Origin of the sequence: Brevibacillus choshinensis (assembly GCF_016811915.1) — a bacterium.
GTDB classification, from domain to species: domain Bacteria; phylum Bacillota; class Bacilli; order Brevibacillales; family Brevibacillaceae; genus Brevibacillus; species Brevibacillus choshinensis_A.
Window position 1 is genome coordinate 1,415,655 of sequence record NZ_CP069127.1, and the last position, 115,343, is coordinate 1,530,997.

108 protein-coding genes, 1 tRNA gene, 1 pseudogene and 2 other annotated features (2 of these 112 cut by a window edge) are annotated in these 115,343 nt (G+C 51.9%); of the genes and pseudogenes, 74 read left to right on the forward strand and 36 right to left on the reverse strand.

What is annotated here, in order from left to right; translation table 11 throughout:
* Together JNE38_RS07450 and JNE38_RS07455 are read left to right on the forward strand one after the other, a co-directional pair.
* Nucleotides 1–1,059, forward strand: partial view of an efflux RND transporter periplasmic adaptor subunit gene (locus JNE38_RS07450; RefSeq protein WP_203355964.1) — the 3' portion only. 165 nt of this gene lie to the left of the window's left edge; only the last 1,059 of its 1,224 coding nucleotides appear in the window; the start codon falls outside the window, past its left edge; the stop codon is at nucleotides 1,057–1,059.
* A 13-nt stretch (nucleotides 1,060–1,072) separates the two neighbouring features.
* Complete coding sequence (locus JNE38_RS07455; protein WP_203355965.1) at nucleotides 1,073–2,647, forward strand: DHA2 family efflux MFS transporter permease subunit; 1,575 nt, start codon at nucleotides 1,073–1,075, stop codon at nucleotides 2,645–2,647.
* A 138-nt stretch (nucleotides 2,648–2,785) separates the two neighbouring features.
* Here JNE38_RS07455 and JNE38_RS07460 read toward each other — a convergent pair whose 3' ends face one another.
* Complete coding sequence (locus tag JNE38_RS07460; RefSeq protein ID WP_203357827.1) at nucleotides 2,786–2,929, reverse strand: hypothetical protein; 144 nt, start codon at nucleotides 2,927–2,929, stop codon at nucleotides 2,786–2,788.
* Nucleotides 2,892–3,836, reverse strand: a complete 945-nt coding sequence (locus JNE38_RS07465) for a DMT family transporter (RefSeq protein ID WP_203355966.1) — start codon at nucleotides 3,834–3,836, stop codon at nucleotides 2,892–2,894. Before JNE38_RS07465 ends, JNE38_RS07460 begins: the two co-directional genes overlap by 38 nt.
* 126 nt (nucleotides 3,837–3,962) lie before the next feature.
* Between JNE38_RS07465 and JNE38_RS07470 the strand changes: the two genes are divergently transcribed.
* Entirely contained in the window at nucleotides 3,963–4,694 is a 732-nt protein-coding gene (locus JNE38_RS07470) for an N-acetylmuramoyl-L-alanine amidase family protein (protein WP_203355967.1), read from the forward strand.
* Here JNE38_RS07470 and JNE38_RS07475 read toward each other — a convergent pair.
* Nucleotides 4,671–5,471, reverse strand: a complete 801-nt coding sequence (locus JNE38_RS07475) for a divergent polysaccharide deacetylase family protein (protein WP_428993694.1) — start codon at nucleotides 5,469–5,471, stop codon at nucleotides 4,671–4,673. The genes JNE38_RS07470 and JNE38_RS07475 overlap by 24 nt on opposite strands.
* A gap of 141 nt (nucleotides 5,472–5,612) precedes the next feature.
* Between JNE38_RS07475 and polA the strand changes: the two genes are divergently transcribed.
* The 5 genes from polA (at nucleotide 5,613) to JNE38_RS07500 (ending at nucleotide 11,732) form a co-directional block, all read left to right on the forward strand.
* Nucleotides 5,613–8,264 carry a DNA polymerase I gene (polA, locus tag JNE38_RS07480; protein WP_203355968.1) on the forward strand — a complete coding sequence of 884 codons (2,652 nt, stop codon included), beginning with the start codon at nucleotides 5,613–5,615 and terminating at the stop codon, nucleotides 8,262–8,264.
* A gap of 42 nt (nucleotides 8,265–8,306) precedes the next feature.
* Nucleotides 8,307–9,134: a DNA-formamidopyrimidine glycosylase gene (mutM, locus tag JNE38_RS07485; RefSeq protein ID WP_203355969.1), complete on the forward strand. Its 828-nt coding sequence runs from the start codon at nucleotides 8,307–8,309 to the stop codon at nucleotides 9,132–9,134.
* Nucleotides 9,135–9,322: 188 nt separating this feature from the next.
* Nucleotides 9,323–9,931 (forward strand): dephospho-CoA kinase, encoded by a 609-nt coding sequence (coaE, locus tag JNE38_RS07490; RefSeq protein ID WP_203355970.1) that lies wholly within the window; start codon nucleotides 9,323–9,325, stop codon nucleotides 9,929–9,931.
* Nucleotides 9,928–10,491, forward strand: a complete 564-nt coding sequence (locus tag JNE38_RS07495; protein WP_203355971.1) for a lytic transglycosylase domain-containing protein — start codon at nucleotides 9,928–9,930, stop codon at nucleotides 10,489–10,491. The genes coaE and JNE38_RS07495 overlap by 4 nt, the downstream gene beginning before the upstream one ends.
* A 194-nt stretch (nucleotides 10,492–10,685) precedes the next feature.
* Nucleotides 10,686–11,732: a glyceraldehyde-3-phosphate dehydrogenase gene (locus JNE38_RS07500; RefSeq protein WP_203355972.1), complete on the forward strand. Its 1,047-nt coding sequence runs from the start codon at nucleotides 10,686–10,688 to the stop codon at nucleotides 11,730–11,732.
* Between the two features lie 53 nt (nucleotides 11,733–11,785).
* On the opposite strand, the gene JNE38_RS07505 is transcribed toward JNE38_RS07500, so the two are convergent.
* Nucleotides 11,786–12,916 (reverse strand): HD-GYP domain-containing protein, encoded by a 1,131-nt coding sequence (locus JNE38_RS07505; protein WP_203355973.1) that lies wholly within the window; start codon nucleotides 12,914–12,916, stop codon nucleotides 11,786–11,788.
* Nucleotides 12,917–13,054: 138 nt separating this feature from the next.
* On the opposite strand from JNE38_RS07505, the gene nrdR reads away from it, so the two are divergent.
* From nrdR to dnaI, 3 genes are all read left to right on the forward strand, one after another.
* On the forward strand, nucleotides 13,055–13,540 hold the full coding sequence (gene nrdR / locus JNE38_RS07510) for a transcriptional regulator NrdR (RefSeq protein ID WP_203355974.1): 486 nt from the start codon (nucleotides 13,055–13,057) through the stop codon (nucleotides 13,538–13,540).
* A gap of 145 nt (nucleotides 13,541–13,685) precedes the next feature.
* The gene (locus tag JNE38_RS07515) at nucleotides 13,686–15,134 is read left to right on the forward strand and encodes a replication initiation and membrane attachment family protein (protein WP_203355975.1); all 1,449 of its coding nucleotides are present in this window, start codon (nucleotides 13,686–13,688) and stop codon (nucleotides 15,132–15,134) included.
* Nucleotides 15,135–15,142: 8 nt separating this feature from the next.
* Complete coding sequence (gene dnaI / locus JNE38_RS07520) at nucleotides 15,143–16,081, forward strand: primosomal protein DnaI (protein WP_203355976.1); 939 nt, start codon at nucleotides 15,143–15,145, stop codon at nucleotides 16,079–16,081.
* Here dnaI and JNE38_RS07525 read toward each other — a convergent pair.
* Nucleotides 16,052–16,684, reverse strand: coding sequence for a YdcF family protein (locus tag JNE38_RS07525; protein WP_203355977.1), 633 nt, complete (start codon nucleotides 16,682–16,684; stop codon nucleotides 16,052–16,054). The two genes, dnaI and JNE38_RS07525, sit on opposite strands and share 30 nt — an antisense overlap.
* 186 nt (nucleotides 16,685–16,870) lie before the next feature.
* Here JNE38_RS07525 and JNE38_RS07530 point away from each other — a divergent pair, with 186 nt between their 5' ends.
* A complete protein-coding gene (locus JNE38_RS07530; protein WP_203355978.1) occupies nucleotides 16,871–19,474 on the forward strand; it encodes an Ig-like domain-containing protein in 2,604 nt (867 codons plus the stop codon).
* A gap of 85 nt (nucleotides 19,475–19,559) precedes the next feature.
* Here the strand turns inward: JNE38_RS07530 and JNE38_RS07535 are convergent, their stop codons facing one another.
* Complete coding sequence (locus JNE38_RS07535; RefSeq protein ID WP_203355979.1) at nucleotides 19,560–21,515, reverse strand: methyl-accepting chemotaxis protein; 1,956 nt, start codon at nucleotides 21,513–21,515, stop codon at nucleotides 19,560–19,562.
* 220 nt (nucleotides 21,516–21,735) lie between these two features.
* Between JNE38_RS07535 and JNE38_RS07540 the strand changes: the two genes are divergently transcribed.
* Together JNE38_RS07540 and JNE38_RS07545 are read left to right on the forward strand one after the other, a co-directional pair.
* Nucleotides 21,736–21,811: transfer RNA gene (locus JNE38_RS07540), tRNA-Ala, on the forward strand.
* 200 nt (nucleotides 21,812–22,011) lie between these two features.
* Nucleotides 22,012–22,671, forward strand: coding sequence for a DNA-3-methyladenine glycosylase family protein (locus tag JNE38_RS07545; RefSeq protein WP_203355980.1), 660 nt, complete (start codon nucleotides 22,012–22,014; stop codon nucleotides 22,669–22,671).
* A gap of 13 nt (nucleotides 22,672–22,684) precedes the next feature.
* Here JNE38_RS07545 and JNE38_RS07550 read toward each other — a convergent pair whose 3' ends face one another.
* Entirely contained in the window at nucleotides 22,685–23,938 is a 1,254-nt protein-coding gene (locus tag JNE38_RS07550) for an MFS transporter (protein ID WP_203355981.1), read from the reverse strand.
* 534 nt (nucleotides 23,939–24,472) lie between these two features.
* On the opposite strand from JNE38_RS07550, the gene JNE38_RS07555 reads away from it, so the two are divergent.
* From JNE38_RS07555 to JNE38_RS07600, 10 genes are all read left to right on the forward strand, one after another.
* Nucleotides 24,473–25,630 carry a trans-sulfuration enzyme family protein gene (locus JNE38_RS07555; RefSeq protein ID WP_203355982.1) on the forward strand — a complete coding sequence of 386 codons (1,158 nt, stop codon included), beginning with the start codon at nucleotides 24,473–24,475 and terminating at the stop codon, nucleotides 25,628–25,630.
* A 208-nt stretch (nucleotides 25,631–25,838) separates the two neighbouring features.
* Nucleotides 25,839–27,020, forward strand: coding sequence for a MalY/PatB family protein (locus JNE38_RS07560; protein ID WP_203355983.1), 1,182 nt, complete (start codon nucleotides 25,839–25,841; stop codon nucleotides 27,018–27,020).
* A gap of 49 nt (nucleotides 27,021–27,069) precedes the next feature.
* On the forward strand, nucleotides 27,070–28,512 hold the full coding sequence (locus tag JNE38_RS07565) for a sigma-54 interaction domain-containing protein (protein ID WP_203355984.1): 1,443 nt from the start codon (nucleotides 27,070–27,072) through the stop codon (nucleotides 28,510–28,512).
* A 54-nt stretch (nucleotides 28,513–28,566) separates the two neighbouring features.
* On the forward strand, nucleotides 28,567–29,370 hold the full coding sequence (locus tag JNE38_RS07570; RefSeq protein WP_203355985.1) for an amino acid ABC transporter substrate-binding protein: 804 nt from the start codon (nucleotides 28,567–28,569) through the stop codon (nucleotides 29,368–29,370).
* 12 nt (nucleotides 29,371–29,382) lie between these two features.
* Entirely contained in the window at nucleotides 29,383–30,066 is a 684-nt protein-coding gene (locus tag JNE38_RS07575; RefSeq protein ID WP_203355986.1) for an amino acid ABC transporter permease, read from the forward strand.
* A gap of 18 nt (nucleotides 30,067–30,084) precedes the next feature.
* On the forward strand, nucleotides 30,085–30,828 hold the full coding sequence (locus JNE38_RS07580) for an amino acid ABC transporter ATP-binding protein (protein WP_203355987.1): 744 nt from the start codon (nucleotides 30,085–30,087) through the stop codon (nucleotides 30,826–30,828).
* A 31-nt stretch (nucleotides 30,829–30,859) separates the two neighbouring features.
* Nucleotides 30,860–31,783 (forward strand): thioredoxin-disulfide reductase, encoded by a 924-nt coding sequence (trxB, locus tag JNE38_RS07585; RefSeq protein WP_203355988.1) that lies wholly within the window; start codon nucleotides 30,860–30,862, stop codon nucleotides 31,781–31,783.
* Nucleotides 31,784–31,872: 89 nt separating this feature from the next.
* Nucleotides 31,873–32,217, forward strand: a complete 345-nt coding sequence (locus JNE38_RS07590) for a thioredoxin family protein (protein WP_203355989.1) — start codon at nucleotides 31,873–31,875, stop codon at nucleotides 32,215–32,217.
* The gene (locus tag JNE38_RS07595) at nucleotides 32,214–32,540 is read left to right on the forward strand and encodes a thioredoxin family protein (protein ID WP_203355990.1); all 327 of its coding nucleotides are present in this window, start codon (nucleotides 32,214–32,216) and stop codon (nucleotides 32,538–32,540) included. Before JNE38_RS07590 ends, JNE38_RS07595 begins: the two co-directional genes overlap by 4 nt.
* 73 nt (nucleotides 32,541–32,613) lie before the next feature.
* Complete coding sequence (locus tag JNE38_RS07600) at nucleotides 32,614–33,582, forward strand: 1-aminocyclopropane-1-carboxylate deaminase/D-cysteine desulfhydrase (RefSeq protein WP_203355991.1); 969 nt, start codon at nucleotides 32,614–32,616, stop codon at nucleotides 33,580–33,582.
* Between the two features lie 91 nt (nucleotides 33,583–33,673).
* Here the strand turns inward: JNE38_RS07600 and JNE38_RS07605 are convergent, their stop codons facing one another.
* On the reverse strand, nucleotides 33,674–34,204 hold the full coding sequence (locus JNE38_RS07605; protein ID WP_203355992.1) for an ECF transporter S component: 531 nt from the start codon (nucleotides 34,202–34,204) through the stop codon (nucleotides 33,674–33,676).
* 326 nt (nucleotides 34,205–34,530) lie between these two features.
* Between JNE38_RS07605 and JNE38_RS07610 the strand changes: the two genes are divergently transcribed.
* Genes JNE38_RS07610 through JNE38_RS07625 form a run of 4 tightly spaced genes read left to right on the forward strand, consistent with a single transcriptional unit; the run spans nucleotide 34,531 to nucleotide 41,684 of the window.
* Complete coding sequence (locus JNE38_RS07610; RefSeq protein WP_238933704.1) at nucleotides 34,531–35,901, forward strand: response regulator; 1,371 nt, start codon at nucleotides 34,531–34,533, stop codon at nucleotides 35,899–35,901.
* Entirely contained in the window at nucleotides 35,898–36,980 is a 1,083-nt protein-coding gene (locus JNE38_RS07615) for a HEAT repeat domain-containing protein (RefSeq protein WP_203355994.1), read from the forward strand. Before JNE38_RS07610 ends, JNE38_RS07615 begins: the two co-directional genes overlap by 4 nt.
* The gene (locus tag JNE38_RS07620; protein WP_203355995.1) at nucleotides 36,973–38,418 is read left to right on the forward strand and encodes a glycosyltransferase family 2 protein; all 1,446 of its coding nucleotides are present in this window, start codon (nucleotides 36,973–36,975) and stop codon (nucleotides 38,416–38,418) included. The genes JNE38_RS07615 and JNE38_RS07620 overlap by 8 nt, the downstream gene beginning before the upstream one ends.
* Nucleotides 38,419–38,447: 29 nt before the next feature.
* Nucleotides 38,448–41,684 (forward strand): hypothetical protein, encoded by a 3,237-nt coding sequence (locus tag JNE38_RS07625; RefSeq protein WP_203355996.1) that lies wholly within the window; start codon nucleotides 38,448–38,450, stop codon nucleotides 41,682–41,684.
* Nucleotides 41,685–41,742: 58 nt separating this feature from the next.
* Here JNE38_RS07625 and JNE38_RS07630 read toward each other — a convergent pair whose 3' ends face one another.
* Both JNE38_RS07630 and JNE38_RS07635 read right to left on the reverse strand, forming a co-directional pair.
* Nucleotides 41,743–42,600 carry an amidohydrolase family protein gene (locus tag JNE38_RS07630; RefSeq protein ID WP_203355997.1) on the reverse strand — a complete coding sequence of 286 codons (858 nt, stop codon included), beginning with the start codon at nucleotides 42,598–42,600 and terminating at the stop codon, nucleotides 41,743–41,745.
* Nucleotides 42,587–45,706 (reverse strand): GNAT family N-acetyltransferase, encoded by a 3,120-nt coding sequence (locus JNE38_RS07635; protein WP_203355998.1) that lies wholly within the window; start codon nucleotides 45,704–45,706, stop codon nucleotides 42,587–42,589. Before JNE38_RS07635 ends, JNE38_RS07630 begins: the two co-directional genes overlap by 14 nt.
* Nucleotides 45,707–45,882: 176 nt before the next feature.
* Nucleotides 45,883–46,112 (forward strand) — a binding site (T-box leader).
* Nucleotides 46,113–46,233: 121 nt separating this feature from the next.
* Between JNE38_RS07635 and tyrS the strand changes: the two genes are divergently transcribed.
* The 4 genes from tyrS to JNE38_RS07655 all read left to right on the forward strand — a co-directional run bounded on the left by tyrS (nucleotide 46,234) and on the right by JNE38_RS07655 (nucleotide 50,325).
* On the forward strand, nucleotides 46,234–47,493 hold the full coding sequence (tyrS, locus tag JNE38_RS07640) for a tyrosine--tRNA ligase (RefSeq protein ID WP_203355999.1): 1,260 nt from the start codon (nucleotides 46,234–46,236) through the stop codon (nucleotides 47,491–47,493).
* 209 nt (nucleotides 47,494–47,702) lie between these two features.
* A complete protein-coding gene (locus tag JNE38_RS30560) occupies nucleotides 47,703–47,894 on the forward strand; it encodes a DUF2798 domain-containing protein (RefSeq protein ID WP_275296714.1) in 192 nt (63 codons plus the stop codon).
* A gap of 20 nt (nucleotides 47,895–47,914) precedes the next feature.
* On the forward strand, nucleotides 47,915–48,766 hold the full coding sequence (locus JNE38_RS07650; RefSeq protein ID WP_203356001.1) for an SDR family NAD(P)-dependent oxidoreductase: 852 nt from the start codon (nucleotides 47,915–47,917) through the stop codon (nucleotides 48,764–48,766).
* A complete protein-coding gene (locus JNE38_RS07655; RefSeq protein WP_238933585.1) occupies nucleotides 48,736–50,325 on the forward strand; it encodes an AMP-binding protein in 1,590 nt (529 codons plus the stop codon). Before JNE38_RS07650 ends, JNE38_RS07655 begins: the two co-directional genes overlap by 31 nt.
* A 20-nt stretch (nucleotides 50,326–50,345) precedes the next feature.
* Here the strand turns inward: JNE38_RS07655 and JNE38_RS07660 are convergent, their stop codons facing one another.
* Nucleotides 50,346–51,209: an arylamine N-acetyltransferase family protein gene (locus JNE38_RS07660; RefSeq protein WP_203356002.1), complete on the reverse strand. Its 864-nt coding sequence runs from the start codon at nucleotides 51,207–51,209 to the stop codon at nucleotides 50,346–50,348.
* A gap of 26 nt (nucleotides 51,210–51,235) precedes the next feature.
* Entirely contained in the window at nucleotides 51,236–52,180 is a 945-nt protein-coding gene (locus JNE38_RS07665) for a DMT family transporter (protein ID WP_203356003.1), read from the reverse strand.
* Nucleotides 52,181–52,434: 254 nt separating this feature from the next.
* Between JNE38_RS07665 and JNE38_RS30565 the strand changes: the two are divergent.
* Nucleotides 52,435–52,617: pseudogene (locus tag JNE38_RS30565) on the forward strand (hypothetical protein); the annotation flags it as partial.
* A 75-nt stretch (nucleotides 52,618–52,692) separates the two neighbouring features.
* Here the strand turns inward: JNE38_RS30565 and JNE38_RS07670 are convergent.
* Nucleotides 52,693–53,883, reverse strand: a complete 1,191-nt coding sequence (locus JNE38_RS07670) for an MFS transporter (protein WP_203356004.1) — start codon at nucleotides 53,881–53,883, stop codon at nucleotides 52,693–52,695.
* 107 nt (nucleotides 53,884–53,990) lie between these two features.
* Between JNE38_RS07670 and JNE38_RS07675 the strand changes: the two genes are divergently transcribed.
* The gene (locus tag JNE38_RS07675) at nucleotides 53,991–54,935 is read left to right on the forward strand and encodes a helix-turn-helix transcriptional regulator (protein WP_203356005.1); all 945 of its coding nucleotides are present in this window, start codon (nucleotides 53,991–53,993) and stop codon (nucleotides 54,933–54,935) included.
* Between the two features lie 79 nt (nucleotides 54,936–55,014).
* Here the strand turns inward: JNE38_RS07675 and JNE38_RS07680 are convergent, their stop codons facing one another.
* Nucleotides 55,015–55,449 carry an Lrp/AsnC family transcriptional regulator gene (locus JNE38_RS07680; RefSeq protein WP_203356006.1) on the reverse strand — a complete coding sequence of 145 codons (435 nt, stop codon included), beginning with the start codon at nucleotides 55,447–55,449 and terminating at the stop codon, nucleotides 55,015–55,017.
* Between the two features lie 167 nt (nucleotides 55,450–55,616).
* Here JNE38_RS07680 and JNE38_RS07685 point away from each other — a divergent pair, with 167 nt between their 5' ends.
* Together JNE38_RS07685 and JNE38_RS07690 are read left to right on the forward strand one after the other, a co-directional pair.
* Entirely contained in the window at nucleotides 55,617–56,606 is a 990-nt protein-coding gene (locus JNE38_RS07685) for an oxidoreductase (protein ID WP_203356007.1), read from the forward strand.
* A gap of 193 nt (nucleotides 56,607–56,799) precedes the next feature.
* Nucleotides 56,800–57,222 (forward strand): VOC family protein, encoded by a 423-nt coding sequence (locus tag JNE38_RS07690; RefSeq protein ID WP_203356008.1) that lies wholly within the window; start codon nucleotides 56,800–56,802, stop codon nucleotides 57,220–57,222.
* 59 nt (nucleotides 57,223–57,281) lie between these two features.
* Here JNE38_RS07690 and arsC read toward each other — a convergent pair whose 3' ends face one another.
* From arsC to JNE38_RS07715, 5 genes are all read right to left on the reverse strand, one after another.
* On the reverse strand, nucleotides 57,282–57,686 hold the full coding sequence (gene arsC / locus JNE38_RS07695; RefSeq protein ID WP_203356009.1) for an arsenate reductase (thioredoxin): 405 nt from the start codon (nucleotides 57,684–57,686) through the stop codon (nucleotides 57,282–57,284).
* Between the two features lie 29 nt (nucleotides 57,687–57,715).
* Complete coding sequence (gene arsB, locus JNE38_RS07700; RefSeq protein ID WP_203356010.1) at nucleotides 57,716–58,750, reverse strand: ACR3 family arsenite efflux transporter; 1,035 nt, start codon at nucleotides 58,748–58,750, stop codon at nucleotides 57,716–57,718.
* Nucleotides 58,751–58,769: 19 nt separating this feature from the next.
* Nucleotides 58,770–59,207 (reverse strand): ArsI/CadI family heavy metal resistance metalloenzyme, encoded by a 438-nt coding sequence (locus JNE38_RS07705; protein ID WP_203356011.1) that lies wholly within the window; start codon nucleotides 59,205–59,207, stop codon nucleotides 58,770–58,772.
* A gap of 73 nt (nucleotides 59,208–59,280) precedes the next feature.
* Nucleotides 59,281–59,595, reverse strand: a complete 315-nt coding sequence (arsR, locus tag JNE38_RS07710) for an arsenical resistance operon transcriptional regulator ArsR (RefSeq protein ID WP_203356012.1) — start codon at nucleotides 59,593–59,595, stop codon at nucleotides 59,281–59,283.
* Between the two features lie 194 nt (nucleotides 59,596–59,789).
* A complete protein-coding gene (locus JNE38_RS07715) occupies nucleotides 59,790–60,320 on the reverse strand; it encodes a GNAT family N-acetyltransferase (RefSeq protein ID WP_203356013.1) in 531 nt (176 codons plus the stop codon).
* 210 nt (nucleotides 60,321–60,530) lie between these two features.
* Between JNE38_RS07715 and JNE38_RS07720 the strand changes: the two genes are divergently transcribed.
* The 3 genes from JNE38_RS07720 (at nucleotide 60,531) to JNE38_RS07730 (ending at nucleotide 63,477) form a co-directional block, all read left to right on the forward strand.
* The gene (locus tag JNE38_RS07720; RefSeq protein WP_203356014.1) at nucleotides 60,531–60,932 is read left to right on the forward strand and encodes a DoxX family protein; all 402 of its coding nucleotides are present in this window, start codon (nucleotides 60,531–60,533) and stop codon (nucleotides 60,930–60,932) included.
* An 8-nt stretch (nucleotides 60,933–60,940) separates the two neighbouring features.
* Complete coding sequence (locus JNE38_RS07725; RefSeq protein ID WP_203356015.1) at nucleotides 60,941–61,510, forward strand: dihydrofolate reductase family protein; 570 nt, start codon at nucleotides 60,941–60,943, stop codon at nucleotides 61,508–61,510.
* An 87-nt stretch (nucleotides 61,511–61,597) separates the two neighbouring features.
* Nucleotides 61,598–61,829, forward strand: a binding site (T-box leader).
* Nucleotides 61,830–61,923: 94 nt separating this feature from the next.
* Entirely contained in the window at nucleotides 61,924–63,477 is a 1,554-nt protein-coding gene (locus tag JNE38_RS07730) for a 2-isopropylmalate synthase (protein ID WP_203356016.1), read from the forward strand.
* Between the two features lie 71 nt (nucleotides 63,478–63,548).
* Here the strand turns inward: JNE38_RS07730 and JNE38_RS07735 are convergent, their stop codons facing one another.
* The 3 genes from JNE38_RS07735 to JNE38_RS07745 form a co-directional block, all read right to left on the reverse strand.
* Nucleotides 63,549–64,310: an SDR family oxidoreductase gene (locus JNE38_RS07735; protein ID WP_203356017.1), complete on the reverse strand. Its 762-nt coding sequence runs from the start codon at nucleotides 64,308–64,310 to the stop codon at nucleotides 63,549–63,551.
* A gap of 86 nt (nucleotides 64,311–64,396) precedes the next feature.
* A complete protein-coding gene (locus JNE38_RS07740) occupies nucleotides 64,397–65,233 on the reverse strand; it encodes a MerR family transcriptional regulator (protein ID WP_203356018.1) in 837 nt (278 codons plus the stop codon).
* A gap of 13 nt (nucleotides 65,234–65,246) precedes the next feature.
* The gene (locus tag JNE38_RS07745) at nucleotides 65,247–65,831 is read right to left on the reverse strand and encodes a TetR/AcrR family transcriptional regulator (protein ID WP_203356019.1); all 585 of its coding nucleotides are present in this window, start codon (nucleotides 65,829–65,831) and stop codon (nucleotides 65,247–65,249) included.
* 285 nt (nucleotides 65,832–66,116) lie between these two features.
* Here JNE38_RS07745 and JNE38_RS07750 point away from each other — a divergent pair, with 285 nt between their 5' ends.
* The 6 genes from JNE38_RS07750 to JNE38_RS07775 all read left to right on the forward strand — a co-directional run bounded on the left by JNE38_RS07750 (nucleotide 66,117) and on the right by JNE38_RS07775 (nucleotide 71,178).
* Nucleotides 66,117–66,884 carry an SDR family NAD(P)-dependent oxidoreductase gene (locus tag JNE38_RS07750; RefSeq protein WP_203356020.1) on the forward strand — a complete coding sequence of 256 codons (768 nt, stop codon included), beginning with the start codon at nucleotides 66,117–66,119 and terminating at the stop codon, nucleotides 66,882–66,884.
* A 155-nt stretch (nucleotides 66,885–67,039) separates the two neighbouring features.
* On the forward strand, nucleotides 67,040–68,206 hold the full coding sequence (locus tag JNE38_RS07755) for a PstS family phosphate ABC transporter substrate-binding protein (RefSeq protein WP_203356021.1): 1,167 nt from the start codon (nucleotides 67,040–67,042) through the stop codon (nucleotides 68,204–68,206).
* Between the two features lie 97 nt (nucleotides 68,207–68,303).
* Complete coding sequence (locus JNE38_RS07760; protein ID WP_203356022.1) at nucleotides 68,304–68,495, forward strand: hypothetical protein; 192 nt, start codon at nucleotides 68,304–68,306, stop codon at nucleotides 68,493–68,495.
* Nucleotides 68,496–68,497: 2 nt separating this feature from the next.
* On the forward strand, nucleotides 68,498–68,707 hold the full coding sequence (locus JNE38_RS07765; protein WP_203356023.1) for a hypothetical protein: 210 nt from the start codon (nucleotides 68,498–68,500) through the stop codon (nucleotides 68,705–68,707).
* A gap of 119 nt (nucleotides 68,708–68,826) precedes the next feature.
* The gene (gene htpG / locus JNE38_RS07770) at nucleotides 68,827–70,707 is read left to right on the forward strand and encodes a molecular chaperone HtpG (protein WP_203356024.1); all 1,881 of its coding nucleotides are present in this window, start codon (nucleotides 68,827–68,829) and stop codon (nucleotides 70,705–70,707) included.
* 111 nt (nucleotides 70,708–70,818) lie between these two features.
* Nucleotides 70,819–71,178 (forward strand): hypothetical protein, encoded by a 360-nt coding sequence (locus JNE38_RS07775; RefSeq protein WP_203356025.1) that lies wholly within the window; start codon nucleotides 70,819–70,821, stop codon nucleotides 71,176–71,178.
* A gap of 24 nt (nucleotides 71,179–71,202) precedes the next feature.
* Here the strand turns inward: JNE38_RS07775 and JNE38_RS07780 are convergent, their stop codons facing one another.
* Together JNE38_RS07780 and JNE38_RS07785 are read right to left on the reverse strand one after the other, a co-directional pair.
* Nucleotides 71,203–71,709 carry a DinB family protein gene (locus JNE38_RS07780; RefSeq protein ID WP_203356026.1) on the reverse strand — a complete coding sequence of 169 codons (507 nt, stop codon included), beginning with the start codon at nucleotides 71,707–71,709 and terminating at the stop codon, nucleotides 71,203–71,205.
* Between the two features lie 215 nt (nucleotides 71,710–71,924).
* Nucleotides 71,925–72,851 (reverse strand): NAD(P)/FAD-dependent oxidoreductase, encoded by a 927-nt coding sequence (locus JNE38_RS07785; protein ID WP_203356027.1) that lies wholly within the window; start codon nucleotides 72,849–72,851, stop codon nucleotides 71,925–71,927.
* A gap of 508 nt (nucleotides 72,852–73,359) precedes the next feature.
* Between JNE38_RS07785 and JNE38_RS07790 the strand changes: the two genes are divergently transcribed.
* From JNE38_RS07790 to JNE38_RS07870, 17 genes are all read left to right on the forward strand, one after another.
* Complete coding sequence (locus tag JNE38_RS07790; RefSeq protein WP_238933586.1) at nucleotides 73,360–73,935, forward strand: helix-turn-helix domain-containing protein; 576 nt, start codon at nucleotides 73,360–73,362, stop codon at nucleotides 73,933–73,935.
* Nucleotides 73,936–74,221: 286 nt separating this feature from the next.
* The gene (ahlS, locus tag JNE38_RS07795; protein ID WP_238933587.1) at nucleotides 74,222–75,055 is read left to right on the forward strand and encodes an AhlS family quorum-quenching N-acyl homoserine lactonase; all 834 of its coding nucleotides are present in this window, start codon (nucleotides 74,222–74,224) and stop codon (nucleotides 75,053–75,055) included.
* A 27-nt stretch (nucleotides 75,056–75,082) separates the two neighbouring features.
* On the forward strand, nucleotides 75,083–76,171 hold the full coding sequence (locus JNE38_RS07800) for a zinc-binding dehydrogenase (protein WP_203356028.1): 1,089 nt from the start codon (nucleotides 75,083–75,085) through the stop codon (nucleotides 76,169–76,171).
* A gap of 32 nt (nucleotides 76,172–76,203) precedes the next feature.
* Nucleotides 76,204–77,646: an aldehyde dehydrogenase family protein gene (locus tag JNE38_RS07805; protein ID WP_203356029.1), complete on the forward strand. Its 1,443-nt coding sequence runs from the start codon at nucleotides 76,204–76,206 to the stop codon at nucleotides 77,644–77,646.
* Between the two features lie 90 nt (nucleotides 77,647–77,736).
* The gene (locus tag JNE38_RS07810; RefSeq protein WP_203356030.1) at nucleotides 77,737–78,915 is read left to right on the forward strand and encodes a CaiB/BaiF CoA transferase family protein; all 1,179 of its coding nucleotides are present in this window, start codon (nucleotides 77,737–77,739) and stop codon (nucleotides 78,913–78,915) included.
* Nucleotides 78,916–79,803 (forward strand): HpcH/HpaI aldolase/citrate lyase family protein, encoded by an 888-nt coding sequence (locus JNE38_RS07815; protein ID WP_203356031.1) that lies wholly within the window; start codon nucleotides 78,916–78,918, stop codon nucleotides 79,801–79,803.
* Nucleotides 79,790–81,148 carry an MmgE/PrpD family protein gene (locus tag JNE38_RS07820; RefSeq protein WP_203356032.1) on the forward strand — a complete coding sequence of 453 codons (1,359 nt, stop codon included), beginning with the start codon at nucleotides 79,790–79,792 and terminating at the stop codon, nucleotides 81,146–81,148. The genes JNE38_RS07815 and JNE38_RS07820 overlap by 14 nt, the downstream gene beginning before the upstream one ends.
* Nucleotides 81,145–81,747 carry a succinate dehydrogenase/fumarate reductase transmembrane subunit gene (locus tag JNE38_RS07825; RefSeq protein WP_203356033.1) on the forward strand — a complete coding sequence of 201 codons (603 nt, stop codon included), beginning with the start codon at nucleotides 81,145–81,147 and terminating at the stop codon, nucleotides 81,745–81,747. Before JNE38_RS07820 ends, JNE38_RS07825 begins: the two co-directional genes overlap by 4 nt.
* A 24-nt stretch (nucleotides 81,748–81,771) precedes the next feature.
* A complete protein-coding gene (gene sdhA / locus JNE38_RS07830; RefSeq protein ID WP_203356034.1) occupies nucleotides 81,772–83,559 on the forward strand; it encodes a succinate dehydrogenase flavoprotein subunit in 1,788 nt (595 codons plus the stop codon).
* On the forward strand, nucleotides 83,556–84,308 hold the full coding sequence (sdhB, locus tag JNE38_RS07835) for a succinate dehydrogenase iron-sulfur subunit (RefSeq protein WP_203356035.1): 753 nt from the start codon (nucleotides 83,556–83,558) through the stop codon (nucleotides 84,306–84,308). The genes sdhA and sdhB overlap by 4 nt, the downstream gene beginning before the upstream one ends.
* A 5-nt stretch (nucleotides 84,309–84,313) precedes the next feature.
* A complete protein-coding gene (locus tag JNE38_RS07840; RefSeq protein WP_203356036.1) occupies nucleotides 84,314–85,156 on the forward strand; it encodes a fumarate hydratase in 843 nt (280 codons plus the stop codon).
* A 9-nt stretch (nucleotides 85,157–85,165) separates the two neighbouring features.
* The gene (locus JNE38_RS07845; RefSeq protein ID WP_203356037.1) at nucleotides 85,166–85,708 is read left to right on the forward strand and encodes a Fe-S-containing hydro-lyase; all 543 of its coding nucleotides are present in this window, start codon (nucleotides 85,166–85,168) and stop codon (nucleotides 85,706–85,708) included.
* A 93-nt stretch (nucleotides 85,709–85,801) separates the two neighbouring features.
* The gene (locus tag JNE38_RS07850) at nucleotides 85,802–86,470 is read left to right on the forward strand and encodes a GntR family transcriptional regulator (RefSeq protein WP_203356038.1); all 669 of its coding nucleotides are present in this window, start codon (nucleotides 85,802–85,804) and stop codon (nucleotides 86,468–86,470) included.
* Nucleotides 86,471–86,796: 326 nt separating this feature from the next.
* A complete protein-coding gene (locus JNE38_RS07855) occupies nucleotides 86,797–88,077 on the forward strand; it encodes a hydroxymethylglutaryl-CoA reductase, degradative (RefSeq protein WP_203356039.1) in 1,281 nt (426 codons plus the stop codon).
* A complete protein-coding gene (locus tag JNE38_RS07860) occupies nucleotides 88,067–88,507 on the forward strand; it encodes a hypothetical protein (RefSeq protein ID WP_203356040.1) in 441 nt (146 codons plus the stop codon). The genes JNE38_RS07855 and JNE38_RS07860 overlap by 11 nt, the downstream gene beginning before the upstream one ends.
* Before the next feature lie 2 nt (nucleotides 88,508–88,509).
* A complete protein-coding gene (locus JNE38_RS07865) occupies nucleotides 88,510–89,865 on the forward strand; it encodes a tripartite tricarboxylate transporter permease (RefSeq protein WP_203356041.1) in 1,356 nt (451 codons plus the stop codon).
* Nucleotides 89,866–89,870: 5 nt separating this feature from the next.
* Nucleotides 89,871–90,770 (forward strand): hydroxymethylglutaryl-CoA lyase, encoded by a 900-nt coding sequence (locus tag JNE38_RS07870; protein WP_203356042.1) that lies wholly within the window; start codon nucleotides 89,871–89,873, stop codon nucleotides 90,768–90,770.
* 79 nt (nucleotides 90,771–90,849) lie between these two features.
* Here the strand turns inward: JNE38_RS07870 and JNE38_RS07875 are convergent, their stop codons facing one another.
* Nucleotides 90,850–91,266, reverse strand: coding sequence for a VOC family protein (locus JNE38_RS07875; RefSeq protein ID WP_275296689.1), 417 nt, complete (start codon nucleotides 91,264–91,266; stop codon nucleotides 90,850–90,852).
* A 279-nt stretch (nucleotides 91,267–91,545) separates the two neighbouring features.
* Between JNE38_RS07875 and JNE38_RS07880 the strand changes: the two genes are divergently transcribed.
* On the forward strand, nucleotides 91,546–93,273 hold the full coding sequence (locus JNE38_RS07880; RefSeq protein WP_203356043.1) for an ABC transporter ATP-binding protein: 1,728 nt from the start codon (nucleotides 91,546–91,548) through the stop codon (nucleotides 93,271–93,273).
* Between the two features lies 1 nt (nucleotide 93,274).
* Nucleotides 93,275–95,137: an ABC transporter ATP-binding protein gene (locus JNE38_RS07885; protein WP_203356044.1), complete on the forward strand. Its 1,863-nt coding sequence runs from the start codon at nucleotides 93,275–93,277 to the stop codon at nucleotides 95,135–95,137.
* Between the two features lie 27 nt (nucleotides 95,138–95,164).
* Here JNE38_RS07885 and JNE38_RS07890 read toward each other — a convergent pair whose 3' ends face one another.
* Entirely contained in the window at nucleotides 95,165–96,076 is a 912-nt protein-coding gene (locus JNE38_RS07890; RefSeq protein WP_203356045.1) for a LysR family transcriptional regulator, read from the reverse strand.
* A gap of 145 nt (nucleotides 96,077–96,221) precedes the next feature.
* Here JNE38_RS07890 and JNE38_RS07895 point away from each other — a divergent pair, with 145 nt between their 5' ends.
* Entirely contained in the window at nucleotides 96,222–97,451 is a 1,230-nt protein-coding gene (locus JNE38_RS07895; protein ID WP_203356046.1) for an MFS transporter, read from the forward strand.
* A gap of 237 nt (nucleotides 97,452–97,688) precedes the next feature.
* Here the strand turns inward: JNE38_RS07895 and JNE38_RS07900 are convergent, their stop codons facing one another.
* The 4 genes from JNE38_RS07900 to JNE38_RS07915 form a co-directional block, all read right to left on the reverse strand.
* Nucleotides 97,689–99,683 carry a Na+/H+ antiporter gene (locus JNE38_RS07900; RefSeq protein WP_203356047.1) on the reverse strand — a complete coding sequence of 665 codons (1,995 nt, stop codon included), beginning with the start codon at nucleotides 99,681–99,683 and terminating at the stop codon, nucleotides 97,689–97,691.
* A gap of 187 nt (nucleotides 99,684–99,870) precedes the next feature.
* A complete protein-coding gene (locus tag JNE38_RS07905) occupies nucleotides 99,871–101,199 on the reverse strand; it encodes a GntP family permease (RefSeq protein WP_203356048.1) in 1,329 nt (442 codons plus the stop codon).
* 48 nt (nucleotides 101,200–101,247) lie between these two features.
* Nucleotides 101,248–102,789, reverse strand: coding sequence for a gluconokinase (locus JNE38_RS07910; protein ID WP_203356049.1), 1,542 nt, complete (start codon nucleotides 102,787–102,789; stop codon nucleotides 101,248–101,250).
* A gap of 177 nt (nucleotides 102,790–102,966) precedes the next feature.
* Nucleotides 102,967–103,836, reverse strand: a complete 870-nt coding sequence (locus JNE38_RS07915) for a MurR/RpiR family transcriptional regulator (RefSeq protein WP_203356050.1) — start codon at nucleotides 103,834–103,836, stop codon at nucleotides 102,967–102,969.
* A gap of 166 nt (nucleotides 103,837–104,002) precedes the next feature.
* Between JNE38_RS07915 and gnd the strand changes: the two genes are divergently transcribed.
* The gene (gene gnd, locus JNE38_RS07920) at nucleotides 104,003–104,899 is read left to right on the forward strand and encodes a phosphogluconate dehydrogenase (NAD(+)-dependent, decarboxylating) (RefSeq protein WP_203356051.1); all 897 of its coding nucleotides are present in this window, start codon (nucleotides 104,003–104,005) and stop codon (nucleotides 104,897–104,899) included.
* 67 nt (nucleotides 104,900–104,966) lie between these two features.
* On the opposite strand, the gene JNE38_RS07925 is transcribed toward gnd, so the two are convergent.
* From JNE38_RS07925 to JNE38_RS07945, 5 genes are all read right to left on the reverse strand, one after another.
* The gene (locus JNE38_RS07925) at nucleotides 104,967–105,755 is read right to left on the reverse strand and encodes a YwqG family protein (protein ID WP_203356052.1); all 789 of its coding nucleotides are present in this window, start codon (nucleotides 105,753–105,755) and stop codon (nucleotides 104,967–104,969) included.
* 191 nt (nucleotides 105,756–105,946) lie between these two features.
* Complete coding sequence (locus tag JNE38_RS07930; RefSeq protein ID WP_203356053.1) at nucleotides 105,947–106,441, reverse strand: SRPBCC family protein; 495 nt, start codon at nucleotides 106,439–106,441, stop codon at nucleotides 105,947–105,949.
* Nucleotides 106,442–106,464: 23 nt separating this feature from the next.
* Nucleotides 106,465–106,854 carry a DoxX family protein gene (locus JNE38_RS07935; RefSeq protein ID WP_203356054.1) on the reverse strand — a complete coding sequence of 130 codons (390 nt, stop codon included), beginning with the start codon at nucleotides 106,852–106,854 and terminating at the stop codon, nucleotides 106,465–106,467.
* A gap of 4 nt (nucleotides 106,855–106,858) precedes the next feature.
* Nucleotides 106,859–107,350: an SRPBCC family protein gene (locus tag JNE38_RS07940; RefSeq protein ID WP_238933588.1), complete on the reverse strand. Its 492-nt coding sequence runs from the start codon at nucleotides 107,348–107,350 to the stop codon at nucleotides 106,859–106,861.
* A gap of 44 nt (nucleotides 107,351–107,394) precedes the next feature.
* A complete protein-coding gene (locus JNE38_RS07945) occupies nucleotides 107,395–107,709 on the reverse strand; it encodes an ArsR/SmtB family transcription factor (protein ID WP_238933589.1) in 315 nt (104 codons plus the stop codon).
* A 178-nt stretch (nucleotides 107,710–107,887) separates the two neighbouring features.
* Between JNE38_RS07945 and JNE38_RS07950 the strand changes: the two genes are divergently transcribed.
* The 3 genes from JNE38_RS07950 (at nucleotide 107,888) to JNE38_RS07960 (ending at nucleotide 110,128) form a co-directional block, all read left to right on the forward strand.
* Nucleotides 107,888–108,319, forward strand: coding sequence for a hypothetical protein (locus tag JNE38_RS07950; RefSeq protein ID WP_203356056.1), 432 nt, complete (start codon nucleotides 107,888–107,890; stop codon nucleotides 108,317–108,319).
* 1 nt (nucleotide 108,320) lies between these two features.
* Nucleotides 108,321–108,554, forward strand: coding sequence for a hypothetical protein (locus JNE38_RS07955; RefSeq protein ID WP_203356057.1), 234 nt, complete (start codon nucleotides 108,321–108,323; stop codon nucleotides 108,552–108,554).
* A gap of 182 nt (nucleotides 108,555–108,736) precedes the next feature.
* Nucleotides 108,737–110,128, forward strand: a complete 1,392-nt coding sequence (locus JNE38_RS07960) for an amino acid permease (RefSeq protein WP_203356058.1) — start codon at nucleotides 108,737–108,739, stop codon at nucleotides 110,126–110,128.
* An 86-nt stretch (nucleotides 110,129–110,214) separates the two neighbouring features.
* Here JNE38_RS07960 and JNE38_RS07965 read toward each other — a convergent pair whose 3' ends face one another.
* Complete coding sequence (locus JNE38_RS07965; RefSeq protein WP_238933590.1) at nucleotides 110,215–110,835, reverse strand: TetR/AcrR family transcriptional regulator; 621 nt, start codon at nucleotides 110,833–110,835, stop codon at nucleotides 110,215–110,217.
* 163 nt (nucleotides 110,836–110,998) lie between these two features.
* Here JNE38_RS07965 and JNE38_RS07970 point away from each other — a divergent pair, with 163 nt between their 5' ends.
* The 5 genes from JNE38_RS07970 to JNE38_RS07990 all read left to right on the forward strand — a co-directional run.
* Nucleotides 110,999–112,189: an aminotransferase-like domain-containing protein gene (locus JNE38_RS07970; RefSeq protein ID WP_203356059.1), complete on the forward strand. Its 1,191-nt coding sequence runs from the start codon at nucleotides 110,999–111,001 to the stop codon at nucleotides 112,187–112,189.
* Between the two features lie 28 nt (nucleotides 112,190–112,217).
* On the forward strand, nucleotides 112,218–113,159 hold the full coding sequence (locus JNE38_RS07975; RefSeq protein WP_203356060.1) for an MBL fold metallo-hydrolase: 942 nt from the start codon (nucleotides 112,218–112,220) through the stop codon (nucleotides 113,157–113,159).
* A 122-nt stretch (nucleotides 113,160–113,281) separates the two neighbouring features.
* Nucleotides 113,282–114,112, forward strand: a complete 831-nt coding sequence (locus tag JNE38_RS07980) for a prohibitin family protein (RefSeq protein ID WP_203356061.1) — start codon at nucleotides 113,282–113,284, stop codon at nucleotides 114,110–114,112.
* 156 nt (nucleotides 114,113–114,268) lie between these two features.
* A complete protein-coding gene (locus tag JNE38_RS07985) occupies nucleotides 114,269–114,976 on the forward strand; it encodes a YetF domain-containing protein (protein WP_203356062.1) in 708 nt (235 codons plus the stop codon).
* 270 nt (nucleotides 114,977–115,246) lie between these two features.
* On the forward strand, nucleotides 115,247–115,343 hold the 5' portion of the coding sequence (locus JNE38_RS07990) for a PHP domain-containing protein (protein ID WP_203356063.1). It continues 779 nt past the right edge of the window; the window shows 97 of its 876 coding nt (coding positions 1–97); its start codon is at nucleotides 115,247–115,249; its stop codon lies beyond the right edge, outside the window.

Here is a 115,343-nt window from a genome sequence, read left to right on the forward strand (position 1 = left end):
ATCGCAGCATCCGAAGAAATTCAGGTCGTATCCAAAGTATCCGGAAAAGCGGCTGCGGTGAACGTAAACGAAGGTTCTATGGTGAAGCAAGGCCAAGTCCTGGTGACGCTGGAAGCCGCAGATTATCAGCAGCAGATCGTTCAGGCACAGGCAGCAATCGCCGGTGCACAGGCAAAACTGAGAGACACCAAGGCAGGTGCCCGCAATGAGCAGCTGCAGCAGCTCGCCAGCACAGTCGAGCAAGCACAAGCGAGCCTGAAGGTAGCGGAGAGCAACTACAACCGCATGAAGGCACTTTTTGACTCAGGTGCATTGTCGGCTGCCGAATTGGAGAAAAACTCGCTGGATTTGGAAAAAGCACGTACCGGTCTTGCCCAGGCGCAAGCTCAATACGATCTGGCGAAAGCAGGCCCGACTTCCGACACCGTGGCAGCGCTGCAAGCGGAAGTAAGCCGACTGAACTCCAGCCTGGAGCTGGCAAAAAGCAACTACGACAACACGATCGTCCGTGCGCCAATCTCCGGTATCGTAGCCAAGCGCAACCTCGATCCGGGTGAAATGGCTGCAGCAGGCTCCCCATTGCTCGTCCTGGTGAAAATGGATGAAGTCAAGGTGGAAGCAAGCGTACCGCAAGAGCAGATTAACAATGTCAAAGTGGGTTCTTCCGTCGATGTGAAAGTGAGCAGCCTGGGAGGCAAAGTGATGAAAGGGAACGTAGAATTCGTTTCCCCGATCTCTGATGCCAACAGCAGCTCCTTCCCTGTCAAAATCCGGGTGCCAAACCAAGACGGAATGCTTCGCGCGGGTATGGTAGCAGAAGTGATGCTGCAAGGTCAGGCTGAACAAGGAACCAAAGTGCCAACGGCAGCTGTCCTGCAAAAAGACGGCAAGCAATACATCTACACGCTGAACAACGATGTAGTCCATCAAGTAGAGGTTACTGTGACGAATGCCAGCGGTGACTGGACTACCGTGACAGCAGGCGTAAACGACAACGATCAAGTAGTGCTGAATCCGACAGACAAATTGGCTGAGGGCACTAAGGTGATCGCAAACTAACGGGGGTGAGGACATGGCGGAAGCGGTGGCACAGAAAGAGGATAAAAGCGGAAGCGGCGGAATGTGGTTGTCCCTTCTCGCTATCCTCTCCGGAACCTTCGTAGCGATCCTGAACAACAGTTTGATCAACGTTGCCCTCCCAACCATGGTGAACATCTTTGGATCGACAACGGACACCATGCAGTGGGTACTGACGGGATACATGCTGGCGAACGCCGTCATGATCCCGATGAGCGGTTCTTTGTCAGCAAAGTATGGAGCAAAAAAAATCTTCGTGATTTCACTAACGTCCTTTACCGCCTCATCTGTACTATGTGCGCTGGCATGGAGCGATTCATCCTTGATCGCATTCCGCGTCATCCAGGGCGTGAGCGGCGGTATGATCATGCCGATCGGGATGTCGATGATCTACATGATCGTTCCGCGTGAAAAGATCGGGATGGCACTGGGGATTTTCGGGATTGCCTCGATGACGGCGCCTGCTCTCGGGCCGACGCTGGGCGGTTATCTGATTGAGTTTTTAAGCTGGCAATTTCTGTTTTTGGTTGGTGTGCCGTTTGGGATTTTCGCGGTCATCATGTCGATGGTTTTGCTGAAGGAAACACCGAAAAAGCCAGATCTTAAATTTGACTTTCAGGGAGCTTTTCTCGCGATCGTCGGCTTCGGCTGTCTCCTGCTCGCCTTCAGTAAAGGGCAGGCAGAGGGCTGGACCTCTTTCTTTATCGTATCGCTCTTCTTTATCGCCATCATGAGCCTCGCGCTGTTTGTCTGGGTGGAGCTCGGCAAGGAACAGCCGTTGCTGGATTTGCGTTTGCTCAAGATCCCGGTATTCTCGATCAGCATCCTGACATCTGGCTTTGTCATGATGGGGATGATGGGCGGTATCTTCCTGATGCCGATCTTCTTGCAAAACATCCAGGGCTTGACGGCCATGGAGTCCGGTCTTTTACTGATGCCGCAGTCGATTGCGATGGCATTGATGATGCCGGTCAGCGGGAAGCTGATGGACAAATACGGGATTGGCCCCATCGGTCTCATCGGATTGACGATCATGAGTGTAACTACTTATGAACTGCATAATCTGGCATCAGACAGCATGCATTCCTGGATGAACATGATTTTGACCATCCGTGGGCTCGGTATCGGATTGTGCATGATGACATTGTCTACGGTCGGGATGAACGCGGTACCGCGTGCGAGCGTAGGGGATGCATCCCCGCTCTCCAACGTGCTGCGGCAAGTATTGAGCTCGTTTGCGATCGCGATTCTTACTGTGATCATGCAAACGCGCCAAACCTTCCATATGGCCGTCATCACCGACAATATGAATACAGATGTAGCTACACAATTACTTGCCGGGCTGTCTGGGCTGTACACGCAAGTGGGAGTGGATGCTGCCAGCGCAACCGGTGGAGCGAGTACGATTCTCTATGGGATGTTGGCAAAAGAGGCGCTGGTCGAGGGGATTGGCGATACCTTCCTGATCTCGGCGATCCCGATCGTCATCTCGATTCCGCTCCTGTATTTCCTGCATAAAAAGCCGAAAAAAGGACCTGAAGCTCCAACTGAACAAAAACCGGCGGCTTGATAAATGTGCTGTCGAAGCTAAATGGAAAACCCCGCTTGATGGATAGCGGGGTTTTCTTCTGCCACAGAAACGGTTGATAAAGAAGCAGCCCTCCTGAGTTCGGCGTGAGACGACAGGAGGGCTGTTTTGCTGATTCTTTCAGGATGAAATGACTTTGGCAATCCAATAGACGATGCGACCCACGATATAACCGAGCAAGATCGTCCATCCGATTTTGGACCAGACGCTGAGTCCTTTTACGTACTCACGCAAGCTTTTCCGGGGCTGTTGCTGGTTGTTCAACGCTTGTCACTCCTTTGGCGGCTTGATTGTAACGGATAAAGAGGTAGATTCCAGCGATGATGATCAGTCCGCCGACCCATTGTGGCAAAGTGACGACTTCACCTAGGATAAAGTAAGCTAAAATCGCCGTTCCGATGGGCTCTCCGAGAATGCCCATCGAGATAGTCGTCGTATTAATCCACTTGATGATCCAGTTGAAGATGGAATGGCCGAGCAAAGTCGGGAACAGGGCCAGACAGAAGAACCATCCCCAGTCTGCAGCCGGGTATCCGGTCAATGAGTAGCCCAGCACCAGATCGTAGCCGATCAGGATGATGCTGGTTGCCGAGTACACGACCAGCGTGTAGGCAAACGAGGACATGTGCTGTCGAACGTATTGCCCGACCAGCCAGTAACCGGTAACCGTCACGGCGCCGAGCAGGGCGAGGAAATCACCCCATAAGGCCATGCCGCCAACCCGAAAGTCTCCCCACCCAATGACGAAGCTCCCTACGATCGCAAGCAATCCGCCGGTCAGGGCGAGCAAGCGTACCCGCTCTCCAAAGAAAAAGTATCCTCCGATGAAGGCAAAGAGGGGTTGCAGTGTGACCAGGACAGTCGAGCTGGCCACAGATGTGTAGTTCAGAGACTCAAACCAGAGCAGAAAATGACTGGCCAAAAAGGCGCCAGACAGGATGCACAGCAGCCATACTTTTTTGGACAGCTTGCCGATCTCCGCCATGGCACCGCGGTTCCATGCCAGCAGAGGTAGAGTCAAAAGAACCGAGAACACGAGTCGATACGTCGCGATGATCGGAGCGGGCGCATCGGACAGTTTGACGAAAATGGCCGAAGTCGATACGGCAACTACCCCCAAAAACAATGCCAAATAAGGGGGGAACAGCGGTTTTTCCAACGATTTTTCCATGAGTGCACCTTCTTGTATGGGGGAAGTCACGATGATGTCTATTGTAACGTCAGGCTGGAAAATTCACAATGTTATGCTTACCCAGTTGGCTGAAAGGTTTGCTTTCAATCGGGAAATCCTACAAGCATGAAAAAATATATCCTTTTACTCACAGCCATGATCGTGTGGACTGCCTGTTTTCCCGTCCCCAGCAAGGCGATCCCCCTTACCCCGATCAACATCCTAATCGATGTTGGACATGGAGGTGTTGATTCAGGAACATCTTTTGGCGAATTGCATGAAAAAAACATTAATCTTCAGGTTGCGAAGCGTCTCTATCAGCAGTTGACGGATGCGGGCTACCGCGTGGCTCTGAACCGCCAAGAAGACATCGCGCTCAGTGAGGAAAATCGTTGGCTGAATACGCGGTCCCGTCATCTCCGTGACCTTGCGCAGCGCAAAAATCTGGCCAAGGAGCTCGCTCCCCAGATGATGATCAGCCTGCATGTGAACTGGTCGAAAGACAGCCGCAGACGCGGCCCGGTGGTGCTGTACCAAAGCAATGAGCAGAGCTACATGCTCGCTCAGCTGCTGCAGGACTCCCTTAATCGCCTGGAAAACACCCATGAAAAGCCGATTAAAGGGGGAACGTACTACGTGCTCAAGCACAGCTACTGCCCGACGGTTATCGTGGAAATGGGATTCATTAGTAATGCTGGAGACAGAAGCATGCTGACTGATCCGAGGGGACAAGAAAAAATCGCTCAGGCTATCAAAATAGCTGTGAGCGAATATGCGACCCTTACCGGTAACTTGAAAATGGAGGGGAATGTCGAAGAAAGCTTTTGGAAGATATTAGTTGAGCGGATGCTGAACTAATTGGGAAATGGTGACGAACTCGGCCTCCTTCTGAATACGCGGGATGTACTGGCGCAGAACGGAGGCTGTTTTCTTCCCAGGAGGTCCGACGTGACCGATCGAAACGCAGCTGGGATGCGTTTTTATTTGTTTGTACACCTTTTCCATCTGCTGGGTGATGTGCGGGACAGAGTAAACATCGTCCAGAAAGATTTGGTTTTCAGTGTGGGGAACCCCCATTTCTTCGGCGAGCTTAGTGGCAACGCTCTTATCTGTGGTTTTGCTGTCGAGGTAGATGAGCCCCCGTTCCTTGACGACCCCCATGATGATGCGCATGATGTGTTCATTCGCGGTGATTTTCGAGCCCATGTGGTTGTTCATTCCGACCGCATGCGGAACATCGTCAATCGCCTTTTGCACCCGCTGTTTGATTTCTTCATCGGAAAGATCAGTCGTGATAGCACCCGGGCCGAGCCAGGATTTTTTCCCTTTATTGGGCTCCATCGGCATATGGACGAAGACGGCATGTCCTTTCTTGTGCGCGAGCTCGGCATCCTGCTTGGTGCTCGGCATAAAAGGCATGACTGCAACGGTCAGCGGAACAGGGAGTGACATCATTTCTTCTGTGCCTGCCATGTTATTGCCAAAATCATCGATGACAAAGGCAATCGCTTTTTTTGCCGGCTTCGTTTCCGGAGCCGGCGTGATGGGGGAGGCTAGCCCCGACGAGCTCGTCATCAGGAAGAATGCAGCGGCAGCGAAGAGAGAGAGATACGTTTTTCGTGTGATCCAATGCATGGAATCGCCTTCCTTTCCTATTTACTCTTCGTCTCCCCTAGCGTTTGTCACTTTGCCCGACGATATCCACAGACTGGTTTCGATGTCTCCACTATGTTACGATTAAAGATAGTAGTTTTGTAACGAGAGGGGTCGGATTGCTTGAGCCATTTTGTGTTGATTGATGGGAACAGTATCGCCAATCGTGCGTTTTATGCGTTGCCGCTTCTGTCCACGTCGGCAGGATTGCATACCAATGCTGTGTTGGGATTCACGACCATGCTGCTGAAGGTCTTGGAGGAAATGAAACCGACTCATATCATGGTTGCGTTTGATGCGGGCAAAGTGGTGTTCCGCCATACCGAATATGCCGATTATAAAGGGGGAAGGGCAAAAACGCCGCCGGAGCTGTCCGAGCAGTTTCCTCTGATACGCGAGCTGCTGGACGCCTTCTCCATCAAGCGCTTTGAGCTGGAAGGCTATGAGGCAGATGACATTATCGGCACCTTGACCAAAACGGCAGATGAGCAGGCCTGGAAAACGACCGTCATTACAGGTGACAAGGATATGCTCCAGCTCGTATCGGAGCATGTATCCGTGGCATTGACACGCAAGGGTGTCAGTGAGATCGAGCTGTACACCCCGCAGGAAATTCAGGAAAAGTACGGACTCGCTCCGCTGCAAATTATAGATCTCAAAGGGCTGATGGGAGATACGTCGGACAATATCCCGGGTGTTCCGGGAGTCGGTGAAAAGACAGCCCTCAAGCTGCTGCACGAGTACGGCTCTGTGGAGCAAGTTTTGGAGAACATTGATCGGGTGTCCGGCAAAAAGCTGCAGGAAAATCTGCGCGAGAATGTGGATAAGGCCAAGATGAGCAAAGATTTGGCCACCATTTTGCGAGAAGCGCCTGTTGAGTTGGATGTGCAGGAAACCGGGTATTCCGGTTATGACGGCATGATGCTGAGCGAGTTCTTTAAAAGGATGGAATTCAAGTCCTTGCTCTCCAAAATCAAAGTGGACGCGCCGGCAGAGGGTGACGGACAGGCTGCCCCTGGGGCTCCGTTCGAATTTGAGGTCCTGTCCGAAGACAATGTCGATCAATTTGCGGAAAAGCTGACCTCACCGATGGCAGTCTACGTGGAGATGGATGGAGACAACTACCACCATGCTCCGATCGTTGGCTTCGGGCTGTCAGCAGAAGGCGTAAATCTGTACGTTCCATGGGATGTGGCAAAAGGCTGGAATGCGTTTTGCGAGTGGCTTGCAGATGGTTCTCAGGAAAAATGGGTGTTTGATGGCAAGCGAGACACAGTTGGACTGGAGTGGCATGAGCGCGCTATCCAGGGCATCGGTTTCGACGTCTATTTGGCATCTTATTTGCTGAATGCGACCGAAAGCAATCCGACGCTGGATTCGATCGCGTCACAGTACGCCAAGGTGCGTGTGCGCTCGGACGAAGAGGTATACGGAAAAGGGGCAAAACGGCTTTTGCCGGAAGTCGATGTACTCAGTGAGCATGTCGCCCATAAATCTGCTGCCATCTGGCAAAGCGTCCCGGTATTGCGCGAGCAGCTGGCGGAAAACCAGATGAATGAGCTGCTCTTTGATCTCGAGGCGCCGCTCAGCATGGTTCTCGCTCTGATGGAAAGACAAGGGATCAAGGTAAACCGCGATCGCCTCGCCCAAATGGGAATCGAGCTGGATGCCAAGCTGGAGGATCTGACGAAGCAGATCTACGAGCTGGCGGGAACGACCTTTAATATCAACTCGCCGAAGCAGCTGGGCGAGATCCTGTTTGATGTACTCGACCTTCCTGTTTTGAAAAAGACCAAGACGGGGCCGTCCACCAGCGCTGATGTTCTGGAGAAGCTGGCACCGTACCATCCGATCATCGATGCGATCTTGACGTTCCGCCAGCTGGGCAAGCTGCGGTCTACCTATATCGAGGGCCTGACCAAGGAGATTCACGAGAAATCAAGCAAAGTGCACACGCTGTACAATCAGGCGACGACGGCGACCGGGCGTTTGTCCAGCACCGAGCCCAATCTGCAGAACATCCCGATCCGGATGGAGGAGGGGCGCAAAATTCGCGAAGCCTTTATCCCATCCGAGGATGGCTGGTACATGCTGGCGGCGGACTACTCCCAGATCGAGCTGCGCATTCTCGCGCACATATCGGGTGACGAAAACCTGATTGACGCCTTCCGCAACGGGATGGACATCCACACGCGCACAGCCATGGACGTATTTGGTGTGGGCGAGGATGAAGTGACTTCCTTGATGCGCCGTCAGGCCAAGGCGGTCAACTTCGGGATCGTGTACGGAATCAGTGACTACGGACTGTCGCAGAACCTGAATATTACCCGTAAAGAAGCGGGAGAATTCATCGAACGTTACTTCTCCGTGTTTTCGGGGGTCAAGCAATGGATGGAGGACATCGTCAAAGAGGCCAAGCAGGACGGCTATGTGACGACGCTTCTGAACCGCCGCCGTTACCTGCCTGACATTCGCAGCAGCAACTTCAACCTGCGATCCTTTGCAGAGCGTACGGCAATGAACACGCCAATTCAGGGGACGGCAGCTGACGTGATCAAGCTGGCGATGATCCGCATGCAGGAAACGCTGCAGGAAAAGGGATTGAAAAGCCGCATGCTGCTGCAGGTGCACGATGAATTGGTGTTCGAGGTGCCGCAGGACGAGCTGGAAATGATGAAACAGCTGGTGCCGCAGGTCATGGAGAGCGCACTTGAGCTGCAGGTGCCGCTGAAGGCAGACGTGAACTTCGGACACAGCTGGTACGATGCAAAATAGGCAATCAGAAGGCGAAAGACAGACAGCGAGAGGAGGAGGCATATGCCGGAATTGCCAGAGGTAGAAACCGTTGTCCGGACACTGAGCGGATTGGTTGTCGGCAAGCAGATCGAGCGGGTGAGCGTTCTCTTGCCGAGAATCATCCGCACACCCGATGACATAGAGGAATTTAAGTCGCAGCTTGCGGGACAGGCGATTCATGCGATCAAACGTCGCGCGAAGTTCATTCAATTTATCCTGGATCGGGACGTCTTGATCTCCCATTTGCGAATGGAAGGGAGATACGGCCTGTATCAGGCAGACGAACCTGTGGAAAAACATACCCACGTCGTTTTCCACTTTACGGATGGGACGGAGCTCCGCTATCGGGACGTTCGTCAATTCGGCACGATGGACCTGTACCCGCTGGGGGTGGAAACCACCACAGGGCCACTCGCCAAGCTGGGAGTTGAGCCGCTGGATGAGAGCTTTACGCCGGAGGTTTTGCGCAAGCTGTTAAAAGACCGTCCCACAAAAATCAAGCCGCTGCTGCTGAACCAGGAATGTATTGTTGGACTGGGGAATATTTATGTGGACGAGTCACTCTTTCTGGCCGGGATTCATCCGGAGCGTCCAGCGGGCAAGCTGACCAAAAAGCAGGTCGCTGCGCTGCATGCGAGCATCGTGGCTACGCTGTCGGAAGCTGTAGACCAAGGGGGAAGCTCGATCAAATCGTACGTAAACGGACAGGGAGAGATGGGCATGTTCCAGCAATCCCTCAAGGTGTACGGGCGAAAAAATGAGCCTTGTGTCAACTGCGGGGCGGAAATTGTCAGGTTTGTCGTGGGAGGTCGGGGCACCCATATTTGCCCCGTGTGTCAGAAAAAGTAGGGACCATGAGGCTCCGCCAAAAGCTCGGCGCAGCCAAGTTTTCTAGCACAGATAGGAACCGGAAGTCCCTATCCAGTACAAGTGCAACATAGCGAGACTTCGAACGAAGTGAGTAGCGAGACTTGTGCCCTTTGGGTACTAAGGCTCCGCCAAAAGCTCGGCGCAGCCAAGTTTTCTAGGAGAGGAGGATGTGCATGATATTAGGATTGACTGGTGGAATCGCCACGGGTAAGAGTACGGTGACAGCGATGCTGCGAGAACGGGGAATCCCTGTCATCGATGCCGATCAAATTGCCAGAGAAGTAGTGGAAGCGGGCAAGCCTGCCTATGAAGCCATCGTGCGCCACTTTGGACGGGAGATTTTACTCAGCGATGGTCAGATCGACCGTAAAAAGCTGGGGGAAGTCGTGTTCTCCGATGAGGCCGAACGCCAAAAGCTCAACGCGATCGTCCATCCCGAGGTACGCCGTGTCATGCGGAAAGAAGCCGAGGCAGCGGAAGCAGGCGGAGCGGAAATTGTGTTTATGGACATCCCTCTCTTGTTCGAGAGCAAGCTGCAGTACATGGTGGAAAAGATTGTCGTCGTGTATGCACCTCCAGATATGCAGCTCGCACGGATGATGGAACGGGATGAGCTAGAGGAAGAACAGGCGACGAAGCGGTTGCGCGCCCAATTTCCGATCGATCAAAAGAAAACAGAGGCAGACTTTTTGATTGACAACTCCACGTCCAGAGAAGAAACAGAGCGGCAGGTCGAAAAGCTGCTTTCTGTGATTCGAGCGGAGTTGAAGTCATGAAATCTGGTCGTCGGGCAGCGTTTATTGTGCTCATTTTGATGAGCGTCTTTTTGCTGCTCAATACTCCTCTCGTCTGGAAGTGGATGTATCCGATCAAATTCCAGCGGGAAATCGTTACAGCTTCGCAGAAATACCAGGTTGATCCGTACCTGATTTTGGCCGTCATCCGTTCCGAGAGCGGGTTTAAGACAGACCGCGTCTCAAAAAAGGGTGCAGTCGGTCTGATGCAGATCATGCCTGAGACGGCTGCATGGATCGTCGAGCAAGCCGGTTTTCAGACGAGGGACAACCAATACTTGTACGATCCGGTCATGAACATTCACATCGGGACATGGTACCTGAACTTTTTGCTCAATCGGTATGAAGGCGACCTAGTCAAAGTGATTGCTGCATACAACGCAGGCCCGGGGAAAGTCAGCGGGTGGCTGGTAAGTGAGCAGTGGAGCGGGCAGCGGGAGCATATCGAGGACATCCCGTTCGGAGAGACACGGCAGTATGTACAGCGTGTACTCTACTACCATGATCGATATAAAAGCATATACAATGAGGATTTGCAATGAAAGCCGCTTTCTTTCCAAAAGAGGGCGGCTTTTATCTTGGTTTGGTCACGCTAAAAGCAAAACACATTGAGAAAAATAAGAGGGGGAAATCGTCCAAATATTTATTTTTCAGTAAAACACATTGATAATTGTGTCATACTTATTATAATAAAAGTATCAGATAAGCGTAACTCAATTGCGAAAGGGGTTTCTATATGACAATCAAAATTGGTATCAATGGTTTCGGCCGTATTGGGCGCATGGTATTCCGCCGCGCTATTCAGGACCCCAACATCGAAATCGTAGCGATCAACGCCAGCTATCCTGCGGAGACACTTGCTCATTTGTTGAAATACGACACCATTCATGGACGCCTGCAAAATAAAGTGGAAGTACAAGACAACAAGATCCTCGTCGATGGCAAACCAACCATCGTACTCTCCGACCGCGACCCACTCAAGCTGCCTTGGGGCGAACTGGGTGTAGAAATCGTCGTAGAAGCAACAGGCAAGTTCAAGGACCGCGAAGGCGCTGGCAAGCACTTGCAGAGCGGCGCGAAAAAAGTAGTCATTACTGCTCCGGCAAAAGAAGAAGACGCAACGATCGTAATGGGTGTAAACGACTCCATCTACGACCATGCGAATCATCATATTGTCTCTAACGCTTCTTGCACCACCAACTGCCTGGCTCCAGTGGCAAAAGTGCTGAATGACGCATTTGGCATCGAGCAAGGCTTGATGACAACCATTCACTCGATCACCAACGACCAAGTGAACATCGACAACCCGCATAAAGACCTGCGTCGTGCGCGCGCTGCCGGTGAATCCATCATCCCGACTACAACAGGTGCCGCTCGTGCAGTAGGCAAAGTATTGCCAGAGCTTAATGGCAAGCTGAACGGCTTTGCTCTGCGCGTACCGACTCCAAACGTTTCCGTCGTGGACCTGGTCATCAATACGAAAAAGCCGGTTACCCTAGAAGAAGTAAACCGCGTTTTGCGCGATGCTGCTGAAGGCGAAATGAAAGGCTACCTGGAATTCTGCGACGAGCCGCTCGTTTCCAGCGACTTCAACGGCAACGACAATTCCTCCATCGTGGATGGTCTGTCTACAATGGTAATGGGCACCAACCAAGTGAAAGTGATCGCATGGTACGACAACGAGTGGGGTTACTCCTGCCGCGTAGTAGACCTGGTGCGCCACGTATCCGAGCTGCACAACAAAGTGACGGCAAAAGAAGCGGCTGCAGCTGGCGTGAACTAATAACAAAACCCCTTTGCGAAATGTCCAGCAAAGGGGTTTTTCTTACCTTCGATTCAAGAAGGAGTCGAGTCAGCGATTTCGTTCATCCGGAACAAATCATCATCCTCGAAACCGACGATGAACAGCTTGATGCTCTCTTTCAGCTCCAAATCGTAAGGATGAAGGACGTCGTTGCCACGTCCGTCCTTTAAGATGCGTACGGTTGGGCGGTGAGAGTAATCCGGGTCCACGCGACTGACGACCCCTACCTCACCAGTATTCAGTACGACACTGCTCCCGATCGGAAAGACGGCGATGTGCTTGATGAAGGCATTCACCAGCTGGTGCTCAAACAAGTGACCGCCGGAGCCGAGCAGGTACTCCAGAGCATCCTGGGGCATGTACCGCTTTCGCCATGGACGTGGTGACGTCAACGAATCGTACACGTCTGCGATCCCGACGATTTGCGCGTACTCATGGATCTGTTTGCCTTGCAGCCCCTGGGGATAGCCGCTGCCGTTCAGCCGTTCGTGGTGCTGGAGACAGACGTGCGCAGACAAGAGAGAGATATCATGCTGCTTTCGAAGCATATTAAAGCCGAGCATCGTGTGCTGCTTGGCCATTTCCTGTTCTTCATCAGACCAGCGCTCCGTTTTTAGCAGCAATCCTTCCGGAAGACCAAGCTTTCCAATATCGTGAAGCATCGCACCGATCCCCAAATCCATCAGCCTTTGCCGATTGTAGCCGAGAGACATACCGACAGCGGTAGCCAGCACAGCCACATTGACCGAGTGGTGATAGAGTGACGGGGAATGGGAGGAAATGCTTGATAGATGTCCGATCATTTGTTTATTGAGCAAGAGGTCATCCAGAATGGAACTGAAGGCACGCTGAAAGTGCAGGCCCATTTCGATCAACGAAATCTTCCGTGCCAGCTTGTTTGAGTTGGTGATCTGTTTGAACGTTTTCTCGATGGCTTCCACAGCGATTTGCCGTGTCTCGGGACGGATGACGTCTTCTACCTGGATGTCTTCCGTGCGCGGATCATCGATGTAGACTGCGTCAATCTTGGACCGCGTCAGCCCCGCAATGAGACGTTCGGTCAAGGCCATGCCCGTACCCAGCAATACTTTTCCATCCTCGGTGAAAACGGTACGGCCCAGCTTCATTCCTGGCCGAACTTGTCTTAAAGATACTAACCTCATTCCAATCCCTCCAACAGTACCCATATTGTACTCCATTCGACATATGCTTTAAATAGGTACAAGGATTGACTTGACTTCTGCAGGGAAATTGAGGGACACTGTAAACAAGTATTGTCTATACTGGAGTTGATAGTTGCGATGCGGTGTCCATTTTGCGAGTATAACGGGACAAAAGTCCTAGATTCGCGTCCGTTTAATCATAATAAATCCATCCGTCGCCGTCGGGAATGTGAACAGTGCGAGCGTCGGTTTACGACCTTTGAAATGGTGGAAGAAACTCCCCTGCTGATTGTCAAAAAAGACGGAACTCGGGAGGAATTCAGTAGAGAGAAGGTATTGCGCGGGTTGGTTCGCGCCTGTGAGAAGCGTCCGGTCTCGCTAGAGGTGCTGGAAAACGTGGTCAATGACATTGAAAGGGAACTGCGCAGCTGCGGCCAGGCGGAAGTTCCTAGCAATGACGTCGGGGAGAAAGTCATGGAGCGTTTGTACCATGTCGATGAGGTGGCATACGTTCGCTTTGCCTCTGTTTACCGCCAGTTCAAGGATATCAGTGTCTTCATGAAGGAGCTGGAGGAGCTGCTCTCGCAGGCACGAAACAGCCATCCTCCTTTTTCCAAAGAATAGCAAAGATAGGTGAAAAGGATCGCCACTCCACGCTCTCGCGGTATTTCAGCCAGGGCGTCTTTCGCTTTCCATCTGATTTCAGCACGTGGATGGGAAGGCCATGCTATAATAGGGCAATGAGATTTGTCAGAGAAGGGAAGAGCCGATGCGTCGTTTAGTATGGAACGAATTGTTGCCAAAAGATCGATATGTGGTGCGGGTGGCGAGACCGCTCAGCTTTTCCGAGATGGGCTATGTCACGCAATTGTACTTGCCGATCATCGGTGTCGAGTCGTATACGTTTTATCAGCTGCTCGCTCATGGCGTACAGGAAGTGAGCGGTGCTGCGGCTGAGAGTACCCATCGCAGCCTGATGCTCGCGACCTCCTTGTCACTGGATCGGCTTTTGGATGCCCGTGAGCGCCTAGAGGCCATGGGGCTGTTAGAGGTCCGCCGGAGAGAAAACTTGCAGCGGGATTACTACTATGACTATCTGCTGAAGCCGCCGCTCACACCCGGTGAATTTTTTGCAGATTACGTCCTCTCCCTCATGCTGCTGAACAAGATCGAAAATATCCGATACCAGCAGCTTCGAGAGCAGTATGCGGATACGATCGCGACTCAGCTGGATCAGGAATATACCATCGTCGAAAATGTAACGAAAGACTTTCATGAAGTGTTCCAATCGTTGAAACCGTCTGAGCTGGAAGTGAAGAAGGGGTCGGAGAGAGAGCAGTTCTTGACGAAAATGGAGACGAGCTTTCCGCCCGCAGCCATGAAGTCCGGCTTTGAAGCGCAGGTCGCTCATCCGCTCAGCGTCTCGTCTTTGCGCCTGTATTTGCCAGATAATGCAGATGCTTCAAAAGTGCTCAGCGGTACGAGCATGGAGTTTCTGTATTTGCTGTGCCACTTTTATCAAATGGACAGCTGGGGGATCGGTCAGGAGCTGCGGGACTGGACGTTGTACAAGCCAGACCGGAGCCTGGATGCTGAAGTGCTGCGCAAGCGCCTCGTTCAGCGCTATTCCGAGGACAAGCTGTATCGAAATACGTCTGCAGAGAGCCTCGGCGAAGAGGACTGGGGACCGGGGCAGCTGCCTGAGCCGGGCAGCGAAGCATTCGTCCGTGCCTGTAGGGTGCTGTCTCCGCTCGGATTGCTGGAGAGAGTCGTCGGCGGCAGGGTAAGCAAAGTGTTTCTGGAGCGTGCAGAGACCCTGGTATTCTCGGACGGGATGCAGCCAGAGGTCGTCAATGCTCTCTTGGTGCACACCCTCTCCAGCATGCAAATGGAATTGCCGAAAGCGTACATGGAGACCATCCGCGACAGCTGGAAGGCGAAGCGGATTACGACCGTGGATGAAGCGGTGAAGCAAATTTTGGAGCGTGCGGATCAGCGGGCGCAGAGCGCGGAAAAGGCAAAGAGTCCCAAGAAGGATGCCGGTACGGTGCGCCGAAACGGGAAAGCGGTCCTGCAAGACAAGCTGCCGGCGTCCGTGGAATGGCAGAGAGAGCAGGAGAAGAGCGGGCAGCCAGCTTCAAAAGGAAAGCTCATTTCGGATGATCCGGAGCTAAGCAAATTGCTTGAATCCATGCGTAAAAAACAGAGGGGAGAGTGACGGGCTAGATGGAATCTGTCGGTCAGTTTATGAAAGAGCTGGCAAAGCGTACGCCGCGCCAATTGCTGTCGCCTGAAGAGCAGCTCGATAAAATGTTTCGTTCCAGTGTGTATTTGCAAGCATTCCAGCAGGAGCATCCAGAATTGACACGGGAAGATTACCTGCGTTCGCTCTCCGATGTGTACACAGCCGTAAAGGAGCAGTATTGGTGTGAGCGATGCCCGGGTCTTTCCGAGTGCCCCAATCTGGTAAAAGGACACCGGACGCAGCTTCAGCTGGCCAACCGGACGATTGTCAGTGCGATTGCACCTTGCAAAAAGCAGCTCTCCCACGAAGAAGACCAGAAGCGCAGACGAATGATGCGCAGCTACTACGCATCGGAGGAAACGATGTCTGCGAGCTTCGACAAGCTGGAGCATGATGCCGGCAACCGGGCTGCTGTGGCTGCTGCCATTCAGTTTTGCAATCAGCTGGGGACGGGGGAGAAAGTCAAAGGCCTGTATCTCCACGGCTCTTTCGGGGTCGGAAAAAGCTATCTCATGGGAGCGATCGCGCGTCAGCTCTCGGAGAGCCACATCGCTTCGCTGCTGGTATACGTACCGGACTTCATTCGCGAGATGAAGGATTCCATTTCCGATCAATCGTACGTCGGGAAGCTGGAGCTGCTAAAAGAGGTGCCCGTTCTCATTCTGGACGATATCGGGGCAGAGAACCTGACGCCGTGGGTGCGCGACGAAATCCTGGGTGTCATTTTGAATCAGCGGGCAAACAATCATTTGCCGACCTTGTTCACCTCCAACTATTCGCTGGAAGAGCTGGAGGAGCATTTGTCCATTTCCAACGGCAATCGAATCGAGCGAACCAAAGCGGCGCGAATCATGGAGCGCATCCGCCATTTCGTCGACGTGCATGAGATTTTACGCAAGAACCAGCGTCTGGAGAGCTGAGGTGAAGAAGCGAGAGAATTGCCAGTAGGAATACGCGAGCACTTCTCTGGCTTCGTGATACGGCTTGAACAGGACCTGGGAATGGACGGCCACCGGAGATACCGGGATTCCCAGAGACTCAGCCATGGTCACGGCTCGAAACAGATGGTAGTCGTGACTGATCAACAGCGCATTTTGATAGGGATGAGTAGACAAGACCTGCTGGCCATACAGCAGGTTTTCGTATGTCGAGGTGGACTTCGTCTCCATGAGGATGTGCTCCGCAGGGACACCACGCTCGACCAGGTATTCCTTCATGACGGCGGCTTCCGTCAGCCGCTTGCCTTCTCCGAGCCCTCCTGTTACCAGCAAGACAGGTACATACCCTTCCTGATAGAGCCACAAGGCGTGATTCAGCCGCTCGCGCAGGCCGGGACTGGGACCTTCCCCCCACACAGCAGCACCCAGCACAATCCCGACATCCGCATGACGAGGGACTGCGCCCTTTATTGTCGCCTCGATCTGATAGATGACGTAGGCGGACCAGATGCCTCCGAGCCCGATGAGAATGCCCGTAAAAAAGAGAACGCGTCGCCACCAACGCGGTTTTTTGCGGTCTTTCACGTCTGATTCTCCTCTCGCATTCCATTTCCTTCTACGTAGTAAGACGCTTCAGCAGTGGGAGAGTTACAGGGTCTGACACATGACGGACACAAATAACTAGTAAATTATTTTTCTCAGTAGCCGATATAATAATCGAGGAATGGGTTTTACTAGAGGCAGATTTCATACTTGCGGGGGAGGCTAGCAATGTTCTGGAAAAAAACGATGCTCTTGCTTCTGGCCATCTTGCTCTTGTGCGGGGCTGGAAACGCTGGGATTGGATACGCTGCGGATGAGATTAGCAGGTTGGTCCTATCAAAAAATGAAGTGACATTGGAATTGGGAGACTCTGCTGCATTGACGGCAACGGCTGTCTACGTGAGCGGGAAGACCGAGGAAGTCACGATCACGACAGATTGGACGAGTCAAAGTCCAGATATTGCCGCAGCTTACGCGGGCCGTATCACAGCAAAAGCAGTTGGCAGCACCACGGTGACAGCGACATACATGGGGAAAAGCGTACTCGTCGCGGTGAATGTCACCAAAAAAGTGAAAGCGTTGACGCTGGACAAGCAAACGCTGAATGTGCTGATTGGCGAGGAGCCGCCGGCACAGCTCAAGCTTACAGCGCTCTATAGCGACGGCGATCCTGAGGATGTGACGAAAAAGGCTGACTGGTCTATCGACAACCCTTCCATCGCTACGGTCATCAACGGCGAGGTCAAGGGCTTGAACTCGGGGACGGGTATCATCACCGCCAAATTCGGGAGCCAGTCCACCACGATTCCAGTGAACGTGGAAATCGCACACCGACTGGAGCCGAGCAAAACACAAGTATCGCTCCTCTTGGGAGGCTCGGAACCCCTCACCCTGAAGGCGATTTATCCAGATGGCAGCGAAGTGGAAGACGTAGCGGATAAAGCGGAATGGTCCTCGGACAATCCGGCTGTAGCCGACGCACTCAAAGGGAAAATCACGGCGTACGGTGCAGGTACAGCGACCATTACCGCCAAATACGGAACCAAGACGGCGACGATCGCAGTGGATGTCGATACGACGCAAAAGCTGGAGGCAAGCGTACAAAACATCTTCCTGCACGTCGGTGAAACGTCCGAAGAAATCAAATTGACCGCAACCTATGCAAACGGAGACGGAACTGGGGTAAGTGTAGGGGACAAAGCCCAGTGGACTTCTTCCAAGGAATCGGTGGCGTACTACAGCAATGGCAAGATTCACGCGGTGCAATCCGGTGAAGCAGTCATCACGGCGAAGTACGGCAACAAGTCTGTGTCCATCCAGGTTGATGTCGAAGTGCCGCGTTCGCTCGATATTGTGCCGTCTTACCTGACGATGAACAGCGGCACGACGAAAGAAGTGATCGTACATGCATTCTTTGCTGGAGCAAAGGCATCTGAAAATATCACTGGCAAGGTGACCTGGTCGTCGGACAATGAGGATATTGTCTTTGCCAAAGACGGCATCATCTCTGCGTACAAGGCTGGATCTGCAACGATTACAGCTAAATACGGCGAGAAAACAGCGACCCTGGTAGTGGATGTCGATGTGCCGCAAAGCCTGACTGCAGATGTGACGAGCGTTGCGATCCCGGTCGGAGGAGCCAAGCAAATCACGATTACGGCTTCGTATCCGGATGGGAAGTCGGATAATGTCACACAAAAAGTAACCTGGGCGTCCAGCGCGCCGACGGTCGCATCCGTGCGCCAAGGCCTCATCACAGGTGTTGCGACAGGGGCGGCTTCGGTCACAGCGACCTTTGGAAATCGCACGGTTACGATTCCTGTCTCGGTCGGTGTCCTGCAGACCTTGAATGTCGACAAGAAAAAGCTCGTGATGAGCAGTGGCAAGAGCGAGACTGTCAATGTGACCGCATCTTATGCAGATGGAACCAGCAAAAACGTGAATGAGCAAGCGGCATGGACGAGCTCTTCGGCAGCTGTAGCAGAAGTGTACCAGGGAAAAATCACTGCGACAGGCTCCGGCAAGGCGACGATTACCGCCACTTTTGACGGGAAGAGCGTCACCATTGCCGTAGAGGTGGATCAGGCGACTACTTTGTCCGTCGATCCTCGCCTGTTGATCCTGACCGTCAATGAGTCAGCTGAAATCAAGCTGACAGCGACTGACTCCGCTGGCAACACCAGCAACGTCACAACAGATGCCGAGTGGGTGTCGTCCGCGATCAAGATTGCGGATGTAGCGAATGGCCGCGTCACCGGTTTGACGAACGGCCGCGCCACCATTACAGCCAAATACGGCGGGAAATCGATCACCATTCCGGTGGAAGTGGGGATCGTGACCAAGCTGGAGGCAGATAAGCGATACGCTTCCATCAAATCCAACAGCACATCGCAAGTGACTTTGACCGCGACCTTTGCAGATGGCCGCACGATGAATGTCACTTCGCTGGCAGATTGGAAGACAAGCAATTACAAGGTGGCGGATGTAGAGAAAGGTCAGATTACGGGCCGCGCCTACGGAAAAGCGACCATTACCGCGAAATACAATGACAAGATCATTTCGATTCCGGTAGATGTAGATACGTTGAAATACCTCAAGACAGACGTCGTGCAGATCGTGATGGCAAAAGGGGAAACCAAGCAAGTGACCGCAACGGCTACTTATATGGATGGCTCTGAGCAAAACGTGACCAAGCCAGCCCTGTGGACCACCTCTCGCCTGCTTGTGGCAGACGTCAAGGATGGCGTGATCAAGGCAACAGGCTCTGGAAAAGCGACGATCTACGTGACCTATGGCGGTAAGAAGACACCGATTGTGGTGACGGTGCGATAGGGTTGCAGGATGAAAACAGAGAATGCCAGTCCAACACATGGCTGTGTTGACTGGCATTCTTTTTTGTACAGATTGCACAGGAGCGTTATATCTTGAAGTGGCCGATCTGATTTTGCAATTCCTCCGCCATCCGCTCCAGCGACACTGCAGAGGCTGCGATTTCTTCCATCGATGCGAGCTGCTCTTCGGCTGCGGCCGAGACGCTTTGTGTCCCGTCGGAGGCAAGCATGGTCACCTCGGAAATATCGCTGATCAGCTTCACGACCATCTGAGTCCGAGCCGAAATATCCTGGGAAGCGCCGGAGACTTGCCCGATTCGTTCTGCGACTTCCTCGATGGCGTTTTGGATTTGTTCAAAGGATTGGCCAGCTTCATACACTTTTTCAATCCCATCTGTTACTTCCCGCTTGCTCTTCTCCATGACGGTTACCGCATGCTCCGTTTCCGTTTGAATGGAGGTGATCAATTGGCTGATCTGCTTGGCGGAATGGGAGGATTGCTCGGCAAGCTTTCGCACCTCATCCGCCACGACGGCAAAGCCTCGGCCGGATTCCCCGGCCCGTGCTGCCTCGATGGCGGCGTTCAGTGCCAAGAGGTTCGTTTGATTGGCGATGGCTGTGATGACTTCCACGATCTTTCCAATCTCCTGAGAGCGTGTGCCCAGGCGGTCCACCACTGCAGCGAGATCGTGGATGGACTGCTGGGAAGCATTCATCTGCATAACGGCAGATTGGATGGATACGTTTCCGACGGATGCCAGGTCTGCCGTTTGTCGTGCCGCGTCCGATACTTTTTGGGTATAATCCGCGATCTGCGTGATTCCCTCGGACATCTGGTCGACTGCATCGGTGCTTTCCTCGGCATAGGATACTTGCTGCTCGGTTCCCGTCGCCATTTCCTGCATGGTCGTCGCGATCTGCTCGGTAGCCTTGCTGGTCTGGTCTGCGCTGGCAGAGAGCTGCTCGGCTGATGCAGCGAGCTGCTGGACGTTGTCGTTGACGGCATGGAGGAGGGAGCGCAGCGAACCGGACATGTGGTTGAAGCTTTTGCTCAGCGTCCCCAGCTCATCGTCGCTGGTGATCTCGACTTGCTGTGTGACATCGCCTTCACTCATTTTTTGAGCTGCTTCCGTCAATTTGCGAAGCGGACGAAGCATGGATCTCAAAATAGCGTAGACAACACTACCGCCGATGACCATGGCAATCGCGATCACGACGAGTGTCTTGTAAAAGATCGGGCTGGCCGCAGCAACGGCTTCGGACTTGTACATGACAGCCATGAGCTTCCAGCCTGTCTTGGCATTTGTGAGGTGAACAGCTCTGGCATCAGAAAAATCAAATTCGCCTGCCGGCTGGCCATAGAGAGTGTTTATCCACGGATCGGTCGAAGGCGTTCCGGCTTTTCCCGTCGGATGAATGAGGAACTGACGATTCTTGTCAAAGATCGAGAGGTAACCCTTGGCGCCGATTTTCGCTTGCTTGACCGTTTGCTCCAGTGCGGTCAGCTGGATGTCGATTGCCAGCACACCTGAGCGGTCAGACAATGCTTTGGCTAGGCCGATCACGACATTCCCTGACGCTGCATCGATGTATGGATCGGTAATGACCGTTGTTTGCGGCTGCTGCATCGCAGCTTGGTACCAGGGGCGCTTGCGCGGGTCGAAGTCAGCCGGAAGCTTTGCATCCGTAGACATCAGCATGCCCCCGGCTTCGTCACCGATGTACACCTCTCCGATCTCCGGATGAAGCGCGTGAAAGGTCTGCAGATGCTTGCGGGTGGCGGAGCGATTAGCTTCCTGTAGATCGGTGAGCGCCATTCCGGAAGCGATGAGCTCCATATCTTTGGACTGCGCCTCCAGCGACTGATTGAGCAGCTCATCCACCAGTCGCACATTTTCCGAGGCGGTTTTCATGAGCGCACTCTCCAGCTGGTCCTTGGCGCTGAGATAGGAAAGAAGGCCGAGAGTCAGCATCGGGATGATCAGGATGGTGGAGAAGGCTGTGATGAGTTTTGTTCTGACGGTAAGTCTGGGCTTTTTCATATGTGGAGCTCCCCCTTGAGCAATTCTAGGTTGCCGTGCTTTCATATCCCTTTCCGCAATATAACCGATTGTAAACCTGAAATTACGGGATTTTATTTATAAAACTTTATTTTTGGTGTTTTGAAAATTTGAGGGAGAAAGGAAGGTTTTTCGCTTGCAGTGTACTTAAGGGTATGCTATACTAAATTTACGTCAGCGGTAAACGCTGAAGAATACATATGGGGCATTAGCTCAGCTGGGAGAGCGCTACACTGGCAGTGTAGAGGTCAGCGGTTCGATCCCGCTATGCTCCACCATACGGAACTTAAGGAAAAACGGCAGAAATGCCGTTTTTCCTTTTTTTATTTATGCTACCGTTTATGTTGATGCTTGTTTTGAAACAACGTAAAATAGTATGGAAATTCCAACCATAAGTGAAATCGCAAACGTCGTGTAACATTCCTGCTAGTGAATTCTATTTCTTTATCATAACTATTGAAAAGAAGGAGATAGAAACATGAATAATCATATTACCTTTCATCCCTCCCATGAAGGTATCGTATCACTTTGCAGCCAGGATACCCCTATCCGTAAACTGATTCACCATATTGGTCCACTTACATTGAAGACGAATGAAAATCATCTAGAAGCACTCGTCATGTCTATTATTGGACAACAGTTATCAGCAAAAGCGGCAAGTACCATTCGCCAACGAGTAAAAATGCTTTGTGGGGAGATAACACCAGAAAGAGTCTTGCGTACGCCTATTGAAAATTTGAGAAATGCTGGGGTATCCAGAACAAAAATAGAGTATATTTTTGATTTATGTAAGAAAGTCCATAGTAACGAAATATCATTTGCAAACTTTCATTCGCAAGAAAACGAGACCGTAATCAATTCACTGACTTCTGTTAAAGGGATAGGAAAATGGACGGCAGAAATGTTCCTACTATTCTCTTTAGGACGACTAAATGTTCTCTCCCTGGGGGATGCCGGATTGCAAAGGGCGACAAAATGGTTATATCAACTAGATGATCGGCCGAAAAATAAATATATGGAGGAAGTTTCCGCAAACTGGCATCCCTATTATAGTATTGTGTCCTTATATCTATGGGAATCAATCGACCTAGGATTTGTAGATCATTTTCCCACGCTAGAGGATGTAAATGAAAAATAAGTCCTTCACAATTTCATGGGACAAGGTTCGGAGACGAAACACTTCTTCCCGATTGCTCCGTTTGGCGTTTTTCTTCACGCAAAACGCTGATAAGGGGGAAAACGAGAAATAAGTTGAGGATCGCCCCTCCTAAAAAAACAACGTGCAGTCCAGCCAACTCCGCCACTATTCCTGCGAGAAACGCGCCTATAGGTAAAGTCCCCCAACTAATCAGCCTGTAGGCGCCATAGACCCGCCCCAACAACTCATTGGGTACAACTCGTTGGCGAATCGAATTGACAGCGACCACCCATGTTGTCCCGCCCATACCTGCCAGAAACATAGCGGCGCCCACCAGCCAAACATTTGCCCAGACGCCTGGCACGAACAGCATTGCAAAGGTACCGATAATGTCCAGCCCAAGCAATGCCCCCCGCCCAAACAAACGCTGCAGAGGCGATACCAGCAAAGATCCGGCGACACTTCCCGCAGCCAAAGAGGTTAACAGCAAGCCGTACTGGTACTCCTGTAAACCAAGCGGCCCCGGCGCTACCGCATAGAGCACCAGAATAGAAAAAAACGCGCTCCAGCAGGACGCCATGATCGCCACCATAATGGCAAGCGTACGAAGCAGTTGGTTCGTCCATAAAAAGCGAACCCCTTCCGAAACATCTCGCCAGATGGAAGCCGATTGCTTCCGTTCGACTGAAAAATGTCCACGCATCAGAAGCAGGGCAACGGCAGCCGCAAGGAAAGAAACGGCACTGCCAAGCGCCGGCAGGAGAAGACCAATCGCCAGCAGATATCCTCCCAGCGGCCCGCCAATAAATTTGTTCATGATCGTTTCTACGCTGTAAATGCGCGCATTTGCCTGCTCTAATTGATCACGGTTAACGACGGAAGGCACGAGTGCCCCAGAGGAAGTGTCGGATACCGTTTCGCAAGTCCCGACCAAAAACGCCAGAAAACCCAAAACAAATACCGACAGCCAATCTAACTGCTGGGCAAAAGCCAAAACTCCAACGGCAGCCGTCCGAACGAGGTTAACAACGACCATGATGCGCTTTCGATCCAGGCGGTCGACGATCACGCCAACCGGTAGAGCGAAGAGTAACCAAGGGAGGGTCAGCGCCAGCGAAACGCTTGCGACCAAAGCGGGAGAATGGGTAAGCTTCGCTGCCAAGAGAGGAAGTGCAAATTTGAACAACCCGTCTCCCAGATTGGATAGAGCCGTGGCCATCCATAACGCCCAAAATTCCCTGCCAAACCTTTGATGTGTCATGCGCATTTTGTAACCTCCATTCATGTGTTAAGTAGTTACATTTTAAATTCCCCCGAGTAACTAGTCAAACTTATTTTGGCGGTTACTAAGTGTAGGTTATTAAATGCCGACTTGCATCTTGCGGTGGACAGACGATTGTGCTTTCGGGCAGTGATGCTCGATAGCGTTAGACCGCTACAATGGCAATGTAGAGGTCAGCGGTTCGATCCAGCATGCTCCACCATAAATAAGGACGAAAACTCTTGGAATTCCAAGGGGTTTTTTTAAAAAAAGGGGTAATGCATGATAAGGCATGAACAGAATCACACGCAATGTTGCGAAAACACGTTCAATACTGCCAAAGCGCTGCCATCGAACATTTCCCTATTTCGTAGACTGCTTTTGGCAAAAATGAAAAATGGAAAACAGAAAACACTGGGTTTGATAACGTTTTCATAATTGGCATGAAATTTGCTGCTAATGATCCGTACACAGCTGGCAGGAGAAGCATCGAAGAGGAACAGCCATTCAGTTTTTGAAGATGAGGAGGCGTAACAGAGGATGAACTACATATCCAATCTAGTGAAAGTGAATAAGGATCCTGGGCATGGCTCCCATATCACCCCTATTTACATGACTTCCACGTTTGTTTTTGATAATGCAGAGATAGGAGCAAAACGCTTCGCCGGAGAGGACCCCGGATTTATGTATTCGCGCCTGGGAAATCCAAATGTGCGAGAGTTGGAAGAGAAGGTAGCGGGATTGGAATATGGGGAAGGCTGTCTGGCTTTCTCATCTGGGATGGCTGCCATAACCGGTTGCCTTTTGGGAATTTTGCAGGCAGGCGATCATGTGGTTGCACACACAGCGCTATATGGAGCGACACACGCGTTTTTAAGCCAAACCGTAAAGAAGTTTGGCATTGATGTCACTTTTGTGCCCTTTCAGTCAGGAGAAGAGCTCGAACCACACATGACAGAACGAACGAAAGTGATCTATTTTGAAACTCCATCCAATCCTACGCTTTCCTTAGTGGATATGACGAGTGTAGCAGCGGTAGCCAAGCAAAAAGGCGTACTGACAGTCGTTGATAATACATTTTTGTCCCCGTATCTGCAAAATCCGATTCGATGCGGAATTGATGTTGTCGTCCACAGCGCCACCAAGTACTTGTCCGGCCATGGTTATCTGATCGGTGGACTCGTGATCTCGAGTAAGAAAATAATCGATCCGATGAGAAAAGAAGTGCAGAAGACAATGGGAGCTAATTTGGCACCTATGGATGCATGGCTTCTCAATCAAGGGATACGTACGTTGCACATTCGGATGGATCGCTCGCAAGAAAATGCACGAATCTTGGCGGAGCGCCTGGAAAACCACAAGGCAATAGAACGGGTATACTTTCCTGGTCTGGAAAGCTTCGAAGATAAAAGGATCATGGAGAAGCAGATGAGAGGTCCGGGTGCGATGATTTCGTTTGTCTTGAAGGACGGGTACAAAGCAGGTGTTACGCTCATGAATTCAGTGAAATTGTGCACCCTTGCCGTTTCTCTAGGGGATGTAGGGACATTGATTCAGCATCCAGCTTCGATGACGCATGCGATCATCCCCAAAGAAGAAAGGGAAAAGGCAGGCATCGATGATGGACTGGTCCGTTTCTCCGTTGGGATTGAAGATGTGGAAGATATATGGGAAGACCTTGAAACGGCATTCGGATAACGGTGGAAGCAATCTTAAAAAGCTTTTATCAATCTTGCAAAAGCCCAAAAGTGGAAGAAAGCTGGTTTTTCCAGTAATCATTTGCAGCATTGACAAATCACCCAAAGGGTCAGTGCCAAAAACGTTGATATATCGCGGCTGAAGAATTGGCATGGGAATTGCTTTTGGATATATGCAGATGCAAATGATGAACAGGGAGGTTATGGAGATGAAGCATGATTTCGATCAAGTGATCAGCCGAGTAAATACAGCCTGCGAAAAATGGGATGATCTTCAAAATCGCTTTGGTGTGAGTGACGCCATCCCGATGTGGGTTGCGGATATGGATTTTACGTCGCCTCCCCCCGTTATCGAAGCTTTACGTCAAAGAGTTGAGCATGGCATATACGGCTATACGTACCGACCTGACTCCTATGCTGAGGCCATCGTTGATTGGGTGAAAAGAAGACATCATTGGCCGATCGACAGAAAATGGATCGCTCACAGTCCTGGCGTGCTCGCAGCCTTATCCACGATCATTCTGACATGCTCACAGCCCGGGGATAAAGTCATCATTCAAACGCCAGTCTATCATCCGTTCTCTCGTACCATCAAGGCGCTGGGACGTGAAGTGGTAAACAACCCGCTCCATTTGGAAAACGGGCGATATACGATGGATTTTGCGGATTTGGAAGCTAAAATCGACTCTACGGTTAAAATCCTGGTGCTTTGCAATCCACATAATCCAGTAGGGAGAGTCTGGACCGGGGAAGAGCTGACGAGGCTAGGCCAAATTTGCATCCAGAATAACATTCTAGTCGTTTCAGACGAGATTCATTGCGACGTTGTGTACAAAGGACATAAACATATACCGTTTGCCTCCATTTCAGAAGAGTTCGCCGATCAATCGATTACCTGCATAGCGCCTTCCAAAACCTTTAATCTAGCAGGTCTGCAAACCTCCTGCATCATTATTCCGAACGAGAATTGGCGAGATAGGTTCAACCAGTCCATGAACAGTCTGAACATCGGTTCCCCGAATCCATTCGGGATACTAGCGGCAGAGATTGCCTATCGTGAAGGTGAAGAGTGGCTGGAGCAAGTGATCGATTATTTACAAGGGAATCTGGACTTCCTAATTCGTTACTTTCAAGAGAACATTCCGCAAGTAAAAGTGATTCAGCCGGAGAGCACGTATTTAGTGTGGTTGGATTGCCGCGGATTAAGTGTGACTACAGATGAACTTGATAAATTTATGCTTAACAAAGCGAGAGTTGCGATGAATGAAGGGTTTATTTTTGGAGAAGATGGGGCGGGATTTATGCGAATGAATATCGCGTGCCCACGATCCATAGTAGCGAAGAGCTTACGTCAGATAGAAGATGCCGTTCATTTTTTGTGCAGGGCATAGGAAACGTGACGAATGAAATGATCACTATCACATCAAAATGGGAGGGCATATGACTGACTTTTCTTACATTCAAGATTTTGTCCAAACATTCTCGGAAAATATCAGCGAAGTACTTGGTTTTGATATCACCATACTGAATGAAAAAGGCATACGAATTAGTGGGACCGGCAGTTACAAATACAGTATCGGTCAGCCATCACCGGAAGGTTCCTATTTACGGATGATTATGGAAACGAAGCAGCCAGCAATGATCCAGGATGTGATGAAAAATGAATCACAATGCATGAGCTGCAAATATATGGGGCAGTGCAAAGTGTTAGCCTCCATCGGTTTTCCGATTTTAAAGCGGGATAGAGCGGTAGGGGTCATTGGGATCATGGGCTTCTCTCCGGAACAGAAAGAAAGGTTGATCAGGAACTCTGACATGCTGATACGATTTTTGCATCACGTGAGCGCTCTGTTGGAAAAAAAGCTGTTACTGCTGGAATACAGTCAAGAATCGGGTTGCGATGCGTACGAGGATGTCGATGCCCGAAAAAATGTCTCGTTCGATAGCATTGTTGGCCATAATACGGGACTGCGGGATGTAGTAAAAAAGGCAAAACGCGTTGCCAATAGTCCTTCAACCGTTCTCATCAGGGGTGACAGCGGAACAGGCAAAGAGTTGTTGGCGCAAGCGATTCATCATGAAAGCAGTCGAAGAAAAAATCCTTTTGTTGCAATCAATTGCGCGGCTATCCCTGAAAATCTGTTGGAAAGCGAATTGTTTGGCTATGAAGGAGGGGCTTTCACAGGATCAAGACGGGAAGGGAGCATTGGAAAATTCGAATATGCCAACCAAGGGACATTATTTCTCGATGAAATTGGCGATATGCCCCTTTCGTTGCAGCCGAAATTATTAAGAGTGCTACAAGAGAGATCCATAGAACGCATTGGCGGGAAAAAGATCATTCCGATCGATGTAAGAGTGATAGCGGCTACCCATCGAAATTTAGAGGATATGGTGGAAAAAGGTACCTTCCGAGAAGATTTGTATTACCGTCTCAATGTCATACCGCTGCATACCAAGCCCCTAAAGGAGCGGAGTGATGACATTGTGCTATTGCTGAGGTATTTCATTCGAAAGCATTGCAGAACGTTGAAGATCAATGAGCTGAGTATCGATCCTGTATTAGAGCAGTGGTTGATTCAATACGATTGGCCAGGAAACATCAGGCAGTTGGAAAATGCTGTGGAATACATGGTCAACATAGCTGAATCGAATACGATCGGGTTTCATGATCTACCAGACTACCTGAACAAGCAGGAGAACTTCGCTTGCTTCAAGAGAGGCTTAAGCTTGGAGCAAATGGTTGCCGAGTATGAAAAAAATATTTTGCAAACCTTCTATTTTGCCGAACCCTATCGAAATGATAAGGAGAAAATTTCACAAACCCTGCAGATTAGTCTTTCTACGTTATATAGAAAGCTGGATAAATACCAACTGGTTTAGCAATTATCTGAATGTTTTCATTAATAAAAAATCAAATGATGCGGAGAGAGGTGTATGTTTGTGAAAAAGAGTTCCATTTTCGTTGTTGTCTCTTTGCTGGTTTCCCTTGTCGTAACGGCATGTGGCACAACACAAAATCAGGCAGCGCAGAGCAAGAATCTGCTGGAGCAAATAAAAGCAGAGGGGAAAATTAGAATTGGCACAGAAGGAACCTATCCACCGTTTACCTTCCATGATGGTTCTGGAAAGCTGACTGGCTTTGATGTTGAGATCGCAGAGGAAATAGCGAACAGACTGGGCGTCAAGCCGGAATTTATCGAAACCCAATGGGACGGAATGTTTGCCGGATTGGATTCAAATCGATTCGATATGATTGTCAATCAGGTAGGAATTCGTCCCGACCGTCAGGAGAAATACGATTTTTCCGATCCCTATATCCTTTCCAAACCCGTTTTGATTGTTCATAAAGACAATGAAGCGATTAAAGCATTTGCAGATTTGAAAGGGAAAAAAGCAGCTCAGACCCTTACCAGTAACTTTAAAGAAATTGCCGTCTCCTACGGTGCTGAAATCGTCGGAGTCGAAGGCTTTAACCAATCCATTGATCTATTGGCGTCCAAACGTGCAGATGCGGCTGTCAACGATGGATTGTCTTTTCTCGATTTCAAAAAGCAAAAGCCTGATGCACCCATTAAAGTTGTGGCGGAGCTGGATGAGCCTGCAAAATCGGGAGTCATGTTCAGAAAAAACAACAAGGAATTGGTGGAGGCGGTCAATCAAGCGCTCTCCGACATGAAGAAAGACGGCAAATATATCAGCATCTCGCAAAAATACTTTGGAACAGACGTATCCAAATAAGGGAGTGTTCGCATGTTGACTGATGAAAGATTTCAACGAATCATCGACATCGTTGTAAATTCTTTTCTCCCTATGTTGAAAGCTGGGGTCGTTTTCACTGTACCATTGACGCTCATCTCTTTTTTTCTGGGGCTCATTCTCGCTTTGCTAACGGCACTTGCCCGGATTTCAGGGATCAAACCGCTTGATGCCGTCGCTAGGTTTTATGTTTGGGTGATTCGGGGAACGCCTTTGCTCGTTCAATTGTTCATCATCTTTTACGGTCTTCCCAGTGTGGGGGTCACGATTGGCCCGCTTACATCGGCTATTATCGGTTTTACGATAAGTGTAGGTGCCTACAACTCGGAGATCATCCGGGCAGCAATCCTGTCTATTCCCAAAGGCCAATGGGAGGCAGGCTACTCGATCGGCATGAGCTATCGCCAAGCCTTGAAACGAATCATTCTTCCTCAGGCAACACGGGTTTCTGTCCCACCCTTGTCAAACAGCTTTATCAGCTTGGTAAAAGATACTTCCTTGGCAGCTACCATTACGGTTACCGAAATGTTCCGAGTCGCTCAGCAAATTACATCCACCACTTATGAGCCATTGGTGCTGTATTGTGTAGCAGCCATCATTTATTTGATGTTCAGCACCGTTCTTTCTGAAGCCCAAGGACGTATGGAAAAACGACTTGATCGATATGTGACGAGCTAATTGATAGGAGGAATGCGCGTGATTGAGGTGAAAAACCTGCACAAGCAGTTTGGACAAATGGAGATTTTGAAAGGAATCGATCTAAAAATAGAGGAAGGTCAAACGGTTTGCATTATCGGGCCTTCTGGATCGGGTAAAACCACGCTGCTTCGTTGCCTGAATTTACTGGAGGTCCCTACGAAAGGAACCTTACACCTCGGAAAATTCACTTTGGATTTTGGGGATAAAAAACAAGTTCCTAAAGATGCGGTAATGAAGTTCCGACAGCAAACAGGCATGGTTTTCCAAAGCTATCATTTGTTCCCTCACATGACTGCACTGGAAAATGTAATGGAAGGCTTGGTCATCGTTCGCAAGCAAGACAAGGCGTCCTCACGGGAAAAAGCGCTTCACTTGCTGGAAAAGGTAGGATTAAAAGAACGGGCAAACCACTACCCGGCTCAGCTGTCAGGAGGACAACAGCAACGCGTAGGAATCGCCAGAGCGATGGCGATGGGACCTGAAGTCCTGCTTTTTGATGAGCCTACTTCCGCGTTGGATCCCGAGTTGGTAGGCGAGGTTCTGAAGGTGATGAAAGAGCTTGCCAAAGAAGGAATGACCATGGTCGTCGTCACGCATGAAATGAACTTTGCCCGTGAGGCAGCGGATAAGGTTGTATTCATAGATAAAGGTGTCATTGTCGAAGAAGGAACACCCGAGCAAATTTTTGAGCACACGCAGCATGAACGCACCTTGCAATTTTTAAACAAGCTATGCTCGTAGCAGGATGGAACGAAAAACGAGGAGGAAAAGGATGTATAAGACCGTCATTCTAGGGACCGGTCCTGCCGGGTTAACCGCAGCCATCTATCTTGCCCGCGCGAACATGAATCCTGTCGTCATTGAAGGTCCTGAACCGGGGGGACAATTGACATTGACGACAGATGTGGAGAATTTCCCGGGCTTCCCTGATGGGATTATGGGACGAGAGCTGATGCAGAACATGCGTGATCAAGCAGAGCATTTTGGAGCGAAGTTTATAAGAGGATGGGTGAAGAAAGTCGAGCTTTCCAATTCCCCTTTTATCGTAACGGTTGAAGGCTTGGAAGAAATGAAAACGCAAACATTAATCATTTCGACGGGAGCTTCGGCCAAGTTATTGAATATTCCGGGGGAGAAGGAAAATATCGGGCGGGGAGTAAGCACCTGCGCAACGTGTGATGGATTTTTCTTTCGGGGCAAAAAAATTATCGTTGTCGGCGGCGGAGATTCGGCTATGGAAGAAGCGAATTTCTTAACGAAGTTTGCTTCAGAGGTGCGGGTGGTTCACCGCAGAAACGAGCTTCGAGCCTCCAAAATTATGCAAGATCGCGCGCGGAATAATCCGAGCATTACCTGGAGCTTACATTGCATTCCGGAAGAAGTAATCGCAACAGATAAACGCGTTACTGGATTGAAAGTAAAAAACAGCGATACGGGAAAAGAAGAAATTCTCGAATCGGATGGCATTTTCATCGCAATCGGGCATAGGCCGAACACCGCGTTTTTAGACAACCAAGTCAAAACAGACGACCTGGGCTATATCATCGTGAATCCGGGTACAACCGAAACAAGCATTCCCGGGGTATTCGCCTGCGGGGATGTGCAGGATCACAAATACCGCCAGGCCATTACGGCAGCAGGAAGCGGCTGCATGGCTGCTCTGGATTGCGAACGATACCTTGATTCAAAAGCGTAGCGAGCAGGGCATTTTGGTGAGAGGGGTGATGGAAACAACTGTTTAATGCGGAAAAATACAAATGTTATGAATAGTGGAGGGGTGCAACCATGAAAGAGATGAAAACACAGCAAGAATTTGATGAGGCCATTCTATCAACAAAACCGGTTGTCGCAAAATTTTATGCAGATTGGTGCCCGGATTGTCAGCGCATCGATCCATTCATGCCAGCCGTGGAAGAGGCGTACAAAGAAAAAATGGATATGATCGCGGTGAATCGGGATCATTTTCCAGAGGTTTTCGAGAAGCTTGATGTATTTGGAATCCCTAGCTTTATCGCTTTTCAAGAAGGGAAGGAACTGGGGCGCTTTGTAAGTAAACTCGGAAAAAGCCAGGAAGAGGTTGAGCAGTTTCTGGATCAAATCGCAGAGGGAAAGGGAGGCTTGAAAGGATGAAAGAGATCAAAACACAGCAAGAATTTGATGAGGCGATTTTATCTGCAAAACCAGTTGTTGCGAAATTTTATGTAGATTGGTGCCCAGACTGTCAGCAAGTTGAGACATTCATGCCAGCCGTCGAAGAAGCGTACAAAGAAAAAACAGAGATGATCGCGGTAAACCGGGACCATTTTGCGGAACTGTTAGAGAAGCTAGATGTATTTGGAATCCCCAGCTTTATTGCTTTTCAAGAAGGGAAGGAACTGGGCCGCTTCGTCAGTAAACTCGGAAAAAGCCGGGAAGAGGTCGAGGAGTTTCTCGATCAAATTTGTACCAAATAAATGAATTGACGACGATCCTTGCATCCCAAGCATACCTCTGCTTGGGATGCTGCTTACAAAGGAGGTTTTCTTTATGAGCATGATGCAAGAGAGACAAATGGAGAGTCCGTTGCATTTTTTGCCGAGGCTTAGTGCCATCCTAGACCGAGAGATTTGGATGAAACGGGATGACGCAAACGGAGACATGTTAACAGCAGGAAACAAGAAGAGAAAGCTGAGATACCTGCTGACGGACGCGATTCAACAAGGTGCGGATACGGTCATAACGACAGGCGGCCTCCATTCTAATCACGCTCGGACGACGGCAGCCATGGCCATACAGCTAGGTTTGAAACCCATTCTTGTCTTAGGCGGCGACAAGCCGGAGAACAAAAGCGGAAATTATCTTTTGAATCATTACATGGGAGTAGATGTTGTTTTTTCGGGAGCGAGTACGCAAAAAGAGATGGGGCAGGCATTGAACCAGCATGCTGAAAAAGTGAAGGCGGAAGGATTGCGTCCTTATGTGATCGGAGTCGGCGGGTCAAACGGGTTGGGTTCATTAGGCTATGTAGACGCCTATGATGAATTGAAAAAGCAGGCTGCAGAGAAGAAAGTGCAGTTCGACTGGCTTTTTGCCTCAGCCGGCTCTGGAGGAACGATCGCTGGGCTGATCTATGGGTGCGATCTGCACAAAGACGCCACTCGGATCGTAGGGGTATCGTCCTGGCTGAATACGGCTGCCATCAAAATCCAAATCGAATCTTGCTTGCATGAGGCAGCCTCTCTGAAAGGCGATGAACGAAAGCTGCAGCTTGATCATCTCCCCGTGCATGTACATGACGAATACGTCGGAGAAGGGTATGGACACCCCACTGACGGCGGAGTGGAAGCACTTCATTTGCTGGCGAGCAAGGAAGCCATTTTGTTGGATCACGTGTATACAGCTAAAGCGATGGCGGGCTGCATCGATTATATCCGCAAAGAAATCGTAAAACCTGCAGAAAAGGTATTGTTCTGGCATACAGGTGGAGCTCCAGGACTCTTTGGGATCAGTGGCTGAACACGAGCATAACGTCCATTTCTCTAAAAGAAAAATCGCTCAGGTGAATGAATGGCACCTTGAGCGATTTTTTTTTACCAGCGGGTCAACCCTATCCTTGCCCTACAATCTTCTTCAATCGTCCTGCCAGCGGCACGACAATGATACCGGCTACCACTACCTGGAGAACGTTTCCGGGGATAGAGCCGAATGGCTGAATCCAGTTGCCGTACAGGATGACTTCGACGAAATAATACCCTACGATTTTAATGATCAGTGCGACGAAAACTGCCAGGGAGTATACAAGTACTTTTTTGCCAGGTACCTTCTCCGCGATGAGTCCAGCTACATAGCCCATTGCCCCTACGATGATGAAGGTAAAGGGCGCCCAGGCTGTCCAACCAGAGATCAAATCGAAGAGGCCCATTCCGAAAGCGCCAGCGATGGCACCTGTAGTTCTGCCGAAAACGAAGGCAGCGATAAAAAGCGGCACGTTGCCCAGATGGATGAGGCCACCGTTACCCATGATCGGGAGCCTCAAGTTGACGAACATGGTGGCTGCTAGAGTAAAAGCGATAAAAAGGGCATTGATGACGAGGGTTTTGGTTTTGGTTGCTTTTCTCGGTGAGAATGTAGAATCCATATGATAGCCTCTTTCTTTTTTTACCTATTATCATACTCGGAATCGGATTCTTTATAAATATGGATGATGCGATATATGGGCGCGGGTACATATCCTTAGCAGAAGGACGGGAACATTCGAAAACTTGTGAAGGAATTGCAGAATGTGTCGAATTATTAATGAGTAAATATTACCATATCCCTACTTTGTTCAGATATTGTTTAGGTCGAAATAGTATAATGGTACTTGTTTTGAGGCGAATGTGCAAAAGTTTGTCGATGATGTCGTCTTTGCGTATTTATGTTGTGGAAATTGTCGAATCATAGGGGAAAATGGCATTGAGACAGGTGTGGACAGCACTTTCGTTTCTGTTGAAGCCAAGTACATACAACCAGCAAAGTGAATCTGTACAATCATGCTGTTATAAAGTGGGAGTGGTTGATCAATTGGGACAACGTGCACAGCTTTTGCTAGTTGACAAGGATTCCTCCAGCATAGATTTTTTTGCGTCTTGTCTGGAGAATGATAAAACAATGGTAAAAGTAGATTCGAGTTATCAAAAGGTCGAAATCTTGAAGCATCTAATAGATAATCAGACCGATTGTGTTTTGATAAATGTGGATTCATCAGACACAGAGATCGTGCCTCTTCTCACACAAATAAAAGAGAGTTGCGAGAACCGATCTGTGCCGCTTTTGGTGGCAGGAACGAATATCCCGTTTGAGACCAAATTAGAGTTGTTACTGTATGCAGATGATGTATTTGTCTTGCCGATTGAACCTGCCGAATTGGTTTTACGAATACAGAAGCTGGTGGACAACAGAATAAAAGTCCGTAGTCAAATTTTGATAGATCCATTGACAGGAGCTTATAACGATAGGTTCTTGATTCGCGAATTGGAGCGGCATTTAAATGATTTCAAGCGGTCACATGAACCATTCACGATGATACACATGGAGATTGATGATCATCATGTGACCCATCCTAGTGAAGCAAGAGATGCACTCTTAAAAGGCTTTGTGGAATACATCCAGAGAAGCGTTCGACCAATGGATGTGTTTTGTCGCTATAAAGACGAGGGATTTATCCTGATTCTTCCGAAGACCTATAAAGAAGATGCAATCAAATTGATGAACCGATTAATAGGCAGATTTTCACAAGGGGAATGGAAGAGCACTTTTTCTTGCGTGGTATTGGAATTTTCGGAAGCGATCCATTCTCCCGAGAATTGCCTCAAGATGATGGCGTTTCCCGAAGATAGGCGAGAGCGCCAAGAGAAAGGGCTAGTGATCGATCGCACGGAGGAGCAGCCTTCCACCCATCAGAAATTGCTGATCGCCGTTATCGATGACGATCGCCTCATACGGGAAATGTTGAAAGACCAGCTTGCAGATATTGGGGACGAGATGGTAGAGGTAGAGATCAGGAGCTATTCAAATGGGGAAGAATTTTTCGAGGACCCGTGGCATCGTCAGAATCAGCGTTTCCTACTGATCATCGACAGAGTCATGCCCAAGATGGATGGTTTGGAACTCCTGCAAAAAATCAGAACGGAATACGATCGAAAACGTTACGTTTGCTTGATGTTGACGAGCAGGGACTCCGAGTCGGATATAGCCTTGGCGATCCAAAAAGGCGCCAATGATTATGTGGTCAAACCATTCGGGCTGAAAGAACTCCGCGCTCGAATTAGACGACTTATCAGGGGGACAAGATGATTGATCTTGCCTTAATTGTCATTTTGACCGTGGTATTTTTACTATTGCTGATCGTTCTCTATGTGTATCTGGTATGGAGAAAATACCTGAACATAAGGATCACGAAAAGAAAAGGCGAGTGGCTCTCGAACCGAGAGGAGGAACTCAAGAAGTATTTGCTGTCAGGGGAACATTCAAGGAAGCTGATTCCTACGCAGAGGTACCAATACGAGGTGCTTGAGGATTACTTCAGTGAGTACCTGTCCAATTTTAAGCTCGAATCCGAAAAAGATCCCATTGCCGTGTTCGCGGAAACTGTTTTTGTTCCCGTTTATAAAAAGCGGCTGCAAAAAGGGAACTGGAGCACGCGAATGAACACGTTGTATTTTATCGATCTCTTTCGCTTGAAAAGCATGCAGGGGGATTTGCTCAGTCACCTTACGAGCAAGAAATGTTCCCCGGAGGAGACGCATCTCATTTATAACGTGCTGGCAACGTTTGAATTCGATCAATTTCAGGATTTGCTAAAAGGAAGCAAGGAGCTGCCTCCTTTTCATTTAAGCCAGATCATGAGCAGGCTCGTGGACCAAGACAATCTGGAAGGCTATGTGGATCGTTTCGAGGGGTTTCCTCTATTTTTGAAAAAAGGGATCCTGGATGTTGCGCGAGAAAAAAATCTTCGCTCTGAGCAGCTTCAGCAGCTTTTGGAAGGCTTGCTTCAGGATGAATCAACTGATCAAGAGCTCCGGATCCGTGCGTTGAAAACGATCGGCTCTCTAGGTTACTTGACTTCACCAGAGATCATTACGCGGATGCTAGAGACAAACGTGGAAGATAAAAAATGGAATACATCTCAGTCGGCAGCTGAAAAGATGATGATAGCCAGACTGATGGGGAATATCAAAAAAGATTGCTTTCTTCCTTACTTAGAGCGTTTGATTAGCGACAGCGGGTACATCGTTCGGGTGGAAGCAGCCAAATCGATCCGAAAATACAAGCATGGCAAGGAAAAGCTGCAGCAGATCGCTGCATCACATGCGGATCTGTACGCAAGAGAAATTGCCATGGAGTGGATGGAAAGGGGGACGGAGTATGAATAATATGTACCCTTATTTCGTCTCGTTCTTCACAATAGTGAATGTATTCATCATTTTTTACATGATCGCGATCTGTCTCTTTTACATGATGTTATTTCTACTCGCGTTCAGTGGGTTGAAAAGGGAACGCGGCCTTCATCAGGTCGAGCCATATAAGAAAATGAAGCAATCTGCCTTCACTCCGCCGTTGTCCATTATTGTTCCTGCCTACAATGAAGAAGCGGGAATCATCGGGAGTGTGCTGTCGCTTGTAACCGGCAGCGGGAGACTCGATTATCCGGAGTTTGAGGTCATCGTCGTAAATGACGGCTCTACCGATAGCACGCTGGAAAAAGTCATGAGCCGATTCAAGATGGTTCCCATCAAAAATAAGGTGCTGCAAAAGCGAAACGGGATTCAGACGCAATTCGTCAAGGATGTCTATCAATCCGAAATTTATCCTGCCCTTTTTCTGGTTGATAAAGTGAACGGAGGAAAGGCGGATGCGTTAAACGCGGGGATTAATCTGGCCAAATACCCTTACTTCGCATCCGTCGATGGAGACACTGTGCTCGAGCCGGACTCTTTTCTCAAAATCATGAAGCCGATCATTGAAGACAGCGATCAAGAGGTTCTCGCAACAGGAGGAAATGTACTGTTGGCCAATGGAAGTCTCATCGTAAAAGGACAGATGGAAGAGAGCAGACTGTCTCGCAACCCACTGGTCATGATGCAAATCATTGAGTACATGCGGGCTTTTTTGATGGGGAGGATTGGTCTTTCCCAGGAAAATCTGCTGCTCATTATCTCAGGCGCTTTTGGTGTATTTAAAACCTCCAGAGTCATTCAAGCGGGTGGCTATCGGGCCAACACGATCGGTGAGGATATGGAGCTCGTGGTCCGCTTGCATCGCATGAATGTGGAGAAAAAGTGGGGAGCGAAAATCGTCTACGTAGCAGATCCGGTATGTTACACAGAAGCGCCGGAAGACATGGCTTCTTTGCGAACGCAGCGGATCAGATGGCATCGCGGGCTGTTTGAAAGTCTCTGGATTCATAAAAAAATGCTGTTCAACCCCAAATATGGAAAAATTGGAACGATGGCTATTCCTTATTTCTTTTTGGTAGAGCTTTTGGGGCCGCTCATTGAGTTTTGCGGATACATTGCAATGATCATCGGATTGATTATCGGCAATGTGTTTTTCACCTACTCCTTGGCGTTGATCCTGTTGATGATCGTCTACGGGTCGTTTTTATCCATGGGCGCAGTTCTGCTGGAAGAGTGGCGGTTGGGCAGGCATCAAAAAATCTCGGAGCTCAATCGGTTATTTTTCTTTGCGCTATCGGAAGTGTTCTGGTATCGACCGATTATGACTTTCTGGAGAGTCCAGGCGCTTTTCTCCATCCTGCGAGGGAAAAACCAGGGGTGGGGCACATTGAAACGAAAAGGCGTATCCGCATAGGACAAGCCTTATAGGATTGGGTGAAGGATATGAAAAGCAAACTCATACAAGTAGGGATAGCGGCGGCCATTCTCATTGCCCTGCCGTTTATCGTGTGGCAGGTAAGCCCGACCCATTCGCTCTCAGTGTGGATTTTGGACAAAACGGTCCCGAATATGGACTACCGGGAGCATAAAGGACTCATGTGGGCATTGAACCACTTCAAGATTCTCAATCAATCGACGGGCGAGAGCTTTGCCTATGACCAAGATTACTATGGCTTTTTTCCCGAAGCAGATGGAAAATACCATACCAAGGATTTGCCAGAGGCACAGAGCGAGAATCGGCCGCAGCTGATCTATCTGACGGATACGTATGGCGTGTACAGCGATGACTTTCTGAAGGATAACGTGCAAGGAACACGCTCCAAGCTCATTTACGGCGGCTTGACGGATCAAGATTTGTCGAGGATTTCGCAAAACCTGAAAAATGGCGCTACCTTTGTGGCGGAGTTTAATACCATGGCTTCTCCTACCTCGGCTTCCTCACGCAAGCAGATGGAACAAATCCTGTCCGTTACGTGGAAGAAGTGGATGGGACGCTACTTCCTGGATTTGACTCCGGGAGTGGAGGTTCCGGTCTGGATGGTGAATAACTACGAAAAAGCAACGGGACACAAATGGAGCTTTACAGGCCCGGGAATCGCTTTGGTATCGGACCAGGATCAGGTCGTGATTTTGGAAGAAGGAAAAGATTTTGGAAAAGGGAGTGTGGAGCTTTCATTTGCCGCCCCTTACGACGAGGAAATGAAGATCGATTCTTCCATCCCGTACTACTACTGGTTCGAGTTCATGCAGCCCAAAGAAGGCGCTGAGGTTTTGGCCAACTTTCATATGGATGTTACGCCCGAGGGCAAGAAGAAGTTGGGGGAACTTCAATTAACGGAGGACTTCCCGGCGATCATTCGTCATAAAAGTGAAAGCTATACGTCGTACTATTTTGCCGGGGACTTTGCCGACAGCAACAAGGTGCCCGAGTGGTGGAAAATTTGGGGACTCGATTTGTGGAAAAAGTGGTTTGTCTCGGATTTTAAAGGTGATTCCGATGCGTTCTACTGGAAGGCCTATCTGCCGCTGATGAAGAAAATTTTGCAGGATGTCGTAAATACGCCGCCAACAGTTGAGCGACACGTTCAAGTCCCGATCTATGAAGCAAACGGGATCAAGCAAGTGGCAAAAGTGGAAAATGAACAGATTACGCTGTACGACGGCAAATCATGGAATCCGCGCTTCTGGGCTGGAATGAACCTGGGCGCTACGACTCCTGGTCACGATCCTGGGGAACTCAGTCCGACGAAATGGGATTACTTGCGCTGGTTTAAACAGATGCAGGAAATGAACATCAGTGTCATCCGGATCTATACCATTTTGCCGCCTCATTTCTATGAAGCATTGGCTGAGTATAACCGCGATAAGGAAAAACCGCTCTACTTCTTCCAAGGCATTTGGTCACCGGAAGAGGAATTAATCGGAACGGACCTAGCAGGAAATGACGCTTTCAAGGAGTCGATAACCTCCGCCTTCCAAAAAGAAATCCGGGATACCGTGAATGCTGTACATGGAAACATTACCATTCCAGCGGTGAGGGGTCATGCGAGCGGAGAGTTTCGTACGGACGTTTCCCCATACTTGCTGGGCTGGATTACAGGGACAGAATGGTATCCATATGCAGTCAAGACTACCAATGACAATCATGTCGGGATGCCCCCATATCAGGGGACATATTTCTCGGCCAAACAGCAGGCTTCTCCTTTTGAAAGCTGGCTGGCTTCCATGATGGATGTACTGGCGAATGAGGAGATGAAATACGGCTGGCAACATCCCGTTTCCTTTACCAACTGGTTAACCACCGACCCGCTCAAGCATCCGAACGAACCGATGGAAAAAGAAGATCTGGTCCCAGTCGACCCGATGAACATCAATCCAACTGAAAAATGGTCAGCCGGCTATTTTGCAGCCTATCACGTCTATCCGTACTATCCGGACTTTTTGCGGTATGAACCGAAATATCAGACGTACCGTGATTCTTCCGGGAAGATCAATCCGTACGCTGGATATTTACATGATTTACGTGCGCATCATAAAGGAATTCCGTTGATCGTAGCCGAGTTTGGCGTGCCTAGCTCGCGAGGCATGGCGCATTATGGTCCCGCGGGCCGCAATCAGGGGATGCACACGGAAAAAGAGCAAGGCGAGATGGACGCGGACATGCTCCGCAGCATGGCTGATGAAAAATTCAATGGAGCCCTCCTTTTCGCGTGGCAGGATGAGTGGTTCAAGTTCACCTGGAATACGCTTGATATGGAGCTGCCTGGAGAACGAAAGGCCATGTGGAGAAATCGGTTGACCAATGAGGAGAATTTTGGCGTCATTGCGGTTGAACCGGGTGAAAGCGCAAAAGATATGATTCTGATCGACGGCAAGACATCCGATTGGGAGAGACGTACAGTTAAAATCGAGCAGGAATATCCAGCGTTCAACATGTCGGTTTCCCACGATGAAGCTTATCTGTATTTACTGCTTCAGAAAAAACAGGGGGTTTGGAACTTATCCAATGACAGGTTGTCTATCGGATTTGACACCATCCCAGGAGGGAGTCGGATCGCAGACAAAGCGCCGGGACTCCATTTCTCGACAGGAATTGAATTCCTGCTGCAATTGACTGGTGAGAAAAACTCCCGGATTTTTGTGAACAGCGCCTATGATCAGCACACCTGGTTTTATACCGACATCAAGAAAATGTTACCAGGTGACCCACGCTATAAACACGAGGAGCTTGGTCTGTTTCTGCCGTGGAAGCTGGCTTTGAACAAAGGATTGTACCTGCCGGAAACGAAACAGACTGTTCCGTTTGAGGAGCTGGAGGTAGGAGTGATGAAACAGGGGATTTCTGATCCAAATGATCCTGCTTTTAATACACTTGCTGATTGGTACGTAAAAGAGGATCGTTTAGAGATTCGAATTCCTTGGATGTTGCTCGGATTTACTGATCCAAGCTCGCAGCAGGTTTGGGAATATCCCTATAAAGCGGGAGCACTCAAACCTGTTGCCACCGATGGAATCAAGATTGAGCCATTCGTCCAGCCAGTAGGATCTACGGTTTCCCCAGCCATTGAACCTGCCTTTTATCAATGGGAGAAATGGAATGAACCCACTTATCATGAGCGGAAAAAACAGAGCTTTGACATCCTCCGCGATGTCTATGCAGAATTTAATCGGGACAAATAGAAAGAGGAAAACACACAAGCCGTTCGATTGCCGGCTTGTGTGTTTTTTTCGCGGCGTCTTACTCCACCAACGGCTTGATCTTGGGGAACACCTTCAGCGCCGTCTTGTAAAACACATCCTCGTGAAACTCAGGAGGGATCAGCTCCCGGACGAATTCCAGATAGGGCTTCACAGGAGCAAGGGGCCAGTCGGTTCCAAACAGAAACTTGTCATAATGATCGCAGTAGGTGATCGCGTGGCGAAGATGGGCGAAAAAGACAGGGGAGTCCTTCAGTCGCTTGCAATTGGCAGCGTCACCTACCATCAAGCCGGAAAGATCGGCAAACATGTTGCGATTCTTGTACACGACCTCTGCCCCATCCAGCACCCACGGATCGCCAAAATGGGCCATCATGAAATTGACCTCCCGATGCTTCACTGCGACCTCGTCGAGCGTGAGCGGATGGGAGTATTTAAGCAGCCCTCGCTCCGAATACGTATCGCCCGTATGGAAAACGACAGGCACTTGATGCTTGGCCGCCAGCGCATAGACGGGGTCATAGACGCTATCGTAGGCATAGAACGGATAGTAGCCCAGATAGATTTTGAGTCCGACCACTTGTGGCTTCTGCAGGTCAGCTTCCATCCTAGCCAGCGCAGCCGCATCCAGCTTGAACGGGTTGATACCCAGGCAATAGACGAGCTGCGGCGGGAGCTCCTCTGTCAGGTCGAGTCCCATGGGAGTGACTGCCTCGGCATCGGGAAATCCCTCCGGCACGCTTTCCGTCAATCCCATGCCGATCCCGAGGACCACGCCATTTTCCGCATACTCCTGAAGGATTCCGCAGGCGGAGTAATCGACAAACGACTTTTCTGCTGCCGTCCGTTTGAACTCCTCGATATGGGACAAATGCATATGGGCATCAATGATTTTCATTTGGAACCCTCCCTTCATGGACAAATCGGATTGCGCGCAAAGCAGACAGAGCATCCGCCGGAATCGTCTTGTCAGCAAACAGGAAGAAGAGGGGCGGGGTAAAGGTCGCGCTGTTGTTCGGCAGATGCAGGTTACGTACGACGGAGGCGACAGCCACCTCTTTGTTGGCGTAAACGCCCAGGTCTGCGGTATCCAGATCCGTCAAGATCTGCAGCTGCTCCTTCCGGGAAGCTGCGCCCACGATATAATCCGACGACTCGACGATGGACAATTCCCCTTGAGCGAGCGTGTAGCTCAGCTGTTCGCCGTCCGCGCCGACGGTTTTCAGCCATACGTGTTCCTGTGGATCCTCTGTTTGCAAAAAGATATCCGTCGACCAGCTCGTGTCGGCAAAGTACGTCCCGGTATTTTGCACGATCTCGGATGTGTGGCAGAGGACGGGGACCCCGGGAAGCAGCAAGTAATACTGATGGCAGGTCAGCCCGCGAAGCTTTTCCTGTTTCTTCACGTGATAGGTCAGCTTGATTCCTTGCCATGCATTTTGCCGGTTGTCGGTCAGCTGGACGAATGAGGCCGATCGCTCTTCCTTCAACAGAGAAAAGGCACTCAGCTCCTCAACCTGGTTGCCGATCCCACCCGTCCAAGGGTTCCACCACGATTTTGGCTTGGGCTCGGGAAAGGAGCTGGCCAGCCATTCTTGGCCGTTGCAGGTGAGTGAGTAGAGGGATGGGGAAAAGTCTGGAGCGGCTTTGATCCGCACAGGACCATTGTCGGCCACCAAAATTTGCTTGCCGCTCTCCTCTACGATCTCCTGCAATACTGCTTCGCTGCCGAGTGGAAAAATGACAGTGCGCAGCTGAGTTTCATGAGTGGCGAAACGCCCGTCTACCTGGACGATCTCATAGGCCCGGTCCGGAGTGACAAAGGAGAAGCTGGCTTCTGTCTTTTCATCCGCCTCGGCAAAACGTCGGGTTTGACCGCGACCCGATTCGCTCGCCAGTGACGCCGTCAGCTCGCCATCCAGATAAAGCTGTTTGTGCTCGTTCACCACTACGCTGATTTCCTCGCTGCCGACAAACGGATTCTGCTCATTGGCGAGCAGCTCCAGATGGGATGTCAGAGTCAGGTCTTCCGGCAAAGCTTCTTTGCGGGCAAAGGCACGGAACTCCCTCCAGTCGGCATAGCCGCCATGCGAGAGAAAGATGGGGCCGTACGTCCTTTTCCCTCGGGGCTCCAGCAAGTCGATGCTGGTTTCTAGAGACGTATACCAGCCTTGAAAATCAATGCGGTATTCCGGGGGCCAGCACATCCCCCAGGAGGCGGTTTCGTCCCTTGCGAACAGCCAGTTTTCCGTAATCAGCTCCCCGTCCCAGTAATCCAGATCGCTGCCGTAGGAGGAGGGGGTCTCTACATAGCGGCCTTGATAAGGGAGAACGGGGCGGTGAAAGGGATGGGCAAAGCCTTGACTGATCCATATGTCTGCAGCCGGCTTGTCTGCGGAGACGTTTTCCAAAACGAATCCGTGCTCCACTGTGCCATCGCCAAGCAGGAGGGTGTTCCCGATCAACGCAAGATGCGGGTATGCCCCAGAGCGATAATGGACGCGAAGCCCGATCGCGCCCTTTTCATGGATACATTCGACCTGCTCGGCGCGCTTTTTGGAAAACTCGCTGGAATACGGCTTGCCTAGTTTAGGGTAGGTGAAATGAGTCGGTTCTCCGCCTGCTCCGCTGTAGACGGTCATCTCGTTGTCGTCCTTGCTCAGGTAAAGAGCGTGATGACCATGGTGAATCTGCCAGCTCTGTTCGGTTTCTCCCGACAGCAAGGCACCCAATCCGGCAAAGGCTGTTCCGATCTTTTTGACAAAGGACACAGAGGCGCCGTTCGCAAGCTTCGCCTCTACATGCACATCTCCCCCGTAAAAGCCGTATTCATGCAAAGTCCCCGTAAGCGGAAGGGAGAGGCGCTCCTTCCCCTGCAGTCGGAGGGTGTGGCGCTTGACATCGATGTCGAGAAAGGGGAGCGAAGGGAGCTCGAATGAAAATTCCGCTTCTTCCGCGAAGCTGTTCTCTACATCCAGATAAAAACGCGTCGTCTGACCGGGATAGGTGAAGCCGGGCACTTGCAGGGAAAGGGAAGCCGGAAACTTGGGGAGAATGCCCACTTGGAACAAAGCGGTTTTTCCGTTGATCCTCATGTGCGTGCTGACCCGGGGATGCGTGCGCCAGACGCTTTGCTCTTCGGCGATCGCGTCTACAAAGAAGGTTGCGGACAGCGTCGTTTCACCGGTAACCTCCAGCTCCTGCTGATAATCAAAGCGGATCGTTTCGTTCGATTCACCCTTCATGGAAAGGTGCAGAGGCTTGCCGGTTTTATTGATGATCCGATAGTGAATCTGGTACTGCTGCCCAAAGACGAGCTGCGGTTTTTCCGCCTCGGCAGCTAACAGATAATCCTCTGTCTCGATGAGGCGCATCCCCCGACCGAGCCGCTCGAATTCCACACGCAAGCGCTTTTCTCCTTTTTCCCAGGAGTAGGTGAAGTAATCAAAGCCGTTATCTTTTCGTCCGTCCGGCTCTACCACAATCTCTCTGGTAGAATCTTGATACCAGTCGATTTCCTCGAAATAGGGGGCGAGGGCTTCTGTCCGCAGCACCGTCGGAATCATGTTCATGAGATGTGTGGAATCGTCCCGGTCTTCCCAGAAAAAGCCGAACTTTTTATACAAGGGAACGGCCTTGGTGTTTCCTGCCCAGGTGTAGAGATCGAGTCGCGGCCACCCTAGCTTGACGGTCTCATCCAGCACGCGTGCAAGCAGCAGGCGCCCCACTTTCTTTCCGTGGTATTCAGGCCGCACATTGAGCAAGGGGATGTAAAGGGCTCCGGTGTCTTCTCGGTACTCAGCCAGACTGCAGTAGCCTACCACCCTGTCACCGGCGATCGCCAAGTAGACAGCCAGTGCATCCGAGCTTGCCTCTTCTTGACGAATTTGTTCTGCCGTCGTGATCGAGTTTCCTCCGCCCCAGCTGTCCCGGCTGGCGTTCCACATTTCCGCAACGGCTTGTGCCCATTCCGGACCATAGGAGACGATCGAGATTGATTCCATGTATGCTTGCACCTCGATTTCTTTGGAAATGATTGGATTCCGCTAGGTTGTACGAATGAGTGAAGGGTTCGGTTTCTCCCGTTGGGCAGGGAGATGGGAGCGGAAAATGAAAGGGAAAATCAAATGGAGGTTGACATTGAGGTCCTAATTCATTATTCTATCTCTAATCTAATATGCGATATACGTTGAAAGAGCCCAGTAGCAGCTAAGTCCCTGTTTTCAGAAAGCCGGGGGTGATGGAACCCGGTACACACTCAGCTGGCGAATTACACTCTGGAGTATCTCGGGTAATGCTGAGCGGAATGGCGAACGATAGCTCGCTTAAAGTGGCAGGAATGGCGCGCGAGAAGCGTATGTCCCATTCGTGCAATCTGGGTGGTACCACGGTTAATCAATCGTCCCTATGTCTAAAGTAGACTGGGGCGATTTTTTATTTTCCTGTCTGATCGAAAAACCACCCGTTCCAATCGCTTGGCTAGGCGAGGTTTTTTATCAACGAAGCGCATGAATTGAAGGAGTGTATAGCTGTGAACATTATCGACGAGCTTGAATGGCGCGACGCCATCAACCAGCAGACGGATGCAGATGGTCTGCGCGAACTGACCAACCAAAAATCGATCTCGGTATACTGCGGGGTAGACCCAACCGGCGACAGTATGCATATCGGTCACTTGATTCCTTTCATGGTGCTCAAACGCTTCCAGCTTGCCGGCCACCGTCCTGTCATTTTGATTGGGGGCGCTACCGGTACGATCGGGGATCCGAGCGGACGCCAGGCAGAGCGTTCCTTGCAAACGCTGGAGCAAGTCCAGGAGAATGTGGATGCCCTGACTGCTCAAATGAAAAAGCTGTTCGTGACAGAAGGCGACAATCAGATCCGCTTGGTCAACAATTACGACTGGACACATAAGATCAACGTAATCGAATTTTTGCGGGATTACGGTAAAAACTTCAGCATCAACTCCATGCTGGCCAAAGATGTCGTAGCGAGCCGGCTGGAAAGCGGCATCTCCTTTACCGAATTCTCCTACCAGATCCTGCAGTCGCTCGACTACCTGCATCTATACAAGCATGAAGACGTACAGCTGCAAGTCGGCGGTTCGGACCAATGGGGCAACATTACGAGCGGTCTGGATTTGATCCGCAAAAAAGAAGGACACGACTCAAAAGCATTCGGCCTCACGATTCCTCTGATGCTGAAATCGGATGGAACGAAATTCGGAAAAACTGCCGGAGGAGCGATCTGGCTGGATCCGAACAAAACGACGCCATTCGAATTCTACCAGTTCTGGGCGAACACGGACGACCGTGATGTCGTGAAATACTTGAAATACTTCACGTTCCTCTCCAAAGAGGAAATTGACGCGCTGGCAGAAAAGGTGCAGACTGAGCCGCACAAACGCGAGGCGCAAAAAACGCTGGCAGAGGAAATGACGAGATTCGTCCACGGCGAGGAGATGCTGGAGCAGGCAAAACGCATTACCGCTGCGCTGTTCACCGGTGACATCAAATCGTTGACTGCTGACGAGATCGAGCAAGGCTTTAAAGAAATGCCGACCTTTGAAGCCACGAAGGAAGCGAAAAATATCGTCGACTGGCTCGTGGATTTGGGCATTGAGCCATCCAAGCGCCAAGCTCGTGAGGATATCAACAATGGCGCGATCTCGATGAACGGCGAGCGCATCAGCGACCTGGGACTCGAAGTGACAGCCGATTTGGCGATTGGCGGGCGCTTCATCATTATCCGCAAAGGGAAGAAAAACTACAGCTTGGTGAAAATCTCCTAGCATACAGGAACGAAAGGCTTCCCTCCTATTCAGAGGGAGGCTTTTTTCCATTCCAGCGGAAAGCTCTGCGGCTTGGCAGAGATGGTATAATGGATGAAGTCGTCGCCCTTCCGAAGCAGGGGAGCGAAAAAGCAAGCTTGCAATAACGATAAAGGATGGTTGTTTTGAAGATTAACAAAAAGTATGAGAACATCGTGTTTACCTTTTTAATGGCTTTTGGGATGTCTTGCCTCATTTCTTTTTTTATGATGCTGGTTTCCATCGGCTTTCGTCATTTCGTGTTTCTGAACTGGTTGAAATCATGGGGAATTGCTTTTGTGTTTGCATTTCCTGCGGCCTATGTTTTCCCAAAAATCATCCGGAAAGTAATGAGAAAAATCACATTTGTCGAAAGTGATTGATTGTAAAGGAGAGCATGTGGGTGCATTCGTATACCATGTGGGAACGAGCTTTGTTTTTGTTTACTCATTTGGATAGGAAGAGACTGGAGTCAGCGCTGCAAGGCAAGACGGTAGTCATAACAGGGGCCAGCTCGGGGATTGGCGAGCATCTAGCCTATTTGCTGGGGCCGCTATCTGTTCACTTGATCCTCGTGGCGAGGAGAGCAGAGAAGCTCGCAGAGATGAAGCGCGAGATCGAAAAGGGGGCTGCCAGGGTAAGCGTTTATGCTGCAGACCTCCGGGACGAAGAGCGGATGGAGGGCTTTCTCACCTTTCTTCGCCAGCTGCCTGCTGGGGTGGATATCGTAGTGAGCAATGCGGGCCTGTCGATCAGGCGTTCCATCTGGGATTCCCTGGACCGTTATCATGATTATACGCGCACGATGGCAATCAATTACTTTGCTCCCGTCCAGCTGCTCCTGTCTCTCATCCCGACGCTGAGGCAAAACCAGGGCCACATCATCCAAATCTCTACCATCAACACATCGCTGCTGCCTCTTCCTCAGTGGGCGGCTTATCAAGCATCGAAGTCGGCATTCGACACGTGGTTCCGATCGGTCGGACCGGAATTGAATGCAAAGGGGATTGCGACTACCTCAATCTACCTCCCCTTGGTGAAAACACCCATGATCCTTCCTACTGCCGCTTATCAAAACATGCCTGCCATGAGCCCTTATCACGTCGCGCAAATCATCGCCAAATCCATGTACACCAAGAAAAAAAGGTTCATGCCGTGGTGGCTGATTTTCGGCCAGCTCGCCTCGATCCTCGGGAGAGGCCTCTGGGAATGGAGCGCCCCGAAATGGCTCGAGAAAAGGGGGAGGAAGCAGTGAAGTTCGTCTGTTTGCTCGAGGTCTTGTGCAAGCTGAGGCTGCTCTCTTTGCCGGGGCTGTTTCGGCTGTTCGCATCGATGCTCCGCCATGGCGTCAATGTCATGATTCTCTTGCAGTTGGCAAAGAAAAGGGCTGGTCACCAAATTGCCTTGGTCGATGATCGGGAAGCGCTAACCTACCGGCAGCTGCTCACTTCGTCAGAGCGGCTCTCCATCGTTTTGAGACGAAGGTACGGACTGACCGGCGGCATGAAAGTCGGCTTCTTATGCAACAACCATGCGGCGCTGGTCCAATCCATTTTTGCGGTTTCCCAAACTGGAGCAGATCTTTACTTGCTTCCTACCGAGGTAAGCAGAAGGCAGTTCGCGCAATGGGTGAACGAACATGATTTTGATCTGCTGATCCACGATGCGGTGTTTACGGACTGGGTGGAGCAGTCTTATACGAAGGTACGGGTGTATAGCTATCATGATCACCTGCCGGCCATCAGCAATATGCTCCATCGTAGCGATTGGGAGGGGGATGGGCCTCGAAGAACCTCTTCGGGCAGGATCATGCTGCTGACCAGCGGGACGACGGGGACGGCCAAAAAAGTCGCGCACAAGCCTACCTTGCTCCATTACCTCCCTCCCTTTTCTGCATTGCTCAGTCGGCTTCCCTTGCTTTCATCCCGCACGGCCTACATCGCTACTCCTATTTTTCACGGCTACGGGATTGCTCTCTTGTTTTTGTGGATCGCGCTCGGAAAGAAGATCGTCCTGACCTCTGGCTTTGATGCCGCAAAGGCTTGCGAACTCGTACAGAAGCATGATGTCGAGGTGATCAGCGTCGTCCCTTTGATGCTGCATAAAATGCTGAGGCACGACGCCTGTGCTTTGAAGTCCCTCACATGCATTGCATCAGGCGGTGCAGAGCTGAGTGCAAAGCTCGCACGGGACGTTCTCAGCAAGCTGGGAGGAGTCCTTTACAATCTGTACGGAACGTCGGAGGCAGGTCTATTGCTCGTAGCGACTCCGGCAGACTTGCATAGGTCCGGAAGTACGGTCGGCAGGAAAATAAAAGGGGTGCGTCTTCACGTGCTGGATGCTCACAAGAAGAAGGCGGCTGTGGGACAAGTCGGCCAATTGTGCCTGAAAAAGAGCGGTTTATTGGCGAAGAGAAAGCAGCAATGGATAGAGACTGGCGATCTGGGGTACAGGGATTCTCGCGGATATTACTTTTTGTCCGGGCGTGTGGATGAGATGATTGTGTCAGCGGGGGAAAACGTCTATCCCAGTGAACTGGAACACGTCCTTGCCCGCCATCCCTTCATCGAAGACGTGGCTGTGGTCGGGATTCGCGATGAAGTGTTTGGACAAAGATTGAAAGCCATCGTACAGCTTGCCCCAAACGCAGTCCTGACGCAAGAGGCACTGATGGAATGGCTTCGTCCCCAAGTGGCCAGGTATCACATGCCCAAAGAGATCGTTTTCGTTCCGCAGATGTCCTATACCCATTTGGGGAAACGGGACAAGAAGCGGCTGAAAGAGTGGAAAGCAAAAGAAGCCCCAGTGGAGTGATTCCCTGGGGTCTTCCTGCTTTATGCGTTCTTTCCTTTTTTCCAGGCTTCGTGAAGCGAGTGCACTCTCTTCCATAGTTCTTCTTTCTCCAGCTTGCTGTAGGCAACCAAATGTTCACCGAACACCTCCGCCAATACATCCAGCCATTGCGATTTCGTGTGCAACTCGATCTTTTCGGTGGTGGTGCCTTCGCGCCGATTCCACACGCATCCCCGCAGCTCATTGCTCCCCGTGGCATGCCTGTGCCGAACCAGGAACAGATCGATCCAGGGAGAATCGGGCGATCGGCTGTAAAATTCGTGCTTCGGAAAGAACTCCTCCAGATTATCCGCGGCCACCGGGGCGTAATCCACACCGACGAAGGAGGCGAGAGGATCGTGTTCGAGCCGCCATCCATCTTTCGCAATGCTGGATGCGGTGACTTTGTACTGGAGGGGACCTTGGTCGTACGTTCCCTTGCGAAGCGGGAGGGGCTCAAAAGGCATATCCCCGAGTCCAGCATCGACGATCCAGCGCTGCACTTCTCCCTTCTCGTCTGTCAGGTTGACGGTCAGACCGAGGTGAAAGGAATTGATCCGAGGCTCTTGCCCCATGGGTTGTACGCCTGCCCGATGCCAGGAGACGTGGTACCCAAGCGAGTGCAGGAGAGCGCCAAACGCACCGTTCAAGTGAAAGCAATAACCGCTGCGTCCGGTCATCATCAGCTGCACGGAATCTCGGATAGCGATGGAAACGGGGGTGCCGTTTACAATGTCGATCGTTTGCCAGGGGATGAGCTCGACGTGCGCTCTATGGAGCGCGAACAGGTAAGAGAGACTGGGAGGCTGGATGTCCTCCATTCCGAGTCTTTTCAAGTAGGATGTTTTTTCAGCGTTCGTCAGCATTTCTTTTCACCTCATTCAGTTTCTTTCTATGCTTGACTCTCCAGCTGTTTGCGGTAAGTGGCGGATCGGCGTCGACTCAGCGCGACATTCGAACCGATCACCCCCGCGATGATCAGAAAAGAGCCGAGAAGATGGTACCAGGTGACGGTCTCCTGCAGGAAAAAGGCTCCTGACGCGATGGAAACGACCGTCGACAGGTTGGCAAACGCACTCATTTTGGACGCTTCTATTCGGGAGAGAATGTAATTGGCCAAGAGAGCGGTCACCAGCTGAACGGCTCCAAGGCAAAGAATGCATGCAACAAAGGTGGCATTCGTGAGGGGCGAGACAAATGCAGGCAGCGTTCCCGAGAACGAATGAACTGAGAGCGAGTAAAGCAGCAGTGAGACAAACGCGGCGCCCACCATGAAGCAGCTGATCTCGGCCACGGTGAAATGCCGCGTCACCACGCGCGCCAGCACACTGTAACCGGCAAAGACGATGCAAGCTGCGACAAGCAGCACGATCCCGGATGTTTGCGACAGATCGATGCTGCTGCCTTTCATCACAAAGATGAAGGAAACGCCAGCCGTTGAGAGGAGAATGCAGAGCTTTTGCAGCGGTGTTGTCGTTTCTCCCAAAAAGATGGAGGCGAGGACAAGCGTAGCTACGGGTGTAAAGGCGCTAATGATTCCCCCTTCTGCTGAAGTCGCAAACTGAAGCCCATACGTTTGCAGCATAAAGTAGCCGACGGGATAAAAGGTGGCCAGCAAGAGCAAGAGATGGAGAGGTTTTCCTCGGTAGTTCAGTTTGACGAAACCAGCTGCAATCGGGATGATCATGATGCAAAAAGCAGCGGCAAAGCGGTAGGTCAGCGTATCGAGCGGGGCTGCGTACTGCAGGGTCAATTTGACCAGCAGAAAAGAAAGCCCGATGATGACAGCGTTGATCACAGCAAGAATGTAGGGAAGCTTACCAGTTCTCTCTCCCATTGCATGCATCCTCCTCGTATGTAAAAAAGGGTTACTTGTCGCCCGCAGACAAATAAATACGTGACTAAAAGGTCACTCTTAATATATGTGACTTTATGGTAACGTGTCAATCCTCATCGAGCATTTTTGGAAAGGGAAAATTGCGTGCCATGAGGAAATGAGGAAAAGCAAAGCAGCTTCCAAAGAGCTGCTTTGCTTTTTTCTTTCTCGTCACACATCTGGCGGAGCACATCCAGGATCGGAAAGACCTTTTCCTGAGTGAACAATTGGGCATCTCCTATTCAGGAGCTAAATCGAGAGTACAGAGAGGGCGAGAGCTGGTCAAAGAAAGGATGAACAGCTGCTGTAAGATAGAAGCGGATCGATATGGAAACATCGTCGACTATCGCGTCGTGCTGGATGAGCCGCGGGTGACGAGAAAGGCGAGTCGCAGTTGAAAAAGTGGCAGCGGCAGCTGAGGACATTATTTCAAGTCCAAAGCTGCCGCTGCCTTTATTTGTCTTGAAGCTCTATTACGAAGTGGATGTCGATTCTTGATCTGTACGAGCCGTTTTTCTCCCTAGCACGCCCCCGTACAGGAAAATCCCGAGCGAGAGCGCCAGGCAGACTGCCGAGAAGATGCCGAGCGACGAATAGCCGCCGAGGTGGACATAGAGCAAGCCGGCAAACCATGCGCCGAGCGTGTTCGCGCCGTTCATCGTCGAGTTGGCCAGGCTGGAAATCGTTCCCCGGATGGAGGCGTTCAGCGAAGTGAGCGCCCCCATGACAATCGGGAAGATAATCCCGAGTGTCGCGAAAATGGTCAGATAGACGATCGTCACGAGCTGGAGGTTCGCTAGATGAGGCATAATCGTGTAGAGTATCACGAGCAGCGACATTCCTGCTGCGACAGCGTTGGCATCGCCCAGCTTTCGGGTGACATAAGAGCTAATCATGCTTCCTAGCAGAGTGCCGAATCCGAGAAACATCATCACGGTACCGATCTGCCCGATGGGAAGCTCAAAGCGATCAGCCATCCATTTGCCAACGAAAGCGAATGCGGTACCGCTCCCCAAGTGAAGGAGAAGGTAGGCAGAAAAGCCGCTCCTTGCCTTGCCGCTCGCGATTAGCGGGACATATCTGCGAAGGATCGACGTCCGATCACCCTGGTTCGCGCCAGGCTTCATGTCGGGCAGCAAGGTGAATGCGGAGGCGGCTAACAGCAGCGAAGCGAATCCAATCGTCCAGAACGGAACGGACCAATTGGCTGTCGCGAGCCAGCTTCCGATTGGCACCCCGAGCGCTTGGGCAGCGGCGAGACCCGCGAAGGCGATCCCCATTGTCTTGGAGACGCTGGCAGCCGGCATGACCGCCGGGATGGACGCCCACACTTGGGGAGCCGTGAACGCCGCGCTTACGCCGGCAAGGATGCGGAACAGGCACATGGTCCAGAAGCTGTCCGCAAAGCCGCATAGGATCGTCGAGACGGAGAATCCGAGCAAGCCGCCGAGCAGTACGGTTCTGCGATTCCAGCCGTCGGACAGAGGCCCGGCGATCAAGGCGAACACGGCCGAGCCCAGCGTGTAGGAGCCAATCATCCACCCGGCGATTCCCGTCGATACGCCGTATTGAGTCTGCAATGTCGGGAGCAAGGGCGAAATAAGGAAGGTATCCGTTCCAATCATGAACATGATGAGGAAGAATAGTGCGGTATATTTGCGCAATGTCAATCACTCCTGTGGTTTCGTATTGCTTGCTGTGTCTATCGTAAGACATAATGGTGACAGAACCTGTCATCGATTTATTTGTTTTTAAATAAAGGGGGGTCAGGATGCCCAAGTCCAAAAGGCTGATGGAACTGATGATGACCGTCAACCGAAAGCGGCGGTTCAAGGTTCAGGAGCTCGCAGATGAATTCGGGGTCTCCAAGCGTACGATCCTAAGGGATTTGCAGGAGTTGAGCGAGCTGGGCGTGCCTCTTTATTCGGAAGTTGGTCCGAATGGGGGCTATCAGGTGCTGAGGGAAAGGGTGCTGCCTCCCATCGCATTCACGGAGGAAGAAGCCGTAGCGATGTTCTTCGCAGTGCACTCCTTGCGGCATTACTCCTCGCTGCCGTTCGAAACGGAATCCGCCTCCGCGTTGAACAAGTTCTACCTCCATATGCCCGGGGACGTAAGGGATCGAATCGACAGCATGAAAGACCGGGTCGACTTCATCACGCCGACAAGGCGGAGTGATGCTCCTTGCTTGGCCACTCTTCTTGATGCGGCCGTACATCGGAAGGTGCTTTTGGTCAAATACGAGTCGAAGGAGGAGGGGGCGAATGACCGCCGGATTCAGCCGGTCTGCATTTATGCGCACAACGGTTTCTGGTATTGTACGGCCTTCTGCTTCCTGCGCCAGGGCTTCCGAGTGTTCCGGTGCGACCGGATTCGAGAGGCAGAGCTTGACGCGTCTGGCACGGAACCGTTCGATCTAAAAGATGTCAGCCTCAGTCGGCGGGAGGCTGCTGAGCCAAGACAGCCTGTCCGCCTCCGTGCGGAGCTGAGCCGAGCAGGCGTCCAGCGCTGCGAATCAGAACTGTGGCTGGCTTCGATGCTGCAAGTGCGTGAAGACGGAAGCGGCGCGATCGATAAGGAGGTGTCCCGCAGCGACATTCCTTTTTATACGGAGTTCTTTATCGGACTTGGGGACGAGGTCCTCTTGGAGGAACCGGCGGAGTTGAAAGAGTCGATCAGAAGGAAGCTCTCCGAGATGCTGGGCAGATACCAATGAATAAAGGCAGTGGCAGCCGAAGACCTCAATTTTGAGTCCGCGGCTGCCACTGCCCTTTTCTATTCGATTCGTCTCCCTTTCAACCCACTTCACCGGTAATCCCTTTAAAAGCAAGCGGAGTAGACAGCACCGTCATCGTAGACGTAAATCCGTATTGGCTGCATTGTGACAAGAAATCATTCAATGATTGCATAGAGTGTGTCTGGATTTTCAGCATGAAATTGAATTGACCGCTGAGCTGATGCATCTCGACCACGTCGTCTGATTGATTGCCGAATGCAGTGAGACGATCGCAATTGTTGGTTTGGACGAGGATAAATGCCGTGATGCTTTTTCCCAGCTTCTCTGGTGATACAATCGTCCGATACGAGTCGATGATGCCTTTTTCCTCCAGCTTGCGTACACGCTCGGAAACGGCGGGCTGTGTCATGTTAATGGATCTTCCCAATTCAGAGAAGGAGATCCGTGCATTTTGCTGAAGAGCCTCCAGTATTTTCAGATCAATCTGATCCATGTTTTCACTCCTTTTCCCATGAAATTTGAATTCAAAATGACTCCTGAGAAATGCCTATGAATTCAAAGTATGCGGTAATGAATGCCTTTGGTTTCGTCTGTATTCGTTTTTCCTCTTTGATTACCATGTAGGTATAGCAAACAGATCTCTTGAGGAGGAACCATGCGATGAAATCAAAAGTAACCTTGCAATCCCCCATGAATATTGGGAACGTTCAACTGAAAAATCGCCTCATCCTGGCACCGATGCAGCAAAACAAGGGTACACTCCAAGCGATGCCCACCGATTACCATGTGAAGCATTACCGTGATCGGGCCAAACACGTGGGCTTGGTTATTATCGAATCTACGGGGGTCTCGGCCAATGGACGTCTCTACCCCAACGATATTGGTATATTCACTGACGAGCACACGGGGCCGTTGCGCCGAATCGTGGAGGCCGTACATGAAGAGCATACACCGATCTTCATCCAGCTCACTCACGGCGGGAGGAAGGCGTGGCCCGAAGTCGTCGATCGGCTGGTAGCCCCCAGTGCGATCGCCTATGATGACTTCTACGGCGTGCCGGAAGAAATGACAAGTAAAGATATTCGCGAGGCAATCTCCGAGTTCCGCTTTGCTGCTAGAAGAAGTGTTCAGGCAGGCTTCGATGGAATCGAACTCCATCTGGCTCATGGGCATTTGCTTCATCAATTTCTCTCGCCGTTATCCAACCTGCGATCGGATGAATACGGGGGATCGCTGGAGAATCGGCTGCGCATCATCCGTGAAGTGGTGATCGCGATTCGGGAGGAAGTCGGCTGCGCCTATCCTTTGCAGATCCGGGTTTCGGCTTCTGATTTTGCTGAAGGCGGCCTTACTCCAGTGGATGTCGCACATGCCTTGACCTATCTGGAAGAATTCATCGATGCCGTCCATGTCTCCGCTGGGGGGACTCTTCCCGTCGCTCCGCTGGCTGACGGGGCAGGCTATCAGGTTCCGTATGCTTCCGTCATCAAACAATATGTAAAGGTCCCTGTCATCGCGGTGGGCCGCATCCACAGCGGACAGCTGGCCAATTTTATTCTAGCAGACGAGTTGGCGGATTTCATCGCTGTTGGGAGGCCTATGCAAGAAGATCCACACTTTGCCCAAAAGCTGCTCCAATACGAAGAATAAGGGAATAATAGCCAAAGCCTCAGAATGGGCTCTTTCCCAAGCGAGATGCCATGTAAAAAAATGTCCGATTTTTACTAGTGAGAAAAACAAACGTATGCGATCATCATGAAAGGAACAACCCTCTCTGCACGCTTCGAACGCTGCATTTAAAGCAGAGGGGAGATTCCTCAAGTAGACGGAGGTGGGATTCGTAATGAAGCCGCGGATCACTGTACTGACACTGGGTGTTGATGATTTGGAAAGATCGCTGAAGTTTTATCGAGATGGTCTGGGATTGCCGACGGAAGGGATAGTCGGGCGAGAATTTGAGCATGGCGCTGTCGCCTTTTTTGATTTGCAAGCAGGAGTCAAACTGGCCGTTTGGAATCGAAAGGATCTCGCGCACGAGACAAAAGTACCGTTGGGGGCGCCGAGCTCTACTGAACTGACGATCGGGCATAATGTGGGGAGAAAAACGGAAGTGGATCAGGTGATGGAAGAGGCGGAAAAAGCCGGGGCGACGATCACGGACCCGGCTCATGATACCTTTTGGGGCGGATACTCAGGCCACTTCCAGGATCCCGACGGGCATCTGTGGGAAGTGGTCTGGAACCCGGATTGGGAGATCAACGACTGACAGCAGCGACACATGCGCAGTCCATGACTAATGGGCTCGAGCATGTGTCTTTTGCCATTTTATTCTCCTGTCTCTGCAAATCGTTGTATCCGCGCACCGATTTCATCGCGTACCCGCTGAAACTCGGACCATTCTTTGCCCGCTGGGTCGTCAAACCCCCAATGGACTCGTTTGACATGAGGAGGGGGCGTCGGACATACGGAATCGGCATGGCTGCACAGCGTCACGACAAGATCTGCTTTCTCTAGCAGGGCTGGGTCAATCCCATCAGAAGTCTGATGGGTAATGTCGATTCCCACTTCGTGCATGGCCCGCACAGCATTCGGATTGACACCGTGTGCTTCGATCCCGGCGGAAGAGACGTTCCAAGTGGCCCCCAAATGCTTTTTTGCCCACCCTTCCGCCATCTGGCTGCGGCAGGAATTCCCCGTACATAAGAAGTAAATGGTTTTTTTGTTTTCCATGCTGAAATCTCCTTGTTTACATCTGTTTGCTAAGCGCTGGCAAAGTACTTTCGTTTGAACGATAAAGCGATCTGGACCAAGGCGATCATTACCGGAACTTCCACAAGCGGACCAATGACGGCTGCAAAGGCGGCACCCGAGTGAATCCCAAACACACCGACTGCCACAGCGATCGCCAGCTCAAAGTTATTGCTGCCTGCTGTAAAGGCGAGGGTCGTCGTCACCGGATAGCTTGCGCCCATTTTCTTCCCCAGAAAGAATGAGACGAAGAACATCAGGATGAAATAGAGGAGCAAGGGAATGGCAATGCGCACGACATCGAGCGGCACGCTCACGATGCTGTCTCCTTTGAGGGAAAACATGACCATGATCGTAAAGAGCAGAGCGACCAGTGTAATCGGGCTTATTTTGGGAATAAACACCTTTTCGTACCACTGTCGCCCTTTTGCTTTCACCAGGGTAAATCGTGTGAGCATCCCTGCCAGAAAGGGAATTCCGAGGTAAAGGAAAACGGATTTTGCCACTTCGGTCATTGTGATGAAAACGACCGCTCCATGGATCCCCAGCCATTCGGGAATGACGGTGACAAAGACATACGCGTAGAAAGAAAAGAACAGCATTTGAAATACCGAATTGAAGGCGACGAGACCCGCTGCATATTCGGTATCGCCTTTTGCGAGGTCATTCCATACGATTACCATCGCAATGCAGCGTGCAAGACCAATCATGATGAGTCCCACCATATATTCTGGCTTATCCGGCAAGAAAATGACCGCGAGCAAAAACATCAAGATAGGACCGATCACCCAGTTTTGCAGCAGGGACAACAACAGAACCTTGGTGTCCCGAAAGACACGTCCTATCTCTTCATACCGTACTTTTGCCAATGGGGGATACATCATCAGGATCAAGCCAGTGGCAAGAGGGATGGAGGTGGTGCCGATCTGCAAACGATTCAAGCCACTCGTGAAGGCAGGAAAGAAAGTGCCAATGGCAATACCTGCGGCCATGGCGAGGAAAATCCAAAGGGTGAGGAATCGATCGAAAAAGGACAAACGTTTCATGAGATACTCCTGTCTTGCATCAGCAGCACGATTTCGCTGCTTCTCTATTCTGATCTGCACAGCAGGGCGTGGATTCACTCTTGTGGACGTCACTGTCGGCCTTCGTGTAAAAGAACTCCCACTCATTTCCGTCCGGGTCCGTCACCCAAAATTTATCCTGCACGGCATAGCAGCAAGTGGTGTCCATCTCCTCGCGGGCGAAGAAGCCCAGCTTTTCCAGGCGTTCTTTGTGAGCCGTGATTTCATCCGCACGTTCGACCTGAAAGCCAAAGTGGCTTACCTGGTTCCCGCTGACTTCATCCCTGACGTTCAGGGTAAAGTTGAGCCCCGGCGTCTCCAACAAAAACTTGGCATAATCCGGTTTTACCTTCACAGGCTCTGCTCCGAATACCTTTTGGTAAAAACCAAGCGACTTCTCCAGATTAGTTACGTTGATGCCGACATGAACGTATTTCATTGCGATGACCTCCTTTATTTTATGTAGCATTCATCAAAAAAAATTGATATAAGGAGTGAAAAAATGAGCAGCATTAGCAGCAGCTGCCTTTTCCCGTTTTCCTGAAGATGCAACAAAGCTCTTCCGATAACAGATGATTCACTTCGTCATCATTCAAGTCGTAATAGCTCCACGTTCCTTTTGTCTCTTTCACAATCAGATTGGCATCCAGCAAGATCTTGAGATGATAAGACAGCTTGGATTGCGGCATGTCAAACACCTCTGTGAGGTCGCACACGCAGGTTTTGCCTCGCTGGCAGAGCTCATACATGATTTCCAGCCGTTTCTGATCGGCCAGAGCTTTGAATTTTTTCTCATAGTGCTCCAATTGCTGCTTGATGTCATTCATTCGTATGCTCCTCGTTCATCAACTTTTTTTGATGTATTTAGTATATGTCTTATCCCGAAAAGAATGCAAGTATTAAATCAAGTTTTTTTGATGTAAGCCTGATAATGAAACGCAGCCTGGGAAACTGCGTTTTTGCATGACGGCAGAATGGCAGATGAACGCACGGGAAACAGCCCGCTCATCAACCAATCCCCTCATTTTGATTTTCGTAGTACGGTAATGAAGCCACCCAGGATGTCATGGCTGACGGAAAAGCCTTTTCGTTTGTAGAATTCCAGGGCGTCGCTGTTTCCATTGGAGACGTAGATAAAGTAATCATCGACATCCTCGAATTGCTGCAGCCACTCCATGGACATCTGAAACAGCTTGGACCCAGCCCCATACTGTCTGTACTCTTCTTTTATGTAAAATTGGGAGAGACAGCCTACGTTCTCTTTGCGGACGGAGGCAAGGTCAAAAAAGGTGGCAAAGGAATTGGAATAGGCTTCTTTCGGAGAGATGTTGGAATACACGTAACCGACGGCTTTGTCGCCATCTTTCACGACCACAAAATAATTGTGGAGTGCGTTTTTGACAGAAGGCACCATTCGCGTCTCAAAACTCATGCTGTCGAACAGCTCAGGTGTGATGTATGCTTTTGACTTCTGAAAAGCCATCAGCTCATTGCAAAGGTCCCGGCAAGCTTCCATTTGATCCTCGGAAATCACTTCATAATGCAGCTCCATTGATAATCCCTCCTTCCTCTCTATCATTCGATTTCCAAGACGAGGATTCCTACCTGCGCAGCGGTGCAAAGCATGCCAAATGTGCCGGAAGTCAACGATTCCTCTAGAGGGGGGAAAGAGCGCAATCGAAAAGAAGCGTCACGTGCTGATTTCCAGTACGATGAGGGAAAAGCCAAAGCTTCGTGCTAGAAGAGTAGAGGAGGGTAAGGAATGAATCATACAATCTCAAAAGGTCGTCTGTGGACGGCTCGGGTCATGTCCGGTCTGGTCATTTTGTTCATTCTGTTTGACAGCATCATGAAATTCGTCAAGCCTGCACCGGTAGTGGAAGGGACCGTGCAGCTCGGGTACGCCGAGCATCATATTGCCGTGATCGGCGCACTCGGCCTGATATCGACGATCTTTTATCTGATTCCGCGTACCGCATTCCTGGGGGCTGTGCTGCTGACCGGCTATTTTGGAGGCGTGATTGCCACACATATTCGCATGGATGCCCCGCTGTTCTCCCATACCTTGTTCCCCGTGTATCTGGCGGTATTGATGTGGGGAGGCATCTGGCTGCGACATGAAAAAGTCCGCATGCTGCTCCCTGTATCCAATCGGGAGGGGTGAGGAGTCGGATGGGAAAAGTCGTCTTGTACATGCAAGTCTCATTGGATGGTGTGGTCTCGGACGTGGAGCAGTGGATGAATCTCAGTGACGAGATACTCGAAGATGCTCTCGCCTACTACGATACGCTCGATGCCATCGTGATCGGAGGGCATTCGTACTCTTCCATGGCCGCGTATTGGCAGCAGGCAGAGGACGCTTCTGATTCCGCTCTCGAACGGCGATTTGCCAAAAGGATCAACGAGCTGCCCAAGATCGTCATTTCCCGCTCGGAGCAGGAGCTGACTTGGAGGAACTCACAGCTCTTGACGTATCGTGACCTCGAGTCTTTCCGGATGGAAATCGAGCATCTCAAAAGCAGTACAACGAAGGACATCTCCGTAGAGAGCGGAGTGCGGACGTGGAGGCTATTTCTGAAAAGCGCCCTGGTTGACGAGCTGAGGCTGCTGGTGCATCCGGTAGTGGCTGCAAAGGGCGACAAGCTGTTCGATGAGATCGAGACTCAGCAGGCATGGAAACTGAGCGGCACGAAGGTTTTCTCCAATGGCGTTGTCGAGCTGCATTATCGAATCAGCGAATGATCCCGAGCAGCGCTTCCTTTGCCGTAACGGAAATAGGTGGTTGACAGTTCGGGAATCGCGGAATATAATTTTCAATAATCTAACAATTTAAAGGTTTTGATTAGAAATAGTAGATCTGAATCGTACTTTCAGAGAGCCGTTGGTTGGTGTGAAACGGCAGTGTCGATCATTTCGAACTCATCTATGAACTGCTGCCTGACAATGTAGGGTAAGCCGGAATTCCACCGTTACAAGGATAGATGGTGATGGCCATCGAATGAGTTCATTTCGAATTTGAAATGAAGTAGAGTGGTACCGCGAGTTCAACCTCGCCTCTATACGTAGAGGCGGGGTTTTTTGTTTGGTTAAAGCCGGGGTTTAACCAACTCCGCTTGAACATATAGATAACCAGTACTGTGGAGGAGGAATGGAAGATGAGTCGAAAAATTATCATGCTGGATACGACCCTGCGCGATGGGGAGCAAGTACCGGGCGCCAAACTGAACGTTCATCAAAAGGTGGAGTTTGCACAGCAATTGAAACGTCTGCAGGTGGATATGATTGAAGCAGGGTTCCCCGCTTCCTCGGAAGGGGATTTTCAGGCAGTGCAGGAAATTGCCCGCAGCGTAGGGGATACCGTCTCCATTACGGCTCTGGCTCGCGCTGTGAAAGGCGATATCGACGCGGTATACAACAGTATCAAGCTCGCTCAGAACCCGTTCATCCATATCGTTCTGGGCACTTCGGACATTCATGTGGAAAAGAAATTCAACCGTTCCAAGGACGCCGTCTTGCAGCAAGGCGTCGATGCCGTGAAATATGCGAAAACTTTGCTGCCGCAGGTACAGTATTCCACCGAGGATGCGTCGCGTTCGGAGTTTGAATACTTGTGGGAAACGATCGAAGCTGTCGTGAAAGCGGGAGCGACGATCATCAACGTACCGGATACAGTCGGGTATGCCGTCCCCGAGGAGTTTGGGGAGTTGATCCGCAAAATCAACGATCGACTCAAAAACCTGAATCCGGATGTCATCCTGAGTGTGCACTGCCACAATGACCTCGGCTTGGCGACAGCCAACACGCTCGCCGCGATCAAGAACGGGGCGCAGAAAGTAGAATGTACGATCAACGGCTTGGGCGAGCGTGCAGGCAACACCTCGCTGGAGGAAGTCGTGATGGCGCTCAAGGTCCGCGAAAATTACTACAAATGCGGATCGAACATCAAGACGACAGAGCTGCTCCGCACTTCACGTCTGCTCACGTATCTGACTGGTCTCGACGTACAGGTGAACAAAGCGATCACCGGCGACAATGCGTTTGCCCACTCTTCCGGCATCCATCAGGACGGATTGTTGAAGGACAAACAAGTGTACGAGATCATGTCTCCGGAAGAAGTCGGTGCGGACAGCATGGAGCTGATCCTGACGGCACGCTCCGGTCGCCACGCTTTCAAGAACGCAGTGGAAAAGATGGGCTTCGATACGAGCGATGCGGAAGAATTCGAAGAGCTGTTCGCGAAGTTCCTGACTCTCGCTGATGCCAAAAAAGAAGTGTACGACCATGATGTGTTCTATCTGGTGACGAATCACCGCACGCTGGATACGCGCGACAGCCATCTGTACGAACTGGAGTCCTTCCAGGTGGTGACCAATGACATGTATCCGACGGCCACGGTGAAATTGAGAAGAGGCATGGAGGTCGTCAAGGACAGTGCGGTCGGGGACGGCCCGATCGATGCTCTCTACAGTGTCATCAAGACGCTGGTGGGTCTGGACGTGGAGCTGAAGGATTACAAGATCAACAGCATGTCCCGGGGAAAAGAGGCGATCGGTCGAGTCAATATCCGGATCGAGTACCAGGGCAAGACGTACTCGGGCCGTGCGATGGATACCGATATCATCAAGGCGAGCGCCATGGCCTTCCTGAACGGGATCAACGCCGTCATTCTCGATGTTGCAAACGAGAGTCTGAGCCTTGTCCAGCAATAGCATAGTCAATAGAAAGCACGCAAAAAAGGTTGCACGTCCCATGTGGGCTGTGCAACCTTTTTGATTCATCCTCACAAATGGGAACCACCCGTCGCATCGATCAGCTGGCCAGTCACCCAGCGACTGTCCCCGGAGGCCAAAAAAGCGACGACATCCGCAATATCATTCGGCTGGCCGACTCTGCCCAGAGCGGACATGTCCGCGGCGTGCTTTTGACCTTCGGGTGTGTGCAGCCAGGATGCGTTCACATCTGTGTCTACGATGCCAGGGAGTACGGCATTGACTGTAATCTGGCGCGGTCCCAGCAATTGGGCGAGATGCAGGGTGAACGTATTGAGCGCCCCTTTGGTCAGGTTGTACGCCATGATATGCGGGTAGGCGATCCGGGTCACACCGGAGGAAATGTTGATGATCCTGCCCCCGTCGGCAAGCAAGGGTAAAATCTGTTGGATGAGAAAGAATGGCGCCTTTACGTTCACCGCAAAAAGTTCATCGAAGGATTCCTCCGTTGTTTCCTCCAAGGTCTGGGAGGTGCCGATTCCCGCGTTGTTGACGAGGATATCGAGCTTGCCGCCAGAATGGGCGTCGAGCTCTTCTTTCAAGGAAGTGATGAGCTGATGGACGCCCGCGACCGACTCCAGCCTGGCTCCGATGGCAAATGCTTGGCCCCCTCGATCGGCAATCGCACGGACAACCTCTTCAGCAGCGATAGGATTGTGACCGTAATGGACGGCCACCTGTGCACCTTCTTCAGCGAGACGCAGGGCGATCCCTCTTCCGATTCCTCTGCTTGCTCCCGTTACCAGCGCGATTTTTCCTTCCAGACGTTTCATTTTTCTCCACTCCTCACAGGTTCGATGTAGGTTTCATATGTACCGTACACCCTCCAGTAAAGGGGAGAGTCAAGCGGCTGCTGCTCTCAAATCGCCGCGAGGGGCACGACGATTTCGGATTGGCGCATCCTACCGTACATCTCGTGATCAGCGGAAAGATAGGTTTCGCGGATGGGTTCGGAGCCTGCGGGGGTGTAACCGTTCGATACGACCCAGTCCAGGACATCATGGATCGCCGAGCAATCGCTTTTGTACGGATCACACTCGTGCAGGAGCGCTGCGGCACGATCTACCCCCGGCAAATAGCGCACGCTCACCCGCTCATTGCCAGGGATTTCTCCGGAAAGCGGCATGGCGACTTCCACATCGATCTCGTCCTGATCATCTTCACCGGGAAATTCGCAATCGTGCCAGAGAATCATCAGGGATGGATTCTTTCTTTGCCCGTGCCTATCGACGTATTTTGCGAGTTCATCCAGGAGCACGCACAGCGTTGCACGGCGGATACGGGAGCGAATGGAAGCCACCAGCTGCGGCTCAACAGGGCGAAGGAGGACTTGCTGGTGAATCGGCTTTTTCTCATGGTGCACCTCGACGCGGTCAATCCGCTCACTGACTTCAGCGAGCTGCCGCTGAGCGAGTGAGATGATCTGCATGAGCTCATGCTGTTTATCCAATAGCTGATCTTTGATGACGCTCAGCGGTGTCCGCTCTTCTAAGAAGGTCTTGATTTGCTCCAAGGTGAATCCCTGTTCCTTGAAGGAGGCGATCCGCTTTATGGTCAAGAGCTGTTCTTCCGAATAATACCGGTAGCCGGATAACTGATCTACGAAAGCCGGCTTAACGAGCTCGAGCTGATCGTAATAGCGCAGGGTTTTGATCGAGGCTCCGCTCAGTTTGGAAAACTCGCTGATTCTAAGCATGACAGCTCCCCTCCTATCGCTTGAATTCAATATGGTGTATACGGGCGTTGACGAGCGTGAATAACTGCTCAGCCATATACCCAGCCGAATATTTGAAATTGGTTTCTGCCCAGTACATGACCATCCCGATGGTTGCGGACATTTGATAGCTCAGCATGATTTCGTAATCGATGGGAGGATCGGTTTCCTCCATTTCGATATGCATGTCGCGTCGCATGGATTCGCGAAGCTTGTGGTTCATTTCAAAGTAGATGCTTTTGTCGACAGCGTGCAAGGCCATGAAAACGTCCTTGTGTTTTTCGATATGGGCAAACAGCTGAAGGCTGGATGGGTAGATTTTCGTTGCTTCCACCCGATCCATGCCTTCGTAGGGTGCCAGCAGTGTGTTTGCGAAGCCGCTCAGGAATTCATCCCGTATTTCGCGCAGCAGCTCCTCTTTGCCGAGGTAGTGGTTGTAAAATGTCCCTCGATTGTAATCCGCTCGTTGCGCAATATCTTGAATGGTTACAGCCTCATACCCTTTTTCTAGGATCAGGGAGACGAATGCTGTCTTGATTGCTTGGCGTGTTCTTTTCGTTCTGCGGTCCAGTTGATCCATCTTTAGCGAGATCCTGCCTTCGTTGGAATAGGTTTCTTTCATTATAGCGCAACGGCAGCACGCAGTTGAATTTGTGCAGCAATTGAACATCTGCGGCAAATCTGTTCAATTTCGCACGGATACGGGACGCTTGGCTCTTCCTCTGTCTGATAGGAGACATATCGAAGAGGACTGCTCATTGAGCTCAATTGGCAAAGAGAGTTATCTTGGATATGTAAGAAAGAGAACGAATAAATCCGGATTTATCGCTCGATTGAAAATCAATGGTAGAGGAGCGAATGGAGCATGAGTCAAGCACAAGCGAAAACGGCTGTCATTACGGGTGCCGCAGGCGGTATCGGCAAAGAGCTCGCCCGCCGGATGGCACAGCGCGGGGTCAATCTGGTGCTCGTCGATCTGAATGAGGATGCCTTGAAGTCTGTCGTACGAGAACTGAATCTGGAGGACGCAAGCTCCCTGATCGTCACAGCAGACGTTTCCAAGGAAGAGGACGTTCAAAATTATGTGAATAAAGCAGTCGAGAAATTCGGGACCATCGATTATTTCGCGAACAACGCAGGGATTGAAGGACCGATGGGTCTTATCGAAGAGCAAAGTGTGAAAGCGCTTGACCTAGTGTACAACGTAAACGTGCGCGGCGTGTACCTGGGACTTCAATACGTGATTCCGGTGATGAAAAAACAAAAATCGGGTGCCATTCTGAACACCTCCTCTCTCGCAGGATTGATGGGTGCACCCGGCATGTCTCCATACATCATGTCCAAGCACGCGGTCGTCGGACTTACTCGCGTGGCGGCAAACGAAGTCGCTCCCCACGGCATCCGGGTCAACGCCGTTCTGCCTGGCACGATCAATACCCGCATGATGCGTCAGATCGAGGCAAACTCGGGTAGTGCGGATGACTTCAAAGTGGCAAACGAAGCGGCCACTCCGCTCGGACGCTACGGAGAGCCGCAGGAAGTAGCGGCGGTCATGAACTTCCTGCTCTCCGATGAAGCTTCCTTCGTTACGGCGTCTCTGTACACAGTCGACGGCGGCATGATGGGTCAATAACAGAAGAGGAAGAATCCAGCAAGATAGAAAGGCAGCCCGTTTGGGAGGTGCAAACCACCTTCCAGACGACGGCTGCCTTTTGCTACGTGGCTAGCCAAGTAAAAATATTCCAAATTATGTATAATGGGAGGCAAGACAAGAAGAGGAGTGGAGTCATGAAACGAAGTGTTGTCCCAAAGATCGTAGAATTTCTGATCATCGCCGCCGTGCTCGCCTTCATGGGATTCGTGGCGATGGTGATGACAGCGCTCATGGGTGGGGAGTTGTTTTACACACCCCTGACTGTCGTGATTACGGCAGCGATCATCGTATTCATCGGAATCGGGATGTTTACGTCTATTCGGAAGCAAAAGCTGTATTTATCGTTAGCTGGTTTCTTTCTTCTTTGCGGTTTGACGGTCGCGAGCTATGAAGGTTATGAAGCCTACGTGGCAAGCATACCGAGTGTGAGTGAACAGGATTTTGATCTGCAAGAGTACAAGCCGTTCCGCGAGCAGACAAAGGTGAAGTCGCTGGACGAACCATCGACGCTGACCTTGCACAGCGATTTGCCCAGACTTGATGGTGCGACCGCCCTGTATCCTTTGTACGCTGCCTTTGCCCAAGCGGTATATCCGAAAAAGGACTACGACTTGTACGAGGGAGAAGTCATGGCAAACACCACCCCCGAGGCCTATGAAAATCTGATGGACGGGAGAGTCGACATCATTTTCGTAGCGGGTCCGTCCGAACAGCAGCTGGAAGCAGCCAAGGCAAGAGGAGTAGAGCTGAAGCTGACGCCGATCGGGAGGGAAGCCTTCGTTTTTTTCGTCCATGCAGAAAATCCGGTGTCTGGGCTGACGACAGAGCAAATCCGCTCGATCTATTCCGGGACCGTCACGAATTGGTCACAGGTCGGCGGTAAGCCGGCGAGCATACGTGCCTTTCAACGGCCGGAGAACAGCGGCAGCCAGACGATGCTGCAAAAGGTCATGGGGAATGCACCCATCATGCCAGCACCGAAAGAGGACATCGCCACAGGCATGGGGGGCATCATCAGTCAGACAGCCGATTACAAAAACTATGAAAATGCGATCGGGTATTCCTTCCTGTACTTTGCGACCGAAATGGTCCAGAACGGAAACATTCGCTTGCTGGAAGTGGACGGTGTGATGCCAAGCAAGACCTCCATACGGAATGGAACGTACCCGCTCGCTGCCGAATTTTATGCCGTGACGGCCGGCAGCGACAATCCAAACGTGGAGCGCTTCCTCCAATGGATTTTGTCGCCGCAAGGGCAATCCCTGGTGGAAAAGACGGGCTATACGCCAGTGAGCGGCTGACAGGACATAACGCTCTGGTCTGTATGGGTATTTTAAGTTGGGAGCGGGTTTGCTATGATGTGGGAATGAAACTGTAATCAAAAGGATGGAAAAACCGATGAAAAAGAAAATGGTGCTCGTACTCGATGTAGAAGTGAATCAGAACGTGGATATGCAGGTGTTGGCCGATGAGATGACAAAAGCTCTCGGTACCGTAGAGGATATCGTGCTGCACGATGTCGTCCTGTTTGACAATGACGAATCCAGCGCGGATAAATGGGTGGCGAATCTGGATGTGAGCACGAAGTAGGAATGAAAAAAATCAGCAGTGGAAGCGTCCTCAGCAAAGCGTACTTTGTCTCTTATCTCCAGCTGGTGATGAGATCCAGAGGCTACGATCTGGGACAGGCGACCACGTATACGTTACATACGTTTTTTCAAGGCGACCTTTGTGCGTATGGACAGCAAACATACGAGAACTACCTGAGTGCGGTTGATGAGCTGAGAGGCGAATCGTATTGACAGGAAAAAACAGGACTGCTATAAAAATAGTGAGTAGCACTCGATGACTGAGAGTGCTAAAAGCTTGCTTCAAGCAGCATGCACTAGGCAATCCGGCTATGTCGAAGGGAGAGATACGAATGGAAAAGAAGCAGTTTCAGGCAGAATCCAAGCGCCTCTTGGAAATGATGATCAACTCCATCTACACCCAGAAGGAGATCTTTTTGCGCGAGCTCATTTCCAATGCGAGCGACGCAATCGATAAGATGTACTATAGAGCGCTCACAGATGACAGCCTGGTCTTTGACAAAGACAGCTATTACGTCAAGGTGATCGCAGACAAAAACAACCGTACATTGACCATCCGCGACACGGGGATCGGCATGACGCAGGACGAGCTGGAAAGCCACTTGGGAGTCATCGCCAAGAGCGGCTCGCTGGCCTTTAAAAAGGAAAACGAAACAAAGGATGGCCACGCCATCATCGGTCAGTTCGGTGTCGGCTTTTACTCGGCTTTCATGGTTGCCGATGTCGTGACGGTCATCAGCCGCGCGGTGAACAGTGACACTGCGTATAAGTGGGAATCGACTGGTGCGGACGGGTATACGATCGAGCCTGCTGTGAAGGATTCGGTAGGCACGGACATCATCCTGAAGATCAAAGAAAACACGGAGGATGAAAACTACGACGAGTATTTGGACGAATACCGCCTCAAGGCGATCATCAAGAAATACTCCGACTTCATCCGCTATCCGATCAAGATGGACGTGACGACCAGCAAGCTCGTGGAAGGCAGCGAGAGCGAGTACGAACAAGTCACTGAAGAGCAGCGCATCAACAGCATGGTGCCGATCTGGCGCAAAAAAAAAAGCGAGCTGACCGACGAAGATTACGAGCAATTTTACCGGGAAAAGCGGTACGGCTTTGACTCGCCGCTGAAGCATATCCACATCAGCGCTGATGGTGCCGTGGTGTATCAGGCGATTCTCTTTATTCCGGAGAACATCCCGTTCGACTACTATTCCAAGGAGTATGAAAAAGGACTGGAGCTGTACGCGAATGGCGTTCTGATCATGAACAAGTGCGCGGATCTTCTCCCCGACTATTTCAGCTTCGTCAAAGGGATGGTCGATTCGGAGAGCTTGTCGCTCAACATTTCCCGGGAGATGCTCCAGCATGACCGCCAGCTGAAGCTGATCGCGAAAAATATCGCCAGCAAGATCAAAAATCAGCTGCAAAGCATGCTCAAAAACGAGCGCGAGAAATACGAGAAATTTTATCAGGCATTTGGCAGACAGCTCAAGTTCGGCGTGTACAGCGACTACGGCATGAACAAGGACGTCCTGCAGGATCTGCTTTTGTTCACATCCTCCAAGGAGAAAAAGCTGGTCACGCTGGATGAATACGTGTCCAGAATGCCGGAAGACCAGAAGTACATCTACTACGCTTCCGGAGAGTCCAGCGAGCGGATCGAGAAGCTTCCGCAGACCGAGCTGGTACTGGAAAAAGGCTATGAGATCCTGTACTTCACGGAAGATATCGATGAATTCGCGATCAAGATGATCCAAACGTACAAGGACAAAGAATTCAAGTCCGTATCCAGCGGCGACTTGGGAATCGATGCAGACGAAACCGACAAGGACACGGATGCAGAGAACGAACAAAACAAAGAGCTGTTCGATTACATGAAAAACCTGCTCGCCGGAAAAGTGAGCAACGTGCGGGCGTCCAAACGCCTCAGGTCCCATCCCGTGTGCCTGACAACCGAAGGCGACATCACGATCGAGATGGAAAAAATCCTGAATGCGATGCCGACGGGCACGAACGTGAAAGCGGAAAAGGTATTGGAAATCAACGTTCAGCACGACGTGTTCCAGTCTTTGAAAAACGCGTTCGCCACAGACAAGGAAAAGCTGGATCTCTACACGGCGCTGCTGTACAATCAGGCGCTGCTGATCGAAGGCTTGCCGCTCCAAGACCCAGTGGAATTTACAAACGACATTTGCAAAATCATGGTGTAATGCTGACAAGGATGCTCCCTTCGGTGGGAAGCATCCTTGTTTTTTTTCTGGTAGCCGCAAAGAGGAACGGGGTGTAAAATTTTGGATATCAAACAGGGGAGGATATCGGGAGTGGAAAAACAAAACTACGATCGCTTGACGCTGAAGTATGTCAAAATTTCATCCTACATGAAATTGTGCGCAGCGGCAGGCTTCGCGTTTGGCTTGCTGATGGCCGTCTTCCAATTCGGAGTAGCCATCTTGAATCTGACTGCAACAGCCAGCATCGGAAGCATCGTCCTCACAGGGGTTCCTGCAGCCCTAATGATCCTGGTCTTTACACCGCTGCTTTCCAGTTTCTACGCTCTCGTGTTCAGTCTCATTTCTTACTTTCCCTTGATGTTCATCCTCCAAAAAGGGAAAGGGATCACGCTGGAAGGGGTATTCGATAGGGATGCCGAGGAGGGGGAAGGAGCCGGCCAGAAGATCTGATGCTCCCTCCCATGACGATATTCGCTACTCTTTGGCATACCAGTACAGGGCGTATTCCGTCATCGTGGATGCGTGGCCCATCTGGCGGAGCATCGCAGTGATGTTGCCGCGATGATAAGTGCCGTGGTTGACGATCTGCAGGAGGATTTCACCGTAGCTCGTGTCGCGGACACTTGTGTATGGGTTATCGAGAACGATGGTCTGCTCTAGATCCGCGTGCTCACGAATGAATGCCTGAATGCCTGAAGACACCTCTTGGTAAAGGGCCTCCAGTTCCTCGAGGCCGAGTGCTTCCGCCTGAGCCGTCCGTTCAAAAGTGGCACTCAAGGCATCTCTCATCTCCACGCCTGAGAGGATGCTGAGCCACGCAGAGTCGACCAGATAGATGTGAGCAAGCGCTTTGGATACGGTGGGAAAGACGCTCGTGATTTCTTGGGTGTAGACTTCCCTCGGCAATTCTTTCAGTCGGTTGATCATCGTTTGATTGGCCCAGACGTGAAAATCGTACATCGTTACCGGATAATTTGCCATTTTTGGTTCCTCCAATCATTGGGTGCTTGTGATGTCTTCATTGTAAAAGGTCTTCCCTGACAAATGCTGTCAGGGGATATTTTTTTTTCTGACCAGCTGCCCAGATGATCCGCGAGATCTTCGATAGGGCGGACACCACGAAAAAGCAGCCCGGCATCTGATCCGTGGCTGCTTTTCGGTTATTCCACTCCATCGTTAAAACGCACCAGCCGTGCCTATGGGAGCAAAGGCTCCCCTCGATTCCAGTCCTCGGCAAGCAGCTCGCCGTTGATGGCTGCCGCGGCCATGGAACCCAGGGATGCGGCCATGACCACCTGGTATTTATCCGTCGCAGAGTCACCTGCGCCAAAGACCCCCGGTACGTTCGTTTTGCCGGAAGGATCGACGATGATCGTGCCGGAATCCGTCGTTTGGCAGCCTAAGCTTTTCGGCAGTTCGGATCCCGCGACGAGCAAAGGGACAAAGAAGATCCCACGGCACGGGATGGAGGTGCCGTCCTCCAGCAAGACGTGCTGCACCATGCCATCGACAGATACGATCTGCTGGATCGGTGATGAAAACACGGGAACGTCATGCAATCTCAGCTCTTCGCGTTCCTCGTCCGACCATTCATCCGGCCCGTTGGTGCAGATGGTAAAGTGGCGAGACCAGCCCGAAATTGTTTGTGCCATGTGCAATGCTCGCGGACCTTTTGCGATCAGCACGAGGGGTTGGTCGCGAAGTTCCCATCCGTCGCAATAGGGGCAGACGAAGGCACTTTTTCCATACACATCGGCTAGACCGTCAATCTCCAGAGGCAGGTCCTTCATGCCTACTGCAAACAAGAGCTTTTTGCATCGATAAAGGCCACCCTGCGCGGTCGTGATGGTAAATTCTCCATCGGCACCCGTGACCGAGACGGCCGTGTCCTCCACAAATGCAACCGATGGATAAGCGCCGATCTGTTCCCTAGCAATTCGGCGAAGCTCGCCAGGTGCGATGCCGTCCCTGGTCAGGAACCCATGCGACTCGCGTGTGACCCGATTGCGCGGCTGCTCAGCATCGATGACCACCACGCTTCTTTTCGCTCTCCCCAGTAACAGAGCTGCACTCAACCCGGCAGGGCCGCCTCCGATAATTCCCACATCAATGGACGTTTCCACGCCTGAAAACCACCTTTCTAGACTCCTAATATCTATAATAAAAGGCGAAAATAGCAGGTCTTTCTTTTACGCACAAAGGAATCTCATTCGTTCAGCGTCGTTTGAATGGATGGGCTGAAGCGATTTCGATTCATTTTGTGGCTATTATAGACCTTTGATATCCATGATAGTGATTCTCTTTGTGTTTTGCAAGCTTTCTTTTTGCAGGGGAGGAAATCCACCAATGCCGTAGGGGAGAAGGCAAGCAATTGAGAGGCATCGGCAATATGCTATGGATAACGAAGAAGCGATAGTCTTTCCCACCCTAAATCGCAACGAGGGGGAATGCGCAGGTGGTGAACAAGCAAGCCTGTCTGAAGGCTCTCTGTAAGCAAAAGCCCAAGCAAAAGCCCAAAGGCTGTCCGCAGCAATGCACCCATCAGCTCCATCACCCTCATTAGCTAGATTGAACGATATTCAACTTTGTTGATCGGCTATTCAGAAGTCGCTATAATCATAGGAGGAACAAGTGAAGAAGGGGATGTTTGTCATCGATCTATCCAAAATAGGGAAACGCATACGCAAAGCTCGGCTGAGCCAGGGCTTCACTCAGCAGGAGCTGGCGGACAGATGCGGATTCACCAAGAGCCTCCTATCGAAAATTGAAAACGGACAAACCGCTTCAGCCGTGGCGACTTTGTCAAAAATAGCCGATCATTTGAAAACACCGTTAGCCTGGTTTTTGGAAGAGGATCGCGATGACCACCTTGTGTTATCTCCGCACAGGCAGCGTACCTCCAAGCTGGGGAGCAAGGAAATGGGCTACTTGTACGAGACGCTCGCAAACCGGTCCCGATTCAGCAAGATCGAGCCAGTCCTCGTGACAGTACCCGTGGACATGCCGGCGACAGAGCCATTCACGCATCCCGAGGAAGAGTTCATCTACATCGTGAGCGGGACGATCGTTTTGTTTTACGATGGGGAGAAGCATGTGCTCGAGGAAGGGGATACCGCTTATTTTGCGGGAAGCAAGCCGCACATCTTCCTCCCGTACGGCAATGAGGAAGCGAAGGTGCTGAGCGTGTTCATTCAGCCTTCTGCGTGAGGAGAACATAGCAATAGCATCCGTTTCACGAAAAGTGCAGCAGACGAGGCTGTGCTTTTTTTCTTGCCCCAAGAATAGAATGAAACTAGCTTGACAATTCAGTTTATTCAAAATACGATGGAGTCAGGTGATAATTGGATCCAATATACAGGATTCAATATATGCGCACGAATGGATCTTTTATCGCGTACATCAGCTGTCTGTATGGAGGTGGTGATTCAGGATAGCTAGGCATTTTCTTCAGAAAAGGGAAGGGAATCTATCTATTTTGAGGAGTTGAACGGTCTTGTCAAAACCAAAACTGTTTGTTCTTGACACTGGCAGAATGCAAATGGACAAAGGCTTTATGGTAGCCATGCACAATCCGGCATCTGTGCTCAACCCCAATCCTCCTGCAGAGTTTGTTGAATTTCCTGTCTATGCTGTCTTGATTGACCATCCGGATGGAAAGATCCTCTTTGATACAGGCTGCAACCCGGAAGGCATGGGTGAAAAAGGGCGTTGGCCAAAAGGGGTGCAGCAGCTGTTTCCGCTGGCGATGTCGGAAGAGTGCTACCTGATCAACCGCCTGGCCCAATTGCGCGTGCGACCTGAGGATATCAAATACGTCGTCGCCTCCCATCTGCATCTCGACCATGCAGGCTGCCTGGAGATGTTTACGAACGCGACGATCATCGTGCATGAGAATGAATTATCCAACACCATGAAGACGTATGCCATCAACAAAGATATGGGCGCCTATGTATGGGCGGACATCGATGCCTGGGTGAAAAACGGCTTGAACTGGAAGACGATTCGACCCAAGGACGAGGAAGTCCAGCTCGTAGACGGCGTCAAGATTCTCAATTTCGGAGCGGGTCACGCATGGGGCATGCTGGGCCTGCACGTCGAGCTGCCGGGGACGGGCGGAATCATCCTGGCTTCGGATGCGGTTTACTCTGCCGAAAACTACGGTCCACCGATCAAAATACCGGGCATCATTTACGACTCTGTCGGGTTCACCAGCACGGTCGAGCGGATCAAGGCGTATGCCGAAAGGACGAAATCGCAGGTCTGGTTCGGACACGACAATGAGCAGTTCCAGAAGTTCATCAAGTCGACGGAAGGATTCTACGAATAATTTGATTCGAGATCGGAGGACGGGGCGATGAAAGGGAAAGTAGCTGTCATGAGTGAACCAGGCAAGCTGTCGTTTGCCGAATACGGTCTGCCAGAGCCAGGGCCTGGTGCGGTTTTGGTCAAAGTAGTCAGGACGAATGTCTGCGGTTCTGAGCTGCATATTTGGCAGGGGCACCACCCCACGAAAAAATCCGGCGTGATGGGTCACGAGATGGTCGGGGAGATCGCCGCGCTCGGAGAAGGCGTGACGACGGACTATGCAGGCAATCCCGTACAGATCGGGGATCGCGTAGCTGCCGCCTATTTCATCACTTGCCGCAAGTGTGCGCCTTGCCAGCAGGGTCAAATGCACCTTTGCGAAAACGCTTACAAGCATTGGGTAAAAGACCCTGAAGAAGCGCCGCACTTTCATGGAACCTTCGGCACGCACTACTATCTGCCGCCGGATCAGTATTTCTACAAGGTCCCGGACAATGTGCCGGATGCCGCAGCAGCGAGTGCCAACTGCGCACTGTCACAGGTGTATTTTGGAATCGACAAGACAGGCGTGCGCTGCGGAGACACCGTCGTCATCCAAGGGGCAGGCGGGCTCGGGCTGAATGCGAGTGCAGTGGCCAAAGAGTACGGAGCGACTGTCATCTGCATCGACGGTGTGACCAGCCGCCTGGAAAAGTCGAGACAATTCGGGGCCGACCACTTGATCCACATGAGCGAGTACGACACGGTGGAAAAACGGGTAAAAGCCGTGCAGGAGCTGACCGGCGGAAAGGGTGCCGACGTCTGCATGGAGCTCACGGGAGTACCGGCCGCCCTGAATGAAGGGGTCAATCTGCTCCGTTACGGCGGAAAGTACATCAGCATCGGCAACATTTCTCCTGGACAAATGACGTCGTTTGACCCAGGGCTGATGACGCGCAAAGCCTTGACCATCTACTCCTACATGCGTTACGAGCCTTGGTATCTCAACCGCGCCTTGCACTTCATTTCCAAAAACATCGAGAAGTATCCGTTTGACGAGCTGCTGGATGCGGAATTCGACCTCGAGGATGTCAATATCGCCCTCGACAAGTCTGCGGCGAGAGAAATTACCCGCGCCACAATCGTGGCAAACAGATAACAGAGAAAAGCAGGGAGGGGACGAGGAAGCAAATGAATCGACTGCAGATGTATATCGGCGGAGGCTGGACAGACAGCTCCTCCGGTGACGTGATTACGACGATCAATCCGGCGACGAAGGAAGCATTGGCGACGTTTCCGCGGGGAAACCAGGACGATGTGGACCGAGCCGTCAAAGCGGCGCGAGCGACGTTCGAATCGAGTGAATGGCGCGAAATTTTGCCAGCCGAAAGAGGAAGGATGCTGCTTCGTCTATGTCAGCTCATCCGCGAGCAAAAAGACGAGCTGGCCCACCTGGAGACATTGGATACGGGCAAGCCGCTGGCGCAAGCATTGGCGGATGTGGAAGTCGCTGCACGCTATTGCGAGTATTATGCAGGCGCAGCCGACAAGATTTTGGGGGAGACGATCCCCATACGCTCAGACATTTTGAATTACACGATCCGCGAGCCGCTCGGCGTCACCGCTCATATCGTGCCGTGGAACTATCCGATTCAGATTGCGGTCCGCAGTCTGGCACCGGCAGTCGCTGCAGGCAATACCGTGGTCATGAAGCCGGCGGAGGACACGCCGCTCACTGCCCTGCGCATCGCCGATCTGTGTGAAAAGGCAGGTTTTCCCGCTGGCGTGGTCAATATGGTAACCGGCTACGGTGCCGAAGCAGGCGCGGCACTGGCAGCCCACCCCGATATCGATCACATCACGTTCACGGGCTCGGTCGTGACGGGGATGACGATCATGAAAACGGCTGCGCAGCAGATCAAGCCAGTGACGCTGGAGCTGGGCGGCAAGTCTCCGAATATCGTGTTTGCCGACGCTGATCTGGATGACGCCGCTCACTGGGTCGTTCGCTCCATTACGCAAAATGCAGGCCAGACTTGCTCGGCTGGCTCCAGACTGCTGGTGGAGGAATCTGTCCGCGAAACGTTCGTAGCGAAAGTCGTCGCCCTCATGTCTGCCCTGCGGATCGGCCCCGGGCTGGAAAATGCCGAAGTAGGCCCGATCATCTCGGAGAAGCAGCTTTCGCGAATCGAGTCTTACATGCAGGTGGCGAAAGAAGATGGCGCCGTGATTCGCACAGGCGGCCAGCGTCATACAGAAGCAGGGGACGGCTTCTTTTTCCAGCCGACTGTCATCGATGGGGTCACGCCGGATGGCAGATTGGCGCAGGAGGAGATTTTCGGACCTGTGCTGGTGGTGCTGCCGTTCCGCACCAAGGAAGAGGCACTGGCCATCGCCAATGGGACGGAATACGGATTGGTCACAGGCGTTTGGACGTCGGACATCAACAAGGCCCACTGGCTGGCGGGTCGGGTCAAATCTGGCCAGGTTTTTATCAACAACTACGGCGCGGGCGGTGGCGTCGAGATGACCTTTGGCGGCTACCGAAAAAGCGGGTTTGGCCGTGAAAAAGGTCTCGAAGCTCTGAAATACTACACGCAGGTAAAAAACGTGGCTGTCAAAGTAAATGGATAAACGAGTCGGCCCCTCGTTGGAAGACGGGGGGTTTGATCGTCATATGATTGGATCCAAAATACAAAATCCTGACAGATAGAGGGGATAGGGATGCGCCCATTGGATGGGATCACGGTCGTTGCACTGGAGCAGGCTGTAGCCGCGCCGTTTGCGACCCGCCAATTAGCGGAGCTGGGAGCGAGAGTTATCAAAATTGAAAGGCCGCATGTCGGTGACTTTGCCCGCCATTACGACAAGACGGTCCACGGCATGTCGAGCCACTTTGTTTGGTGCAATCACTCCAAGGAGTCTCTCACATTGAATGTCAAAGCCCCCGAAGCGAAAGGCATTCTCGACCGGCTGCTCTCCCGGGCGGATGTGTTTATCCAAAATTTTGGACCCGGGGCCATTGATCGTCTCGGCTTTGGTACCGACGTATTGAAGGAAGTGTACCCGCACCTCATCATTTGCAGCATTTCGGGCTACGGGGAGAACGGGCCGTATCGGGAAAAGAAGGCGTACGATTTGCTCGTCCAGTGCGAGGCAGGTCTCGTCTCCGTGACTGGATCAGAAGAGGTCCCCTCCAAGGTCGGCATCTCTGTAGCGGATATCGCCGCGGGGATGTATGCCTATTCGGGGATTTTGACGGCATTGATCGCGCGCAGCAAAACCGGCAAAGGAAGCGTGCTGGAAATCTCCATGCTCGAAGCATTGGGGGAATGGATGGGGTTTCCACTTTATTATACAAACTACAGCGGAAATGAACCGAAACGAAACGGAGCGAGCCACGCGACGATCTATCCGTACGGGCCGTTTCGTACAGGGAATGAAAAGACCGTATTTCTCGCCATTCAAAACGAGCGGGAGTGGGAGATGTTCTGCAAGCTGGTGATCGAGCAGCCAGAGCGAGTGGACGATCCCCGGTTCGTTACCAATTCGGAGCGGTTGGACAATCGCGATGTGCTGCAAGGCGTCATTGATGAGGTGTTTTCGCGTTTGACGGCAGAGGAGGTCATCGAGCGACTGGAACGAGCCAAGATCGCCAATGCGCGGCTCAATACGGTTCAGGATTTTTGGGATCATCCGCAGCTTCGGGCACGCAATCGCTGGCGGCAGGTAGAGACTCCGGTGGGACCTGTGCAGACGCTTCTTCCCCCTGTGACGATGCAAGGCATGGAGCCTCATTTGGGACCGATCCCGCAGCTGGGCGAGCACAACGAAAAAATCCTGATGGAGTGCGGATTTGACGAGGGAACGATCCGCAAATGGCGAGAGGCAGGTGTGGTGTGAATGAGGCAGGCCCGCACATGGATGTTCGTCCCGGGCTCGGATCGAAACAAGCTGGAAAAGGTGGATCGATTGCAGGCCGATGCCGTCATTTACGATCTGGAGGATGCAGTGGCCTTTGGGGAAAAGGACATCGCCAGACAGCTCGTGCATGAGGTGCTGCAGGCAGGGCGAGCAGCAGGCTCGCCAGCCCGTTACGTCCGCGTCAACGCCATGGACACCCCTTATTTTGAAGAAGATATCAGAAGCACCTGGGGGATCGGACTTGGCGGGATTGTCCTCCCGAAAGCAGAAGACCCCAAAGCAATCGCGAGGCTTGACGCGATACTCGCTGGGCAACAGCATACCTCCCCCGTCGAAATCGTCCCTTTGATCGAGACGGCTCGCGGCTTGTATCAGGCTTACGAAATCGCCAGAGCGAGCAAGCGGATCAAGCGTCTGATGTTCGGCTCGATTGATTTTGCACTCGATATTCAGGCGCAGCTGACTCCCGATGGAGGGGAGCTGCTCTACGCGCGATCACAGCTTGTCGTCGTCTCCCGAGCGGCAGGCATCGAGGCTCCGATTGATGCCGTTTTTCCGAATATACGCGACACGGCTGGTTTGATCCGAGAGACACAGCGAGCCAAGCAGCTGGGCTTTCGAGGTAAGCTGCTCATTCACCCGTGCCAGATCGGTCCGGTGCGCGAAGTGTTTGCACCCAGCAGCGAGGAAGTGCTGGAAGCCGAGCAGATTGTGTCAGCCTTTCAGGAGGCGCTCTCCGCGGGGATCGGCAGCATTCAAGTCCGTGGGAAAATGGTCGATACGCCTGTCTATGAGCGGGCAAAAAGGGTCCTGGAGGAAGTCTCTCGTCTAATCCAAAGCAAGGAGAAGAGCGATGAGCGTAAGTAAAGAGTTCGCCCAGTACGTAACAAGGCTGACGTATGCGGAACTCCCGCAGGAAGTGGTGGCATTTGCGAAGATCTGCATTCTAGATTGGCTGGGATCGGCATTGGCAGGTTCCAGCAAGGCTCCCATTCACATGCTGGCCCAGGTGGCACAGGAGCTGGGGGGATCGGAGCAGGCGACCCTCGTGACCGGGGGCAGGTCATCGGTGACCCATGCTGCCCTGGTCAATGGAGCGTCCAGCCATATCGTCGAGCTGGATGATATCCACAAAGCCTCCATCATCCATGCCGGGACAGTCGTCATACCGGCTGCCCTGGCGGTGGCGGAATGGAAGCAAAAGAGCGGTCGGGAGCTGATCGAGGCGATCGTGGCGGGATACGAGGTCTGCTATCGCATTGGGGAGGCTGTATCTCCTTCTCACTATTATTTCTGGCACAACACGGCCACCTGCGGAACGTTCGGTGCGGCTGTCGCTGCGAGCAAGCTGCTTGGACAACGAGAGGAGCAAATCGTCCATACCCTGGGAAGCGCGGGGACACAGGCGGCAGGACTCTGGGAGTTCATCGAGGATGGTGCCATGTCCAAGCAGCTTCATCCGGGGAAAGCCGCAATGAACGGCATTTTGGCAGCACTTTTGGCTGAGAAGGGCTTTACCGGAGCCAGCCGGATCCTGGAGGGAAAGCGCGGATTCGTCCGCGCCATGTCGCAGGAAGTGGATCCGGAGCAGATGACACAGGGATTGGGCACGACGCACAAGATCATGGAGAACTCTTTTAAAATCCACGCCTCGTGCCGGCATACCCATCACGCGATTGATTTGATCGTTGCGATGATGGCGGAGCATGGCGTTTCATGGCAGAAAGTAGAGAGGGTACGCGTCCGCACCTACCAGGTTGCTCTGACGATCACAGACAATCCCGATCCGGGGAGTGTGTATGCCGCCAAGTTTAGTCTGCAGTATTGCGTCGCCCTCGCGCTGGTAAAAGGCAGTGCAGGCTTGCATGATTTTACCGAGGAGGCTCTCTATGATCCCGTCATTCGGGAAGTGATGCGGCGTGTGGAAGTCTGTGTCGATCCCGACATTGATGCGCGGTACCCGCGGAAATGGGAGGCGGCAGCAGAGCTTGATCTGGCGGATGGAACAACCATTTGTCAGCATGCGGAATATCCAAAGGGAGATCCGGAAAATCCGGTGACGCATGGACAAATCGTTCAGAAATTTCGGACATTGGCTTTGGATCAGCCAAAGGACACGATCGAGCATTATTTGCAGATGATCGATGAGCTGGAGCACGTGCCGGATGTGGCGATGTTCTTTGCCCAGATGAAAGGGAGAGGAAGAGCGTGAACCATTTTCTCCTCTCCAGGCTGCACTCCCTGGCAGGAATCGTGCCATTAGGTGCGTTCCTCATCGAGCACTTTTACTCCAATGCCGTCGCTCTGCTGGGTGCCTCCGCGTATGACAGGCAAGTGGCGACGCTTCAGGGCATTCCGTGGCTGTGGGTGATCGAGATCCTCTTTATCCTCATCCCGGTGCTGTATCATGCAGGCTACGGCATCTATCTGGCGATTTTGTCTGAGGCAAATACAGGCTCCTATGGATATGCGAGCAATTGGCGCTTTGTACTTCAGCGGGTGAGCGGGATCGTGACGCTGCTGTTCGTGGTTTACCACGTCTGGAGCTTTCGTTTGAAAAGCGCCATCTTCGGGATGGACATCCACTTTGATGCCGTGTCCGCGCACTTGATGAATCCGTGGATTTTCGCAGGCTACGTGGTGGGCATTCTCTCGACGACCTTTCATTTTACCAACGGCTTGTGGTCGGGACTCATCACATGGGGGATTACATCTGGTCCGCGCGGCCAGCGGTTGTCTGGTCGCATCATGCTGGTCTTGTTTTTCCTGCTTAGCGCCGTTGGGGTCGCGAGTCTCGCTGCGTTTGTCTAGCGTTACGAAAAGGAGGTGTGAGAGATGAAAAAGCAAAACGTCATCGTGGTTGGCGGGGGCTTGGCCGGGCTGATGGCTGCCATCCAGATTGCGGAGAAAGGAGGAACTGTCAAGCTGTTCTCACTCGTACCCGTGCGCAGGTCCCATTCCGTCTGTGCCCAAGGGGGAATCAATGGCGCCGTCAACACAAAAGGAGAGGGCGACTCTACCTGGGAGCATTTTGACGACACGATCTACGGCGGGGATTTTCTGGCTGATCAGCCTCCGGTCAAAGCCATGTGCGAGGCTGCTCCGGAGATCATTTACCTGTTTGACCGGATGGGGGTGCAGTTTAACCGGACCGTAGAAGGACAGATTGACTTTCGCAGGCTTGGCGGTGCCAAATATTCGCGGACGGCGTTTGCCGGGGCGACGACGGGTCAGCAGCTGCTGTACGCCTTGGATGAGCAGGTCAGACGCTACGAAGCACAAGGCCTGATCGAAAAATGGGAGTACTGGGAATTCCTCTCCCTCATTTTGGATGAGGAGCCTCGCTGCCGGGGGATCGTGGCGCAGGATCTGAAGTCGATGGAAGTTCGCGCGTTTCGGGCAGACGCGGTGATTTTGGCTGCGGGCGGGATCGGATATATCTTCCGCAAAAGCACCAATTCGGTCATTAACACAGGGAGCGCGCACAGCATCGCCTACCAGCAAGGTGTCCATTACGCCAATCCGGAGTTTATCCAGATTCATCCGACCGCGATCCCCGGAGATGACAAGCTGCGGCTGATGTCGGAGTCCGCGCGAGGGGAAGGAGGACGATTGTGGGTGTACCGGGACGGAAAGCCGTGGTACTTCCTCGAGGAGAAATACCCTGCCTACGGGAACCTAGTGCCGCGCGACATCGCGACCCGTGAGATTTTTCACGTCTGCGTCGACTTGAAGCTCGGGATCAACGGAGAGAACATGGTCTACCTCGACATCTCCCATCTCCCAGCCAAGCAGCTGGATGAAAAGCTGGGGGGCATTCTGGACATCTACGAAAAATTTGTGGGGGACGATCCGCGCAAGGTCCCGATGCACATTTTCCCCGCGATGCACTACTCCATGGGCGGGCTGGCTGTCGACTACAACCAGATGACCAATATAAAAGGTGTGTTCGCTTGCGGAGAGTGCGATCATCAGTACCACGGCGCCAACCGGCTGGGAGCCAATTCCCTGGTATCTGCGGTGTACGGGGGGATGGTGGCGGGACCGGCAGCGCTGCGCTATATTTCGGGCCTTTCCACCTCTGCGGCTGACGTTTCCTCACAGCTTTTCGAGGCGGAGCAAAACAGGCAGGAGGACGCGTTCGCGGCACTCACCCGGATGGACGGACCGGAAAATCCGTACCAGCTTCATGTCGAGATGAGCGACTGGATGGTAGAGAATGTGACCGTGGTACGCGATAACGACCGATTGGACAAAACGGATGAAAAGCTGCAGGAGCTGCAGGAGCGCTGGAAGCGGATCGGCGTCGATGACCTGTCGCGCTACCAAAACAAATCGGCGGCTTTTACCCGTCAATTGCACAACATGCTGCAGCTGGCGCGGGTCATCACACTCGGTGCGCGGAACCGCAACGAGAGTCGAGGCGCCCATTACAAGCCGGAATTTTCAGAGCGAAATGACGGCGAGTGGCTGAAGACGACCATTGCGTCGCATACGCCGGAAGGACCGGTCTTTCACTACAAGGACGTGGACCTCTCTCATATTCAGCCGCGTGCGCGAAGGTATGACGTCGTGAAAGAAGCAGAAGCTGGCGCCAAGGAGCAACAGGGGGTGGCCAAATGACACAGGCGCGGCAGATTCGGATCAAGGTCAAGCGTCAGGATTCAGCGGATCAAGCGCCTTATTGGGAAGAATTCGACGTCCCCTACCGCAAAAACATGAACGTCATCTCGGTCCTCATGGAAATCCAGCGCAACCCTGTCCGGGCAGATGGCGTGCGGGTGCGATCGGTGTTCTGGGAATACAACTGCCTGGAGGAGGTGTGCGGAGCCTGCAGCATGCGGATCAACGGCAAGGTGCGGCAAGCCTGCTCGGCCCTGATCGATCGTTTGGAGCAGCCAATAGTTCTCGAGCCGATGAGCACCTTTCCCGTCGAGAAGGATTTGATCGTCAATCGTCAAATCATGTTCGAAGGCCTGCAAAAAATCAAAGGGTGGATCGCCATCGACGGTACCTATCCACTGGGACCGGGACCGCGGATCGCACCGGATGAGCAGCAGGAGGCGTACAAATATGCCACATGCATGACGTGCGGCTGCTGTCTGGAGGCATGTCCGAATGTCAATGACCACTCCCCTTATTTGGGGCCGCAAGCGATGGCGCAAGCGAAGTATTTCAACAGCCATCCGATCGGCAAAATGATGGCCAAGGAGCGCCTCGAGGCTGTGGTCAGCAAAGAAGGCATCGCGAACTGCGGAAATTCGCAAAACTGCGTGCAGGTCTGTCCAAAGGAAATTCCTTTGACGACGGCATTGGCCGAGCTGAATCGAGATGCGAACCGCTACATGCTGCGCAAGCTATTGAAAGGGTGACACGGATGCGGGAAGTGACCTATGACACAATCGTCGAAGCGGTAAAGCGGCTCTGTATTGACGCGAATGTAGAGCTTGGATCTGATGTCGTGCGAGCCATGCAGGAGGCGAAAAGTCAGGAAAAGTCTGCAGTTGCGGACGAAGTGCTGTCGCAGCTGCTGCAAAATGCCGAGATCGCCGCAGCCGAGAGGGTCCCGATGTGCCAAGACACCGGGATGGCTGTCTTTCTGGTCGAGCTGGGGCAGGACTGCCATATTGTCGGGGGCAGCCTGTACGACGCGATCAACGAAGGAATTCGCAGAGGCTACGGAGAGGGATACTTGCGCGCCTCCATCGTCCAGGATCCCATCCAGCGCAAAAATACGGGGGACAATACGCCGGGCATTGTGCATGTGGAGCTCGTCTCCGGAGATACCTGCACCATCCACATGACGGCCAAGGGCTTCGGCAGTGAAAACATGAGCAGGCTGCAAATGATGAAGCCCTCTGACGGGATCGATGCAGTCGAGGATTTCGTCGTCGAGACGGTGAGGCTGGCAGGACCCAACGCTTGTCCGCCTGTCGTCGTGGGCGTCGGGCTGGGGGGGAACTTTGAGCATTCTGCCTATCTGGCAAAGCGAGCGCTGTTTCGCCCGGTGGGAGAGCGAAATCAGCGGCCGGATGCGGCAGAGCTGGAGCTGGCACTCCTTGCGAAAATCAATCAGCTCGGTTTGGGACCACAAGGAATGGGCGGCCGCACGACGGCATTGGACGTCCACGTGGAGCTCTACGCTACCCATATCGCGGGACTTCCGGTAGCGGTCAATATCAATTGCCATGCAAGCCGCCACAAGCACGTCACTTTGTAGGAGGAGCCGATGTCAGTCAAGCAACTCGCAATGCCGCTCATTCAGGAACAAATCAACGAGCTGCGGGCGGGAGACAGGGTGGAGCTCACCGGGTGGATGTACACGGCCCGGGATGCCGCTCACGAGCGGATGGTCGAAATGGTGCAGGCCGGCGGTACGCTGCCAGTGGACATCGCGGGGCAGACCATTTATTACGTCGGCCCTACACCTGCCAAGCCGGGGCAGATCATCGGCTCGGCAGGTCCGACGACGAGCAGCCGCATGGACCCGTATACCCCTGTCTTGCTATCCCTGGGGCTAAAGGGGATGATCGGGAAGGGGAGCCGCAGCCAGTCGGTCAAGGAGGGAATCGTCCAGTCCCGGGCCGTCTATTTTGCAGCGATTGGAGGAGCAGGCGCTTTGCTGGCCAAGACCATTCGTTCGGCAGAAGTCGTCGCATTCCATGACCTTGGTCCGGAAGCCATCTACCGCTTGGAGGTGGAACGCTTTCCCGTCATCGTCATCAACGACATCTGTGGCGGCGATCTGTATCAGCAATCGCAATCCCTTTGATCCTGAATCACTAGACAAAGGAAGCCAGATACCCTATCCTAATCCTAACATCTGGATGACAAGTGAGAGTGAAAGTGAAAGGGCGAGCCATAGATGAGCAGAAAATTTGAATTGCGGTTGGAAAGCCATGAACTGGATACGCTGCATATCAAGGTGTGCCGCGTGCTTCGGGAAGCGATTTTGCGGGGGCATTTCCAGCCGGGAGAGCGACTCGTTCAAGAAGAGCTGGCCAGCTCCTTGGGGGTCAGCCGCATGCCGGTGCGAGAAGCGCTCCGCAAGCTGGAAACGGAGGGCCTGGTCATCATCGAGCCGCACCGCGGCGCCATCGTCAAATCGTTGTCGGTGGAGGATATTCAGGAAATCTACGGACTTCGCGCACAATTTGAAAAGATGGCGGTAGAGATGAGCGCGGCGCACATGTCCCAGGCTGACATCGATCAGCTGGAAGAGCTGGTGGTGGCGATGGAGAAATCCAGTGACTCGACCGAATTCATCGAAAGCAACATTGAATTTCACCGACTGCTCATCAGCCGCTGTACGTGGAAGCGTCTCGTGAGCTTCATCGAAACGCTGTGGAATGGCTTTCCTCAGCAGACGCCACAGATGCTCAACGACCAGACTGAAAAATCAAACAAAGAGCATCGGGACATTTTGCAGGCGATCAAAAACGGAAATGCAGCGGAAGCGGGGAGACTGGTTCACGGGCACATCAGGCGCACGGGTGAAAATCTGGTCAAAAGCTTGCAAGATACGCTGGAATAGCAAACAGGCATAGTACCGCCCAGCTTTTATCGGGTATGGTATTATGCCTGTTTTTATAGGTGGAATCTATCGAACAATTTTGAAAGCTCCCCATTTACAGACGGGTGAAAAAGGTGTAGTATATGGTCATTCAACAATGTTGAATAAAAGGAAACAATAGTGCGAGGTGAACGCTGCGTCAGTTTAGATGCAGCCGGGAGAACATCGCAGAGATGGGTTCTTTTGAAAACGTTTTTGCAAGAAATGAAAGCGGTTCAATTTATGGTGAGTTCGGAAGCAGCGGGCACAATCCCGCTAACATTCAACGTAGAGTAGGAGAATGCGAGATGACTACCAGCAGGGTATCGGGATTTTACAAACTATCCCCTGAGGAAAGACTTGAGAAAGTGGCACAGGAGTGTCAACTTACGAGTGAAGAAAAGCAAATCTTGTCAGGCGTCATCGCTTTTCCATTGCGCACGGCAAATGCCATGATTGAAAATGTAGTCGGCATCATGTCGATTCCGCTTGGGATCGCGACCAATTTCAAAATCAACGGGGTCGATCGATTCATTCCGATGGCGACCGAAGAGGCCTCTGTCGTGGCTGCAGCGAGCAACGCCGCTCGCACCGCTTACGATCTGGGAGGCTTCCACACCTCTCTCAGCGGATCGATCATGCGAGGACAGATTCAAGTGGTGGACCTGACTGACCCGTACGGTGCAATGGCCCGAATCTATGAAAACAAACAAGAGATTCTGGATCGCTGTAATGCAAAAGATCCGACACTTGTTTCGCTGGGCGGCGGCGCGATTGACGTCGAAGTGCACGTGATCGAACGGGCCAAGCAGCCGATGGTCGTGCTGCATCTGCTCGTGGATACCCGCGATGCGATGGGGGCGAATGCCGTCAACACGATGGCAGAGGCAGTGGCTCCTTACATTGAAGAGATTACATCCGGCCGCGTGGTGCTGCGCATCATCTCCAACCTGGCAGATCGTCGCCTGATCCGTGCACGTGCGGTATTCTCCACCGAAGAGCTGGGAGGCAAGGAGGTAGTGGACAACATCATCCGCGCCTACGAGTTTGCCGAGTGCGATCCTTACCGCGCGACCACGCACAACAAAGGGATCATGAACGGGATCTCCGCCGTCGTGCTCGCGACAGGCAATGACACACGCGCCGTAGAGGCAGGGGCGCACGCTTATGCGTCTGTATCCGGCCGCTATCGCTCGCTCACTCGCTGGGAGCTGAATCGGGAAGGCAATCTGGTGGGAACCATTGAAGTGCCGATGGCGGTAGGGATCGTCGGGGGAGCCACCAAATCCCATCCGACTGCTCGTCTCGGCTTGAAAGTGATGGGGATTACCAATGCGGAGGATCTGGCAGGAGCAATCGCAGCTGTCGGGCTGGCGCAAAACCTGGCTGCCATGCGCGCGCTCGCCGCAGAGGGCATTCAAAGAGGTCATATGGCTCTGCATGCACGCAACCTCGCGATGATGGCAGGTGCCCGTGACGACCAGATCGACCAGATCGTAGCGCAAGCGATCCTGGAAAAGGACGTGCGCTATGACCGCATTCTGGAGCTGACCAAACAATTGCAGGAGGGGGTTGCCAATGGAAACTGAAATGGTGAAGAAAGAACAACAAGCGACGGCTGCTCAGAGAGAGTACATTGAAATTTTGGGCGATACGGTCGTACCTGTACGAATCCTCTCTGCGATTGTGATCAGCATATGTCTCAGCATCGGCGGCTACTTCTTGGGGAAAAGCATTTTCCCCAAGATCGCGGAGGCCAAAATGGTCGGATCGTATTCGCTGCTGCTCGGTATCGCAGGCAGTGTGATCGGCTTGATCATCTGTGCAAACCTGTTTAAACCGAGCCGGATTCTGACGGAAGAAGAAACGTCCACCGAAGGGCTGGAGGAGGTTCTGCTCAGCATGCAGGTAGATCCGGGCGCCGAGTATGATCTGATCAAAGACGATCCTGTGACGAAAAAAGAGATGGAAGAACTGGGGATTTTGGAAACATTCAAGCGTAGCGGGGGGCGAGCGTAAGCATGAGCGTACTGATGATATCCATTTTACTCGCACTCGCGGGTGCCATCATTTTTTCCTTGATCGGCTTAGTCTCGGGTACTGATGAAACCGCTATCATGGTCCCGTTCACCTTGCTTGTCATTTTGCTCGGCGCACCGCCGGAAGCTGTCTTTTCGTTCTTCATGGCAGCCGTATTGGCCAAGCATCTCACGCATGCGATCCCGACCGCACTCATGGGGATTCCCGGCGATACGACGGCAGTGCCTTTGATCGACCACGCGTCGGCTCTGCGCAGATTGGGCGTGCCTCACGTGGCCCTGCGCAAAATGCTGTCCGGCGGTCTGATCGGCGCTTTCATCGCACTGCCGACTGCGGTTTTGTTCGGTCAGTTTCTGGGGCAATTCGCAGACTTTTTCAAATCCTCATCCGGGCTGATCTTCACCTTGGCTGCCATCTTGATCGCATACTTCTCCAAAGGGAAATGGGTAAGCGTCCTGATGATCATCCCGTTTGCTTTCTTTATTAAGAGTATCGATACATTCAGCTTCAGTGTCGTGGAAAAGCACCTTAGCACGAGCTTCTTCCTGGGCATCGCGATCGGACCGATGCTCTCGGACATCTTGTTTTCCCTGTCCCCGACTGCGCGTAAAGGCATGATCCGCCAGAGCGCCAAGGAATACCACCTCGCACCGGAGACGAAAGGATGGAAGGGCTTTTTCCCGAATCCGTTCCGTGTACTGACGGGCAGACAAACCGCTTATACAGCGGCTACATCCTTTGTTTCATCCCTGACCTTTGCCTTCAGTCCGGTGGGGATGACGTCCCTGATGGGGGAAATCGTGGGCTCCCGCAACAAAGGCGTGTACAAGAAGTCCACCTCCAGTCTGGCCTCCATGAACGGGGTGACGGAATCCACCTACATTGCCGAAGCGATCATCCCTCTTTTGGCATTCGGCATTCCGCTCAGCCCGGTGGCGCTTGGTCCTGCATCACCTTTGTTTAACGCACCGCCCGTATTTACGAGCGATCCTGTCAACAACCTGCATAATATGATGACACCATGGGAGTTTTTCCTCTACGGCCTGATCGGCCTGGTCATCGCAGCTCTCATCGCGTATCCATTTGCCATGAATTACGCGCGCAAGGCGACAGTCTTTGTCATGAAAAACATCAGTCAGGAAGCGATTGTCGGAATGTTCATCGGTCTGGCTTGCTTGCTCGCCTTCCATGAGGCGCAGCTCGTCGGCGTCATCCTTACCCTGACCATGGCAGCGGTGGGAGGACTGATGAACCGCGTACTGGGAGTGAGCTCCGGCGTACAATTCATGATCTTCTACGGCTCCACTTACATGATGTCAAAACTGCTTGGAGTTTGATGCAAATGAAATTCGATCCGAAAAAGATCACCATCAAAGAAGTTGGTCCACGTGACGGCTTGCAAAACGAATCCGTGTTCGTCCCGACGGCAGACAAGATTGCCTGGATCAATCAGATGTCGCATACCGGGCTGTCTTATCTGGAGGTGACTTCATTCGTTCATCCCAAATGGATTCCGGCTTTGGCGGACGCCGTAGAGGTAGCGGCAGGCATCGAGCGAGTGCCGGGTGTCACCTATGCCGCCCTCGTTCCGAATGCCAAAGGACTGGAGCGGGCGCTGTCAGCACGGATCGACGAAGTGTCGGTCTTTCTGTCAGCCAGTGAGACGCACAATGTGAAAAATATCAACAAAAGCCGAGAAGAGACGTTTCCCATCTTGGCGGAAACCACGCGGGATGCGCTAGCGGCAGGCAAGTCTGTTCGCGGATACGTCTCTACTGTGTTTGGCTGCCCGTATGAAGGGGCAGTTGCCATCGAGGATGTCATCCGTGTCACGGATGCGCTTCTGGAGATGGGAGTGAGCGAGGTGTCTCTCGGAGATACCATCGGAGTGGCTCAGCCACGCCAGGTGCAGGAAGTGCTGGAAGTATTGCTGAAGCGCTTCCCAGCGGACAAATTGGCGATGCACTTCCACGATACCCGCGGCATGGCGATGGCGAATGTACTCGTTTCCTTGGAGATGGGGATGACGACCTTTGACAGCTCGCTCGGCGGACTGGGCGGCTGCCCGTACGCTCCCGGTGCATCGGGAAACATCGCCACGGACGATTTGCTGTACATGCTGCATGGACTGGGCATGGAGACCGGAATCGATGGGGAAAAGTTGCAAACCGCAGCTCTCTTCATTCAGGAAAAGATGGGGCGTCCGCTGATGAGCCACAGCATGCAGGCGTGCCAAGCGTAACCAAATAAACAGCACAGCGGCCGTACGGAGAATCTGATCCGAAACGGCTGCTGTGCTGTTTTTGATTTAGGTGAAGCGACTATTGTTGAATGTGGTTTTGGTCCATGTACACGATTTCCCACAGATGGCCGTCTGGATCCTGGAAGCTCCAGCTGTACATAAAGCCATGATCGACAGGCTCATTGTAATGAGTAGCGCCTGCTTCCAGCGCGCGGTTGACCAGCACATTTACTTCCTCGCGGCTTTCAGCGGACAGTGCCACGATCACTTCGGTATGTTTTGTCGCGTCTGCGATTTCCTTCTTGGTGCTCTGGATGAAGGATTGGAAGAATTCCTCCGTGAGCAGCATGGCGTAAATATTTTCGCTGATGACCAAGCATGCAGCCTGCTCGTTGGTAAATTGCGGGTTGAACTCGAACCCCACCTTGGAGAAGAATTCCATGGTGCGATTCAGATCCTTGACCGGAAGATTGACGAAAATGTTGTTCGTTGCCAAGCGGGATCACCTCTGTCATAGATTTCCTGTTGGAACAGGGTTCATTTCTCTCATGAGTCTAGTAAACCATAAATGGGAGGAACAGGTTTCTTATCGATTGCTAAAAATGGATGCGGTTTGGGCTTTGAGTCGCAGCCAATTTTCAATTCCCTGCAAAGGGGCAGGCGGGTTTTTGAAAAGAGGAAAGGTTACCATAGAAACTGCTTTTCAAATCCCGACAGGTATGATGTGATAGAAAAGATAGAGAAGATTCGTACTCGCTAAAGCTGGGGTGAATGCATGCGCTTTTATACCAAATACATCAAAAAATACGGAGTCGTATTCTGCATATCCCTCTTCTTTCTGACGGTCGAGGCGTTGTGTGATCTCATGCTGCCGACCATCATGTCGCGGATCGTGGACGTAGGGGTAGCGAATCGAGATTTGGATTACGTGCTTTCCACAGGCGGACTGATGCTAGGAGTGACGGCGCTGGGTGCGATTGCGGCATCGATGCGCAATATTTTGTCTACGTATGTCTCACAAAACTTCGGTGCACAGCTGAGGGCGGATTTGTTTGCGAAGGTGCAGTCGCTGTCTTTTGAGAACATCGATCGGTTTGACCGGGCCTCCCTGGTGACCAGGCTGACCAATGACGTAGGGCAGGTGCAGGTGTTCGTAAACGGCATGATGCGTATCTTCGTCAAGGCTCCGCTCATGTGCATCGGCGGACTGTTCATGGCGACGCAGCTGAATCCCAGATTGGCGATCGTTTTGGCCGTGGTCGTGCCAATCGTGGGACTGTTTATTTTCTTGAATATGAAGATTGGCTTTCCTTTTTTCCAGAAGGTGCAGCAGTCATTGGACAAAGTAAATGCAGTGATGCGGGAGTATTTGTCCGGAGTGCGGGTAGTCAAGGCATTTAACCGTTTTGACTTCGAGGTCGGCAAATTCAGCAAAGCAAACGAGGAGCTCCAGACGAGGTCCGTCTCTGCTACACGCGTCATGTCCATTTTCAGCCCGGCCATCATGCTGACGGTCAATCTGGGAATCGTTGCGGTGCTGTGGCTGGGGGGAATGATGGCAGAGGCAGGCGATTTGCAGGTGGGGCACATCATTGCCTTTACGAACTACATGACGCAGATCCTGTTTTCGCTCATGCTGATTTCGATGGTGTTCAACATGTTTGTGCGGGCCAAAGCATCGGCCGGACGGATTACTGAGGTGCTCGCCCAAGAGAATCGGATGACATGGGAGGAGCAGGCCACCCAGTCAGATTGCGTAAAGGGTCGCATCGACTTTGAGCAGGTGTCCTTTGCCTACGCAGGCACACAGGGGGAGCCTGTCCTCAACAACATCACGTTCAGCTGTTTGCCGGGAGAAACGGTGGGGATCATCGGCTCCACGGGTTCGGGAAAAAGCAGCCTGGTCGGTCTCATTCCACGTTTTTACGATGCCACGGAGGGAACGATACGGGTCAATGGAGAGGATGTCCGCAAGATCGACCCGAAGCTGCTGCGAGAGAAAATGGCCATCGTTCCGCAAAAGACCACGCTCTTTTCAGGAACGGTCATGGAGAATATCCGTTGGGGGAAAGAGGATGCGTCCTACGAAGAAGTGGAGCAGGCAGTCAAAATGGCGCAGGCGCATGACTTTCTGGAGCGCACTCCCGATGGCTATGAAGCGCGGGTAGGGCAGGGCGGCATCAATTTTTCCGGCGGGCAAAAGCAGCGGCTCTCCATCGCGCGGGCATTGGTGCGCAAGCCGGAGATTCTCATCCTCGACGATAGCACGAGTGCGGTGGATGTAGCGACAGAGGCCAAGATCAAGGAGGCCCTGCGCGAGTATGCCCGAGGTCTGACATGCATCCTGATCGCCCAGCGGATCACATCCGTGATGGACGCAGACAAGATTGTCGTGCTGGACCATGGCGAGCTGGTGGGAATCGGCACACATGAGAGCTTGCTGGCATCTTGCCGTGTCTACCAGGAGATCTTCCAATCCCAACTCGGCAGGGAGGTGCAGTAGGATGTCACAGGAACAAAGTCAACAGCCGCAGCAGCCCCCCATGTTTCCAGGCAGACCGGGTCGCGGACTTGGCCATGGCGGGAGGGGAGTGCCGGTCGTGAAACCGAAAAACTTCAAGGGCACTCTCCGCCGTCTGTGGCAAGCCTTTGGGAAAGAAAAGAAAGTCCTGCCGATCGTCTTTGGCATCGTTCTGGTGGATGCTGTACTCATGCTTCTCGCCCCGTACCTGATCGGGAAATCGATCGATGCGATATCTGGGGGGGAAGCGGCGCTGGGTCTGCTCGGCATTACGATTCTCGCCTTGCTCATCTCCTACATCGCAGATGGAGTGCTGACTTTTTTGCAAAGCTGGCTGATGGCGGGTCTCTCGCAGCGCATCGTGAAGAATTTGAGGGCTTCCCTGTTTGACAAGCTGCAAAAGCTGCCAGTGTCCTTCTTCGATTCCCGTCCGCACGGAGAGCTCATGAGCCGGCTGACCAATGATATCGACAACGTCAGCAATTCCATCTCGCAATCCACCGCGCAGCTGATGTCCGGGGCGGTCATGATTCTCGGCTCTCTCATCATGATGCTCATTTTAAGTCCGATTTTGACGCTGGCTTGCCTGATTACCGTACCGCTCGTCTACTTGCTGACGAGGAGCATTGCGAAAAAGACCAGTGTGCTCTTTAAAAACCAGCAGGTTCAGCTCGGAAAGCTGAATGGACACATCGAAGAGACGGTCTCCGGCATCCAGGTAGTCAAGGCGTTCAACCATGAGCAAAAAGCGATCCAGGAATTTGATGCGATCAATACGGAGCTGTCCCGGATCGGGATGAGAGCCCAAGTCTTGTCCGGGTTTCTCATGCCGATCATGAACGTCATCAACAACCTGGGGACTGCGATGGTGGCTGTGGTCGGCGGCGTCCTGGCTGTCAAAGGCATGATTTCGATAGGGGTCATCGCCAGCTTTCTCAGCTACTCTCGTCAATTCGTGCGACCGCTCAATGATCTGGGAAATATCTTCAACGTCCTGCAGTCCGGTGTCGCCGGAGCAGAGCGGGTGTTTGAGGTGCTGGATGAAAAGGAAGAGCCGGATGATGTTGCGGATGCCGTGGAGCTGACGCAGCCAAGAGGCCATGTCGTGTTTGATGACGTCAGCTTTGGCTATCAGCCAGATCGTCCGATTTTGAAGCATGTCTCCTTTGAAGCCAGGGCAGGAAGCACCACGGCGCTCGTCGGTCCTACTGGTGCGGGGAAGACGACCATCGTCAACCTGCTGACGCGCTTTTACGATGTGACGGGCGGCGCCATCTACCTGGATGGAAAAGACATCCGGGAGTACACGCGCGACAGCTTGAGGCAGACCTTTGGCTTCGTGCTGCAGGATACGTACCTGTTTTCCGGGACGATCAAGGACAATATCAAGTACGGCAGGCCAGACGCGACGGACGCGGAGGTCGAGGAGGCAGCCGCGATGGCAAACGCCAGCGTGTTTATCAACCGGCTGCCCAAGCGCTACGAGACACAGCTGACAGAAAACGGCGGCAATCTCAGCCAGGGTCAACGTCAGCTGCTCGCCATCGCCCGTGTCATTCTCGCCAAGCCGTCCGTATTGATCCTGGATGAAGCGACGAGCAGCATCGATACGCGTACAGAGCTGCATATTCAGGATGCGCTGATGACCTTAATGAAGGGACGCACGAGCTTTGTGATCGCACACCGCCTCAATACGATCCGGGATGCCGATACGATCATGGTCGTGGATCAGGGGGAGATCGTGGAAAAAGGTGATCACCAGTCGCTGATCGAGCAGGAGGGCGTGTACCACCAGCTGTTCTTCAACCAGTTTAAAAACCTGGAGGCTACTGCGGAGTCATCCTAAGCGAGAAAAAAGGAAGCTGTTTCGGCTCTACGTGAGATCCGATGCAGCTTCCTTTTCGATTTGCCCGAAATGAGCGAGAACAAATTCCTTAAAGCGCAAGGCGGCAGGAGACAGGTAGCCGCCATCGACCAATGCCATCCCGATGACCCGGTGGCACTCTGGCTCGCGAACGCGGATATGTGTGATTTTGCTTTTATCGATACCGTGCAGGTCGGGAAGGAGAGAGACGCCGAGCCCGGCAGCGACGAGCCCTGCGACGGTAGCCGCCTCTTCGCCCTCAAATGTGATCTTGGGCTGAACCCCGATTTCCTCAAACAGCTTGTCGGTCGTCCTGCGCAGTGCGTAGCCTTTTTTTAAAGAGATGAAGGATTCACCCGCGAGCTCCTCTAAGTGGATGCTCTGCGCTCCTGCCAGGCGGTGGCCGATCGGCACGATGGCGAAAAGCTCCTCGCTCCAGAGCGGCGTCCACTGGATCGACATCTTCGTCTCCGTCGGTTCGGCGAGCAGGCACAGATCCAGCTCCCCCGCATCCAAATGCTCGAGAAGCGAATAGCTGTGGTTTTGCATGAGGGAAAAGCTGATCTGGGGTGCTTGCGTGCGAAAAGCGCCGATCAGGTCAGGGATGAGACTGGTGCCGAGCGTATGCAAAAAGCCCAATGACACTGCACCGTGCTCGGGATGGACCAGGTCGCGCAGCTCCTGCTTACCGTCCTCCCATTCCTTCAGGATGCGGTTGACTCGCCTAAGCAGCAGCTCCCCGTAGCGATTCAGCATAATGGTTCGTCCCTGTCGGTCAAACAGTGGGACTCCTACCTCTTCCTCCAGTCGTGCGATGGAACGGCTGAGAGCCGGCTGGGAGAGGGACATGGACTCGGCAGCGCGCGTCACATGCTGGATGCGGGCGAGGGTCTGAAAATATTCGAGTTGTTGCCACTCCATGAGGCGTACCTCCTCGTATGAAATCGCTGTTCTTTCATTACCTGTATGCATTGAAATCATGAATACAATAAATTATACATTATGAATTGTCAATGATAGTATAAAGGTGTGAATAGGAACGGACTTATTGGGAGGTTTCATCATCATGGGTTACATTCAGCAAGGCACAGCTGCTTTTCGCAAGTCCAACCTTGCCTTTTTTGCGGCCGGCTTCAATACGTTTGCCATCCTGTACAGCACACAGCCGCTGCTGCCGGAATTCAGCCGGGAATTTCACGTGTCGCCGACGATGGCGAGCCTGTCGCTGTCGGTGACGACCATTGCACTGGCTGTCAGCATGCTGCTTTTTGGGACGATATCCGAGGTGTGGGGACGCAAGCCCGTCATGATCGGCTCCATGCTCGTCGCCTCAGTCTTGTCCATTTTGACTGCTTGCAGCACCAGCTTTGAGAGCCTGCTGCTCTTTCGGGTCATTCAAGGAATCGCCTTGGGGGGACTCCCTTCCATCGCCATGGCGTATTTGGGAGAGGAGATCAATCCGTCCAGTCTCGGGGTCGCGATGGGCTTGTACATCAGCGGCAACTCCGTAGGCGCTGTCAGCGGGCGCATTATTTCCGGAATGCTGACTGACTTTTTCAACTGGCATGTTGCGATGGGGTCGATCAGCGTCATCAGCCTAGTCGCGAGTCTGATTTTCTGGTTGAATTTGCCGAAATCGCAAAACTTCCATCCGCGAGCTCCGGAAGTCGGAAAGCTCGTTTCGTCCATGATCAGTCACCTGAAAGATCCGGGGATGCTCTGCTTGTTCGGGATTGGCTTTCTCATTTTAGGCAGCAATGTGGCTTTGTACAATTACATCGGGTACGTGCTGACTGCTCCGCCGTACTCGCTCTCGCAAACGCTCGTGGGCTGGATCTTCATCGTCTTTCTGGTCGGGACGTTCAGCTCAGTGTGGATGGCCAAAAAGGCCGAGAAGCACGGGCGGCAAAAAATGCTGCTGGTCTCGCTGCTCATCACGCTGGCAGGCGCTTGCCTGACCCTTGACGGACATTTGTGGATCAAAATTTTGGGTCTGCCGATCCTGACCTTCGGATTTTTCGGCAGCCATTCGATTGCGAGCAGCTGGGTGGGACGGCGTGCCCTGCACGATAAAGCCCAAGCCTCTTCGCTGTATCTGTTCTTTTACTACGCAGGCTCCAGCATTGGCGGAACGGCAGGAGGCGTCTTCTGGTCTTCCTTTGGCTGGGGAGGCGTCGTGGGAATGATCGCAGGCTTCATCGTGATCGGTTTCGTCCTCGCAGCCCGTTTGGCAAAAATCCCGCCTGCGACCGCCAGCCAGCCGCAGGCAGTGAACGATCTTTCGTTAGCGAAATAAGGATAAAGGAAAGAACCCGTCTGAGGCAGAGGGGTTCTTTCTACTACGAAGAATGTCCAATTAGCGTGTTGCAAGTCTCTTTTTCGACTCTCTGACCTCGGGATCCCGAGGTTTTTTATATTCTCACGAAGCTCTCCTGATGAATGCCCTGAAAAAAACCCCGAGCAGTGTCCCTACTAACCGTAGCGTTTTCTCCTTTTTCCTCCCCACCACTACAGTCCGAACCAAGCTTTACACTCAATGTCCTTCCTGAGACTCAAACAGGCTCGCTTCCCGGTAATTGACGTCGAGACGAAGCTTTCCTGCGAAATGACGATCGATGTCTCCCTGTTCATACATGGTTTGAATTTCGTTACGCTCCGATTGGATCGCCTTGAGCTCCAGCTCTTTTCGCTGCAAGCTCATATGGCGTCGGGAGCCGCTTCGGCGTTTGTTGTTTTGGTATTGCAGGGCCATGGCCCGATAATCGGCCAGCACCGTGAGGACAGCATCCCGGTTTTCCTCTGTCTGCAGCTCTTTCAGCTTGCCGATCGCGGTCTGGATGGCTTCCAGCTTCAATTCCTTGTAGCTGCCCCACTGCGGATCAGCAGGCGTGATGACGCTCGGGATGCGATTTTTCCCTTTTAACAGGCGACGCACAGAAGACCACGCCAGCATGAACAGGAGCTTGATCTTTACCCGATTGGTCAGCACCAGCTCGATCCGGTTCAGCGATGCTCGGAAATAAGCGGCGATCTGGGGGGTAACGCGCTCTTCCCGCAGCCAGCGCTCGCCGACCCCCCGTTCCGCCTTCAGCGCCTCCAGGCGGACGCCGACCATTGCTCGCCAGGCTTGCCCGAGGTCGGCAGTTCCTTCGAACCTCGTTTGTTGCAGGCGTCGGGTATACTCGCCGATCAGTTCGGCTCCCTCTTGCTTGTTTTCCTCGTTCGTTTCCTCGCGAACGGTACGCAGACCGGCATCCAGCACGCGGATTCGGGCGTTCCGTTCGATTTCGGCCCGATTCTCGGCGTGCTCACCGGCGTCTTCCGATTTTCGAGCGAGCAAAGGCAGAAAGATGCTGGCGGAAATCAGCGTAAGCAGGATGACCCCTGCGCAGATGAAGAGGATCAGATCTCGCTCCGGAAAGGGACTGCCATCAGCCAATACCATCGGGATGGAGAAGGCAGCAGCCAGCGTCAGGGCTCCGCGGACGCCAGAGAGTGCGGTGATCACGGTAGAGCGAAGTTGACGATCTCTCGCCCATACCACGAGGAAGCGCAAGATCATCAGGACAGCAGTAATCAAAAAGATGTAGCCGATGACTTGACCGTTCCGGTAAGCAGGATCTTCCCATATTTTCGACACGACGCCCGGGATTTCGAGCCCGAGCAGGAGGAAGACAAGCCCGTTCAGCGAGAAGAGGATGACAGACCAGGTGCTATCGGACACGATTCGGAGGCGAACGGAGGCGGATTCCACTCGGTCTCTCTCGATCGCATGAACGACGCCGGCTGCGACGACAGCCAAAATGCCCGACACATGACATTCTTCCGCAGCGATATAGATGATGAACGGGGTGAGGATGATGATCAGCATGTGCAGCGTGACGTCCTCGATCCCGAGGCGCCGCAGGAACAGCCGCAGCCAGACGACTGCAAAGCCGAGTACAGCGCCGATGATCAAACCGCCAAGCGCAATCACCAGAAAGCTTCCGATCGCCTCGGGCAGCGAGAAATAACCCGTCACGGTAGCTGCGATGGCAAAGTTGAACGCGACCAGCCCGGAGGCGTCGTTCATCAACGCTTCGCCTTCAAGCAGCCGCATGATCTTTTTGGGCAGTTTGATGCGACCTGCGATCGAGCCTACCGCCACTGCATCAGTCGGTGAAAGGATCGCAGCGAGTGCGAAAGCCGCAGATAGAGGGATGGCGGGAATCAGCCATTGAATGAATGGGCCTGCCAAAAGCACGGTGGCGAATACGAGGCCGAGTGCTAAAAGCAAAATGTAGGTTCTAAGCTTCCACAGTTCATCGCGGGGAGTGATTTTTCCATCGTTAAAGAGCAATGGAGCGATGAACAGTACCATGAATAACTCAGGATTCAGGGGGACGTGATGAAGGCCGGGCAGAAACGCGGCTGCAATCCCGAGAGCAATCTGAACGAGTGGCACGGGAATGAAAGGTACGAAGCGCTGGATGACATTGGAGACGCCAATGAGCAGCAGCAGCACGAGCACCATCAATAAAATCTCCATATAAGAATTTGGCTCCTTCGAATTATTGTCGCTCCGTTAACATACTGAACCAGATGCCGGGAGCTTATTCTCTTGGGGGCAAGTGTTTTCCTATTCGTTACCCAAGTTCGCGGATCATCACCTCCTAGGGATGCAAAAAATAATAAAGCCCTCACTGCAGCAGCGAGGGCGGGATTGCCTAGAAAGATCAGATGACCAAAGACAGGGCCATGATCAGGATGATGGCGACAACGGAAAGGATCGTCTCCATCACCGTCCAGGTCTTGAGCGTATCCTGAACGGACATATTGAAATATTCCTTGATGAGCCAAAAACCAGAGTCGTTGACGTGGGACAGAATCAGAGATCCGGATCCGGTCGCGAGCACGAGCAGCTCGGGGCTTGTACCCGGGATTTGCAGGGCGATGGGTCCGACGATACCTGCTGCAGTCATCATGGATACCGTAGCAGACCCTGTTGCGACCCGGATCAGAGCAGCAATCAGCCATCCCAAAAAGATCGGGGAAATAGCGGATGCCGTGGCCAATTCTGCGATGTAGTCGCCCACACCGCTGTTGAGCAGCACTTTGTTGAAAGCACCACCCGCACCGATGACGAGCAGAATCGTAGCCGTCGGAGCCAGACAATCGTTGGTGAATTTCAGGATGTCATCCTTGGTAAACCCACGATTGAAACCGAGCGTCCAGAATGAAATGATGACGGCGATCAAGAGGGACGTAATCGGATTTCCGATGAAGTCTGCCCACTGGCGAAGCATGTCTTCTTTCGGTAAATTCACATCCGCGATGGTCGCGAGCAGCATGAGCAGTACCGGCAGCAAGACGGTAAAGACCGTGATGCCGAAGCTGGGAAGATCACGCTCATCCTTTGGCTCGCTAAGCTGAGAGGCGAGCTCAGGCGAAATGCTTGTTTTGACGCGCTTGCTGATCCAGGTGCCGTAGAGCGGGCCCGCGATGATCGCAGAAGGCAGCGCGACGATGATCGACAGCATGATGGTTTTCCCGACGTCCGCTTGGAACAGATCGACCGCAGCCATCGCAGCAGGGTGCGGAGGAACAATGCCGTGCACGATGGACAGGCCGGCAATCAAGGGAATCCCGATTTTGATGAGGGATACCCCCGTTTGACGAGCGATCGTAAAGACGAGCGGAATCAAAAGGACAAAGCCGACCTGGAAAAATACCGGAATCCCGACAATAAAGGCGACGAACATCATGGCCCAATGGACGTTTTTCTCGCCAAACCGGTTGATCAGCGTACGGGCAATTCGCTCCGCACCGCCTGATTCTGCCATCATTTTACCAAGCATGGTCCCCAAGGCGAGCACGATGGCGATAAATCCGAGGGTTCCGCCCATGCCATCTTTGATCGAATCGACAACTTTGACGAGCGGCATGCCGGATGCGATACCTACAAATCCGGCAGCGAGCAGCAGGGAGACGAACGGGTTCACTTTAAAGCGGGTGATGAGAATAAGCAGCAATACGATGGAAATCAGCGTAATGACTAAAGGCATGAATGACCCTCCCTTGATGTCAGGCTTTCAGTGATGGATTGGATCTATCTATTTGTGCAGCTGCTTTTGGAAGTCTGCGATGAGCTTGTATTCCTGGAGCAGGTTGTAATAGACACGCTCGTAAATGTAAAAGAGCTGCAAGTACGTGCTGGAGTATTCCAGATTCGGCTCATGCCGATGGGAGATATGAATCAAGCTCTTGACATCATGGAGATTGTTCAAGGCACCCAAGGCGTGCATGGCGAGCAGTGCCGCGCCGAAGCTGGAGCTTTCATGGCTTTCTGGAATCAGTACCTCGTAGCCGAACATATCGGACATGATTTGTCTCCATTGCCGGGAGCGGGCAAAGCCTCCCGAGGCTCGGATCTCGGTCGCTCCGCCGGCCAGATCACGCAGGGCGATACCGATGCTGTAGACGGAGAACAGGATGCCTTCGAGCACAGCCCGGATGAAATGCTCTCGCTTGTGATGCAGTCCGATTCCGAAAAAAGAACCGCGTGCCTGGGCATTCCAGTAAGGTGCGCGTTCGCCGGAGAGGAAGGGGAGAAACAAGAGACCTTCAGCGCCTGCGGATACGTGCTCGGCAGCCTCGATCATGACATCGTACGGATCGACCCCCATCTGCTTGGCTCGCTCCACCTCCGGCCAGCTGAATTCGTCACGGAACCAGCGAAGCATGATCCCGCCGTTGTTCGAAGGTCCGCCGATCACCCAGTGGTTTTCGGTGAGCACGTAACAAAACGTGCGGCCCTTTGGATCCGTGATGGGCTCAGGAACCACCGTGCGTACGGCTCCGCTCGTTCCGATAGTGATGGCGACCTGCCCGGGATCGATGGCGCCAATTCCCAGATTGGCGAGGACTCCGTCGCTGGCACCGACCACAAACGGCGTATCCACATCGAGGCCGATTTCCTCGGCGTAGCGAATTTTCATGCCACGCACAATATGGGTGGTCGGCACAGGCTCGCTTAGCTGCTGCTTGGTGATGCCAGCCACGTGCAAGGCTTCTTCGTCCCAATCGAGCTTGCGCAAATTGAACAGTCCCGTTGCCGAGGCGATGGAGTAATCCACTACGTACTGTCCAAAGAGCCGATGGATGACATACTCCTTGATGGAGATGAATTTGGCAGCCCTGCGGAACGTATCAGGAGCTTGTTCGCGCAGCCACATGATTTTGGGCAGCGGCGACATCGGATGGATCGGCGTCCCGGTAGCGAGGTAGATGCGGTGTCCGACTCCGTCCTGCTTCAGCCGTTCTGTTTGGGCCGTACTGCGGTTATCTGCCCAGATGATGCTGTGAGACAGGGGGCTTCCATGGTGATCGACGGCGATGAGGCTATGCATGGCGGTAGAAAAACCAATCCCGCCGATGTCGTGCTTGTCTACATCAGCCTTTTCAATCGCTGCTTTCAGGGCTGAAATGACGGCGGCAAAGATCGTTTCCGGATCCTGCTCCGCCCAAGACGGCTGGGGAACGAGCAAGGGATAATCGACATTGCCGATACCTCGTACCGCGCCCGATGGCGTGAAGACGATCGCCTTGGTGCTCGTCGTCCCGATGTCCAGTCCGATAAAATAGGTTTGCTTCATACGGGTTCACCTTCTTTTGTATACGCTTTCATGCTGAACCTAAAGTGATAACGAGATTATAACGAAATTTTTTTCATTTGTTAATACTAAAGAAAAAAATTATTTCATATCTTTCTTTCCTCATGGGTAGTATTGCCCGTATTGGGTAAAAATCGAAAAAAGAAAAACGCCTGTCAATCACAGGCGTTTGAGCGAGATGGCCTCTCGGATGTGCTGGATGTTGAGGATGGTCTGCTCTTGGCGGCGCAAGGACACCGCGACGTAGAGGAGGTCGATCAGACTCAGCTGGGCGAGTCTGGAGGAGAGTGCTTCCGTACGGAATACGGTTTCACGAGAAGTCGTGTAGAGACAGATGTCAGCCAGGCGTACGAGCGGGGACTTCCCGTAGCTGGTGATCCCGATCGTTTTGGCGCCAGCCTCTTTTGCGACCCGAAGTGCTTCCAGAATATCCTCGTTCGAGCCCGAATGGGAGATCCCGACAGCCACATCCCCTTCCGACAGGAGAGAGGCGGACATGACCTGATAATGGGCGTCGGAGTGATGGATACAGGGGATGCCTGTCCGCATAAACTTGTGATAGGCGTCCTGGGCGATCGCTGCCGAGCCGCCCGATCCGTAAAATTCGATGCGCCGCGCCTGTTCCAGGCATCCCACGATCTTCATCAGCGCGTCCTTGTCAATGATTTGCTGGGTATCTCGCAGGGTCTCGATGTTGGCCGTGAAAATTTTATCGGCGATCGAGCCCAGATCATCATCATCGAGGTTGATTTCCTGGTAGATGGATTGCTTGGGATTGGTCATTTCGCTCGCCAGCGCGATCTTAAAGGCCTGATATCCCCGAAATCCGAGGCGGCGGCACAGACGAAAAACGGTCGCATCCGCACATTGGCTCTGATCGGCCAGCTCGGTAATCGACAAGTGTACGACGTTGCTTGCATGTTCTAAGATGTAGTCGGCAATTTGCTTCTCTTTGCCGCTCAGTTGTGAGTAAATGGCACGCAGCTGAGTGAGCACGCTGGGTGGGGCATGAGTAGAATGATCGGCCAAAAGAAAAGCACCTCCAAGAAATGGTGACCTTTTCACTCATTATAGAAAAGGAACAAGACCGTTTCCTAGTTTCAAAAAAATTTTCTTCATTTCTAATGAAATATGAAAATTATTATCATATAATACAACTAACCGAGATTGATCTCAAAGGAGTGACGTACTCATTATGAAACTGGCGATACTGGGATTGGGCAAGATGGGCTACAACCTGACATTGAATTTGCTTTCCCACAAGCATGATGTTGTAGCCTACGATGTAGAACCGAAGCGGGCAGATGAACTGGGACGCGAAGGAGCCATTCCTGCTTATTCCATCGAGGATGTCGTCTCCAAGCTGGAGGCGCCGCGCGTCATCTGGCTGATGGTGCCGGCCGGTGATATCGTGGATGAGCTGGTGGACAAGCTATCCGGGTTGCTTTCTGCAGGAGATATCGTCATCGACGGAGGCAATTCTCACTACAAGCAGTCCCTTGCGCGCTATGCGCGTTTGCAGGAAAAAGGCATTCACTTTCTGGATGCAGGAACGAGCGGCGGCATGGAAGGAGCTCGGCGCGGGGCTTGCATGATGATCGGCGGCGACCGGGAAGCGTTTGCTCACATCGAGCCGATGATTCGAGACATCAACGTGCCGAACGGCTATTTGTACGCAGGGGAAGCGGGCAGCGGGCACTTCCTGAAGATGATTCACAACGGGATCGAATACGGCATGATGCAGGCGATCGGGGAAGGATTTGAGGTGCTGGAAAAAAGCCCGTACAACTACGATTTCGCAGAAGTAGCCCGCGTCTGGGCAAATGGCTCGGTGATCCGCGGCTGGCTGATGGATTTGACAGAGCGCGCATTCCGCAAAGATGCGAAGCTGGATGAAATCCGCGGGGTCATGCATTCTTCCGGCGAAGGCAAATGGACGCTGGAAACGGCCCTCGACCTGCAGGCTGCGACGCCTGTGATCGCCATGTCCCTGTTGATGCGCTACCGCTCCCTCGAGGAAGATACGTTCCATGGCAAAGTCGTGGCGGCGCTGCGCAATGAATTTGGCGGACACGCGGTGGAAAAGAAGTAGCTCGGATCGATCAGACAAAGGCCAGAGAATCTAGGCTCTCCGGCCTTTTTGGCGTGGTCATTTTCTCTTAGCAGCACTGATACGAAAAATAGCAGTTATCAAACTTCCTCGCACGCAAGTCATCATTCGTGATCACGAAATAGATCGTCCCGACATCTCCCCACATGACGTTCAGGTTCGTTTCATCCGTATCTACCTGGAGCAGCAATGTATAGGGGCCACCGGATTCCACATTCCGGAAGTAATCGATTTCCTCAAACACGTCGCCTTGGATGTTGTGGGGATGCCCCAGTATCTGATGATTGCAAACATAGGAGCCGTTGATTTCGGAGAAGGACGGTAGAAACTCGTCATAGTAAGTGTCCCATAATTTATCTGGCACCGTGATCCCGTCGGAGTGCAGGGAGAGTCCTTTGCGCAGGAGCATATCATTGGCAGGAAGCGTTCCGTTTGGATGGTCGCCGGGATAGGGAACGGGCTTCAGGGTGGAGAAATCACCATCAAAGAACAGGACCCGCCAACCATCGCGATCAGTGAGCTCCCCATAGACGGATTGTTCGGCCGCTTCGTAAAAGAAATAGAGGAGTCCGTGCCCGGGAAGCTCATTCGGGACTCCTATCGCCTGGATTTCCGCGAGGTTGAGCTGCCCGATGAAAACAAGCGGCTCATCATGAAAAGTGGGATAGGTCCATCCGGGAGGCAGGTCCGGACTTCCACCCAACCGGCTTTTTCCCACTGCTTGCGCTTCGGATTTGGCCGGCTGTACATGGATGCATTCGTGCAGATGGGCGAGGATGTTCTCCTCCATGTTCTGCAGGCCAAGCCTCTGAATCAATGCTTTTACGTGCTCGATCATCTGATTTCTCCTTTCCAACTGCCCGATCAATGAGTGATTGCGACAGGACCCATAAAAGAGTGTTTGGTAATCCTTTCCTTTTGATGATAGAGAAGACAGCTGTTTCCCGCAAGTGCAGCATCACGGGAGCAAACAGAAAAACACAACGGCACGCAGCGTGTCATGAGCTGCGTGCCACTGTGCAGATTCGTCTACAGTCGAGCCAGGTAGGCATCCAGCTGGTCAAAGGTACCGCCAAAGCCTTGATGCATGCTGCCGTGCATATCCGCAAAGTTTTGCAATTCTTCTTCGGTAGCGTTCCATGGCACGCCGTGGAGTGTGAGGATCGTCTTGCCATTATCCTCAGTGAATGTCCACGTATTCAGGACTTCTAGCGGCCACGTCTCGCTGAAGGGAGCGCGGATGATGTTGCCTTCCTCATCAGAAAAGGAGTTCGAAAAGACGATCTTTTCAGGGACATCGATTTCCCGATAAACGAATTTCCCCCACAGTTTATGCCCATCAGGCGTTTCCATGCTGTAATGGAAGATTCCACCCGGGCGAACATCCAGCTTGGCGACACTCAGGTTCGTACCTTTTGGCCCCCACCAATGCTGCAGGTGCTCCGCTTGGGTAAAAGCTTGGAAAACGAGCTCACGTGGCGCGTCAAATGTGCGGGTGATTACGAGATCAATGGTTTTGGACATGGGAATTCCTCCTGTAAAATGGATTACTTTGAGAGGCTCAAAGCACCAGCAGCTTTGCATCTTTTGTGGTGATAGACATAGGATCCGCCGATGATGATGTACCCGATGAGGAAGAACAGCAGACCGCTGGGCGGATCACCTACCGCGAGACTCGAGTACATAGCGCCGGTCAAATCGATCACGAAACCGGCATACGCCCATTCCTTTACACGTGGAAATCCGGGAGTCAGGATGGCTGCCACACCCAGCAATTTCGCGACGCCGATAAACGGGAGAAGATAGGCGGGATAACCCAAATGCTGGAACAAGGCGACGGCGTCGGGGCTGGACATGATATCAGGGATCGAACCCAAGCCCATTAAGGCGACCATAAGTACGGTGAAGATCCAGTAAATCACTGTTATTTTTTTCATCAGCTCATTCCCCTCCCACGAATGTCAACAATAAGGCGGCCAGTCGATCAAGCGTGGATTTTGCCCCTTCGATGGCGCCGTATTGGTCGACCGCTTTTTTCAATTCCTCGATGGACGTGAACAGCATTTTCATGGTGATTTCCGTCTTCGAGCCTCGCTCGGCAAACGTCACGGTTACGCGAAATTGTTCTTCTTCTCCATCTCCATGGGAGTATACGAGACGCTCCGGACGTACCACCTCGTGATAGAGGATCAGATTGTCATAATCCACGCCATCAGGTCCGTGCATGACGTAGCGCCAAACACCGCCGGGTTGTACGTTGATTTCCTGGACGGTGATGGTAAACCCTTTGGGACCCCACCAGTGCGGCAGATGCCGAGGATCGGTCCAGGCTTGAAAAACAAGCTCGCGACTTGCGGAAAAAATACGGTTGACGGTGAGTTCCCTGTCTTTCACGAAGGTGATGGTTTCGGTGGAGAGATTTGATTCTTGCAAGTTTTCCTTCCTCCTTTTCGTTTCGCTTGACGTATCCGGTACGTTTACTGCTTTCCTTGGAGCTTCTGCAAATATTCCTCCAAGCGGTCGAACTTTTCTTCCCAGATGTGACGATACGTGATGACCCAATTCTCCAGTTCACGGAATGGCTCAGGCCGCAGCTGGTAGATCCGGCGGTTAGCCTGCACCTGCACCTCTGCGATACCGGCCTCTGCGAGCACTTTTACATGCTTGGATGCTTGCGGTTGTTGCAAGCGAAGTCGTTTGGCTATGTCTCCTACCGAGAGTGGTCCATCACGCAGAAGCTCAACAATGCGCATGCGGTTTGGTTCGGAAAGAGCATGTAACGTTTTGTTCATGAACCAAATATACTCCATAAGGAATATTCCTGTCAAGGAATGTTATGTGGGTTTCTTTTGCGTATTTTTTTCCAATTATTTCTGTCATTCATCAGGAGAATAGGCGATAATGAACAAGTTGTCCGATTCATGGATTGGACTGTTTGGTAAATAAAGGGGAAAGGAGGTTAATCGCTTCATGATTCGAAAAATTCTGGTCGCGCTGGTGTCCTCGATTCTGTTTTGCCTGGTGCTGGCGTGGATCAACTACACACCTGCAGCAAAGCAGCAGCCAGATACGTACCATTGGCCATACTTTACTCTGATGTTGATCTATCTCATTTATGCAACTCCTGTATATGTAGTGGGAGGCGTGCCAGCTTCCATTTTGATAGAAGCTCTGAACGATAAAATCGCGTGGGCCAATCCGGTCATTGTCTATTTGTTCCGCCTGATCACCTATGCGATTGCAGGAGTGGTGCTGATGGCGCTCTTTCAGATCATCATCGACCCCACAAGTCTCTCGCAGCTGCCACAAGGATACGGGTGGGGGATCGCCGCATCGCTCCTTTACCTGCACGTATGGTTGCTCAGCCATTTGGTGAAGAAGGAAAAAAGGGGGATATGGTAGCATGTCTCTTGGAGGCTTTCAAAGCGGCTTTCACGCCCGTACAGTGCCGCGCTCCCAGGTGAAGTGGGAGACCTACCTCATCTGCAGTCACGGATGCGAGGAGGTAATCCAGCTCATTTCTCACGTCTCGGGCGAGGTCGAATTTGAGCTGTGCCGGGTGGAGGCAGAGCGAATGGGACGGGTCCTCCTGGAAGCAGCCCGATCAAAAAGAGAATCGTCAACCCGACTTTCATAGGTCGGGTTTTTTCTATGATAAGCTGAAGATTTTAAAAATTGACACGATGTCAATGTCTCAGTATATTATTGAATGTGATGTCATATTCTTTGAAAGGGGTTACATTCATTCGAGAGAGAGAAGAAGGCTAGGAAAGCAAGTTTTGCAAGGACATCTACATTGGGTGAATAGGGAGATGAAATATGGGGAACTTCGAGAAGGAGCAAGGCTTAAAGCGTGAGCTGAAGACAGGCCAGCTTACGATGATGGCCATGGGCTGTGCGATTGGAACGGGATTGTTTTTGGGAAGCGGTCTTGCCATTGGAACAGCAGGACCGGGTGTTTTGATCAGTTATGCGATTGGGGCTTTCATCGTCTTGCTCTTGATGGGATGCCTAGCCGAGATGACGGTTGCCCATCCGACTTCCGGAGCATTCGGAACGATCGCGGAAAAGTACATCAGCCCCGGTGCAGGTTTTCTTGTGCGTTATTCCTACTGGATCGCGAATGTGCTGGCCGTCGGCGTGGAAGTGAGTGCGATTGCAGTCTACATGAACTTCTGGTTCCCGAGCGTGCCGGGGATTGTGTGGATCTTGTTCTTTGCGGCTGTGTTGATTTATGTGAACTGTACCAATGTGCATACGTTCGCTACATTCGAATATTGGTTCTCCATGATCAAAGTAAGTGCCATCGTGCTGTTCATTCTGCTGGGGGCTTACATCTTGACGGGAGGCTCTGAGTCGTCCGCATCCGGTTCAGAAAATTTTGCCAGTTCTGACCAGTTCATGCCATTCGGCTGGTGGGGAATCTGGGTGGCCGTTTTTATCTCCTTGTTCAGCTTCCTGGGTACGGAGCAGATCGCAGTGACTGCGGGTGAAGCAAAAGAACCAGATATCGCAGTGCCAAAAGCTTTGAAGGCAACGGTTTTCCGTCTTTCGTCTTTTTATGTTTTGACCATGGGCATCATGCTGATGATCGTTCCATGGCAATCAGCAGGTGTCGACAAGAGCCCGTTTGTAAAAGTAATGGAAATCTTGAACATCCCAGGTGCCTCTGGAATTATGAACTTCATCATTTTAACTGCCGCCCTGTCAGCGATGAACAGCCAGCTGTATGCTTCGACACGCATGATGTATTCCTTGTCTTTAGGAAAGCATGCTCCTGCTATTCTCGGTAAGCTGAGCAAAAAGGGCATTCCTACCTGGGCTCTTGTCATCTCTACTCTCGGCATCTTCGTGGCAGCAGGGGTAAATGCGCTTCTTCCCGATTCGTCCTATGCCTTCATGATGGGCATATCCATGTTCGGCTCCATCTTTACATGGCTCATGATCTTTATCTCCCATCTGTTCTTCCGCAAGCAATGGGAAAAAAATGGGGGACGCAAGCTGCCTGTGAAAATGATTGGCTTCCCTTATTTAACGATTTTGGGCGCAGTGCTTCTGCTCAGCTTGATCGTGTCGACTTGGTTCACACCGTTTAAAATGATGCTGCAATTCGGGATTCCGTGGCTCCTCTTCCTTCTGGTCGCCTACCTGATCTGGAAAAAGAAAAATGCGAGTCACCACCAGAGCAACAAGAACAATCATTTTCATTGATCCTTTTGCGAGCAGCAAAAAGAGCTTTTCGTTCTGAATGAGAAGGAACGAAAAGCTCTTTTGTTCGATAGCGGCAGTCCAACTGATCAGGAGTGATAAAGAGCACTTGTGTAGAGGATCGTGATGTTTTGGACGATTTCCTGAACCGAATGCTTGCTGCTGTTGTTCACCAGATCCCACAGGTGGGTCTCATTGAGAGCAAACCAGTTGCGCGCCACCAGTTCGTGATTCAAATCCTTCCGGGCAAGTCCCCTCTCTTGGGAATAGGCGACGTCATTCGAGATTTTTTCAATGAATCGCTCCCTGATTTCGCTCCACTTCTGATGAGCCGTATCGGAGAATCGGATGGCTTCGGCAAAAACCTTCATGATCGCTTGCTGCTCGATGGCGTTTTCCAAAAACAGGCGTGCCTGATTCGTAATCATGGCGATCGCATCTTCCTTTGAGGCAGGCTCAAAGCGCATTTCCGCGATCTCGTAAAAGCGATTCATCACGTCTTCCATCAGCACGATCAGGAGTTCGTCTTTGCCGGTGAAATGGACATAGGCGGTCCCATACCCTGTCTTTGCCCGTTTGATGATTTGCGTAATGGTGGCTTTTTGAAATCCGTATTCGACGAATATATCATGGCCTGCTTCCAGTAATTTTTTCCGTGTATTAATAGAACGCAAATTCCTGCCATCTATATGATCCGTTGTTTTGCTCACGTTTTGTCCCCTTTTCCGTACATTTTCTTCCTGCCATTATACAAGAGTTTTTTAATTGACGTTATGTCATATTTATTTTATATTAATGACATCGAGTCATATTCGTTTGTGAATCAGGGAATTAACATTCAGATTATTATAAAAAAAGTGAGGAGACTGGTGTATGAGCTATCGCTTTGCTGACCGCACAAAAATGTTTAAGACGTCTGCGATTCGCGAGATTGCCGGCATGATTCAAAAAAAGGGAAGTGATGTGATTTCTTTTGCCGGAGGGAATCCGTTTGAGCATTACTTTCCCCATGAGGAAATCAAGCGTGCGTTTGAGAAAGTTTTCGAATCCGGCAAGGGAAGCTTGCAATACGGAATGACTCCCGGTTTCATGCCGCTGCGGGAGTTGATCAGTGAACGCGTGAAGTCCAAGGGGATTTCTGCAAAACCCGAAGAAATTTTGCTGACCACGGGCTCCCAGCAAGCCATCGATTTGTTTAGCCGCATCATGCTTTCCCCGAATGACGTGGTCCTTACCGAAAACCCGACCTTTCTGGCTGCCGTGCAAGCCTTTGAATCGTATGAAGCAAAGGTCGTCGGAGTGAGCGGCGATAAAGATGGGATGGATCCGGAAGATCTGGAGAAAAAGCTGAAACAGCATCAGCCGAAGTTTATCTATGTGGTCCCTACGTTTTCCAATCCGGAGGGGAAAGTGTGGAGCGAGGAGCGACGCCGTGCCTTGCTCGAGCTGGCCTACAAGTACAATACGCTCGTATTGGAAGATGACCCGTACGGTGATATTCAGTTCCATGAGGAAGAAACCTACACGCCGATCGCAGCGATGGATGAGCAGAAGTCGCAAGTCGTCTATACCGGCTCCTTTTCCAAGACAGTCGTTCCTTCCTTGCGAATCGGTTGGGTGACAGGTCCTGCCCCCGTGCTCGCCTACATGTCTCAAATCAAAGAAGCAGCCGATCTGATGTCCAGTCCGCTCAACCAGCAAGCCCTCTATTATTTGATGACAGAGATGGACCTGGATGCACACATACGGATGCTCACCAAACAATACTATCAGCATATGAGCGTGATGCAGGATTATTTGAAAACGCTGGATGGAGATCTGGTTTCCTGGAACGAGCCAAAAGGAGGGATGTTCCTGTGGGCAAACGTGCACGAGAGCATCAACACGACCGAGCTGCTCGCAAAAATACTTGACCATGGAGTCGCCTACATTCCGGGAGCACCGTTCTACGTCGAGAATCCGCAGCAGAACACGCTTCGTCTGAACTTTACGCACTCCAGTCCGGAAAAAATCAAGATCGGGATGGAACGCTTGACGGCCGCATTCCTGCAATCTCTGAAATAACGCGTCGCATTGACTGGGGGAAGAGAATATGGAGCAGTATGGTCTTCATCAGGTATCAATACCGCTGCCCTTTTGGAATGATTCAGTCCATTGTTATCTGGGCCGAAGAGACGGGAAATGGGTCATCGTGGATACAGGGTTGAACACGCAGGATACGCAAAGAGCGTGGGAGGCTGCTTTTGCCAGGCACGGGATTGACCCGCAGCAAGATGTGGAGCGCATTTTGTTGACTCATCACCATGCGGACCATTTTGGTTTTGCCGGTGTGATGCAGGAGTGGACGGGTGCACCGATTCTACTGAGCGATCAGGAGCGGGAGCTGGCCCATTATGCATGGACTTCTGAGAATTTTCTTCATTTTTATCGCTCCACCGGTTTGCCGGATGAGCTGGTCCTGCAACTGAAAGAAACACCCACGGCGTTTGTCCAACCCGTGTCTCCTTTCCCCGCCCATTTGCAGAAAATCGAAAACGGGGATCGCTATCAGATCGGGGAGCTGGAGTTTGAGGCGATTCACATGCCGGGACATACGCGAGGGCATATCTGCTTTTATGAGAAGCAGCACAAATGGCTCATCTCAGGCGATCATTTCACCAGAGAAACCATCCCGTACATTTCATACCATGGATACGGGGATCCCAATCCGCTGAAAACCTACTTGGATACACTGAAGGCCATGAAAGCCATGGAGATTGCAGCAGTGCTTCCGGGACATGGACCGATCTTTTATGATGCCCAAGAGCGAATCAGAGAACTGACGGACCATTTTGAGGGACGACTTGCTCTTGTCCAGTCGTATGCGGTGCACGGGAGAAGCGCATATGAAATCTCACAGAAGCTGTTTCCATCCGGGCGAAGTGTGTTTCAACAGTGGATTGACTTGGGGGAGACCAATGCCTACTTGCAATACCTCGTGGCAGCCGGCGATCTTCAGGCAGGAGAAGAAGGACAAGTGCGCAGCTACAGATAAGCAAATGCGACGAACAACCACAGGATGGCGACCGGAATGAATCCCGGCGTCATCTTTTTTATGAAACGAATGCTCCCTCCATTCGTATGCATAGTGAGACATAAGAAAAGGGGAGGCGGAACATGGCAGACGGTAACGTAGTGAAAATGAGTCCCTTTAAAGTCGGTGGAGGGCTGATTGCAGCCATCCTGGTCGTTCTTGTCGCGGTAGTACTCGGAACTCAATCCTTCACGATCATTTCGGCAGGCCATAGCGGAGTAGTCCTGCAGCTGGGAGCTGTGCAGCCCAAGGTCCTGCAGGAAGGGCTTCATTTCAAGATTCCGTTTATACAAACGGTGATTCCGATGGAGGTGCGGGTGCAGAAATCAGAGATGAGTCAGACCTCTGCATCGCGTGATTTGCAGACAGTCTCGACGACCATTGCAGTCAACCACCATCTGGATGCGGAGCATGTAAACAAGTTGTACCAGCAGGTAGGTCTCGAATACGCCAGCCGCATCGTAGATCCTGCCATCGCAGAGGCTCTCAAGGCGGTGACGGCCCAATATACGGCAGAAGAGCTCATTTCCAAACGCTCGGAGGTAAGCACGAAAGTAAAAGAAGCGCTGAGGGTGAAGCTTTCGACATACAACATCATTCTCGACGAGATCAACATCCGTGAGTTTACCTTTAGCGACGAATTCAATCGTGCGATCGAGTCCAAGCAAGTAGCGGAACAGCAAGCGCTCAAGTCCAAGCTGGATTTGGAGCGGATCAAGATCGAGAAAGAGCAGGAAATCACGAAAGCCCAGGCGCAGGCGGAAGCATTGCGACTGCAAAAGCAGGAAGTCACTCCCGAACTGATCCAGCTCAGACAAATTGAGGCGCAGCTGGAAGCGATCCGCAAGTGGGATGGCAAACTGCCGAATGTCACCGGGGGAGCCACCCCGTTTATCCAGGTAGAGAACAAGTAAAAAGACAGAAGCGAAGACCACCTGCAGACGAGCAACGTCAGGGTGGTCTTTTTTTGATTTCCGCCAAAAGCATGGAGATGGGTGAAGTCCGGTTGCTTTTTCAGGTTTGTGGATAGAATTGGTACAAGGAGTAAAATGTCATTGCGGTGGTGGAACATGGAGCATATTGTGGAATTGGTTGGCCGGGCCCTCCTGGCTTTTTTGATCATGATGGTGATTGCGAGATTGCTGGGGAAGCAGACCATCGCGCAGATGACCTATCACGATTTTGTCGCTGCGATCACATTGGGGGCATTGACTGCCAATCTTGCCTTCAACGTCCAAATGAAGATCGGGCATATGATCACAGTTTTGCTGACGTTTACCGTCATCGCCTATTTGCTGATGATCCTGGCTCTGAAAAATCGTTCCTTGCGAAAATGGATTTCGGGACAGCCGACCATGATTATCCAGAATGGGAAAATACTCGAAGGAAATATGAGGAAACTAAAGCTCTCCCTCGATACGCTCAATCAGGAATTGCGGGAGAGAAACATCTATAACATCGAAGAGGTCCAATTTGCCGTATTGGAGCTTAACGGGGAGATCTCTATCCTGCGCAAGCCGGAATACCTGCCAGTCACGCGAAAGGACTTGAAATTGAAAGCGGGAAGGCAATGGTTTCCCATCGAGCTGATCATGGACGGCAAGATCATTCAGGACAACCTGAGACAGAACAACCTGACGATCGAATGGCTGATGAGTCAGGTGCAGAAGAAGGGATTGACGATCGCACAAGTCAATTATGCCGTGAAAAGTTCCAATGGACAGGTGTATTTCGACCGGTACGACGATCAAATGCCAAATCCGATTGACAAAGAGTGAGGGCAAGGAGTGAGAGCTTCCTGTCCTTTTTTGTACAGATAAGAATTTATAAGATTCTTATCCAGTATAAGTGCAACTAAGGCTCCGCCAAAAGCTTGGCGTAGCCAAGTTTTCTAATTTGCTGGGGCAAACGAGTCCTTTACACGATTTTAACAGGGGATTCAAGCCATGTTAACCTGAGCAGCTTGGTGCCAAGTTAGATTAAAAAGGAGACTACCCAGAGGGGCGCTTGGCGAAGGGAAAAAAGAAAGAGCAGGGGAGGGAAATGGGATGAAAGTCGATCTCCATTGTCATACGAATCTGTCAGACTGTTCCCATTCATTTGAGGAAATCGTGGAGCTCGCGGTAAAAGAGGGGGTCACCCACC

Coding starts and splice junctions, on each gene's coding strand:
- JNE38_RS07960 (WP_203356058.1), top strand. CDS start 108,737: ATGGGGAACTTCGAGAAGGAGCAAGGCTTAAAGCGTGAGCTGAAGACA.
- JNE38_RS07815 (WP_203356031.1), top strand. CDS start 78,916: ATGAGGCAGGCCCGCACATGGATGTTCGTCCCGGGCTCGGATCGAAAC.
- JNE38_RS07465 (WP_203355966.1), bottom strand. CDS start 3,836: ATGGAAAAATCGTTGGAAAAACCGCTGTTCCCCCCTTATTTGGCATTG.
- JNE38_RS07680 (WP_203356006.1), bottom strand. CDS start 55,449: ATGGATCAGATTGATCTGAAAATACTGGAGGCTCTTCAGCAAAATGCA.
- JNE38_RS07675 (WP_203356005.1), top strand. CDS start 53,991: ATGCCCAAGTCCAAAAGGCTGATGGAACTGATGATGACCGTCAACCGA.
- JNE38_RS07555 (WP_203355982.1), top strand. CDS start 24,473: ATGAACTACATATCCAATCTAGTGAAAGTGAATAAGGATCCTGGGCAT.
- JNE38_RS07730 (WP_203356016.1), top strand. CDS start 61,924: ATGAGTCGAAAAATTATCATGCTGGATACGACCCTGCGCGATGGGGAG.
- JNE38_RS07750 (WP_203356020.1), top strand. CDS start 66,117: ATGAGTCAAGCACAAGCGAAAACGGCTGTCATTACGGGTGCCGCAGGC.
- JNE38_RS07605 (WP_203355992.1), bottom strand. CDS start 34,204: ATGGATTCTACATTCTCACCGAGAAAAGCAACCAAAACCAAAACCCTC.
- JNE38_RS07655 (WP_238933585.1), top strand. CDS start 48,736: ATGGCTCGAGAAAAGGGGGAGGAAGCAGTGAAGTTCGTCTGTTTGCTC.
- JNE38_RS07570 (WP_203355985.1), top strand. CDS start 28,567: ATGTTTGTGAAAAAGAGTTCCATTTTCGTTGTTGTCTCTTTGCTGGTT.
- JNE38_RS07755 (WP_203356021.1), top strand. CDS start 67,040: ATGAAACGAAGTGTTGTCCCAAAGATCGTAGAATTTCTGATCATCGCC.
- JNE38_RS07550 (WP_203355981.1), bottom strand. CDS start 23,938: ATGCGCATGACACATCAAAGGTTTGGCAGGGAATTTTGGGCGTTATGG.
- JNE38_RS07470 (WP_203355967.1), top strand. CDS start 3,963: ATGAAAAAATATATCCTTTTACTCACAGCCATGATCGTGTGGACTGCC.
- JNE38_RS07590 (WP_203355989.1), top strand. CDS start 31,873: ATGAAAGAGATGAAAACACAGCAAGAATTTGATGAGGCCATTCTATCA.
- JNE38_RS07625 (WP_203355996.1), top strand. CDS start 38,448: ATGAAAAGCAAACTCATACAAGTAGGGATAGCGGCGGCCATTCTCATT.
- JNE38_RS07950 (WP_203356056.1), top strand. CDS start 107,888: ATGATTCGAAAAATTCTGGTCGCGCTGGTGTCCTCGATTCTGTTTTGC.
- JNE38_RS07800 (WP_203356028.1), top strand. CDS start 75,083: ATGAAAGGGAAAGTAGCTGTCATGAGTGAACCAGGCAAGCTGTCGTTT.
- JNE38_RS07905 (WP_203356048.1), bottom strand. CDS start 101,199: ATGCCTTTAGTCATTACGCTGATTTCCATCGTATTGCTGCTTATTCTC.
- JNE38_RS07505 (WP_203355973.1), bottom strand. CDS start 12,916: ATGAGGTTAGTATCTTTAAGACAAGTTCGGCCAGGAATGAAGCTGGGC.
- trxB (WP_203355988.1), top strand. CDS start 30,860: ATGTATAAGACCGTCATTCTAGGGACCGGTCCTGCCGGGTTAACCGCA.
- JNE38_RS07545 (WP_203355980.1), top strand. CDS start 22,012: ATGAATAATCATATTACCTTTCATCCCTCCCATGAAGGTATCGTATCA.
- JNE38_RS07690 (WP_203356008.1), top strand. CDS start 56,800: ATGAAGCCGCGGATCACTGTACTGACACTGGGTGTTGATGATTTGGAA.
- JNE38_RS07765 (WP_203356023.1), top strand. CDS start 68,498: ATGAAAAAAATCAGCAGTGGAAGCGTCCTCAGCAAAGCGTACTTTGTC.
- JNE38_RS07620 (WP_203355995.1), top strand. CDS start 36,973: ATGAATAATATGTACCCTTATTTCGTCTCGTTCTTCACAATAGTGAAT.
- JNE38_RS07560 (WP_203355983.1), top strand. CDS start 25,839: ATGAAGCATGATTTCGATCAAGTGATCAGCCGAGTAAATACAGCCTGC.
- nrdR (WP_203355974.1), top strand. CDS start 13,055: ATGCGGTGTCCATTTTGCGAGTATAACGGGACAAAAGTCCTAGATTCG.
- JNE38_RS07735 (WP_203356017.1), bottom strand. CDS start 64,310: ATGAAACGTCTGGAAGGAAAAATCGCGCTGGTAACGGGAGCAAGCAGA.
- JNE38_RS07980 (WP_203356061.1), top strand. CDS start 113,282: ATGGCAGACGGTAACGTAGTGAAAATGAGTCCCTTTAAAGTCGGTGGA.
- JNE38_RS07455 (WP_203355965.1), top strand. CDS start 1,073: ATGGCGGAAGCGGTGGCACAGAAAGAGGATAAAAGCGGAAGCGGCGGA.
- JNE38_RS07565 (WP_203355984.1), top strand. CDS start 27,070: ATGACTGACTTTTCTTACATTCAAGATTTTGTCCAAACATTCTCGGAA.
- JNE38_RS07635 (WP_203355998.1), bottom strand. CDS start 45,706: ATGGAATCAATCTCGATCGTCTCCTATGGTCCGGAATGGGCACAAGCC.
- JNE38_RS07855 (WP_203356039.1), top strand. CDS start 86,797: ATGACTACCAGCAGGGTATCGGGATTTTACAAACTATCCCCTGAGGAA.
- JNE38_RS07975 (WP_203356060.1), top strand. CDS start 112,218: ATGGAGCAGTATGGTCTTCATCAGGTATCAATACCGCTGCCCTTTTGG.
- JNE38_RS07860 (WP_203356040.1), top strand. CDS start 88,067: ATGGAAACTGAAATGGTGAAGAAAGAACAACAAGCGACGGCTGCTCAG.
- JNE38_RS07945 (WP_238933589.1), bottom strand. CDS start 107,709: ATGAACAAAACGTTACATGCTCTTTCCGAACCAAACCGCATGCGCATT.
- JNE38_RS07895 (WP_203356046.1), top strand. CDS start 96,222: ATGGGTTACATTCAGCAAGGCACAGCTGCTTTTCGCAAGTCCAACCTT.
- JNE38_RS07880 (WP_203356043.1), top strand. CDS start 91,546: ATGCGCTTTTATACCAAATACATCAAAAAATACGGAGTCGTATTCTGC.
- JNE38_RS07665 (WP_203356003.1), bottom strand. CDS start 52,180: ATGGGAGAGAGAACTGGTAAGCTTCCCTACATTCTTGCTGTGATCAAC.
- JNE38_RS07810 (WP_203356030.1), top strand. CDS start 77,737: ATGCGCCCATTGGATGGGATCACGGTCGTTGCACTGGAGCAGGCTGTA.
- JNE38_RS07575 (WP_203355986.1), top strand. CDS start 29,383: ATGTTGACTGATGAAAGATTTCAACGAATCATCGACATCGTTGTAAAT.
- JNE38_RS07600 (WP_203355991.1), top strand. CDS start 32,614: ATGAGCATGATGCAAGAGAGACAAATGGAGAGTCCGTTGCATTTTTTG.
- JNE38_RS07820 (WP_203356032.1), top strand. CDS start 79,790: ATGAGCGTAAGTAAAGAGTTCGCCCAGTACGTAACAAGGCTGACGTAT.
- JNE38_RS07845 (WP_203356037.1), top strand. CDS start 85,166: ATGTCAGTCAAGCAACTCGCAATGCCGCTCATTCAGGAACAAATCAAC.
- JNE38_RS07780 (WP_203356026.1), bottom strand. CDS start 71,709: ATGGCAAATTATCCGGTAACGATGTACGATTTTCACGTCTGGGCCAAT.
- JNE38_RS07475 (WP_428993694.1), bottom strand. CDS start 5,471: ATGCATTGGATCACACGAAAAACGTATCTCTCTCTCTTCGCTGCCGCT.
- JNE38_RS30560 (WP_275296714.1), top strand. CDS start 47,703: ATGGCTTTTGGGATGTCTTGCCTCATTTCTTTTTTTATGATGCTGGTT.
- JNE38_RS07615 (WP_203355994.1), top strand. CDS start 35,898: ATGATTGATCTTGCCTTAATTGTCATTTTGACCGTGGTATTTTTACTA.
- JNE38_RS07865 (WP_203356041.1), top strand. CDS start 88,510: ATGAGCGTACTGATGATATCCATTTTACTCGCACTCGCGGGTGCCATC.
- JNE38_RS07530 (WP_203355978.1), top strand. CDS start 16,871: ATGTTCTGGAAAAAAACGATGCTCTTGCTTCTGGCCATCTTGCTCTTG.
- JNE38_RS07595 (WP_203355990.1), top strand. CDS start 32,214: ATGAAAGAGATCAAAACACAGCAAGAATTTGATGAGGCGATTTTATCT.
- JNE38_RS07925 (WP_203356052.1), bottom strand. CDS start 105,755: ATGATCGAGCACGTAAAAGCATTGATTCAGAGGCTTGGCCTGCAGAAC.
- sdhB (WP_203356035.1), top strand. CDS start 83,556: ATGACACAGGCGCGGCAGATTCGGATCAAGGTCAAGCGTCAGGATTCA.
- arsR (WP_203356012.1), bottom strand. CDS start 59,595: ATGAATGACATCAAGCAGCAATTGGAGCACTATGAGAAAAAATTCAAA.
- JNE38_RS07970 (WP_203356059.1), top strand. CDS start 110,999: ATGAGCTATCGCTTTGCTGACCGCACAAAAATGTTTAAGACGTCTGCG.
- dnaI (WP_203355976.1), top strand. CDS start 15,143: ATGGAATCTGTCGGTCAGTTTATGAAAGAGCTGGCAAAGCGTACGCCG.
- JNE38_RS07705 (WP_203356011.1), bottom strand. CDS start 59,207: ATGAAATACGTTCATGTCGGCATCAACGTAACTAATCTGGAGAAGTCG.
- JNE38_RS07870 (WP_203356042.1), top strand. CDS start 89,871: ATGAAATTCGATCCGAAAAAGATCACCATCAAAGAAGTTGGTCCACGT.
- arsC (WP_203356009.1), bottom strand. CDS start 57,686: ATGGAAAACAAAAAAACCATTTACTTCTTATGTACGGGGAATTCCTGC.
- JNE38_RS07890 (WP_203356045.1), bottom strand. CDS start 96,076: ATGGAGTGGCAACAACTCGAATATTTTCAGACCCTCGCCCGCATCCAG.
- coaE (WP_203355970.1), top strand. CDS start 9,323: ATGTGCATGATATTAGGATTGACTGGTGGAATCGCCACGGGTAAGAGT.
- JNE38_RS07660 (WP_203356002.1), bottom strand. CDS start 51,209: ATGCTGACGAACGCTGAAAAAACATCCTACTTGAAAAGACTCGGAATG.
- JNE38_RS07630 (WP_203355997.1), bottom strand. CDS start 42,600: ATGAAAATCATTGATGCCCATATGCATTTGTCCCATATCGAGGAGTTC.
- JNE38_RS07740 (WP_203356018.1), bottom strand. CDS start 65,233: ATGCTTAGAATCAGCGAGTTTTCCAAACTGAGCGGAGCCTCGATCAAA.
- JNE38_RS07955 (WP_203356057.1), top strand. CDS start 108,321: ATGTCTCTTGGAGGCTTTCAAAGCGGCTTTCACGCCCGTACAGTGCCG.
- JNE38_RS07885 (WP_203356044.1), top strand. CDS start 93,275: ATGTCACAGGAACAAAGTCAACAGCCGCAGCAGCCCCCCATGTTTCCA.
- JNE38_RS07805 (WP_203356029.1), top strand. CDS start 76,204: ATGAATCGACTGCAGATGTATATCGGCGGAGGCTGGACAGACAGCTCC.
- JNE38_RS07900 (WP_203356047.1), bottom strand. CDS start 99,683: ATGGAGATTTTATTGATGGTGCTCGTGCTGCTGCTGCTCATTGGCGTC.
- JNE38_RS07725 (WP_203356015.1), top strand. CDS start 60,941: ATGGGAAAAGTCGTCTTGTACATGCAAGTCTCATTGGATGGTGTGGTC.
- JNE38_RS07500 (WP_203355972.1), top strand. CDS start 10,686: ATGACAATCAAAATTGGTATCAATGGTTTCGGCCGTATTGGGCGCATG.
- JNE38_RS07495 (WP_203355971.1), top strand. CDS start 9,928: ATGAAATCTGGTCGTCGGGCAGCGTTTATTGTGCTCATTTTGATGAGC.
- JNE38_RS07720 (WP_203356014.1), top strand. CDS start 60,531: ATGAATCATACAATCTCAAAAGGTCGTCTGTGGACGGCTCGGGTCATG.
- arsB (WP_203356010.1), bottom strand. CDS start 58,750: ATGAAACGTTTGTCCTTTTTCGATCGATTCCTCACCCTTTGGATTTTC.
- JNE38_RS07840 (WP_203356036.1), top strand. CDS start 84,314: ATGCGGGAAGTGACCTATGACACAATCGTCGAAGCGGTAAAGCGGCTC.
- JNE38_RS07715 (WP_203356013.1), bottom strand. CDS start 60,320: ATGGAGCTGCATTATGAAGTGATTTCCGAGGATCAAATGGAAGCTTGC.
- JNE38_RS07760 (WP_203356022.1), top strand. CDS start 68,304: ATGAAAAAGAAAATGGTGCTCGTACTCGATGTAGAAGTGAATCAGAAC.
- JNE38_RS07935 (WP_203356054.1), bottom strand. CDS start 106,854: ATGAAAAAAATAACAGTGATTTACTGGATCTTCACCGTACTTATGGTC.
- mutM (WP_203355969.1), top strand. CDS start 8,307: ATGCCGGAATTGCCAGAGGTAGAAACCGTTGTCCGGACACTGAGCGGA.
- JNE38_RS07535 (WP_203355979.1), bottom strand. CDS start 21,515: ATGAAAAAGCCCAGACTTACCGTCAGAACAAAACTCATCACAGCCTTC.
- JNE38_RS07515 (WP_203355975.1), top strand. CDS start 13,686: ATGCGTCGTTTAGTATGGAACGAATTGTTGCCAAAAGATCGATATGTG.
- JNE38_RS07745 (WP_203356019.1), bottom strand. CDS start 65,831: ATGGATCAACTGGACCGCAGAACGAAAAGAACACGCCAAGCAATCAAG.
- JNE38_RS07985 (WP_203356062.1), top strand. CDS start 114,269: ATGGAGCATATTGTGGAATTGGTTGGCCGGGCCCTCCTGGCTTTTTTG.
- JNE38_RS07910 (WP_203356049.1), bottom strand. CDS start 102,789: ATGAAGCAAACCTATTTTATCGGACTGGACATCGGGACGACGAGCACC.
- JNE38_RS07685 (WP_203356007.1), top strand. CDS start 55,617: ATGAAATCAAAAGTAACCTTGCAATCCCCCATGAATATTGGGAACGTT.
- sdhA (WP_203356034.1), top strand. CDS start 81,772: ATGAAAAAGCAAAACGTCATCGTGGTTGGCGGGGGCTTGGCCGGGCTG.
- gnd (WP_203356051.1), top strand. CDS start 104,003: ATGAAACTGGCGATACTGGGATTGGGCAAGATGGGCTACAACCTGACA.
- JNE38_RS07930 (WP_203356053.1), bottom strand. CDS start 106,441: ATGTCCAAAACCATTGATCTCGTAATCACCCGCACATTTGACGCGCCA.
- JNE38_RS07850 (WP_203356038.1), top strand. CDS start 85,802: ATGAGCAGAAAATTTGAATTGCGGTTGGAAAGCCATGAACTGGATACG.
- htpG (WP_203356024.1), top strand. CDS start 68,827: ATGGAAAAGAAGCAGTTTCAGGCAGAATCCAAGCGCCTCTTGGAAATG.